The organism is Streptomyces sp. RLA131 (assembly GCF_056270125.1).
Map to the genome: position 1 here is coordinate 621,145 of NZ_JBWDOQ010000002.1, position 109,618 is coordinate 730,762.

A 109,618-nucleotide genomic window follows, 5' to 3' on the forward strand; every position below is an offset into this window, starting at 1 on the left:
CATATCCGAGAAGAGCGACACGTCAACCTTTTCTTGCGGCGTCCCGTCCTGCGGGAGCTCGTGGGAGACGATCCAGCCTTGACGTCGGCTTGCCCGTCGCCCACCGACCGGGTTCGCCGACAGCGCGGCCATCAGACCGACGGCCCCGCCCCGTGGACGACGACGGTGTCACCGGGCCGGACCCTGGCGAGCTCGGTGCGGTGCCAGCCGGTGGGGCAGGCCTCCGAGAGCATGCAGCCGGCCCTCGTCGTAGGTCAGCGCAGCCGCGGGAAGCACCGACTCACGCCCGCTGAGGATCACGGTCAGGGTGCCGTCGGCAGCCGCCTGCGGGGCGGGCTGCTCGCCGATGCGGCGCAGCGCGTGGGCGGCGACCGCGCCGGCCGAGCCGTGCAGGGCGAGGGGCGGCAGACCTGGCCGCTGAACGGCCGCGCGGATGCGCTCGGCGACGAGTTCGTAATGGGTGCAGCCGAGGACGACGGCCCTTACGTCGTGCGGGGTGCGCTGCGCGGCGTCGGCGACCGCGAGGGCGATGGCCGCCTCGTCGGCGCGCTCGACGGCGTCGGAGAGCCCGGGGCAGGACACCTCGCTGACGGTCACTCCGCCGGCGAACTCTGCGATGAGACCGCGCTGGTAGGGGCTGCCGGTGGTGGCGGGGGTCGCCCAGACGGCGACGGGTCCGCCGCCCGCGGCGGCCGGCTTGATGGCCGGGACCGTACCGATGACCGGCAACTCCGGTTCCAGCAGGGCTCGCAGGGCGGGCAGGGCGTGGACGGAGGCGGTGTTGCAGGCGACGATCAGCGCGTCGGGGCGGTGCGCGGCGGCGGCCTCGGCGACGGCGAGGGCGCGGCCCGTGACATCCTGCGGGGTACGCGGTCCCCAGGGCATTCCGTCGGGGTCCGAGGACAGGACGAGATCGGCGTCGGGGCGCAGACGGCGTACCGCGGCGGCTGCCGCCAGCAAGCCGATTCCGGCGTCCATGAGCGCGATCCTCACCCGGTCACCATGGCGCGCCGCCGGTGCGGCGGCGGCGCGTTCCTCGTGCCCGTGCCCATGCCCGTGCCCGTGCCCGTGCCCGTGCTGAGCTTCCCGCCCGTGGCGGTCGGTGATCTCGTGCCCCATGCCAGTCGCCTCCGGTGTGCCGGTGCCTCAATGCCACTGGCGCGAGTCTGTCCGGTGACCGTCGCCGACGGCATGGCCAATCCCGGGGAATTGGTACGGCCGGCCCGGTTCTGGTGTCGCGCAGCGACGGGTCGCGGATCCCGGCCGCCGCCGGTGAGGTGCTCTCCGCCTCCACCAGCGCCTCCTTCACCTCCATCGGCAAGAAGACCGGCGTCGGCGTCGGAACGCTGTACCTGCCGCTCGACTCCGGCGCCGCCGTCGACCGGAGACACCCGGCGCATCTCGGCGCGCGAACTTCCGGGCTCGCTCTGGACGTAGAACACGAGCACTCGCCGGCGCGACGAGCGGGCGGCACCCAGGAACCGAGGCGCGTCCCGCCGTCGGCCGGAGCCGCGTCACTGATGAGGTCCGGCTACGCCTGTCCGAACAATCCCCGGCCCACCGTGACACATCAGGCCCCCATCGCCTCCCCCGCCCCCGAACGACCCGCGAGCCGCGACCGCCGATCACCTGCCGTCCGACACCCCAACTCCGCTGACCTGGCAGTACTCTGCTCGGCACGGAACGATCAGGGGGTTACTGATGCACAGCGAGTTCACCGATCACCACGGCCAGCGCGAACTGGTACTGATCCGCCGTGTGTACGCCGCCGTCGTGCACTTCCGGCATGCCCGGCCGGAGGGCACGATCGCCGACTTCGAGCAGTTCGTCCTCGACGAGACGGCGGCGTTGCAGCAGGAACTCGACGAGGCCGAGCAGGCCAAGAACACCGCTGTGGAGCACAGGCCGCTGGTGGGCCCGCTGGCCGATCCGCTCCGGCAGGAGGAGTTCCGCCGTCAGCAGCGCGCCGGGGTGCCAGGGGAACGCAAGGTCCGGGACGACTGGTGGCAGGAGCGCCGGACCGTACTGCGTCAGATAGAGGAGCAGGGCGCGCGCGAGGCCCTGGAGTGGGACTGCCGTGACTGCGGTGCGCTCACCGGGACGACCTGCCGGACCGCCGGGGGCAAGAACCGCGACCCGCACTTCCTGCGGTCCGTCGACGCGCAGCAGCCCTACCTCAGGGCGTACGGGCTGCGCCGGGACGCCTGAGGACGCCGTCGGCCTGGTGATCAGCGGCCCCCGGTTCCCCCCTCGGCCCTGCACGGGTTTTGCGCGCGTTTTCGGGGCGTCGTCGTGATGCCGGAAGGAAATTGACCGGGGCGAGCACATAGGTACGTGGCGGATACACACACCCGCACAGCCTTGAAAAGCACATGGCGGAGTGCGGTGCCTGCACCCACGAGGTACGAGATCCGTCGGCGGCGACCGTGGGGCTGACCATGGCCGTGACGCGGGAGGCGCCGCCGGACATGTCCGGCCGGGTGGTCGCCACGGCTCGACGGCTGCTGCGACGGCAGCGACGGTGGCAGCGGCGGCACGGACAGCCGTATGCGCCGGCGGCCTCCCGATACGAGACGGGCGGCCGCACGGATTGGTCAATTCCCGCCCTTTTTCAGGACGGTACGGGAATTCACTCTTCCAGGGGACGAAGCAATCCATCTCCGGCCGCGGCTACGGAGTACTCACATGGACAGTGAAAGGCCGGACGGACCGATGGAATCCGGCTCCCTCGCTGTCCCCGTTCCCCGTGTCCGAATTACAGGAGATCACGCCATGAGCATCGACAGCACCCGCTGCTTCCGCCGCCTGGCCATGACCGTGACGGCCGCCGCCCTGCTGCCGCTCGCGCTGACGGCCTGCTCCGGCGACGACAGCAAGGACACCGCCTCGTCGTCCGCCAGGTCCTCGGCGGGTTCGCCGAGCGCCTCGCGGCCCATGGACAACGCGACCGCCGCCGGCACCGACGAGCCGTTCGGTGCGGGCTGTGCCTCGGTGCCCAAGTCGGGCGCGGGCAGCTTCGACGGTATGTCCCAGGACCCGGTGGCCACCGCGGCCTCCCACAACCCGGCCCTGTCCACGCTGGTCACCGCCGTGAAGAAGGCCGGCCTGGTGGACACCCTCAACAACGCCACGGGCATCACCGTGTTCGCGCCCGCCAACGACGCCTTCGCCAAGATCCCCAAGGCCACCCTCACCAAGGTCCTCAGCGACAAGGCCGCCCTCACCAAGCTCCTGACCTACCACGTCGTCGGCCGAGGCATCACGCCCGAGCAGCTGGAGAACGGCTCCTTCGCCACCCTGGAGAAGAGCGAGCTCACCACCACCGGCTCCGACCAGTCCTACACCGTCAACGACTCCGCCAAGGTCGTCTGCGGCAATGTGCGGACCTCCAACGCCACGGTCTACATCATCGACAGCGTGCTGATGCCCAAGTAACCCGGGCAGCACGGGCAGCACGGGCAGCACGGGCAGCACGGGCAACTCCGCCTACGGAGAAAGGTCTCCGGGATCCCCGGCTGCCGGCGGCCGGGCTCCCGGCGGCACCGTGGCCGGATGCGGCACGGCCACCTCCGGACAGGCTGACCACGACCGCTGGACCACCCCTTGTGTGTCACAGTGTGGAAGCGGCCCGGCGCCAACCACCCCCCCTCCGTTGGCGGCGGGCCGCCCCCCCCGGCTGTTCAGAGCGTTCGCGCGCCCTGGTGGAGGCCGGCCCGGGGCACTACGGTGCGGTGCGTGACGGGAAGCGGGCACACCGTGCGTGAGAGCACGACCGTGGTGGTCGTGGGGGCCGGACCGGCGGGGCTGACGGTCGCGAATCTGCTGCGCATCAGTGGAGTGGACTGCGTGGTGCTGGAGCGCCGTGGCCGGGAGCACGTCGAGGAGCGGCAGCGGGCCGGCATCGTGGAGCCCCGGGCGGTGGGCATGTTCCAGGAGTGGGGGCTGGCGGAGCAGGTGCTCGGAACCGCTCCGGCGGGGCATCTGCTGGAGATCCGGGTGGACGGGGAGCGGCGGCTGCTCGATCAGGACAGCGGGCTCGACGGGCCCCCGGCGCTGCTGTGCCCTCAGCAGATGCTGGTCAGGCGGCTGATCGCCACGTTCCTCGACGGCGCCGGCGATCTGCGGTTCGACGCCTCGGCGGTCTCCCTGCACCGGCTCGACAGCGCGCGGCCGCTGGTCCGCTACCGCGATGCCGGGGGCGCCACGCACGAGATCGAGTGCGCGGTCGTCGCGGGCTGCGACGGCGACCACGGGGTGAGCCGGAGGTCGATACCGGAAGGTGTCCTCACGTCGTACGCCTTCGACCACGGCATAGGCTGGCTGACCGTGCTCGCCGATGTCCCGGCGCCCGAGCACCCGTTGATGGCCGTCGGCCGGCGCGGTTTCGCGGCGCACTTCGCGCGCGGCCCACGGGCCAGCCGCTTCTACCTCCAGTGTCCGCCGGACGAGCTGACCACCGACTGGCCGGACGAGCGCCTGTGGCCGGAGCTGCGGGCCCGGCTGGACGATCCCGGCCTGGCCTCGGGGCCGGTCACCGACCGGGAGGTGTTCCCGCTGCGCGGCGTGGTCCACGAACCGATGAGCCACGGGCGGCTGTTCCTGGTCGGCGACGCGGCACACATCGTGCCGCCGACCGGCGCGAAGGGCATGAACATCGCGCTGTACGACGCCGAGGTGCTGGCCCGGGCGGTACGGGACCTGGTCCGCGACGGCGACGAAGCGGGACTGGCGGCGTACTCGCGGGTGTGCCTGCGACGCACCTGGAGCTACCAGGAGTTCTCGCACTGGATGACGCAGACCCTGCACGACGCGGGCGACGACTCGGTGACAGGGCCGTTCCGCCGCGCGCTGGCGCGGGCCCGGCTGGACCGGCTGTCGGACTCACGGGCCGCCGCCCAGGCCTTCGCGGAGCTGATGGCGGGCCTGGCCTGAGCAGTCCACGGGCATGCCCGGTCAGGGGCTCCTTTCGCAAAAGGCTTGCTTATTGCGGTAAAGCGCCTTTATCTTGCCAAGCATGATGCTGACCCAACGGGAACGCGAAATCATCGCGCTGCTGCGCCATGATCCGCTGGCCGGGCCCCAGGCGATCGCCGACGCCCTCGGGAGTACCCGCACCGCGGTCAACGTGCACCTGTCCAACCTGGGCAAGAAGGGCGCGATCCTGGGGCGCGGCTACATCCTGCGCCAGGAGAACACGGTCGTGGTCATCGGCGGCGCCAATGTCGACATCAAGGTGCGCAGCCTCGCGCCGGTCCAGGCCCGCACCAGCAACCCCGGCCGGTCGCACACCACTTCGGGCGGCGTCGGGCGCAATGTCGCGGAGAATCTGGCGCGGCTGGGCACCCCGACCCAGCTCATCGCGGCGGTCGGGCGCGACACCGCGGGCGAGCGGCTGCTGAGCGACACCCGGGCGGCGGGGGTGCGCGTCGACCATGTGCATCGCAGCGCACATCCGACCGGCACCTACACGGCGGTGCTCGACGCCGACGGGGACATGCTGGTGGCCGTCGCGGACATGGCGGCCACGGACGGCCTGTCGCCGCAGGACCTCCAGCACGCGCGGGAGCTCATCGCGAGCGCGAGCCTGTTGGTGCTCGACGGCAATCTCTCGGCGGCGGCCCTGGGTTACGCACTGGACATCGCGTACGCCGCCGACGTCCCGACCGTGATCGACCCGGTGAGCGCCCCCAAGGCCGCGCTCCTCGCTCCGCTGCTCGCCGCCGAGCGGCCGGTCTTCGCCGTCACCCCGAACGTGGAGGAGCTGTCGGCGATCATCGGCCGCCCGGTCGGCACCGGGCGGGCGGAGCTGATCGCGGCCGCCGCCGTACTGAACGAGTGGGGGGTGCGGCATGCCTGGGTGCGGCTCGGCGAGCGCGGCAGCCTGCTGAGCACCCTCGGCGAGGGCCACACATTCCTCACCGCGCCGCCCACCGAGGTACGCGATGTCACCGGAGCCGGCGACGCGATGCTCGGCGCCTTCGTCCACGCGCTGCTGACGGGCAGCGATCCGGTCGACGCGGCCCACTACGGCCACGCCGCCGCCGCGCTGACCGTCGCCAGCACGGCCACGGTACGCCCGGACCTGACCCCGCGTCTGATCGAGGACGCGTTGAACAACCCGACACGGAGCCAGACATGACGATTCCGCACCCCCGGCTGACCCTGACCGAGGAGGTCCGTGAGGCGCTGCACGACGGGCGTCCCGTCGTCGCTCTCGAATCGACCATCATCAGTCACGGCATGCCGTATCCGCAGAACGTGGAGATGGCCACCCAGGTCGAGGAGATCATCCGCGAGGGCGGGGCGGTCCCGGCGACCATCGCCGTGCTGCACGGCCGGCCCCGCATCGGTCTGACCCCGGCGGATCTGGAACTGCTCGCGACCAGCACGGAGGTGGTCAAGGCCAGTGTCCGCGACCTGGCCTACGTCATGGCACGCGGCGGGCACGGCGCGACCACCGTCGCCAGTACGATGCGGCTCGCGTCCCTGGCCGGGATCGATGTCTTCGTGACGGGCGGCATCGGCGGTGTCCACCGCGGGGCACCGACGACCTTCGACATCAGCGCCGACCTCACCGAACTCGCCGCCACCAGCGTCGCGGTCATCAGCGCCGGGGTGAAGAGCATCCTCGACATCGGACTCACCCTGGAGACGCTGGAGACCCTGGGGGTGCCCGTGCTCAGCTACGGCACCGACGAGTTCCCCGCCTTCTACTCACGAAGCAGCGGCTTCGCGTCCCCGATGCGGGTCGACTCGGCCCGCGAGATCGCCGCCGTCATGCACGCCCGCTGGGATCTGAACATCCCCGGCGGCATCAGCATCGCCAACCCCGTCCCCGCGGAGGACGAGGTTCCGGCCGACCGGATCGGCGGCATCATCGAACAGGCCCTCGCCGAAATGGACAAGGCCGGTATCGCGGGCAAGGAGGCCACCCCGTACCTGCTGGGCCGGATCGTCGAACTCACCGACGGCGAGAGCCTGCGCACCAACATCGCCCTGGTCAAGAACAACGCCCGGCTCGGCGCCCGGGTCGCGGCCGAATACGTGGCTCTCCGGTAGTCCGCGGCCGCCGGGGGCAAGGGGTCAGGGAGTGCGACGGGGGACCACGCGTTCACTCCCGCGGATCAGCCGCAGGGCACCGCGGCCCCGCTCCTCGTCGGGTCCCACGCACCGCGTGGAATCGATGAACAGCGCGTAGTTGACGCCTCCGTTGTGCGCGGAGCGAAAGCAGATTCCGTCGACCAGGAGGCTCGCGGAGTCACGGAAGTAGTCGGTCACATATTGTGTGGGCCGATAGTCCCGGTGCTCGCGGCCGTCGTAGAAGACGGCTCTTTTCAGATCGTCGGCGACGGCCCTGAGGAATACCATGGACCGGCGGCGCGACCTCTGTCCGGTGTCGAACACGCTCGGCGGCTCCGGAATATGGGCGAGATCGATCACCTTGAGTTTTCTGGTCACCTCGAAAGCCGCTACGGCGGCGAAAGGCCGTTCGTCGCGTGCGGAGATCTCCGCGACTGCGGTATCGATATCGGCGGATCCGTAGAACAGGGGAACGCCGGAACGGCTCATCCGGTTCTCGGCGGCGCGGCCGGGGGGCGCGGAGCCGATATCGGCGGCGGTGTAATGGGGAGGTGTCCGGTCGGCCCGCATCCGGCCGCGCCAGATCCTCTCGCCGGGCAGGCACTCGGTGATCAGTCCCGCTTCTTGGACCATTCCGGTGATCCGGCCCATGAAGGAGATCAGCTTGTCCCGGTCGGAGCCGGGCGATGTGTCGCCGTGAGGTAAATCCAGATCGCGTTCGGCCACTGTCCGGCAGAAATTCGTCCAGTTGTCCCGCATCGCGGTGGACGGCGGAACGAAGGAGTCCCGGTCGCTGTCCCAGGTGCGGCAGTCGATGAATTCCTCGACCTTGGCCAGCACGTCGGGGTCGAGAGCGGTACCGCAGGCCTCCGCGACGGCCTGGGCGGGGCCGGGAGAGACCTTGGGCCAGTCGCCGTGCGCCCATTCCGTGCCCGGGTTGCCGTCGCCGCCCGGATCGCCGTCGAAAACCGCCGACCACATGATCCCGGCGAGTCGCTCCAGCCGGACGACCGGGGTCGAGCCCCCCGAACTCCCCCGGCACGAGCCGCAATCACCCAAGGTGGCCGCATCGGAGAGCCGCTTCGCCAGATACATGTCGTGGACGTGCTTCAAGCAGACGGTCGCACTGCCCGCTGACGGCCCGCAAGGTGCGGCCGCGTCGCCGCCGCTGGCACTCCCCATGGGGACCAAGGTACAGCCACGACGGCACCGCCGTACCGGCGGCGCGGGCCGCTATCCCTCGTTCCGGCGCAGTAACCGGGCCTCGTTCTGCTCCTTTCTGGCGAGCAGACGCTCCTTGACCATCTCGAAGTTCCGCCTTCTCCGGGTGGCGAAATGAATACTCCACGAGCTGTCGTTCGACAACTCGCTCATCAGGGCGTCCCACACCAGATCGAAGCTCCTGGCCACCGTTATCCCGCCCCGGCCGGATCCGAAAAGGGGCAGACAGATGGAGCTCAGCGGCAGATCCAGTTCCCGGCGTTCACGGCGGGCCAGCATGAACACATTGTGCGTGGCCCGGGTGATCGCATGGGGATTGACCGTGTAGTCACTGGTTCCGTCGACCGGGCTGACGATGGCCGCATGGTAGATACGTGACACGTTGCGCTCCGCCAGCGCGCCGGACGGGGTCGGCGCCACGGTGCCGATCTGGACCGGAAGTCCATAGCGCGCGTTGGTCCGCAGCCACTCGATGAGGTTGTCCCCGGCGACGTCCTCGAGAATCTCGCCACCGGCACCCTTGATGGCTGCGGCCCGGCGAAGACTTCCCGATGTCGACGACTTGTAGAACTGCGACATCTGGAGGTATATGTTCTCCGAGGACACGATGACGTCGATGTCCGAGATCTGTTCGAGCGGCCCCCCGTGAATGAAGAACTGGGTGGTGGCCCATGGGCTCGTCGGCACGACCACCGGGCCGAACAACTGATGCTCGGCCAGGAACTCCTCTTTCTGCGCACCGCCCTGCGGATGCGTCGGCGTACTCGATATCGACTCCTCGGGAAAAGGCTCCAGCAGGGCCTTTTCCAGATTCCCCAGCAGGGCCCGCATCAGTCGCCCGTCCGGAGTTGGTTTGATGACGGAGAAATGATCCCCGGGTACCACGGCGGATTCGGGGAAGATACTCACCGCCGACGAGGGAGAAACGACATTGTCGCTCTCACCGGCGTAGGAGACGATGGGAATGGGGCAGCGGTCGCGCGACACGTACCGTGCGTGCACTATTCCGGCCATCACCCTGCGCTGCGCCTCCTGCACCGAGGACTGGAGCGGCCTGAGCTCCCGCTCCTGGCTGTTCCTCGTGACCCCCATGAGTCCCCGGCGCAGCAGCAGGAAGAGCTCCGACCCGTTGTTGGGGCAGGCGAACATGACCACGCGCCGGATCCTGGCGAGCTCCCAGCCACGCCCCTCCGCCAGCATCCGCGACAGGAACCGCTGGGCCACCAGTCCGCCCTGGCTGTGGGTGACGATCACCAGGCGCTCGTGCGGGATCGGCTGATCCGCCAGATAACTCTTGAGGCTCTCCGCGACGGTGTCGATGTTCGGCATTTTGCGCAACGGATGCCATGACACCCGGGGTGTCGCATAGTTGAAGAAAAGTAAATCGAAATCCTGTGCAATCCCGGGTGTCCCGGACAGCTGATCCCTGAGGTCGTCCCAGGTGGCGGACGAGGAGAACAAGCCGTGTACGAAGACGATCGCGGCCCTGCGCATCAATTCCCCCTGGTGATACGCCCCTCGTTCGGGCTTCGGTATCTGTTTCCAGGAATATAGCCACCCCCGTGTGACCCCAATCGTCGCCAGGGGCAGGCTGAGGGACACCTCGAACCCGGCCTCCCCGGGTTCCGGGTCCGTGCCGCCTGATACAACCGGGGCACCGGATCTACCGAACGGAGCCGCATGTCCATACTCGCCCGCCCGGCAGTGGCCGCCTTCGCCGCCAGGGCACTGCAACGGCTCGTCGCGCTGTCCCGCCGGGCAGGCAGGCCCGGCACCGCCGGCCCGGCTCCCGAGCGCTTCCCCGAGTTCCCGCGGCTCTCCCGCGAGTTGACGATCCCGGCCACGGTCGCCCCGGCCCGTGCCGTGGTCTATCTGCCCGCGAAGACGGACGGGCCGCCACCGGTCCACGTGAACTTCCACGGCGGCGGGTACGTCATGGAACTGACGGAGATGGACGACCCGTTCTGCCGTTACCTGGCCGCGGAGGCCGGTGTGGCCGTGGTCAACGTCGACTACGCGCTCGCTCCGCAGCACCCGTTTCCCGGCCCGCCCCACCAGGCGTTCGAGGTGGTCCGCTGGATCGCCGCGCACGGCGCGGAGCAGGGCTGGGACGGCGACCGGCTGACCGTGGGCGGACAGAGCGCCGGTGGCGGCATCGCCGCCGCGGTGGCACGTCAGGCCCTCGAACAGGACGGGCCGCCGATCGCGCTCCAGGTCCTGCACTATCCGCCGCTGGACCTCGCGACGAAGGCCCGGGACAAACGTGCCGCCATCCCCCGGCCCATGTTGCGCCCGTGGATGGCGGACATCTTCGACAGCGCCTACGTGCCCGACGCCGGGCAGCGTGCCGACCGGCTCGTATCACCCGCCCATCCCGCCGAGACAGCGGATCTCACGGGCATCGCCCCGGCCCTGGTGGTGACCGCCGAGTTCGATCTGCTGAAGGCCGAGGGGGAACGCTACGCGGAGCGCCTGCGCACGGCCGGCGCGCTCGTCGAGCACCACGACGTGGCGGGAGCCGACCACGGGTACGACGGCAAGGACGTGGAGAAGGCACGCCAGGTCTACGGGCTGATCGCCCGGCATGTGCGGCGGGCCACCGGGGGCGACACCGAGGGCGAGGCGGCCGACGCCCGCTGAGGCGGCGGGGCGTCGCCGCACGCCCCGCCGCCCCCGGGCCGCGCCGCCGGCCGGGTGGCCGGTCAGCCGTCGGTGCCGGCGGGTGCCGGCGTGATACCGGGCTTCCCGGCCTTCTCCAGCAGTTCGCGCCACACCTTCGGCGACACCGGCACGCCCGACCGGCCCCGACGGGCGGCCACCGCGTCGCTGCGCTCGCCGGGGTGGAACACGCCGTCGGCGCCGTCCGCCAGGGGCAGTTCCTTGAGCGTGCGCGGTGTGGTGTCCACCGCCTCGGTGAAGACGCCGGTGTCGCCGAAGGCCGACGCGTCGATCGCGATCTCCGGCTACCGGGGGCAAGCGCCGGGGAGGGGTCAGATCGTGTCGAGGCGGCGCGGCCGGGGCTTCTCCACCTGCGGCAGCGCGTCGATGACGCTGCGCAGGTGCTCCCTCATGGCCGCCTCGGCGGCCGCGGGGTCCGCCGTGCAGAGCGCGTCGATGATCTTCAGGTGCTGGGGCAGGGACACATTGGCCCGGCCCGGGTGCATGGCCAGCCGGAACTGGTGACGGACGTTCTGCCCGCGCAGCCGCTCCAGTACGGTCCGGGCGGTCTGCTGTCCGCTGACGGTGAGGATCACCGCGTGGAGCTGCTTGTTGAGGTCGGAGTAGCCGAGCACGTCCCCGGCGGCCACCGCGGCCTGCATCCGCTCGCCGATCTCCCGCAGGCCCCGGCGGTCGTCCTCGGTGGCGCGCTCGGCCGCCTTGGCCGCGCACAGGCCCTCCAGGGCCATGCGGATCTCGGTGATCTCGATGGCCTCGTCCAGGGACACCGCCCGTACCCGGGCGCCGCGGTTCTGGATCCGCTCGACCAGCCCCTCACTGGCCAGTTGCACCAGCGCGTTCCTGACGCCGGCCCGGCTGGCACCGAACTGTTCGCACAACTCGGCTTCCACGAGCCGCTGGTTGGGAGCGAAGTCGCCGCTGGTGATGGCGGAGCGCAACGCGTCGACGACCGGCTCCGGCTGACCGGGGTCCGTTGGCTTGGCCGTGCCTCCGTGTGCTGCCATCGCTGCTCCCACCCTCATTGATTGGCGACAATATTGTTCGGCTCATGGTAGCGATCCGGTCCCCCGCCGGATTCAGGAGTCCTGCGGGTCCACCGGCGGGGTGCCGTGCGTGTGGAAGGACCCGATGGTCTTCAGGCCCCAGGCCTGGCCCTTGGCGCGCTCGGCCTCGGTCCAGGTGACCGGCTCCCAGTCCGGGGCGAAGATCAGCCGGGCGGTGGGGTTGCACAGCTCGATGCGGTTGCCACCGGGCTCGTAGAGGTAGAGGAAGAAGGTCTGCTGGATGGCGTGCTTGTGCGGGCCGGTCTCGATGAAGACGTCGTGGTCGAGGGCGATGTCCGCGGCGCGAAGGATGTCCTCGCGGGTGTCGGTGGCGAACGCGATGTGGTGCAGTCGCCCCCTGGACCGGGTCCAGTCGTTGGTGTAGACGAGATCGTAGGACTTCTGCGCGAAGTGCGTCCACTGTCCGGAGATGACCCCGCTGTCGAGCTGGATCTGCTCGGTCACCCGGCCGCCCAGGGCGTCGCAGACGAAGCCGCCGTTGGCGGCCGCGTCCCGGGCCAGGTAGTTGACGTGGTCGAGGCGGCGCACTCCGACCCCGCGGGCCGGGTAGGCCTGGGCCTGGTTCTTCAGCGCGGGGCGCAGATGCTCGGGCGGCTGGTACCGCTCGGTCTCCCAGTAGATCTCGATCTCGTGGCCGTCCGGGTCGCGGAAGACATAGGTCGGGCCGATGCCGGTGTCGCCGTCCGTCCAGCCGATGCCGAGTCCGCGCTCCTCGATCGCGGCCACCCGCCGCTTCAACGCGTCCTCGCTGGAGGCGCGCAGCGCGGTCCGCCCGACGCCGGAGGTCCTGGCGGCGGTGAGCTTGAGGCTGTGGTGCTCGTAGTCGTCCCAGGTGCGCAGGTAGACCGAGTCGCCGTCGGTGCCGTTCTCGGTCAGCCCCAGCACCCGGACGAAGAACTCCAGGCTCTTCTCCGGCTCGGGGGTGAACAGTTCGACATGCCCGAGGTGCGCGATCTCGTGGCGGGGTGAGGGCTCAAGGTGGGGCATCGTTGGCTCCTGAGGACGTTCGGTGGGGTGCGGGTGCCGGACGGACCGGCGGCGGTCAGGGGGCCGGGCGGTCGGTCGGGCGGGCGGTCAGGCGGGCGGGCGGGCGGGGCGGGCGGTCAGGGGCGGGGGAAGACCGTGCCGTCGAACAGCTTGCGGGCGGTACGGATAACGGTCGACCGGCGTACCCGGGGCGTTCCGGACGCGTGGTCGAACTCGACGCCGACGGCGAGTTTTCCGGTGGGGTGCTCGATCTCCAGGGGGCCGCCGCCCGGCGGCGGGACGAGCAGGCCGTGGCCGGCCGCGCCGTCGAGCAGCAGCGCGGTCACCACGCTCACCCCGCCCAGCACCCCGATCGAGGGGTGCGGCACCAGCGGGATGAACGTCCTGGTGCAGATCGCGCCGCCGTCGCGGGGCGCGGCGACCAGGGTGGTCTTGGGTACGGACGTGTCGCTGACGTCGCCGAGGCCCATCAGCTTGCCCGCCTTGGTACGCAGCGACTGGATCCGGGCGGTGAGCGCGGTGTCGGCGGCCAGTTCCGCGACGGACTCGTAGCCGGTGAGGCCGAGGTCGGCCGCCGCCGCGACCACGACCGGCATGCCGTTGTCGACGCAGGTGACGGCGATGCCGTCGATCTCGTCACGCACCTGGCCGGTGGGCAGCAGGCTGCCGCACACCGATCCCTCGGTGTCGGTGAAGTCCAGCTCGACCGGCGCCGCCGTCCCCGGCACGCCGGAGACGGCCGTGGTGCCGGAGTAGTCCACCCGGCCGCCGGGGGTGGCGAAGCCGGACACCGCGACGGCGTCGGTGTTGACCAGCCGGACACGCACCGTGGTGCGCTGCGCCCCGGCCGTCACCAGGCCGCGTTCGACGGCGAACTGTCCGACTCCGGCGAGCAGGTTGCCGCAGGTCTGGCGGTCCGAGACGGTCGGCTGGTCGACGCCCAGCTGCAGGAACAGGTAGTCGACGTCCCGGCCGGGCCCGGCGGCGGGCCACACGACGGCGACCTTGCTGGTGACCGGGTGCGCGCCGCCGAGTCCGTCGATCTGGCGCGGGTCCGGGGTACCCATGAAGCGCAGCAGCAGGTCGTCGCGGGCGGCCGGGTCCTCGGGCAGGTCGGTGCCGAGGAAGTAGGCCCCCTTGGAGGTGCCGCCGCGCATCAGCATGCACCGCACGCCGGCGTCGTGGGGGGCCCGGGCCCGGCCGGTGCCGGTCACCGCCGGCCGTCCCGGCGGAGCGCGTACTCGTCGGCGGTGACGTACTCCACGCCCAGTTCGGCGAGCGTCTTGCGCAGGCCGTAGCGGTCGAGTCCGAGCTGGCCCTCGCGGAAGGCCTCACGGGCGGCGGCCTCCTTGTCCAGCCGGGCCCGGGAGGCACGGATGGCCTCGTCGACCGACTGCCGCGGTACGCACATGACCCCGTCGTCGTCGGCCAGCACCACGTCGCCCGGGTGGATGATCTGCCCGCCGATCGCGACCGGTACGTTCACCGCGCCGGCGGTGGCCTTGACGGTGCCCTGGGCGCTGACCGCCGCGGACCACACCGGGAAGCCCATGTCACGCAGGTCCGCGATATCGCGTACGCCGGTGTTGATGATCAGCCCGCGTACCCCGCGGTACTGCAGGGCGGTCGCGAACAGCTCGCCGAACAGGCCGTCACGCGAGGGCGAGGTGGTGGTCACCACCAGGATGTCGCCGGGCAGGCACTGTTCCACCGCCGCGTGGATCATCAGGTTGTCGCCGGGCCAGCAGACCGCCGTCACGGCGGTGCCGCCGATGCGGGCGCCGTCCTGGATCGGCCGGAGGTCCGGGCCGAGCAGGCCGGTGCGCTCCAGCGCCTCGTGCACGGTGGCCACTCCGAACCCCGCCAGCGTGTCAGCGTCGCCCAGATCGGCCCGGGGCGGGTCGGTGACGATCACCCGGTTCATGCGAGCACCCCGGTGACCTGCGGGTACACCCGGACGTAGGCCTCGCCCATGGTGTTGTGGGGCAGACCGAGGTTCGGGCCGGCGTTGCGCTTGACCTGCACGCCCCGGCGCTTGGCCAGGTCGGTGTAGTAGTCCCACATGTGCACCTGGGCGGGCAGGCACTCCATGGCCTTGCGCTTGCGGTCGAAGACCGAGGTGATGTCCAGCAGCACGTCGGGGCGGAAGTCGCACTGCTCCGGCTGGTGCGGCTCGAACTGGAAGACCGGGGGCGCGCCGAGCGGCTCGCCGGGGGCGTCGTAGCCGATGGCCTGCGCCAGGACCCGGGCCTGAAGTGCCATCCGCGCCGCGGCCGGGTGGTCGCCGTTGTACGGGTCGGCCAGGGTGTGGGTCAGTACCACGGTGGGCGACAGCTCGCGGTAGACGTGCACCAGCCGGTCGACGAGCTCGTGCGACTCCTGGAGCGGGTAGTCCCCGGCGTCGAGGAACCGTACGTCGGCGCCGAGAGCCTCGGCCGCGTTCTCGGCCTCCTCGCGGCGCATCGCCTTGATCTCCTCCAGCGAGCGGCCCTCGCGCCACGCGCGGGCGGACTCACCGCGTTCCCCGAAGCTCAGGCACACCACCGTCGCGCGGTCCCCGCGCTCGGCGGCCAGGGCGATGGCCCCACCGGCCCGCCACACGAAGTCTCCCGCGTGAGCGCTGATCACCAGCAGGCTGCCCGGGGTGTCCGTTGTCGACGTCGACATTCGCCTCTCCTTCTCGTCCAGCGTCTCTTGCGGCTGACGCTGCGCTCACTATCGTTAGCGCCGACCAAGATTGTCAACAATTTAGTCGCGAAAGCTGGCGCGGAAATCATCACAGGCACCGCGAGTACCCTCCACCCCGGACGCCCGACCGTCCCGGAAATTGTTAACAATCTTCGCCACATCTCTTGTGTACGGGATGTTCGCCGAAGTAGCGTCTGGGCACTTCAGGGCGCAACACTGCTCCCACCTTCTGGACGAGAGGGACAAGGATGTCCTCGGAAGATGTGCGCGGTTCGGACGCCGCAGTCAGCCGCCTGTCCAAGCGCGTGATCGCTCTTTGCTGGTTCGTCGTCCTGCTCGACGGACTCGACCTGTTCGTCTACGGGGCGACCCTGCCCCACCTCCTCGCCGACAAGAGCCTCGGCATGACCGCCGTCACCGCGGGTGACATCGGCAGTCTCACCACCTTCGGCATGCTGATCGGCGCCCTGAGTTCCGGGCTGATCACCGACCGCATGGGTCGCCGGAAGATCATCATGGCCGGAGTGGTGATCTTCTCGCTGGGCTCCGCCGGCTGTGCCATGGCGGACAGTGTCACCACCTTCGGCGCCGCCCGGATGCTGGCCGGCCTCGGGCTCGGCGGGCTCCTCCCCACCGCCATCGCGATGGTCATGGAGTACGCCCCGCCGTGGCGGAAGAACCTCAGCGTCACCATCCTGATGACCGCCCACCAGGCCGGCGGTGCCCTGGCCGGCACCCTCGTGGTCTCCCTCGTCGACTCCCTGGGCTGGCGTTCGGTGTACTGGCTCGGCGCCCTGCCGATCGTCGTCGCCGTGCCCCTGATCGCGGTGATGCTGCCCGAGTCGGTGACCTTCCTGCTGGCCAAGGGCCGCACCGACCAGGCGGAGGCGATCGCCCAGCGGTACGACGTACCGCTCGAAGCCTTCACGCCGAAGAAGAACCCCGAGGCCAAGGGCAGCCTGAGCGGCCTGTTCACCCCCTCGCTCCGCATCACCACCGTGCTGTTCTGGATCGCGTCCTTCGCCGGTCTGCTGCTCGTCTACGGAGTGAGCACCTGGCTGCCGACGATGATGCGCGCCAGCGGCTACGACCTCGGCTCCGCCGTCGGCTTCCTCCTCGTGATCAACATCGGCGGCATCGTCGGCATGCTGATCGCCGGACGCCTCGCCGACCGCTTCGGCTCCCGCCCCGTGGCGATCATCTGGTTCGCCCTGACCGCCGTCGGTGTCGGTCTGCTCACGGTCCACATGCCGCTCCCCCTGACGTACCTGGTCGTCTTCCTCACCGGTAGCTGGCTGTTCAGCGCCCAGACACTGATCTACTCCAGCGTCGGCGCCTACTACCACGCCGCCAGCCGGGCCACCGCACTCGGCTGGGTCTCCGGGATCGGCCGGTTCGGCGCCGTCTTCGGCCCCTGGCTGGGCGGCGTCCTCGTCGCCGGCGGCATGTCCCGGCTGGGCTTCGCCGTCTTCGCCGTCGCCGGACTGCTCGGTGCCGCGATGATCGCCCTCATCCGCCGCCGGCCCGAGGGAGACCGGGTGGAGGCCGTCCCGGCCGCCGGCCCGCTGGGCAACGTCGCCCTCCCTCAGCAGCCGTGACACCGCGCCGGACCCGGGCCACCGCCCGGGTCCGGCGCGCCGCGTTTCGGCCTGCCCGGCGATCCGCTCCCGTGCTCCCCGGCCGCCCGCGCACCGTGTTCGCCGAGTTGACGGAGAACCGAACCTCCGCCGGGCGTCAGCGGCGCCGGGCCCAGAACAGTGTGTGCCCGCTGTCGCCCTCGGGGACGAACTCCTCCTGTTCGACGGTGAGTCCGGCCCGGGTGATCCAGTCCCGGTTCGTGGCGGCGTCCGCGTGACTCCACCACATGGCGGTCCCGCCGCCCAGCCAGTCCTCGTCGACGCCGGTCCAGGCCTGATGGCCGGTGGTGCCCAGGAACCAGCCGCCGGGTCGCAGCCATCCGGCGATGTTCTCCAGCAGCGGCGGTTGTTCGGCGAGGGGAATGTGGATCAGCGCGTACAAGGAGACGACCGCGTCGAAGGAGGCCGGCGCGAAGTCCACGGCGGTGGCGTCCGCGTGGATGAACTCGGCCCCCGGCACGAGCTGACGGGCCCTGCCGATCTGGACCTCGCTGATGTCGACGCCGGTGACCCGGTGACCCGCGTCCGCCAGGTCTCGGGCGACGGGAACCCCGGTTCCGCACCCCAGGTCCAGCACCTGGCCTCCGGCCGGGAGGCGTCGGCGCAGCTCGCCGATCCACGGCTGGTACTTCGTCCCGGCGGAGAATGCCTCTTCATAGCGGAGGGAGAGCGCGTCGTACCCGCGCCGGACCGTGTCCTTGGGATCGTCCGTACTCACGTCACGACACGGTAGCCGCACCACGGGGAACGCCTCGATCGCCGGCCCGGCAGGGGCGGCCCGCGGAAGGTGTCCGTGCGTCAGTGGGACAGTCTGGCGACGAGCGTCTGGTCGGGGACGTAGACGCCCACGGCGTACCGCTGCAAGGCGGTGTGCAGCCCGGCCAGTTGAGGGACGGCGGCCTGGCCGGTGGGCAGGGCCAGAACGACCACGGCACTGTCCCCGCCGAATCCCGGGACGCGGAACTCCTCGGGGACGCTCGCGCCCGCGCCGCCCGGCAGGGTGGCCTTGATGGTCACCAGTTCGGTGTCGGCCTGGTAGGCGGCGTGCAGCGTGACGTAGAGCAGCCCGCTCCACGGCCGGTAGAGCGACACACCGCCGATGTTCAGGAGCAGCCCGTCGGTGTCGACCCGTACGGAGGCCGACGGGCTGGGGCGGGCTCTGATCCTGGCGTAGCCGATCAGCCAGGCGACGACGCCGCCGGCCACCAGGTAGGGGAAGAAGCTCAGGGGCAGGATGTGGAAGAAGGCGAGGGTGAGACCGGCGACCGCCAGGACGGCGACGACGAGGCAGGTGAGCCAGCCCTTGGGGCGGGCGCGCCCGGCGGGGCGGGCCGCCTGTGTCTCGACCCAGAAGGTGGCGGGGTCGCTCGGCGTGAGCGGTGCGAGCGGTGTGAGCGGTGCGAGCGGTGCGAGCGGTGTGAGCGGTGTGAACGGTGCGGACGGCGCGGGCGCCTGGTGGTGGTACGGCTGAGCGGGCGCGGCCTGTCCGCTGCCCCCGGCCCATGTCCCTGACGCGTCACCGGCCAGCATCTCCAGCAACTGCCTTGGTGCGGGCCGGTGTTCGGGCCGTTTGTCGAGGCAGGCGGCCAGCACCGGGCGGAGCCGCTCCGGTACGGCGGTCAGGTCGGGCGAGCCGTGGACGACCCGGTACAGCAGCGAGTGGACGGTGCCCTCGCCGAAGGGCCCGGCGCCCGTGACGGCGAAGACGAGTACCGCACCGAGCGAGAAGACGTCGCTCGATGTGCCGACCGGGCTGCCGAGGGCCTGTTCGGGGGACATGAAGCCCGCGGTGCCGATCACCGCGCCATTGCCGGTCAGTACGGTGCTGCCCTCCAGCACCTTGGAGATGCCGAAGTCGATCACGCGCGGGCCGTCGTCGGTGACCAGGACGTTCGAGGGCTTCATGTCCCGGTGCACAAGACCGGCCCGGTGGATGGAGTCCAGCGCCTCCGCGAGTCCGGCCCCCAGGTGACGTACCGCTTCCTCCGGCAGAGCGCCCTCGCGGGAGACGAGCACGCCGAGATCGGGGGCGGAGATGTACTGGCTGGCGACCCACGGCACGGCGGCATCGGGGTCCGCGTCGACCACCGGGGCCGTCCAGAAGCCGCCCACCTGCCGTGCGGCCTCGACCTCGCGCCGGAAACGGTCGCGAAAGCCCGGCTCGGCGGCGAGGTGCGGACGTACGACCTTGACCGCCACCCGCCGGCCACCGGGCGACTGACCGAGGAAGACCTCGCCCATGCCGCCCGCGCCGAGCCTGCCGTGCAGGGTGTACCCACCCACCTGGCGTGGGTCGTTCGCTTCCAACGCGTGCACAGCTGACACCGCCGATCCCGGTTCGCACGCCGACGCGCCGCACGATAGCGCAGGTGTACGACCGCCGTCAGGCGGGAAGGAGATCTTGATCGGCACGCACAGCCGCGATCACGCGATCACTGGGAACCTGAACATGCGGAATCCGCGGGTGGTACTGATCGGCGGAACATCGAACACCGGCAAGTCGACCGTCGCCCGCGCGGTGGCGGAAAGGCTCGGGTTCGAGTGCCTGTCGACCGACGGGCTGGCCCGGCACCCGGGGCGGCCGTGGAGAACCGCGGAGCGGGAGGTGCCGGAGCACGTCGCCGAGCACTACGCGTCGCTCACGACCGACGAGCTGATCTCCTCCGTGCTGGACCACTACGAGCAGCTGTGGCCCCGCATCGAGGAGCTGATCACGGCCCGTGCGACCGGGGGCGGGGCACAGAGGGGCCTGGTCCTGGAAGGGTCCGCGCTGTGGCCCGTTCGCGTCGCGCGGCTGGAAGTCCCGCACACGGCGGCCGTGTGGCTGACCGCCGACGAGCGGACGCTCCGCGCCCGGGTGCGCGCGGCCGGCCGCTACGAGGAGGCGACGCGGCGGGAACGGCACCTGATGGACCAGTTCCTGGCCCGCACCGAGCGGTACGCGGCACTCATGCTGGATGCCGTCGGCCACCTGGGCCTCGCCCTCGTCGAAGCGGGCGGCCACCGGACCGTCGCGGACCTGGTGGACTCGGTCCTCGCTGCCGCCCGCGCCCAGGAGACGGTGGGGCGGCCGGCCGCCGGACGGTGAGTGCGGCCTTCGGCGGGGCGGCAACCGAACACCTGGGCACCGCGTCCCCCTGTCTCCGGGAGTTCATTCAGATCCGGTGAGACGGAAGAGGCGGCGACATGTCGGATGACCACACGAGCGTCCTGGTCTGCGGGACGGTCTCCGTGCTGCTCCTGGGGGTCGCCCTGCGGGATGCCGTTCTGGTGCGGCGGTTACGGCGGCAGGGGATACGTACGCGGGGCCTCGTGGTCGACAACGTACGGACCGGCGACCGTGGTTCGGGGCCCGAGTGGGCGCCGGTGATCGCCTTCGTCGACCAGCGGGGCTACCGGGTGGAGTTCACGCCGCGGATGCGCGGAACCGGGATGGGGCTGGCCACCGGGCGGGAGGTACCGGTGGTGTACCTGGCGGACGACCCGCAGGCCGCGCGGGTGCTGATGGGCCGGCACATGAGCGGGCCGGTACTCTTCCTGTTCCTCGGCGGTGCGGCGTTCCTGAGTGTCGCGGTGTTCATCGCCCTGTCGCGGTGACCGCCCCGAGGCAGCCCTTCATCACCCTCCGCCGCCCCGTCGGAGCCTGTCGGCGGCGGTCATGACGGACAACGCACACCGGTTGCTCACATTCCTTCATCACTCTTCACCAAATTCGACCAGAAGATCTTCACGTTGGGTACCATGGCGCAGCTCGTGGTGATCATGTTCAACTCCCTTGAGGAGGAACGCAGTTGCGTGCCGATGACCCAGAAGACTTTTCCCCCACACGGATACGCCCCTACTTGCCGGACGGCACCAGGAGACCGGCGGGCGGGGAGAGACAGCCCCTGCCGGAAGGTCTGCTGGCACTGTTCGAGACGGCCGACCAACCTCACCCGGTAGCGGAGGAGTGGACCGACCTCACCCGGGAACAGGGGCCGCGTCACTCCACCGGGCTCCGGCCGGCCCGGTACCGCCTGCGGGCCTCCGGACTCGTCGCGGCCGGCACCCTCGCGCTCGTCGCGACGGTGATGGGCACCCGCGGACCGCAGCCGGACACCGTCGCGGGCGCGACCAGCAGCGCCGGAGTCGGGCCGCACCTCAGTCCCGGACTCGGCCAGGCGGCCCCGGCGTTGCCCTCGACGCCGGACCACGCCGCCTCGCTCCCCACCGCGCAGGACCGTATCGAGACCATCGCCTCGGTATCCGAGCTCACCCCGGCGACGGTTCCCGCGAAGCACACGACCACGCCTTCCAGGGCCGCCGCGTCCAAGCCCTCCAAGGCCGCCGCGTCCACTCCCCCGGCGTCCGCGCCGGTTGCCGCCGGCGGCCCGAAGCACGCGGCACCCAGGCATGCGGGGGCGAAGCGCTCCGGTCTGCGGCACGCCATGTCGTCGTCATCGACCGGCTCGCACCGGCTCGACCAGAGCGGCAGCCGGGGCAAGCACCGCGCCCAGCAGCACAACGGCGAGAACGGCCACCAGCACCGGGGCCGCCACCGCCAGCAGGCCTGAGGGCTGTCCCAGGCGCCCCCGGGTGGGGCGGGCCCCCGAGAATTCTCCGTCTGATCGTCAGGACGCTTCCATTGGCGGCCACTTGGTGAGCCCGTATCCCTGGAAGGCCCGTTCCGTCGTGCACGGCGCCTGCCAGGGCGCGACCCAGGTGTGCATGCTGTGGCTGTCGAGGGCACCGAACACGCAGGCATGACGCGTGCCGAGCGCGATCAGGCCGATCTCCTGCCGCACGGCGATCGACCGGGGAATGTCGGCGCTGATGTGCGCCATACGTACGAGTGCGGCCACATAGCGCCGGGTGGGATAGGCGTCGCCCCCGCCCGCCGACATCTGTTCGGTGATCCGGTCGGCGAGGGCGCGCTCGTCCCGCATCGTGCCCCTGACGGTGGCCGGGGGCGACGCGGTGGCAACGGCGACACGGTCGATGACCGGTTCGTCCGGCAGGCCGGGCGGGCAGACCACCGTGCTGTGCTCGATGGTGTAGACGTGACCCTGCCAGGAGTACCGGTAGCAGACGTGCACCAGCGTGGCCTCGCCGCGGGAGGCGCCGAACTTAGGCATCGCGGAACCGACGAACAGGACGTCGACCTCCAGGTCCCGGCGACCGTCCGTCACCCTCGACCGTACGTCCAGCACCGAGCCGCCCCAGCGGTCGGCCTCGTGGTCGAAGGTACCCTCGTTGCCCAGACCGAAGCCCCCGTTGGGCGAGTTGAAGACGATCGCCAGGGAGTCCTGCAGTAACTGTGCCGGTCCGACGGTCCCGGCCCGGGCCGCGCCCTCGTTGCCGGGGTCGTGCAGCGGACTGACCCAGTAGAGACCGAACAGCACCAGCACCGCCAGCGCGAGCCCGACGGCGCACCCGGACGAGCACCCGCTGCCACGACCGCCACCGGAACCCGCTTCACCCATGTGTCGTCCCTCCCCCGCCCCTCACGAGCTCCCGCATCATGACAGCCGGGGGCGGTACCTGGCCTGAGTACGGATACTCAGGCCACGGCGGGATTCACAGCAGCGCCCCCACCGGGGCGTCGAGGACCGCTCTCAGGTCGTACGGGGACAGTGTGCTCCAGAGCTGGTCGAGGTCGCGGAGGACGGCGGGGGTCAGCGGTTCCCCGTCGTGGCCCCGGCCGTCGAGGAACTCCCGGAGCCCGACCTCACCGCCTCTGGCCGTGGTGTACGGCGGTACGGCGTGGCGGGTGAGGACCAGCGGCCCGGGGCCGTCGGTTCCCGGCCGGGACACGAAGTGCGCGCGCGCGTGGTGGAAGTGGCGTTCCTGGAGGCCGCCGATATCGATGACCACCGGATCGTCGGGGACGGCGGTACCGCGTTCCAGCTCCAGCGGGACTCCGCCGCGGTCGTGCAGCAGTGCGTGCGCGGCCGCGTAGAGCAGGGTCTGCTGCTCGGTCCGGCTGCCGCCCTTGGTTTTCAGCCTTTCGAGGATGTGACCGCGTTGACCCGGGGTCAGTTCCGCCACCAGCTCGCTCAGCAGACCGATCGCGACGGCCGGTGAGCGGTCGCCGTAGACACCGAACCGGCCGACCGGGGCGAGGTGCCTCAGGAGACGGTCCAGACAGTCGGTGAGCAGGGCCTTCTCGTCGGCGACGGTGTCCTCGGGCATGTCGTTGATGCGGCCGCCGAGCGAGCCGGTCAGCACCACCTGGAGGTACGGGGCGCGATAGGCGGCAGCCGACACGCGGGCCACCATGTGCACGGCCGGGAGTACATAGCTCAGTGCCCGCAGCGGAACACGGGTGGTCGCGCCGAACACCACCCGCAGCACGACAGGCGAACGCACCGCGCGGGCCGCGGCCCGCAGCAGCGGCTCCACGCCCTGCTGGGGCAGTCCCTTGATGTAGCCGTGGCGCCGGGCCTGCGCTCCGATCACGGCGTCCAGCACGCGCGGCCGCAGCCGGTTGACCTCGCCGCTGTCGTACGCGGCATCATGGGGCCGGAAGGCGGCCAGGAAGCGGCGGACGTCGGCATCCGCGAAGTCCTGGGCCTCGTTGTCCCTGTCGAGCAGCGGAACTCCGCGCAGGATCGCGGTGAGCAGGTTTTCCTGCTTCTTTCCCAGGGCCGGGGCCAGACCGGCGTGGGATACATTAGGCATCTTACCTGACAATTCATCATAGTAGCCGCGAAGGGCCCGACTTGCTGTGCGCGGATTCTGCCACGGCCGTGACACGCCCAGTGTGGGAAACTGGAAAGCAGGTACGCAGGCCCAACCACCGGGGGAGAGTGGGTGACCCTGTACCGCTACGCCGTCAGCTATCTGCACGGCAGGGACGAAGCGTGGGTGTCGAGGTTCCTGGGCGAGCTCCAGAGCCGTCTCGACGCCGTGGACGGGACGGGATTCGCCCGGATCACCCCGCCGAACGGGCGGAAGGGCGGCCCGGACACCGAGTCGTACGGTGTCGGTACCGCGGATGTCGTACTCGCCCTGTGCAGCCCGGCCTACTTCAGCGAGGGCCCGGCCGATCACGACTGGGCCGTCCTGGTCTACCGCCGCAGTCTGGGACAGGCCCGCACCGGCACCGCCCCGCAGACCGTCCTGCCGCTGATCTGGGAGCCGATCGACCAGCGCCTGCCCGAACCGGTCGCCGTCGCGGACACCTTCACCGCCGGGCAGCCCCCGGAGTACCGCTCGCTCGGTCTGGCCCTCATGACCATGCAGGCTCCCCGTTACCGCCGTGCGCTGGACGCGGTCCTGTCGGGGATCGTGGCACACCTGGTCGCGGCGGTCGAGGGCGTCGCACCGGCCCCCCGCTACGAGAACCGGCCCGCGCACGAACTGCCGCGAGGTCTCGGCGCGGACGACCTGTCCTTCACCGAGCAGTTCCGCAAGGAGCTGGCCCCGTACGCCACGGCACCGTTGAGCCGCCTGCTCCGGGTCCCCGGCGACGGCGGTACGCAGGAGACCGTCCCCGGGGAACGCCTCCCGGAGCTGGGACGGCGCTTCCTGCTCGTCGGCCCGGCGGGATCGGGCCGCAGCACCGAACTGGCCGGGCTCGCCGCACGGATACTCGGCGAGAACGAACAGGCGCCGGGCCGGAGCGGCCTGGTTCCCTGGGGCTGCCGGGTCCCGTTCCTGCTGTCGGCCGCCTCGGGAGCCCTGCCGCCCCTGGACGGACTGGCGGCGGCCCTCGCCCCGGCCGTGAGCCGGCAGGAGCCGGCGGGCTGGGCGGCACGCCAACTGCGCGCCGGTCAGGCCTTCGTGGCCGTCGACGACCTCGACTCGGTGCCGGCGCGCAACCGTGCCGCCACCTGGGAGTCGGTACTGCGTCTGCTGCACGCCCATCCCCAGGCGCCGTGCGTCATCGTCACGAACGGCACCGAGGTGCCCTGGGAGCGGCTGGACGGCCTCTTCCGCATCGCCTTCCTCCAGCCCCTGGACCCGCCCGGCGTCCGCACGCTGCTGGGTTCCCTCGCGGGCTCCGGAGCCGGGGACCAGCGGGTGTCCGAGCTGCTGGTGCGGCACCTGGAGAGGGACCCGGTGCTCGGCGGGATCGCCGGCCGCCCGGCCGCCGCCGCCGCGATCTGGCGGACCGCACGCGGCCATGGCCACGGCGACGGCCACGATGACGGCGACGATGACGGCCCCGCCCCTGAGGGGCTGCCGCCCCGGCTCCAGCTGCTGCGCTCCGGGATCTCGGCGGTGTGGCGGCGGGATCCGGTGGACGGCGCTCCCCCGACGTCCGCGGTGCGCGACGGCACGGACCAGGTGCCCGACAGCGTGCTGCGCGCGGCCGCCGGCGGCCTGGCGGTCGCCACGCTGGGCCTCGACAGCTCCGCCGTGCCCCTGCGGACGGCACTGACCGCGCTGGGGAAGCAGCAGGTCGCCGGGGCCTCGGGGGCCACCTCGCCCGAACGTCTGCTGGCCGCGCTGGCCGATGTCGCGGGCATGCTCTTCGGCACCGGCCCGGGCAGCGTCGCCTTCCCCGATCCGGCGGTCAGGACCTTCCTCGCCGCCCATCACCTCGCCGTCGTACGGGATGTGGACGCCGAACACCTCGTCGCTCAGCAGCACTCTCCCGAACTCGTCGAACTGGTACGTCGGTTACGTACCGCCGAGGTCCGGAGCGGGCCGGGCCGTGACGGGCTGACGGTCCTCGACCGCCCGCTGCGAAGACTGGTCGCCGCCCGGCGTACGGCGGTCGAGCCGCCCCCGGCGCCTGCCGTCGTCCGGTCACGAGCCGAGCTGCGGGCACTCGTCGGCCGGGTCGAGGTGCCGGAACTGCGCTGCGAGGGACCCGTCGACGGACTGGAGGAGTTCCTGCACCGGCTGCCGGGCCTGCGTGCGCTGGTACTCGCGGACAACCCCCGGCTCACCTCGCTGCCCCGGCTGACCGGGTGCCGGTCACTGCGCTCACTGCGGGTGCTGCGCTGCCCAGCGCTGCGGGACCTCGCCGCGCTGGAGTCCTCCACCGTCATGTTCCTGACCGTCGCACCATGGCCGCCCCGGCTCGGCCACGAGAGCCTGTACCGCACACCCTGGCTGAGCCGTGTCGAGCTGGAGGCCTCCGGGGCCTCCGGGGAGCAGCCGCCCGGCCTGCCGGAGGTGTCCGCCGCCCTTCCGGAGATACGGGTGCGCGCGGGATGCCCCGACTGAGGGGGCGGGAGATCTTCAAGGGCGGCCGGGGTGTCGGCTACAGTCGTCCGGAGGGCGATTCGTAGTACATGGGAGCTGGGGGAAGCAGTGGGCTACGTCAAGCTTTTCGACCCCGAGTTACTTGAGGAGTCCGGCAGTCCCCCACCGGCGTGCCCCGTCCAGGGGCGCAGCGTGGCACGGCCCGACGACCAGGTCTATCTCTTCGACGACCGTACCGTCCTCGCCGTCAACATCGCGCTGGCCACCGGCCGTCCGCTGCTGGTGCTCGGCCCGCCCGGCTCGGGGAAGTCGACCCTCGCCCCGAACGTCGCCCGGCTGATGGGCCATCGCTACTACTGCGAGGTCGCCACCGCGCGCACCGAGCCGCACGACCTGCTGTGGCGGGAGGAGGCCTTCCGGCAGCTCAACGACGCCCAGCAGGGGATACTGGAGGCCTCCGGGTCGCGTGCCTACTTCCGTCCCGGTCCGCTGTGGAAGGCCCTCGATCCCGGGATGGACGACGAGGCCTCCCCGGAGCGGCGCGGCCGGCCCGCCGTCGTACTGATCGACGAGATCGACAAGGCGGATCCGGACGTCCCGGACGCCCTGCTGGATCCGCTGAACAACCTGCGCTTCGAGGGGCCCGACCGGCGGATCGTGTCGGCCTCCCCGGGGATCGGGGCACCGCTCGTGGTGATCACCAGCAATGAGGAGCGCGAGCTGTCGGCCGCCTTCAGGCGCCGCTGCATCCCGCTGACCCTGCAGGCCCCGACCCGTGCGCACCTGCTGAAAGTGGCCCGGTTGCACATGGGCCAGGACTACGACGCCGTGCTCACCGGGGAACTGGCCGAGGTGTTCGAGAACGGTTCGGTCTCCGCACGCCCGACGGCGAGCACCGCGGAGTTCCTGGACACCCTGAGGGCCTGCCGGCAGATGGGCCTGACGGCGGACTCGCCGGAGTGGCGGGCGGTCGCGGGGTTCGCGATGGTCAAGACCGCTGCCGACGTCCCACCGGCCGTATGAGCCGCAGTCAGGTCCATCTGGGGGACCTGCTGCGGGCGGCGCGCGTCCTGGAGGTGTCCAGCACGGACGGGCTGGCCGGGCTGGCCTCGGCCATGGGACTGGAGTTCGCCCCCGAGCGGCCCCGTGACGCGGCGTCCGCGGGCGGTCCCGGCGCGCCGCCGACCGGCTCCCGTCCGGCGCCCACGCCCCGGCAGGTGTCCGGCGGCCGTCCGGTGCCCGTGAACCGTCCGGCCGGCGATCGTCCCGCCGTGAACCGTCCGGTGCCGGACGGCCGCCCCCGCGCGGCGGAGCCCGTACGGGATCCGGTCGGCGCAGCGCCGCAGGCCGCTCCCGCGGCGGCCGCAGGGGCGGTTGCCGCCACCGGTGCCTCGCTGCTGACGGTGCGTCCGCCGCGTCCGCCGGCCGGAGCGACCGAGCCGGGCCGGCAGCCGGCGCCGGAGGACACCGGCGGGCCGCCCGGCCCCGGGGACGGCCGGAGCGGCGAGATCTTCGGCACGCCGTGGACGGCGCAACCCCCGCCTCCCGCCTCGCCGTGGAACCCGCGTACCGAGCGCGCCATCCTGCTCGCGGTGGCAAGTACGGACGTGGCGGGAAGGACGGTCGACCATCCCCGGCTGCTGGAGATGGTCATGCACGGGCTGGCCGGCGGTCTCACCCCGCACCCCCGTGTCCCCTACCGGCGGCGGCCGACCACCCGGGCCGGGGTGCATCTGCTGCTCGACCGCGGGGAGTCGATGCGGCCGTTCCGGCACGACCAGACGTGGATCGCGCAACTCGCCGCCCGCATCCTGCCCCCCGGCCAGCTCAGAATCCTGGACTTCCGCATCACGCAGGGCGCGAGCGGTGACGGCGGACGCGCCTGGGAGCCGCACCCGGTCCCGCCGCACGGACAGCCGGTCCTCCTCATGTCGGACCTCGGCCATCTCCAGCCGCCGCTGCCCGGCCGCCACGGCTCCTCTCCCCCGGACTGGGTGCCCTATCTGCGGCGGCTGCGGCACGCGGGCAACCCCGTCACCTGCCTGACCCCGTTCCCACCCCAGTCGTACCCGGCCGCGATCCGGCAGACGGTGACGCTGCTGCCGCTGGACCGCCGGACCTCGGTGCGGCTGGCCCAGGCGGAGACCCGCAGGGACCGGCGCAGAAGAGGGCGGGGCACATGACCGTCGCCCCTGAACGCGGCAGCGCCTTCCGGCTGATCGCCGAGCAGCGCCAGGGCCAGCCCGATGTGGTCCGGCTGGCCCAGTCGCTGTGCCTCGCCGCGCAGGCCGAGCCCTACTTCGTACGGGAGGCCCGGCTTCGTTTCGTACCGCTCAGCGGCATCGGCCTGGAGGCCAGGCTGTGGTTCTCGCCGCTGGTGGAGGCGGCGGACAGCCGCGCGCTGGTGCTGTACCCGGAGGTGAGCGCGGAACTGCGGCAGGAGCTGTCCTCCCACGACCGCGACTTCCTCGGCTCGGTACGGGACTTCACCCGCTCGGCGCACCGCTGCGCACCGCCTCTGGTACGGAGCTTCGAGGAACTGCTGTGGCGCGGGACCGTCGAACCGGAACCCTCCGAGGCCGATGTCGAGCAGGCGCTGGCCCCCCTCGTCCACGAGATACGGGGCCATGGGAACCGGGCGGCGGAGGCCAGCCGCTGGGTGCTGCGCTTCCTGCCCAGGCTGCCGCGGGGCGTGCGGGAGGCCGCCGCCGCCTGGCAGCTCCAGGTGATGGCCGCCGAGCGGCTGGGGATGGATCCGCCGCACAGCCTGGTCGCCCGGGCCGGCGAGGGTGACGTACGGGCGGCACGCGCGCTGGTCCACAGCGAGGTGGACATCGGTGTGCGGGCGGAGGCCGAGGGCATCGTGTTCACGCGTCCTCCGGAGCGGGACGCCCTGGTCTGCCAGGCGAGCGGCGCCGCCCGGGTCAGGCTGCGGCTGCGGGGCGCGCTGCCGGGCGCCGGCTGGCACGAACTGGACCTGCACGACGGGGAGCGTGCCGCGCTCGGTGCCGGCGTCGTAGCCGAGGCACTCGCCGACGGGACGGTCCTGACCGCTCAGGCCGAACTGGGCGGCACCGTGCGCTCCGCCCGGGCCGGTCACCGGGGGGCGGTGGCGGTGACCGCGGACGGGCGGACCGTGCTGCGTGTCGACGACGGCGATGCCGTGCTGTCGCTGGGACTCCCCGGGACGCCGCGGCTGCTGGCCGTGGCGGACGCGGGCCCGCCCGCCACGGCCGCGGTGACCGGGAGCGGCCTGCATGTGGTGACGACGGCTCTGGACGGGGCGGCGGACAGTGTCCTTCACCGGCTGCGGGCCGAGCCGGCGGCGCTGGGCTGGTCGCGGGCGGAGCAGACGGATGTGCTGTGCCTGGCGTCGGGGACCGAGGTGGTCCTGGCCCGGGACGGCGACCCCCGGCGGGTGGTGGGCGTGCTGTCGCACTCCGCCGAGGTGGTGCGCCTGTGGTGCTCGGCCCGGGCGGGGGTGGTGGCGGTGGCCGAGGCGGGCGGTGCGGTCACCGTGCACCGGCTGCCCTCCGGCGACGGGACCACGGTCCGGGTGCGCGCGGCCGGACCCGAGGTCACCGCGCTGGGCGGCGACCCGGCGTCCGGGGCGGTGGTGTGGGCCGGCGCTGACGGGACGGTCCACGGCCTGCCCGGCAGAAACATCCGGGAGGTCCACGACGACGCGGAGTCACCGGCCGTCGCGGACACCGCGCGGGCCCTGGGCCTCCTGCCGGCGCCCGCGACCTCGCTGACCGTGCTCGCCGGCGCCGGCCTCGTCGTGGCGGCGGACGGCGGCCCGCGTCTGACGCGGCTGCCGTGGCCGGCGGGCGGGGCGGCCACCACCGTCCCGGTGTCCTTCCGGGTACGGGAGGTGCACCCGGCGCCGGACGGACGGCTGCTGCTGACCGGCACCGGCGGGGAGCTGGAGATCCGCTCCGAGGACGACCGTACGCATCTGATCACCCCCGGCCCGCTGCCCGTCTCCCCGGACGGCTCCGGGCCCGGCTGGCTTCATGACACGGTCGGGATGTCGCTGCCGGGAGGGGATTCGGCGCTGCCGACGCGGATCCGCCGCTGGGGCGTCGGCCACGTCTGCCTGTCCGCGTCGCTGGAGCCGGGCTCCGGGCGGTTCGCCGCGTTGAGCGGGCAGGCCCGCGAACAGACCCTGCGGGTGATGGCGGATCTCCGGCCGCCGGATGCGACCGCCTCGGCCGCGGACGTACTGGAGCGGGCGTACGGATTGCTGGAACAGCGGGTCGACGGCCTCCGGCTCATCGGTGACGGCCACTGGCCCGCCGCTCTGGTGCGGCGGCTGCGCCATCTCGTGGACGCCTATCCGCAGGTGGCGCTGGTGGCGGCGGCCGGATCCGACGCCACGGGGGCGAGCGGCACGGACAGCGGCGGGGGCGCGGACAGCGGCCGGGGAGCGGACGGGGGCGGGGCGAGCGGCGCGGGCTGCCATCTGACCGTCGGGCCGCCGCCCGACGGTCCCGCGGCGGTGACGGGCCCGGGGCGGGTCTGGGCCCTGCCCGGCACCGTGCCGCACCTGCGGGCGTGCCTGCTGCTGGCCCTGCCCGGATGCCATGAGGTCCCGCACACCCTGCTGGCCTCGGCCGCGCCGGGTCCGCGGCGGCTGCGTACCCTGCTGGCCGCGCGGGCCGGACAGCTGGCCCTGCGCCACGGCGGGGTCGAGGTGGTGCCGGCCGGTGAGCCGCGGGTCACCGCCGTGCTGCGGCACCACGCCGGTCAGAGCGTGCTGTGCCTGACCAGTTCCGCCGGTGTCCCGGTCACCGCGCGTGTCCCCGTACCGCCCCCGGAACCGCAGGCCGAGCTGATCGAGATCGCCCGCGACGACCCGGACCCGCCGGCCCGCGCGGCCCCGGAGGTGATCCGGCCGGCCGGTGGTGTCTTTTCCGTCGCCCTCGGCCCCGGCGGCACGCGCTGGTTCCGGCTGCGCCCCGTACGACACCCGCACCCGCATACGACGCCGGTCGCGGCGAACCCCGCCGGTTCGCCCGCCCGTTGACGTCCCGAAAGAGCGCGAGGAGTGCCATGTCCCGTCCCCACGTCTTCCTCAGCCGCAGTGAGCCCCAGAAGTGCGGCTGCAGCTGCTGGCCCGCGCGGCGTGCCGTGGTGGACCTGCTGGTGGAGGAGGGCTGCGAACCGGTCGTCGTGGACCGGGACTCGCTGGTGCCCGGGCAGGACTGGATGGAGGCCATCTCCGACGGAATGGGGAGCGCGCACGGCATGCTCCTGATCGTCTCCGTCCACGCCATCCAGTCGCCGCACGTACAGAACGAACTCGCCATGGCGGAACTGCGCAACCGGCACGACGGTTTCCCGGTGATCCTGCTGATGCTGCCGGAAGTGGACCTCCAGGCACTGGAGAAGAGCCGGCTGGGGTCGCTCAACCCGACGCGGCGGCAGACCGTGGAGTGGCCGGGGGACGACGACATGGAGGCCGTACGACGCGGCATCGCACCGCAGTTGGAGCTGATGCGTGCGGGGCTGAACGGGTCCCGGGTCCACCACCGTCTCGTCCATCATCTGCGCGAGGTGGACGATCCCAGTCTGAGCCGGGCCGGTTCGACGCTCGGTGTCGCGCCGGAGATGCTGTCACCCCTGATGCGTCACCGGGTGGCCTCGGGGCTGCTGACCGAACGCAGGAGTGAACCCGAGGCGGATCCGCTGCGCGCCGCGCTCACCGAGCTGCTGCCGCTCCAGGCGCTCACGGCCTCACGTGAGCTGATCGAGCTCAGCGTGACCCATGCCCGGGTGCCGGCCGCGGACGCCTCCCGGATGCACGAGGTGCTCCAGGACGCGCCGCCCCGGTTCGCGGTGCTGCCCGCGCGGTCCACCGAGACCGCGCGGCGGTACGTCCACCGGGCCAGCGAACAGCCCCTGCCCTGGGATCACTTCGTGGTGCCCATCACCGCGGGGGACGGCGTCCTGAACAGCCTGGTGGCCGGCATCCAGGACCTCCTGGGGGATGTCGACGTCTACGACGAGGAGACACTGCGGGAACACGAACGGGACTTCGGGCCGGTGGTGGTGATCGTGCCGCATCCTCCCGACCCCGATCTGCTCCGGGGCCTCGGCGACGCCTTCCCGGTGGGCATCCTGCTGCTGTTCGTCGTCGACGGAGAACTCCTGGGCGCCGCCGGGGCCCACACCCGGCTGGACGGTCTGCCGGAGCCACGGGAGGAGGAGATGAACCGCACCGTACGAAGATTCGTCCGCAAGTACGCGACCTCCTGGAGCAATTGACCTGCCTCCTCCCGGGACCCCTTCCCGGCGGGTCAGATCGGAGGCATCTCCAGATCGAAGTCGATCCGCTGCCGGGCCGCCATCGCACGGCAGGTGGGATGCCGCACCCCGAACTCCCGCTCGGCGTCCAGCGCGGCCTTGCCGAGCAGTGCCAGTGCCTCCGGGTCCCCCATGAGATGGCGGTCCAGCGTGACGTTGTACTGCGCGCACAGCACCCGCGGATGGTGGTCGCGGTAGAGGGCGCGGTAGCCCTCGTAGGCCTTCTCGTCCTCGGCGAGTGCCTCCTCCCGGCGGCCGAGTTCGGACAGTACTCCGGCCCGGTTGGCCCGGCAGGCCACCGTCGCGGGATGGGTGTCGCCCAGGTCGTCCACCAGGTGCTGGAGTGTGTCGTCGGCGAGCGCCAGGGCCGCCTCGGTCTGGCCCTGACGCCGGTGAATGATCACCAGGTTGGTTGCCGCCGCCAGGCTGAAGGGGTGGTTCCTGCCCAGGGCCTCACGGTAGTGCTGGAGGTTCCGCTCCCCCAGGGCGAGTGCCTCGGTGCCCTTGACCGGGTCCGTCGCCGACAGTGCCAGCAGGTCGCAGGCGAGGTTGGCCGCACAGGACATGGTGGCCGGATGGGACTCGCCGTAGCTCCGCCGGTACAGGTCGAGCGTGGTACGGGTCAGGACCTCCGCCTCGGCGTAGTCGCCACGGCGGCGGCGGGTCACCGACAGCGAGGCATCGGTGCGCAGGACGTCCTCGGAACGCTCACCGAACAGGGCCACCAGCCGTTTGCGGACCTCGATGAGGAGATCGAGGGATCCCTGGTAGTCGCCCGTCTCCCTGAGATCCAGGGCCACACCGTTGGCACAGGCCCAGGTGAGCCGGCTCTGCGGCCCCATGGCCTGCCGGGACTTCTGGTAGGCGTCCGTCGCGACGTCGAGCGCCGCGGACGGCCGGCCCACCAGGTTGAGGGAGACGCCCAGGTTGTTGGCGGCGCGGATCGTGTCCTCGTGGTCGGGGCCGAAGTCGGGGCTGTCGACGTAGTGCCGGTACGTCTCCCGGTCCGACTCGTACGCCTCGACGTAGCGGCCCAGTCCGCGCAGGTCGGCGCCGTAGTTACGGGCCGTCACCAGCGTGTAGCCGTCGGCGGGTCCCAGCTGCTCGCGCTGGCGCCGCAGGGTGTCCTCGTCGAGCTGGTGCGCGTCCTCGAAGCGTCCCAGGGAGCGCAGCGGGTTGGCGACCTGTGCCGCCAGGCGCAGGGTCAGCTGGTGGTTCCTGCCCAGTGAGCCGGACCACTTGCTGAGCGCACGGCGCCCCAGGGCGGCGGCGGCCCGGTGGTCCCCGATCCGCCACATGTCGCGGACCTGCCGGACGACCCACTCGCACACCCGGGGATCGGTGCTGCCGATCGCCCCGGAGGGTTCGAGGTGGGGCAGCAGTTCGGCGAACCGCTGGCGGGCGGCCGCGCTGTCCTCCAGGAGGGAGGCCGACGGCAGCGCGCCGGCGAGCACCAGATGAGCCTGGTGCCTGGTCCGTTCCAGCCGCGTGGGATCCTCTTCGAGCCATTCGCGGACCGCTGCCTGCAGCAGCCGGTGCACCTGGATGGAGCGGCTCTGCTGGTCCACCCGGGCCAGCGCGTAGCGCCCCAGGTCGCGGATCAGATAGCCCATCACCATGGGGTCGAGGACGGCGCTGTCCCCGGATTCCTCGGCGAGGTGGTTGCGCATGCCGTCGCTGTAGAGCAGCGAGTGCGCGATCGGCTCGGGGGAGAGGAAGGAGCACAGTTCCAGCAGCCGGACCGCGGCGGGACGTTCCTCGCCGAGCCGGTCCACCGACAGCCTCCAGACCGCTGTGAGGGACTGCTGTGGGCCGTCGCCCTCACTTCCGCCACTGGTCAGGACCGCGCTGACGCGGTTGCGGACCTGGTCGAGGTAGGTGTCGACCGGCATGGCGGTCTGCCGCAGCCACGCGGCCGCGAGCTCCACGGCCATCGGGAGGTCACCGAGCTCCACGGCGATCCGGTCGGCGTCCTCACGCGACAGTCCGTCCACCCGGCGTCGCAGCAGTGCCACGCTCTCCGAGCGGGTGAAGGCGTCCACCTCCACCGCGACCTGCGCCGACACCTGGGGCGAACGCCGGGCCGTGACGATGACATGGCCCGGACCGGCGTTCGGAAGGTAGCGTTCCAGATCTACGAGTCCCTCGTCCTGGCTCCTGCTCTCGACGTTGTCGAAGACCAGCAGCCAGCGGCCCACATCGCCGTTGCGGAGCATCGCCAGTGTGGTCTGCACCCGCTCGTCGACGGTGTCACCCGGCAGGCCCAGCTCCGAGCCCAGGTCGGCCAGGAGCTGCGGAATCCGGTCGGGCTGCTCGGCGGGGATCCAGTACACCAGGTCGTACTGCGCGCCGTAGCGGTGCACGTACTCCTGGGCGATCTGGGTCTTGCCGATGCCGCCGAGACCGTAGAGGAAGACCCGGCCCACCGGGGTGTCCACCCGCAGCGACTCGGTGTTCAGGTCGGACCGCAGACGGTCGAGTTGCGCGTCGCGGCCGGTGAACGCGTTGTTGCGCGGCGGCACGTTGAAGACACCGGGGACAAGGCCGGGGTAGGCGGGCCCGTCGGTGGTGACCGAAGCCGGTACCTCCAGGTCGAGCAGCAGGAACAGCTGCGCCAGCGCCTGGGTGGCCGACACGTCGTCGAGCGAGAATCCCGGCAGCCCGCGCAGCGCGACCTCGGGTGAGTGCTCGCGGGTACGGAGCCCGATGATCCTCGGCTTGTCCGGGGCGGCCACCAGGGCACGTACCTCCTCCGCGACGGGTGTGGTCGCGAAGTCCGGGGACAGCAGGGCGATGACCACGTCGGCGTTGTCCGCCGGGAGGGAGGGGAACTCGGTGGACGGGCTGCTGCCGCGCAGGGAGACGGCGATGCCGGCCGTCTGGAGCTGTGTGGCGATCCACTCCGCCCACGCTCCGTCGCGCAGCGCGAAGTCGAGCCGCACCCGGGGGACGGCACTCCCGCCGGGGGTACGGACCCGCTGGAAACGGGCCAGCAGCTGTTTGCGCACCGGCTCGTTGATGGGCCGGACCGCCGTGATCTCGCCGTCGGTGATGGCCGAGGTGAGGCGTTCGTAGGCGGCGAGCAGGGTGGTCTGGCTGCGTGGCGGGTCGGCGACGGTGGCCAGGACCTCCTCGTAGGCGAAGAAGGGCTTGTAGGGGATCTCCACCGTGCCCCAGTAGCCGTCAGGGTCGGAGGCCCGGGGAGTGTCCTTGAGGAACTCGTGGAAGCGCTGACGGGCGTGGTCCCGGCTGATCGCGAGCTTCTCCTGCTCGGCGTCCTCGACCCGCATCGGCACCGGGAGGATCTTGACGTGGGGGGCCGCGCGCTTCACGTCGCGGGCGACGTCGGCACCGCCGTCCACCGACTGGGTGTTGAGGGTGAAGCAGTTGACGAGGACGTCCGGGAGCAGCAGCGTGGTGATACCGGAGGTGTCACTGAATCCGGTACGGCTGTCGATCAGGGCGTAGTCGTAGTTGCTGCGCATGTCCTCCCGGAGGGCCTGCAGGAACGCCGCGCCGTCCCGTCGTTCGTAGAAGCCGCGCCAGTCGTAGGTGTTGATGGTCTCGGAGTACTCGGGGGTCCGTCGCCCCGACGAGACGAAGTCGATGTAGCCGCCGTCGGCGAAACTCCACGACAGGGTCGACGCGAAGCGCTCCACCCGGGCGTGCTCCCGGTACCCCTCGCCCGGTGGTCGGGGCATGAGGAGGTCGAAGCCGCGGACCAGGTCGATCACTCCGGGAGTGGAGTCGAGCTCCGGGTCCCCGAGGAACGGCGCGAAATAGCGGTGCAGTCCCGGTGCTTCCAGGTCCCAGTCCATGGCGAGCACGCGTTTGCCGTTACTGGCCAGGATCCAGGCCACGTTGGCCATGGCCATGGTGCGGCCGGTACCGCCCTTGAAGGAGTAGAACGTGACAACCGTGCCGGACTCCTGGGTGCCGGCGTCACCCGAGTCGAACTTCATGAGGAGCGCCTTCCAAGCAAGGGAAACGTGGCGAGGCCGCTGGCCGGCGTCGCCGGTGACCGCTCGGCCTCGGTGGACTTCATGGCGTCGTTCTGCAGGCGGACGAGTGCCTTGCGCAGCGCCGAGGTGAATTTCTCTATGTCCGGCAGGCTCCAGCGCTGGTACTCGGTGACGCCCCCGCGCAGCAGCGGCAGTACCTGGTCGAGAGCCTGGTCGAGATCGGCCGCCTGCTCGACGGATTCGGTGTCGTCCCCGCTGCGGGGCTCCAGCACGGTGGTCGATTCGGGCGATCGTCCGTCGACGGCGGCCAGCAGCCGCTGCTTCTCCCGGAGCCTGGTCGTCCAGGCGTCGACCAGCAGCACCACGAGCTGTTCGGGGTCCTGTTCACGGCTGACCTGTTCGATCGTCTTGTCGTCCAGGGCCAGCACGGTCGGGGTGAGGTCCAGCGTGGTGGCGGTGTCCTTCACCAGGGAGACCAGTGCCTCGCTCTCGCCCGGGGCATAGGGCGACCATTCCAGGGGGGTCTCACCGTAGTACTGGCGGGAGCGCCGTTCGACGGGCAGTTCGCTCTCGGCCGCGGACGCCATGACGAAGCTGACCGCCCGGCTGCCCGGCGGGACCGCGGGCCGGGCGGCGGTACGGATTCCCGCGGCGTCGAACCCGTGGACCTCGGGAAGCTGCTCGCGGGCGGCGGTGATGCGGTCGGCCAGGGCGTTCAGCACCCCTTCGTAATCCCGCTGGTAACGGGCCTTCAGCCGCAGCAGATGCAGGACGCCGTCCCGCTGGTAGGACTGCGACGGCACGGCCAGCGGCGGGTAGGGGAAGGCGGTGCCGAGCGGATGGGCGGGGTCGGGCTCCCACATCACGGGGACGACGGCGTCGGCCCGCCGGCCGGTCCTGGACCAGTGCACATCGAGCCGCTGCTGGAAGTAGGTCCATTCCGCGACGCAGTAGGACTGGCTGAAATAGCGCGGTGAGTGCAACGCGACCAGGACGGTGGAGGCGCTGAGCAGGTCCAGGGGCGCGTCGAGCGAATGGGGCCCGCCGCGCACCCCCACCGATTCGGGAGGGCGGCCGGTACGGTCCCCGACCGTGGTGCACAGATCACGGAAGAACGCCGCGACCCACTCCTCGTCGACCCTGCGGACGTGGCTCAGGTAGAAATGGCTCACGGCGACTCCATGTGCGCTGCCCGGTCCCAGGACGTGCCCGGCCGCGGTGAGAGCCGGGCGCAGGACGAGGGGATACCGCCAGGCCCGTTGCTGCCGGTCACGCCGCGCCGACCGGTTGTTCGAATATGACGGAAATAGTGGGATTCATCCCTCGGTGCACAATAGTGGGTATTCTTCACACTCTCGCCGTGCCACCACGCTGCCCTGTCCACCCGTTCCCCCTCTCCTCGTCTCAATGGATGGCTTCCCTTCGCACTTGGCCGCAGCCGCCTCACCTCTCGCCGCGCCCGCAGGGTCGGGTGGCGGGGGCCTGCCCGGCGGGCGGACAGGAGGCGCGACGTCGCGCGACGTCACTCGATGGTGGGATTCGTCGCCCGGGCCGCCGACCGGGTGAACGGCGGACGGACCGCGGACGGGGAAGCCGCATCTCGCGGCCTCGTCCGCCATCGCTTCGACGAAGCGCGCGCCCAGTGAGGTCGGGGCCGGGTGGTTCCGCAGCGTCAGCAGAGCGGCGGTCACCTGGCGGCCGTAGTGGTGCAGTCGTGCCTCGGCGTCGTCGGCGCGGGCACCGTCGAGCGTCTGCCGCCTGCGCAGCCAGAACTCCAGCAGCGCCAGGTGGGCATAGGTCCCGGTGAGGACGGCGCCGACGGGACGTGGGTCCGGGCGCCAGCCGACCCGGTGGCGGGTCCGGTCGTGTGGATCGGTGAGATCGGCCAAATCGGTGAGAGCTCCCAAGGCTATGTGGGCGGTTTCGTGGACCACGGTCTCGGCCAGCCGCACCGGATCCCGCTCAGGGGTCGTGGCGACCACCCCGAAGGCCTCCCGCGCGGAGGAGCTGCGGCTCCGGCCGTGCGGCTCCGGGCGCAGCGGCACCAGCGCCGTCCACAGTCCGGCGGCGGCCGCCGCGCGTTCGGGATTGAGGCGGGTGAGCAGGCACCAGGCCGCCGTGACCGAGGCCTGCCAGGCGGCCAGTTGTCCGGCCGTCTGCCGGGGCTGCACGGCGTGGTGATACGCCTCCCGGTAGGGATCGGTGTCCTCGATCGCCACCGACAGCCGGGGCCCGCCCCCGCGCGGCGCGACGGTCACGCCGCGCGGCGCGAACCGCAGTGCGCCCTCGCCGGTCCGTTCGTCCCCCGGCCCGAGTGCGAGCGTCCGTCCCGGAAGCTCCAGGACCCAGCCGTCCAGCCGGACCTCGCGGACTCCCTCCGGCAGCAGGACCCCGCCGAGTGTGGGCAGCCAGAGCAGACCGCCGGGGACCGGAAGCGTCAGGCGCGGATGCAGCCCGCCGCATAACGCGGCGGCGGCCCCGAGGGATCCGAGCCGGGCGAGGTCCGCGACGAGACCGGACGTGGAGCCCTTGGTGTTGAGCGCCCGCAGGCACCGGCCCAGCCAGACGCCGACGTGGGGATGGAGCAGTACCCGGTCGAAGGCCCGTACGTCCGACGTCCGCGCCCGGGTGCACAACTCCCAGCCGGCAGCGGCCCCGGAGACGGCCCACAGCTCGGGTGTCCTGCGCCGGGCGGTGTCGGTGACCGCCTTCAGCATCAGCAGGCGTCTGCTGAGCTGGCCGTCCCGTAACACCTTGAGCGCGGACTCGGCGGGCCGGCAGCCCGCCAGCGCCTCGAAGTCCTCCGCGGTCATGCGCAGCGGCGCAGGCGCGTTCACGACACCCTCCCCAGCAGCGCATGGGCATCCGCCACGACGCGGTCCCGGATCCGGGTGGTGAGCAGCAGCAGATCGGCGCAGTAGACGCTGGGGTTGGCGAAGCCGGTGCGGGGGTGGAAGCGGTGCGCGCGAAGCCCTCCGCCGCACAGCCGCACCACGGGGCAGCTCCGGCAGGCTTCGGCGAGTGCGTCACGGCCGCCGCCCCGGGCCGCCATGACGCCCGGGTGGCGCGCCACGGTGTCGAAGTCGTGGTCGGCGATGTTCAGCCCCGTGGCGGCGGCACCGTGGTAGGCGGCCTTGAGGGAGTCCGGTAACTCGATCGACCCGTCGCTCTCCACCACGACGAAGTTCGAAGCGGCCAGTCCCACGCTCTCGGAACGGACCTCACCGCCGAGTGCCAGATCCATGACGTTCTCGAACAGCCGGATACGGGTCTCCCGGCGGGGCGCGGAGTACCAGCGCTCGAACACCGCCAGGAGCCAGTTCGCGTACGGCGTCCGGTCCGGATCGTGGCCGGGCGGTGGATGTTCCCAAGTCCCGTGCGGGAGAAGGAAGTCGATCGCCGGCGGGGCATGGGAGATCAGTGCGTCGTACACCTGGACGGGATCGTTGGCGATGTCCACCGTGCACAGCAGTCCGCTGTACAGCGCACGGTTCTCCGGTCGCCTCAACAGGTCCATCCCCCTCTGGACGGCGATGTAGCTACTCCGTCCGTTCCGGGAACGCCGATGGCGGTCGTTGGCCCTGCGGTCACCGTCGAGGCTGACCCCCACCGACACCTGGTGCCGGTGGAACAGTTCCAACCAGAGAGGATTCAGGAGTGTTCCATTACTCTGCACGGAGATATCACATTCAGCGGCCCCTTGCAGCCCCTGTCTCAGCGCTGAGACAAGGTGTTCGACGCGTGGCATGCCCGCGAGCAGCGGTTCTCCGCCGTGCAGCACCACCCGAACCGCCTTCAGGGCATGGCTGCGCGCGTGCTCGGCTATCCTGGCGGCCAGCCGGTCCGCCGTACCGGCCGAGATCACCGTCGGCTTGTTCCTCCAGGTGCTGTCCTGGAGTTCGTACACATAGCAGTGGTCACAGGCCAGGTTGCAGGGTTGGGCGACCTTGACCACCCACTCGGTGAAGGGCTCCATCTCCCGCACGTGCCACCTCCCGCTCTGCGGTGCCCGGCGGACGCGGTCTGCGGCCTCCCATCAGATCGCCGACGAAAAGGCGGCCACGCCCGGGAGCCGGCCGTCCACGGCGTCCCGGAGGACCCGCAGCATGGATGCGCGGACCGCACTGTCAGGCAGGTCATCGAGATCCGCGGTCGCCGCACCACGCAGGTTCACCACATCGAACTCCACGTCAGTTGCCGACGTCTCCACAGGCGCCCCCGTATTCACTCGCACCGCCGGGCCCGTTGTCGTCCCGGACCCGTACGGATGTGGACGTGTGCCGTTGCCACAACACGACTCGCGGAGTGCCGGGTTGCGGGCAGGGTGATGCGGTTCTTGTCTCAGGGAAGCACACTGGTCACGCCTCGGCCAGAACGCACGGCACAATCGGACCCTCGGTGGCTCAATACCGCCGGACCGGCCCAAAGACGTCGATGCGTCACCCCGTGCTGGCACTCCGTCACACTCCACGTCACGATGATTCCCCCTTCTTTCATCGTGAGGTGCACCGTGTGGGCCACCACTCCCGGACCGAGCACGACGATAGGCAACGACGACCTGCCCCTGCTCTTCCGCGCCAACGACCAATGGGCACTGAACCGGCAGAGCGAGTCCTTCCGCGCCACGCGAACCCAGTTGACGCTGCTTCTGCTCGCCACGGTCTTCGCCACCCTGGCCGGGCATTTCAGTACGCACTTCCCCGAAGCCATGGCGGCGGTGCTGTACGGGCTCACCGTCGCCATGACCGCCCGTACCTCGCGGCGCCGGGCTCGGGCCCACTGGCAGGCGCACCGGGACGCCGCGGAGACCGTCAAGTCGCTCGCCTGGCAGTACATGGTGCACGGCGGGCCGTTCCATTCCCGGCTGGCCGATCCGGACGCGATGTTCGCCGAACGGCTGGACGAGCGGCTGCGCGAGCTGCGCCGGGTCGGCTGGCAGAGCCCGGAATCCGATGCCCCGGCCATGATGGCCGGTCACATCACGTCGGTCATGCGGGCGGTGCGGGCCAAGCCGTTCGAGGCGCGACGCGACATCTATCTGCGTGACCGGATGCTGGAACAGCTCGTCTGGTACAGGAACCGGTCGGGGCAGGCGCACCGGTCGGCGATCGGCTGGTCGGCGGTCACGACCGTGCTGACCCTGCTGGCCCTGGTCGCGGCCGGTCTGAGAGTCCTCGACATCGCCGCCGACTGGGACCTGACCGGGCTGCTGGCGGCGGCTGCCGCGACCGGCGTGGCCTGGCTGGAGATGCGGCGGCACCGGCCGCTCTCGTACGCGCACGCGCTGGTGGAACAGGACCTGGAGACGCTGCGCATCGCCATGGGCAAGACGGTGAGCGAGCAGCAGTGGTCCGAGGCCGTGACGGACGCCGAGCGCCTGATGTCCCCTCAGTACACCGACTGGCTCGCGCGGTTCGGGTCCTGACCGGACCCGGGGGCGTACCGGGGGCGTACCGGGGGCGCGCGGGGCGCCGTGGCGGCGCCCGGGTCAGACGCGCCGCACGCCGGGGCTCCACAGGACGCTGACGGGCACCCCCGAGCGCAGCGCGTACTCCACGATGTCCCCGGTGCCGCCCCGGCCGCGCGCGGTGTGCCCGTCCCACACGGCGACCAGCCGGTCGGCGTGGTCGACGATCCAGCAGCCCGCCGCGTAGTACGCGTCCTCATGGGTCGGCTCGACCGGCAGGTCCACGCGGGTCGTACAGGACTTCAGCAGGTGCCGGAACGCGGCCCGGGCCTCCTGGCCGCCGAGGCTGTCCTCGTAGTCCATGCCGGGGATCACCGCCGTGACGGGCAGGCCGAGTTCGAGGGCGGTGGCCGCGAAGAGCTGATCGGCGCCCGCCGCGAGGCAGCTCAGCGCCTCGACGGATCCGGCCCCGGCCTGACCGGCCCGACCGGCGAGTCCGGCGAGTTCGGCGCGGATCCCGGTACGCACGGACTGCATCGCGGCCGCGGGGATGTCACGGTGCCCGGTGACGCCGATTCGGGTCATACGGTCCATCTCCTGCGGTCGCGTACCGATCCGTCGTGCTTCGGCCCACGCTAGCGAAGGTTGGCTCGACTGCGGTCGGCCCCGGCGTGGAGATGCTATTCGAACCGGGTTCAACAGCCCTGAACAGCGCCGGCCGGCGGCGCACCGAAGCCCCGGCGGTCCGGGGCGACATGTGCGGTCGACCCTGGTCTTCCGGGGCTTCGATGTGCGGTGGGAGAGGCTCACGCCCGTCCTCCGCCACGTCCTGGCTCGCGGTCTCGGCCGCTCACCGGGACGGCTGTGCCGTGGTGCCTAGTAGTACATGAACGTCGGGTACAGACCGTTCGCGTCGCCCATGGTGATGAGGCCGCCGGCACCGACGTGGTGGCTGTTCGCGGCGGCGGTCACGGCGTAGACCGAGTCGTAGTTGCCCATCCAGTGCCACGACCTGGCCAGTACGGCCTTCTTGACGGCACACGTCTTGAGCTGGGCCGCGTTCTTGGCCGTCAGCACTTGGCCGGCGACCGCGGTCCCGCAGACGGACTTCGCGGGCACGGGAGCCTTCGGCGCTGTGACGCCTGCGGCCGACGCCGGGGCACCGGCCAGGCCGATCAGCATCGCGGTGGGAGCGGCCGCCAGGGCGAGAGTACGAAGGCAGTTCATGGTTCACCTCCATGAGAGGGGCGGGCACTCGAAGAATCGAACGCCCGCGGCCACACTAGGTCGGCCCTCTCCGGGTCCGCTATCCGGTGCACCCGTTCGGGTGACGGCCGGCCTCGCCCCACCGGCCCCCGCCACCGGCGCCCGCGCAGGCCGGGGCTCAGTCGTGCGGGACGACGGCGACGGGGGCGGTCGCGTGGTGCAGCACCGCGTGTGCCACGGGGCCGATGTGCGGGCCGAGGGGGATGTCGCGGGCCCGGCGGCCGACGACCACCAGGCTCGCCTCGGCGGCCGCGTCCACGAGGTGGTCGGCGGCCCGGCCGGCCACGGCCCGCGCGGTCACCGGCACCGCGGGGAACTTCTCCCGCCAGGGGCGCAGTGCCGCGCCCAGGGCGGCGGTCTCCTTCTCGGCCAGCGCGGCGTTGAGTCCCGGGTCGATGGCGGCGCCGTAGCCGTAGTAGGCGGGCAGGTCCCAGCTGTGGACGACACGCAGTGTGGCCCGGCGACGGGCGGCGGCCTCGAAGGCGAACCCGATGACCGCGTCGCCGGGCCGCCGGGTGTCCAGGCCGAGTACGACATCGCGGTACGGGGACGTGGTCGAGGGCAGGCCGGCGGCGTCCGGCAGGTGCTCTTCCTCCGCCGTCTCCCCGGCCCGTACCAGCACCACCGGACAGGTGGCACCGGCGACGACCGCCATGGCGACGGAGCCGACCAAGAACCCCGCGATCCCGCTCAGCCCGCGCGAGCCCAGCACCAGCAGCTCGGCTTCCGCGGCGGCGGCCAGCAGCGCCGGGACCGGCGGCTCGGCGATCTGGTCGGTGGTGACCGGCAGCCCGGGGTAGGCGGCCAGCAGTGCCGCCTCCGCCTCGCGCGGCACGCGCTCGGCCCAGTAGCGCTGCGGATCGGTCCCGGCCAACGGGGCGTGGGTGTACGGCTGCCACTCCCAGGCGTGCACCAGTCGCAGCGGCAGATCGCGGCGCAGCGCCTCACGGGCGGCCCAGCCTCCTGCGGCCAGGCTTTCGAGCGAGCCGTCCAGACCTGCGGTGATGGTGCGCGGCATGATGGCCGACCTCCTCGGTGGGTTGTGCTTCCAGCGTCCCGGCCCGCGGAGCCGCCGGGCAGGGGCCGCTGGTCCCTGCCCGGGGCCGACCGGCCCATACGGTGGCCGGCCGCCGAGCGGACGCCCCGGCCGCCGGGCCCCGCCTCAGTCGGACCAGTGCCAGTCGGTGACCTCGGGCAGGTCGGTGCCGTGTTCGCGGATCCAGGTGTGGTGGCGCAGCCGGGTGTCCTCCATGAGCTGCCGTACGGGGGCGGCCCGTACGGCGAGGCCCGGGACGCGGTCGATGACGTCCATGACGAGGCGGTAGCGGTCGAGGTCGTTGCGGACGAGCATGTCGAAGGGTGTGGTGGTGGTGCCGATCTCCTTGTAGCCGCGTACGTGCAGGTGGGCGTGGTTGTTGCGGCGGTAGGCGAGGCGGTGGATCAGCCACGGGTAGCCGTGGTACGCGAAGATGACCGGCTTGTCGCGGGTGAACAGCGCGTCGTACTGCGGGTCGGGCATGCCGTGCGGGTGCTCCTCCTGCGGGAGCAGGCGGGCGAGATCGACGACGTTGACGACCCGGACGGCCAGTTGCGGTAGGTGGCGGCGGAGCAGTTGGGCCGCGGCCAGCACCTCCTGGGTGGGTACGTCGCCGGCGGCGGCCAGGACGACGTCGGGTTCGCGGGTGCCGTCCTCGGTGCCGGCCCAGTGCCAGATCCCGGCGCCGCGGGCGCAGTGGGCGCGGGCCTCGTCCAGGCTGAGCCAGTCGAAGCAGGGCTGTTTGCCGGCGACGACGACGTTGACGTAGTCGCGGCTGCGCAGGACGTGATCGGCCACCGCGAGCAGTGTGTTGGCGTCCGGCGGGAAGTAGACGCGTACGACTTCCGGCGCCTTGTTCATGACGTGGTCGACGAAACCGGGGTCCTGGTGGGAGAAGCCGTTGTGGTCCTGACGCCAGACGTGTGACGTCAACAGGTAGTTGAGGGAGGCGATGGGGCGGCGCCAGGGCAGCCGGCGGGTGGTGCGCAGCCATTTGATGTGCTGGTTGACCATGGAGTCGACGATGTGGACGAAGGCCTCGTAGCAGGAGAACAGCCCGTGGCGGCCGGTGAGGAGATAGCCCTCCAGCCAGCCCTGGCAGGTGTGTTCGGACAGGATCTCCATCACCCGGCCGTGCCGGTCCAGGTGTTCGTCGGTGTCCAGGACCTCGGCCTGCCAGGCCTTGCCGCTGGCCTCGTACACCGCCTGGAGCCGGTTGGAGGCGGTCTCGTCGGGGCCGACCAGGCGGAAGTCCCGGCGCCCGGACGTGGCCTCCATCACCGATTCCAGCAGGTCGCCGAGGAGCCGGGTCGGCTCGTGCAGGGTCGTGCCGGGCTTGTCGACCGGGACCGCGAACCGCTCCAGCGGCGGAATGGGCAGCTCGCGCAGCAGCAGCCCGCCGTTGGCGTGCGGGGTGGCGCCGAGCCGCCGCTCGCCGTCGGGAACGCAGGCCAGTACCTGAGGGGTGGGGCGGCCCTCGGCGTCGAAGAGTTCCTCGGGCCGGTACGAGCGGAGCCAGGTCTCCAGTTGCCTCAGGTGCTCGGGGTTGTCGCGGACGGCCGACAGCGGGACCTGGTGGGCCCGCCAGGTGCCTTCGACCGGCAGTCCGTCCACCGTGGCGGGACCGGTCCAGCCCTTGGGCGTCCGCAGCACGATCACGGGCCAGCGGGGGCGCTCGGTGACGCCCTCCTCGCGGGCCGAGTGCTGGATGAGGGCGATGCGGTCCAGGGCGGTGTCCAGGGCCGCGGCCATGGCCCGGTGGACGGTCATCGGGTCGTCGCCGGTGACATGGATCGGCTCGTGGCCGTAGCCGCGCATGAGGTCGTCGAGTTCGGCCCCGGGCAGGCGGGCCAGTACGGCCGGATTGGCGATCTTGTATCCGTTGAGGTGCAGGACCGGCAGGACGGCCCCGTCATGGACCGGGTCCAGGAACTTGTTGGAGTGCCAGGAGGCGGCCAGCGGTCCGGTCTCTGCCTCGCCGTCCCCGATCACGCAGGCGACCAGCAGATCCGGGTTGTCCAGGGCGGCCCCGTAGGCGTGGGACAGCGAGTAGCCCAGTTCACCGCCCTCGTGGATCGAGCCGGGGGTCTCCGGCGCCACATGGCTGGGCACCCCGCCGGGGAAGGAGAACTGCCGGAACAGCCGGGCCATCCCGGCCGCGTCCCGGCTGACGTCCGGGTACGTCTGCGAGTACGTGCCCTCCAGCCAGGAGTTGGCCAGCACGGCCGGCCCGCCGTGTCCGGGGCCCCAGATGCAGACGGCGTCCTGACCACGGGACCTGATCACCCGGTTGAGGTGGGTGTGGACCAGGTTCAGCCCCGGCGAGGTCCCCCAGTGGCCGAGCAGCCGGGGTTTGACGTGCTCCGGGAGCAGCGGTTCATGGAGCAGGGGGTTGCCCATGAGGTAGATCTGGCCGACGGCGAGGTAGTTGGCCGCGCGCCAGTGGGCGTCCAGGGCCCGCAGCTCGGCGTCGTCGAGGACGCTCGGGGCGGGGGTGGCGACGTCGCGCATGGCTTCCTCCGAAGCATCGTGGAACGTCAGATGTGCGGCCTCCAGCATCGGACCGCCCGGCGGGCACCGCTAGGGCCACCCGGGCCAGTAGCGTGGGGCCGTACGGGAGAGAGACGAGACGAGGCACATGGTCGGCAAGAAGGTGTACGAGCGGGAGCTGCTGCGGCTCCAGTCGGAACTGGTCAAGCTGCAGGAGTGGGTGCGCGCCGAGGGCGCCCGCCTGGTGGTCGTGTTCGAGGGGCGCGACGCGGCGGGCAAGGGCAGCACCATCAAGCGGGTCACCGAGCACCTCAACCCGCGCGTGGCGCGGATCGCCGCGCTGCCCGCGCCGACCGAACGCGAGCGCACCCAGTGGTACTTCCAACGCTACGCCGAGCAGCTCCCGGCCGGCGGGGAGATCGTGCTGTTCGACCGCAGCTGGTACAACCGGGCGGGCGTCGAGCACGTCATGGGTTTCTGCTCCAAGGAGGAGTACGGGCGCTTCCTGCACCAGTGCCCGATCTTCGAACGGCTGCTGGTCGAGGACGGCGTCCTGCTGCGCAAGTACTGGTTCTCGGTGAGCGACGCCGTACAGGAGCAGCGGTTCCTGGCCCGGCTGGAGGACCCGACCCGGCGCTGGAAGCTCTCCCCGATGGACCTGGAGTCCGTCACCCGCTGGGAGGCCTACTCGCGTGCCAAGGACGAGATGTTCGTGCACACCGACATCCCCGAGGCACCCTGGTACGTCGTCGAGAGCGACGACAAGCGCGCCGCCCGCCTCAACATGATCGCCCATCTGCTCTCCACGGTCCCGTACGAGGAGATCCCGCCTCCCGCGCTGGAACTGCCGCCCCGCCCGCCGTCCACCGGCTACGAGCGCCCGCCGCGCGACTTCCAGACGTACGTACCCGATCACGCGGCGCGGCTGGTGTAGCGCGTGGCGGTGCGGCGGAACGCCGGCAAGGCTGACGAGGTGTCCGCGCTGTCGCGCCTGCTGCCCGGCGTCGCGGTGCTCACCCACTACCGGCGGGCCTGGCTGCGGGGTGACCTGCTGGCCGGCGCGACGGTGGCGGCGTATCTGGTGCCGCAGGTCATGGCCTACGCGGGGCTGGCCGGGCTGCCGCCGGTGGCCGGGCTGTGGGCGATCCTGCCGCCGCTGGCGCTGTACGCGGTGCTGGGCTCGTCCCGGCAGCTGTCGGTGGGGCCGGAGTCGACGACGGCGCTGATGACGGCCACCGTGGTGGGTCCGCTGGCGGGCGGTGACCCGGACCGCTACGCCGTACTGGCCGCCGCCCTCGCGGTGGCGGTGGGACTGCTGAGCCTGGTGGCGTGGGCGGCCCGGCTGGGCTTCATCGCCGATCTGCTGTCGCGGCCGGTACTGGTCGGGTACCTGGCCGGGGTGGCGCTGATCATGATCGTGGACCAGCTGCCCCGGCTGACCGGGGTGCCGGTGGGCGGGTCGGAGTTCTTCCCGCAACTGGTCTCCTTCGCCCGCCACCTTCCGCGGGCGGACACCACGACGGTGGTCTTCGCCGCGTCCGCCCTGGCGTTCCTCTTCGGGGTGCGGCGGTTCCTCCCCGCCGTACCGGGCCCTCTGCTCCTGGTCGTGTTCGGTTCCTGCGCCGTGGCCGTCTTGGGGCTGGACGACCGCGGCCTCGCGGTGGTCGGGCACGTCCCGGCGGGGCTGCCCTCGCCCGCCCTGCCGGCCCTCGGCGACCTGCCCGCTCTGCTGCTGCCCGCCCTCGGGGTGCTCCTGGTCGGCTACACCGACGTCATACTCACGGCTCGGGCGTTCACCGCGGCCGACGCGCCCGCGCTGGACGCCAACCAGGAGTTGCTCGCCCTGGGCGCGTCCAACCTCGGCGCCGGGCTGCTGCGCGGCTTCCCGGTGTCCAGCAGCGCCAGCCGTACCGCGCTCGGCGACTCGGCGGGCAGCCGCACACAGGTGTACTCGCTGGTCGCCTTCGTCGCGGTGCTGGCCGTACTGCTGTTCGCCAGCCCGCTGCTGGGGCACATCCCGGCCGCCGTCCTGGGCGCGATCGTCGTGTACGCCGCCGTCCGGCTGATCGACCTGGCCGGCTTCCGGCGGCTCGCCGGCTTCCGCCGCCGGGAACTGCTGCTGGCGCTCGGCTGCGTCGTCGGCGTACTCGCGCTGGACATCCTGTACGGGGTGCTGGTGGCCGTCGGCCTGTCGGTCACGGAGATGCTGGCCCGGGTGGCCCGCCCGCACGACGCGATCGAGGGCATCGTCCCGGGCATGGCGGGCATGCACGACGTGGACGACTACCCGCGGGCACGGACGATCCCGGGGCTGGTGGTCTACCGCTACGACTCGCCGCTGTTCTTCGCCAACGCCGAGGACTTCCGGCGCCGGGCGCTGGCCGCCGTCGACGCGCACCCGGGGCCGGTGGCCTGGTTCGTCCTGAACACCGAGGCCAATGTCGAGGTCGACATCACCGCACTGGACGCGGTGGACTCCCTGCGACGCGAACTCGTCCGGCGCGGCGTCGTCTTCGCACTGGCCCGGGTCAAGCAGGAGCTGCGCGACGACCTGGACGCGTACGGCCTGACCGAAGCGATCGGTCCCGCACACATCTTCCCCACCCTGCCCACCGCCGTGGCGGCCTACCACCGGTGGCGCAGCCCGTAGGCACCCGGCTTCGCGGCCGGCCCGGGGAGCCGGGTGGGCCAGGCGAAGGGACCGGTCGGCCCCTGCGACGGCGGCCGGCACCGGCGCAGCCTGGTGACGGGGACCACCGGGTGCCGCCCAGGACGGAGACCAGCCATGACCATGACGCCGACAACCGGTCTGCTCGACGCGCTGCCCCCGCAAGGCCGCGAACGCCTGCTGATGCTCTCCGCCGACGTCTCCTTCCCGGCCGGTGGCCGCATCTTCGAGGAGGGCCGCAAGGCCGACCGGTTCTGGATCATCCGCACCGGCTCGGTCACCCTCGACCTGCATGTCCCCGGTCGGCGCGCGGCCGTCGTCGAGACCCTCGGTCCCGGTGATCTGCTCGGCTGGTCATGGCTCTTCCCCCCGTACGCCTGGCACCTGGGCGCAGAGGCGCAGAGTCCGGTGCGGGCGGCGCAGTTCGACGCCACCGTGGTACGGGCGCTGTGCGAGGCCGACCCGGTGCTCGGGCGAGCGGTCTCACGCCGCGTCGCCGAGATCGTCGCCCACCGCCTGCAGGGAGCCCGCACCCGGCTGCTCGACCTCTACGGTCCCTCCGGGAGTGGCAGCGGCAGCGCACGCTGAGCGGCCGGTCGGCCCGTCCGGCGATCGATGGCACGTGCGGCCGGAGGCCGCGCGACCCGTGTCCCGTGTCCCGCGGCCTACGTGCGGTGCCGGCCCCACTGCGGGCCGATCCGGGCCCACTCGCGTTCCCACTCCTCGGCCCGGCGGCGGTCCAGCCGCCACCGCACCAGCCTGACGCCGCCCAGCAGCAGGACGCAGACTCCGCCGGCGGCCGTCCCGCCGGCCAGCGCGCCCTCGACCGCGGCGGCGTCCGCCGCCGCGGGCTCGGCGGTGAGGCCGCCCCGGCCGTCGAGCCAGACCGTGACCGTACTGCCCTTGGGCAGGCCCGCCCGCACCGTCGCCGTACCCGTGTGGACGGAGCCGTCCGGCGCCGTCCACCGCACCGTCGCGCGCTCGGAGCCGTCGGCGTCGTAGGCGAAGACGGCCGGGGCGGCGCCGGTCAGCACCGCGGAGGCGGTGTGCCGGTCGTGGCGCTGCTGGAGCAGCGCGTCCTGGACGCTCCAGGCGGTGCAGACACCCGCGGCCGGTGCTCCGGCGGCCATCAGGGCGACCGCGGCCAGCAGCGTCCGCGCCTCCGTCGTGTCCGAGGGGCGCTTGAGCGGATTGCGCCGCCAGCGCCACAGCCACCTGACCCTGGTCCTCATCGTCGTGCCCGCTTCCCGGCCGACCGCCACGCGTTCGCGTGCGTAGACGACCGTGGCACCGCCGGGGCATCCTGTGCGAGGGCCGGACGGCCCTGCCACCGGGGCCGTCCGGGGCCGCTCTCCGGCCGGGATGGAGCCGTTCGGCCCTATGGTGACGGGGCCGGATGAGCCATGATCCACGTCAGGGCCGGCAGGCCACGGTGGCGGCGGACGACGCCGCGAGGACAAGGGGACCGACATGGCGGGCGCACGCGAGTTCTCCGCGCGGGAACCCATCCGGGTGTTCCTCCTCGACGACCACGAGGTCGTCCGGCGCGGCGTGCACGACCTGCTCGACGCCGAGCCGGACATCGAGGTCGTCGGCGAGGCGGGCACCATCGACCACGCGCTGGCCCGGGGCCCGGCGCTGCGCCCCGATGTCGCGGTCCTGGACGTACGGCTCCCGGACGGGAACGGCATCACGGTCTGCCGGGAGCTGCGCGACCGGATGCCCGGCCTGGCCTGTCTGATGCTGACGTCCTTCGACGACGACGATGCCCTGCTGGACGCGATCATGGCCGGTGCCTCCGGCTATGTCCTCAAGCAGATCAAGGGCTCCGACCTGGTCTCCGCCGTCCGGACCGTGGCCTCCGGCCAGTCCATGCTGGACCCGGCCACCACCGCCCGGCTGATGAGCAGTCTGCGCGGTGACGACACCCCGCCGGTCGAGCCCGAGGACGCCCGGCTGGCAGCCCTGTCGCCCCGCGAACGCCAGATCCTCGCCCTGATCGGCGAGGGAATGACCAACCGTCAGATCGGCAAGGAGCTCTACCTCTCCGAGAAGACGGTCAAGAACCACATCTCGCGCCTGCTGGCCAAGCTCGGTGTAGAACGCCGCATCCAGGCCGCGGTTCTGGCGACCCAGCACCAGCCGCCGGCCCACTGACTGCGGCCTGCTCCCTCGGAACAGCCGCCGTCAGTGGGCCGGCGGCTGTCCTGCCGCGTCGACAACGGGCACCCGCCACACCAGCCGGGTGCCGCCGCCGGCCGGAGCGGAGACGGTCAGCTCGCCGCCGAGCTGCCGCGCGCGTTCGGACAGGTTGCGCAGACCGCTGCGGCGGCCGCCCTCGGGGACGCCCACCCCGTTGTCCGTGACGGTCACCGTCAGCTCACCGGAGCCGGCCACGAGGGACACGTCGCAGACCCGCGCCCGCGCATGGCGCGCGACATTGGCGAGGGCCTCCCCCAGGACCGCGACGACATGCTCGCGGATGTGCGCGGGCACATCGGTGTCGATCAGCCCCTCCATGCGCAGCGACGGGGTGAACCCCAGTACCGCAGCGGCCTCCTCGACCGCCTTGACGGTACGCACCCGCAGCCCCGGGGCCCCGGGGCCGGCGGCGGCCTCGTGGGTGCGCAGGCCGAAGATCGTCGACCTGATGATCTTGATGGTCTCGTCCAGGTCGTCCACGGCCCGCAGCAGCCGCTCCGACCCCTCGGGCCGCGACACGAACCGCAGGGTGCTCTGCAGGGTCATACCCGTCGCGAACAGCCGCTGGATGGCCAGGTCGTGCAGATCGCGGGCGATGCGGTCGCGGTCCTCGTACAGGGCGATCTGCTCGGCGTCCCGGCGGCGGTCGGCCAGTTCCATCGCCAGCGCCGCCTGCCCCGCGAATCCCAGCAGGGGCATAATCTCGGCCTGTGTGAACACCGGCGCCCCGGCGGCACGGCCCAGCAGCAGCACGCCGCGTACCCCGTGGCCGGTCACCATCGGGACCGCCACCGCGGGGCCCAGGCCCTCCCAGCGGGGCGGCCCGGTCGTGATCCGCGGATCGGACCCGACATCGACGCTGGTGATCGGCTCGGAGGCGGCCGCGACCGCTCCGACGAACGACCCGTCGCGCGGCAGCACCAGGCCCCGGTGCGCCTCCGCATCGATGCCCTGGGCCAGGGCGACCTGAAGATCGTCGCTGCCCGCGACCGGCACGGCGAGGACTCCCAGGTCCGCGGAGAGGATCCGCCGGGCGTGGTCGACGATGAGTTCCAGCACCGGCGTCTCGTCCACCCCGGACAGCAGGGCGTTGGTGACCTCGGCGTTCGCCTCCAGCCAGCGCCGCCGGTCCCGGGCCTCCTCGTACAGCCGGGCGTTCTCGATGGCCACTCCGGCCGCCACGGCCAGCGTCGACAGAACCGTCTCGTCCTCGCCGTCGAACTTCTTGCCGCCGCGCTTCTCCGTCAGATAGATGTTGCCGAACGCCCGGCCCCGCACCCGGATGGGCACCCCGAGGAACGAGTGCATCGGCGGATGGTTCGCCGGGAAGCCGTACGAGGCCGGGTGCTCCGAGATCTCCTCCAGCCGCAGCGGCTCGGGATGCCGGATCAGCTCGCCCAGGATGCCGTGACCGGACGGCAGCGGCCCGATCGCGGCGATCCGCTCCTGGTCCATCCCCACGGGCAGGAACTGCGACAGCCGCTCGTCCTGCTCCTCACTGATCACCCCGAGCGCCCCGTACTCGGCGTCCACCAGCACCACCGCGGCCTCCACGATCCGGCGCAGCACATGCGGCAGGTCCAGCTCCCGGCCGACCGACAGCACCGCCTCCAGCAGGCCGCGCACCCGGTCCCGCGTGCCGCGCACCGCGTCGATGCGGGCCTGGAGTTCGTCCAGTAGCTCGTCCAGCCGCAATCGGGGCGGATCACTGCTCATGGCGCTGTCCTCGCCCACCGGATCCTCCGTACAAGTCCTGGGCCAACGCCCGCAGCCCCTCGTCCACCGTATCCGCTGGCCGTCCGGTCCGGACACCTGTTCCTGCCGGGCGGCCCCCGTGCGGGGCCCGACCGGCCCATGCACCGGGCCGGACGGGCGGTCAGGCTGGGAGGTGCGAGGAGAGGGGAACAGTCATGAGGCACTCGCCTTCCAGGGCCCCGGGCGGTCCGCCTGGCAGGACGTGGGCGTGGACGTGGTGATCGAAGCGGTCGGCGAACCGGAGGGCTTCGAGATGTGCGCGCATGGTGCGGCCCGGCCGTACGAGGTCTTCGCCCGGTCCGCCGACACCGGCGCGCTCAAGGTCGCGTTCGGCGGCGGGCACCACGACGCGGTGGCACTCAGGACCGACGAAGGGAAGTGACCGGCTATGTCCGAGCGGATACCCGAACCGGTGAAGGCGACCGGCGACATCGGCCGCCGCATGGCTCTGCGGCGTGAAGAGCTCGGCCTCAGCCCCGAGGAGGTGGCCGAGCGGGCCGGCACCGCGCCGGGCTACCTGCGCTACGTGGAGGAGCAGCCCACCGCCGACCCCGGCCCGGGCTTTCTGCGCCAGATCGCCGAGGTGCTGGAGACCACGGTGTCCCAACTGCGCGGCGGCGACGCGGACCTGCCACCGGGCACCGGCCGGGCCGCCGGACACCCCGATCTGACGGAACTGGATCCCGGGGAATGCCGGGCCCTCATCGGCACGCACGGGGTCGGGCGGGTCGCGGTGACCACCGGGGAGGGGCCGGCCATCATCCCGGTCAACTACACGGTCGCGGACGGCACCATCGCCTTCCGTACCGCCCCGGAGGCGGCACCCGCGCTCGCCGCCGGAACCGATACCGCTTTCGAGATCGACCACATCGACGAGGCGCTCAGCCAGGGCTGGAGTGTGCTGGCGGTCGGGCCCGCGACGTACGTCACCGACGCCGCCGCCGTCCGGCGGCTCACCGACCGGGCACCCACCGGGCCCTGGGCGGGCGGCGACCGCGAACTGTGGGTGCGCATCGACCCCGTCCGGATCAGCGGGCGCCGGATCCGGGCGCGCTGACCCGGAGCGTCACGCCGGCGCGGTCAGGGCGCGGCAGGCGGTGACGTCCGGCCCGCGCGGCGCAGGAAGGACTCGGCCAACTGGTCGGTGAAGTCCTGGCCGATCGGCTCGCCGGTCACCAGAACGCGGTAGTACACCGGTCCCACGAGCTGGTCGGTCTCGGCCGCCACGTCGAGGTCGGCGGGCAGTTCGCCCCGGAGGACGGCGCGTTCCAGCGGGAGGCGGTCGCGGCGGCGCTGTCCGTCGAGGTATTTGGCCCTGAAGTCCTCGGCGAACACGGGGTCCTGGTGGGCCTGGGCCATCAGGGCCCGGAAGACGGCGCCGGGGTCGGACCGGCCGAGGAATCCGGCCAGCCAGGCCAGGTGGGCACGGAGGTCACGGGCGACGTCGCCGTGGTCGGGCGGGGCGGGTTCCTCGGTGACGTCCTGCAGGAAGGCGTCCATGAGGACGGCGGTCTTGGTGTTCCACCAGCGGTAGATCGTCTGCTTGGCGACTCCGGCCCGGGTGGCGATGCCCTCCATCGTGACCCCGGCGAAGCCCTTCTCGGCGAGCAGGTCGTCGGCGGCCTCCAGCACTGCCTGGCGCGCCTGTTCACTGCGTCCGTGCCGGTTACCGTGGTGGCGGCGGCCCGGCGCGCCCGCGGTGTTCTCCTCGGCGGTTCCTGCTGCCGTTCCTGCTGCCGTTCCTGCTGCGGCCTCTGCTGCGGACCCTGCTGCGGCTCCCATGTCGCCTCCCTGCGGCCCAGGATAGACAGCCCCTCTAGGCAAGACGGTACGTTGCGTCTACTCTAACGCTCATGACAGTCACCCACACACTCGCCGACCCCCGCGTCGAAGCCGCCCTCAGCCGGATGTTCGGCAACGCCGCCCACGACGACGCCACCGCGGCCCGCGTCGGGGCCGAACGGCCCGGCGCCTTCGAGACGCGGACGCCACAGGAGCGAGCCGACGCCACGGCGGAGATCTACATGCCGGTCTCCGCCGTGGGCGGCCAGTTGCTCTACAACCTGGTCCGAGCGGTCCGTCCGGCCACCGTGGTCGAGTTCGGCACGTCCTTCGGCATCTCCACGCTGTACCTGGCGGCAGCCGTCCGCGACAACGGCACCGGACGCGTGATCACCACGGAGCTCAGCAAGGAGAAGGTGGCCGCGGCCCGCCGCACCTTCGCCGAGACCGGCCTGGACGACGTGATCACCGTGCTGGAGGGAGACGCCCGCGAAACCCTCCGCGACCTCGGCGCCGGCGCGGACCTCGTCCTGCTCGACGGCTGGAAGGACCTGTGCCTGCCCATACTGCACCTGCTCGAACCCCGGTTGAAGCCCGGCACCCTCGTCATCGCCGACGACGTCGACCTGAGCAGTCTGCGGCCGTACCTGGACTACGTACGCGACCCGGCGAACGGCTACCAGAGCGTCACCTTCCCCGTCGAGGACGGGATGGAGATCAGCTGCCGCCTCTGAGCAACACGGGCCGCTCCGGAACGGGTTCGGAGCACCGCAGCGCCACCGGCCGCCGCCTCAGCCGCCGGTCGACAGGCGGTAGGCATCACGGAGGAACGGCGGCACGGTCCGGCGCCCGGGCCGGCCCATGCTGTAGCCCTGGGCCGTGGCCCAGGCGTGAATCGCCTCGAAGTCCGGGTCGCCGAAGCACATCTGCGGAGTCCCGCGGACCGCGTACGCCGGCAGCCGGCCATCGCGGAGGCAGTCCGAGGAGAGGGACAGACCGAACCGTTCCCCGACGGCGCCCAGGGTGCGCCGGTAGGCGGTGGTGTACCGCTCACCCTCCACGGCGCGGCACCTGGAGCCGTCGGGCCGAAGCACCCGCGCCGCGACGAGGTCGGGCAGCAGCAGGTCCGGCTCGCTGCCCCAGCGGTGCGTCTCCTCGGTCAGCCCGAACCCGCAGACGAGCACGCAGTCACGGGCGTAGCGGACGGTCGCCGGCGGGTGTTCCCGCACGGGCACGTAGTGGACGGCCTCGACGCCGTCCCGGGAGATCTCCGTCAGGAGGTCGCCGCCGGTCGAGTCCCCGTACTCCAGGGCGAAGGCCCAGCCCGCACCCTCGCCGACCCGGACGACACCGTCACCGTCCGCGCCCGGCCGGTACTCCTCGATCCCGAGATCCCACACCTCGGCGTCGGTGATCGGCTCGGTCGCCGCGTCCGGGTCGGCTCCCATCCGCAGCGCCAGTTCCCCGGCGGATATCCCGCGCGCGAACACCACACTGGACATCCAGTGCTCCAGATCGGCCAGCCACTGAATTCCGTCACCCATGACGACACCCGCCCCCGCTCGGTCAGTGATCACGATTATCGGCCACCCGCACTGCGGACAGTCAACGCGGGTTGTCGCCGAACCCCGGACAGGAGCAGCGGGCGTTCACCGGCAGGAAGTCACCCCGCCGAGGTCAGACCTCAAGCACGGCCTCGATGCGCTTGAGGCTGTGCCGGGCCAGCGCGAGGTTGCCGCGCGAGCGGTCCAGGGCGAGGTAGAGGAACAGCGAGCCCCTGGTGCCGGCGAGGGGGCGAATGAGGTGGTACTGCTTGCCGAGGGTGATCAGGATGTCCTCGACGGTGTCGTCCATGTCCAGGGTGGCGAGCGTGCGCACCTTGGCCCGGACCACCTCGGTGTTGCCGGCCGCGGCCACTTCCAGGTCGAGGCCGTGGCCACCGCCCTGGGTGCCGAGTGACATACCGCTCTCGTAGTCGACGAGTGCCACGCCCACGGCACCGTCCACGGTCATGGCTTCCTTGAGTGCGGTTTCGATGTCCATGTGCTCTTCCTTACCGTGTTTCGCCAGAAGCCTGAAGCCAGAAAAGTCAACTACGGTCACTCTTGCGCTGGTTCGCAATTAAACTACTGTGTCGCAGGTAAGGAAGTGAAGAGGTCGCAGAGAAGTGACGTAAGGGGCTCTTGTGCCGGCGCTCGAATCATCCCTCTCACGGCTCTTCGAGTCACCGGGCGTAATCGGCGCGGCACTTGTGGACGGCGTGACGGGACTGACCTACGCGGTCGCGGGTGACGCCGGCGAGGTGGGTGACGGGGCCGAGTGCTCGGACTTCGCCTCCCTGGTCGCCGACCGGCTCGGCGCGGCCGGCGCGGAGGGCGAACTGGAGAGCGTGATCGTCACCAGCGGACGCCGCCATCACGTACTGCACGCCGTCCAACGACAAGGGGATCCGCTGCTGTTGGCCACCGCCCTGGACCGGGAGCAGACCAATCTCGCCCTGGCCATCCGCCAGGTGGGCGACTTCGCACGGGCCATCCTCGGATGAGCGGCACCGACACCACGCGAACAGCGCCCCGCAACGTCCCCGCCCTGCTGCTCCAGCTCCGCGAGTCCGCGTACACCGGTACGGTCACCGTCTCCGGCACACCCGGCGGCTCCATCCACCTGCGCGACGGCCTGGTGTGCGCGGTCGTGACCCCCGGCGCCCCGACCACCGAGTCGGCGCTCCTGAAGTCCGGCCGGGTCGACGACAACGGATGGACCGCGGCCCGCGCCGCCGTCCGGGAGGACGACGGACTCGGCGCCGAACTGGTCGAACGCGGCCTGGTCGGCGCGGTCGAGCTCGAAGTGACCTGCACGGCCGCCGTGTTCGACGGTGCGTTCGCCATGGCGCTCAGCCCGCCCGGCGGCTGGGAGATCAGCGGCCCGGTACCGGCCGTCGTCGTACGGCCCGGCATCGAGCCCCGGCGGCTGGCCGAGGAGACCAACCGCCGGATGGCCGAGCTGACCCGGCTGTGGGGCCCTCCCGGCCAACTCGCCCGTACCCGGATCCGACGGCCCGCCATCGCGGCCGGCCCGCCCCCACGGCACCTGCACAGCCGCCACCGGGACGTCCTGCTCACCGTCAACGGCCGCCGTACGCCCCGCGACATCGCCTTCGCGCTGGGCCGCGGGCTGTACGGAGTCATGCTCGACCTGATCCGGCTGGACGCCCTGCGGCTGCTCCAGTGGGAAGCGCTGACGGCGGCCGGCCGAACCGGCACGGCCCCGCGCGCCCCCGAACCACGCCGGGCCGGACCCCCACCGGGCACGGCGCCGCTCCCCCGGCGCAACCCCGGAGGGCACATCCCGGACAGGAGGGGCACCCTGTGACCACCCGTCGGCGCCGCGAGGCCAAACGCCGCCGCCTCACCATCGCCCGCTCCACCCGGGCCACCCGCTCCGGGCCCGTCCCCCCGGCCCGGGCGGCCGACGTGCTCCCGCCCCTGGCGCGGCGGATCCGCACCGCCGAGGCGAGCGCGGATCCGCGGCCGGCGGAGGACCTGGCCGCCGCCCAGCCCGCCACACTGACGCTGCACCGGGTCCGCGCGGCGCTCGACACCCTCTCCTGAACCACCCCGGACCAGCACAGAACCACCGGCAAGGAGCCTCGTTCATGCCCGAAACCTCATCACCCGATCCCCTCACCGACGTCCTGGTGTCCCTGCGCGACCGGGTGATGGGCGTGTCGGAGAGCGTCATCTCCACGGCGGACGGCCTGCTGGTGGCCGCGGACGCGGACAGCATCCACCCCGAGTCGGTCGCCGCGCTGGCCGCCGCCGCCCTGGGCCTGGGCAAGCGCATGGCCCAGCAGGCCGGCGTCGGCGCCCTCCGCGAGGTCGTCACCCGCTGCGGCGCCGGCCATGTGGTCGTCCTCGCCATCGGCGACCGGTCCCTGCTCACCGTCCTGGGCGACGAGGGCCTGGACATCGCGGCCCTGCAACGCGAATCGCCCGCCACCATCGAGCAACTGGCCAAGCTGCTGGACTAGTCCATGAGTGGACTGGAAGGTACTGACCTCGGCCTGCCCGGCTGGGACTTCGTGCCCGCGCATGAGCAGGTCCTCGGCTCTACTGCCGCCGAACCGGCGGCCTACGTGTAGGGCCGGATGGCCACCCTGACATCCATGTCGAAGGCGTTCGCGCCCGCAGGGGACGGCAGGCCCAGCGCCCGGTCGAGCGCGCGGCTCAGGGGACCGCAGCCGCTGGTGCCCGGGGCCGCGAACTCCGCGTCCTGGGCACCGAAGCCGACGACCAGGGGGTCCTGGGATATCACCCGGGTGGGATCGGTGTCCCTGAGCACCAGGTGAACCGCCCCCTCGTCGCTGCCGACCGAGCAGCCCGACGACGGCAGGGCCGGCAGCCCGTGCGCCCGGCCTATGGCGAACTTGATGTCGAACTCGCCGCGCCGGGCGTCGTCGGACAGGAAGTCCGAGTAGCCGCCGTACTGCGGAGTCAGGGTCAACGGGATGCCTCCCACCCGGATCGGCGCGGCGGTCATCCTCCCGAAGACCTGGCGGAACACTCCGCCCACACGGCCTTCCGCGAAGGTGATCTTCACAGGATCGGTGAGCGGTTCGTCGACGGCGCCCATGCGCAGACGCCCTCTGGCGTGCATGACCTCGCAACGCCAGGTCCCGGGGTCCGCACCCGCGGGCAGCTCACCGACGGTCGGGCAGGCCGAGAAGTCGAACTCCGGTGGATCCGCAGCCCGTTCAGCTCCATGCGCGGGTGCGGCGCCCAGCGCGAATCCGGCAAGCAGCACCCCCGCGACGGCACTTGTGAAGCGGCGGACTGTGCGATTCAAGGTCACTCGGTTCAGCGTCATACATCACAGCATTGCAGAGATTTCTCTGCAGAGGAACCTCTGCAGAGAAATTGCTGTGATCCGGATAGACTGCGGCCATGACGGAAGAGCGGAGAGCGGAAGCCGCAGTGCGGCGCACGGTGGACAGCCCCGAGGTGCTCAAGGCCCTCTCACACCCCCTGCGCCTGCGTATCCTGCGCCACCTCGGCGCGGCGGGCCCGGCCACCTCCACCACGCTGGCCGCCGCCCTCGGCGAGAACACCGGGACGCTCAGCTACCACCTGCGCATGCTGGAGCGCAGTGGCCTCATCGAGGACATCCCCGAGCGCTCCACCGGGCGTGAGCGCTGGTGGCGCGGGGTACGGGGCCTCGACATCCGCAGACCGCCGCAGGGTGAGCTGACGGAGGCCGAGCGCGCCGTATCGGCCGAACTGGACCGGATGAAGATGGAGGAAGATGTCGAACTCGCCCGGCAGTTCACCGCCGGACAGGCGGAGTCCGAAGGCTGGATGCGGGGTTCACGCAGCCTCAGCCACCTGACGAAGGGTGAGCTGGACGCGTTCCACGACGACTATCTGGCCCTGCTCGCGCGCTATGCCCGCGGCCCCGAGGACGCCTCCGACGACGCACGACCCGTACTCCTCCGCTGGTTCGGCCTGCCCGCTGACTGACCGGCAACCGGCCGACGAACCGCCTGATCGACCGAGCGACCGTACGGGTGAGCTGAGGGAACTTCGTGATGCTCTTGGCCCAGTATCCCGCGTGGTGGGCCGGCGCCAGGGATTCCACCCATCCGTCCGTGCTGGCGTGCGGCGCAATCCAGCGGCCGGTGTGGATCCCGAACTCGCCTTCCGGGCCGATCATGAACCCGTAGGCCATGGACACCCGCTCGTCTCCGGCCGGAATCAACCATCCGTCGGCAGCCGAGCCCTCGGGAACATCAGCGTTGAGAATGCGCGGCCCGCCCTCGTACGCGGGGCCCGGCGGCAGGACGATGCCACCCCAGCGATCCTGGAAGGCCACGGCGCGGTCGATCTCCGCAGCGGGTATCCCGTGTCTGAGCCATACGTCCCGGTGGGGCCGGAGGTCCGGGCGAGGGACGCACAGCCCGTGCACCTCGACGAAGTACCGGGCTGTGCGGCTCAGGCCTTCAGGTGCCACAGAGGTCAGCGACACATGTGTGTCCGCCATCACGGTCGCCCGTCGCCGGCGAGGTGGAACACGGCCGATGCGATCTCCCGCACCCGGCCCCGGGTGATCCCTGTGCGCTGTTCGACTGCGAGGGGATGGCCGGTGGGTTCGAGCTCGACGAAGGGGCGCTGCCCGACCGGCCGAGCGTGGACGTTGGTCTTGAGGTTGAGGGTCGCGGGCGAGTAGACGGGCAGGTCGGTGGTGAGCCAGCCGAAGTACGGCTGCTCGGATTCCCGGCCCGGCGTGTCCCACAGGTCCGCCGCGCGGGAGAAGCTCTCGCGACTGAGAGAGACCCAAACGCCCCAGGAGAACACCTCGTCGCTGCCGATGACCGGTATCTCTATCAGGCCTTTGACGAAGTAATGCCGCGCATGGATCACGCACTGGTCCGACGAGAGCAGGCAGTCGTCGGCGTCGGCGAAGGACGGATCCCACAACGCCGGGGCCTCGGCCGTGTAGTGCATGGGCGGCCCGGAGTGGAGCGCGCCGCAGCGCGAGCAGGTGAAGCCTGGATCGCTGGTCATGACGTGGAGCCTGGTGACCGGCTTCGGCACGCCCCGGCCGGCCACCCAGAACCAGCCCTGGGCCCGCTACCGATCCGGCGGACCACGTTACAAGCGCCTTGAAGGCGCGGGGGCCGCTGCCCAGCTCACCGTTCGGCAGGCAGGTGGCGGGAGGCCGTCCGCCAGGCTTCCGCGACAGCGGTGCGGGCACGCAGCGTGGCGTCGGCCACGTCCCCGGTGAGGCGGAGGGGTTCGCCGAGGTGGACGTGCAGGGCCGGGCGGCGCAGCGGTGCGGTGACGACTCCGGCGATCTGCTTCAGCGGGCCGCCGGAGGTGATCCGGCGGGCCCCGGCGTGTCCGAGGGGGACGACAGGGGCACCGGTGGCGATGGCGAGGCGGGCCAGGCCGGTGCGGAAGGTGCCGGGTTCGCGCTCGCCGGAGTCCGGACGGCGCGGGAGGCCGCCTTCGGCGTAGATCACCACGACCCGTCCCCGCTGAAGGGCCTGGGCCGCGCGGTCCAGGGCCTCGGCCGCGTGGCGGCTGCCCCGCTGGACCGGGATGTGGCCCTCGCGTCTCAGGAAGCCGCCCAGGACGGGAATCCGCCACAGACCTGCGGCGGCCAGGACGACCGGTCGCTCGGCGCCCAGACGGCGGAGGGCGGCCAGGACCACTCCCGGATCGACCAGGGCGGTGTGGTTCGGGGCGATGATGCTGCCCGGTTCGACGGGGTGCGACGCGGTGGTCGTCACGGTCAGCCGGCCGAGGACCGGGACGACGGTGCGGGCGACGGTGGTGAGCACGTTCAGCCTCTCCCTGCTTTCCGGGGGGTGCCGCCCGGCACCGCCCATGATCGCTATGGTCGCCCGTTCGCGTCCGGGAGCGCATGAGTAGCCGTACTCACCTGGCGCCGCTGGTCAGACAGGGGCCCGGTCATGATGGTCGTGAGCGGCGCGCCGGCGTCCCCCCGGCGGGATCAGCGCGGCCCCGAGGGCGAGCAGGGCCAGGGCGAACAGCCAGCCGCCGAGGACGTCGGTCGGCCAGTGCACCCCGAGCAGGACACGGCTCGCCCCGACGGCGAGGGCCCAGCAGATCAGCAGCCCGGCGGCGACCCGGGCCGTGACGGAGCGGAACGTACGCAGGACCGCCCAGGCCAGGAGTCCGGCCGCGAGGGCGGAGGTGGTGGCGTGCCCGGAGGGGAAGGCGTGGCCGGACGCGTGGGTGGCCCAGTCCGCCGCCGGCGGGCGGGGCCGCGCGATGGCGTACATGACGGCGTAGCGGACGGCCTGGCCCAGCGCGAGGAAGCCCACGGCGCCGGCGGCCACCAGTGGCGGCCGGCGCGTGCCGTGCCCGGCGATGATGCCCGCGGCCAGGGCGCAGAGGTAGGGGACGGCTCCGGTGCCGGTGGCGGTGACGGCTCTCGCCAGGGTCGCCGCGCGGTGCGGGCGGTGGTCCTGCGCCCAGGCGTGCGCGGTCCGGTCGAGGGCGAAGGGCGCGCCGTGCCGGTGGGCCACGGCCGCGGCCAGGAGCGTGAAGAGCACGGCGGACGCGCAGAGCACGGTCACCGCGGGTCGGTTCACCGCGGCACGCGTCATCGCTGGCCGGTTCACCGCGGGGCCACCAGCGGGCGCAGGCGGGTGTCGCGGAGCCGGTCCACCAGCGGGGCGCCGTGTCGGGCCGCGAGCATGAGCGGCCAGGCGACGGCCGCGCCCACCACCAGGCCGGTGGCGGCGTCGTGCGGGTAGTGCGCGCCGACCCACACCCGGCTGCAGGCCATCACGATCGCCGCGGGGACCGCGAGGGCCGCGAGCCTGCGGTCGGTGAGCAGGACGGCGACGGCGGCAGCGGCGCCGATGGCGGCATGGTTGCTGGGGAAGGACCAGTCCCCCGGCGCCGGGCAGGCCTCCAGGGTGACCGTGTGCAGCGTCCGGCACGGCCGCACCTCCCTGACCAGGGACTTGAAGGCGTTGTCGGCGAGGAGGGCCACGACCACCACGAGGGGTGCGGCCAGCGCCGTGGCGGTGCGCGGCGGAGCGGCGGCCCGGGCGCGCCACCAGGCGGCGAGGAGCAGCACGGCGAACAGCACGAGGCCGTAGGTGGAGAAGAGGGTGACGGCGGAGTCGAGCCAGGCCGGTGATCGCTGGGCCAGGCCGGTGACGGACCGGTACAGGCCGCCGTCGACGGAGCTGCCGCCGTACGCGAGAGGCATCAGCGGGAGTCCGCCGCGGACTCACGCGCACGGCGGGAGCGGGAGCGCAGGATCTCCAGGGCGAGCGGCGTCAGGGAGACGGCCACGACCAGGGCGATGACGGGCAGGAGGTAGCGGTCGACGTTGGGGACGGACGAGCCCAGCGCGTAGCCGCCCAGCACCAGGCCGACGGTCCAGACGGTGCCGCCGGCCGTCTGCCAGAGCGTGAAGCGGCGGGCGGGGACGTCGAGCGCGCCGGCCAGCGGGTTGAGGACGGTGCGCACGACGGGGACGAAGCGGGCCAGCACGATCGCCTTGGCGTGGCCGTAGCGGTCGAGGAGTTCCTCCGCGCGGGCGGCTCCCTCACGGAGTTTGCGGGCCCGGCTGCGGGCCAGCAGGGCCCGTCCTCCGCGCCGGCCGATCCAGTAGCCGGTCTGTGCTCCCAGCAGTGCGCCGGCGACCGAGGCGAGCAGGACCTCGGGCAGCGAGAGGTGGACCGGTCCGTGGGCGCCGGGGACGCAGAGCAGGCCGGCGGTGAAGAGCAGGGAGTCGCCGGGGAGGAAGAAGCCGATCAGCAGGCCGGTCTCGGCGAAGAGTACGACCGCGATGCCCAGGGCTCCGAACGCGGACAGCAGGGAGCCCGCGTCCAGGATGTTCACGGCCTGCGGCATCGCGTCGAACACGGATACGGCCATGGGGGGCGGCTCCCGGTTAGTGTGGGCAGGGCTGTCCTGCGTGACGGCTCGACCGGCTGCCCAGCACTGACTACAGTGCGGTAGACGGTCTACATCACTGTAGACGAAAGGTGGGGAAGGAGCGTTCCCATGAGCGACACGAGCCCCGAGCGACGGCCGGCCGGCGAGCTGGAGGCGAGCGTCCTGGCGGCCCTGTGGACCGCCGGCGAACCGCTGACCCCCGGGCAGGTGCAGGAAGCGATCGGAGCCCCGCTCGCCCGGACGACGGTCGCCACGATCCTGTCCCGCCTGCACGACAAGGGCACGGTCACCCGCGTCCGCGCGGGACGCGGCTACGCCTACACCCCCACCGAGGACGCCCCCGGCCTGACCGCCCGCCGTATGCACTCCGAACTCCAGAAGGACGAGGACCGCGGCACCGTCCTCGCCCGCTTCGTCTCCCAGCTCAACAACGAGGACGAGCGGCTGCTGCGCGCCCTGCTGGAGGGTGGTACCTGATGACCCACCTGGTGTGGCCGGCGCTCCTCGTCCCCTTCCTCGCACCCTTTCTCGCGGTACCGGCCGCGCGGCGCGTCGCCGTCGCGCTCGACCCCCGCCGGGCCGTGGCGCTGCTCACCGCGACGGCGGCGGCCCTGGCGGTCAGCTGCGCGGCGGCGCTGGTGCTGCTCGTCGTTCCCGGGGCCACGTACCTGCCGGTGGTGGCCGTACTCGGCGAGATGATCAGGCCGTTGACGGTGGGACCGCCGACTGTCGCCGTCACGGTCGCCGTGGCCGCCGCCGGGCTGCTGGCCTGGCGGTCCTGCGCCGCCCTGGCGGTCCTGCGCCGCCGGCGTGCCGATCTGCGCCGGGCCGGAGTGCTGGTGGACGGCGGCGACGCGGAGCTGGCGGTACTGCGGGACGACCATCCCGACGCGTACGCGCTGCCGGGCCGTCCCGGCAGGATCGTGGTGACCACCGGGATGCTGCACGCCCTGGACGCGGAGGAACGCGAGGCGCTGTTCGCCCATGAGCGCGCCCACCTGCGTGGCCGCCACCACCTCTTCCTCGGCGTCGCGGAACTGGCCGCCCTGGTCCACCCCGCCCTGACCGCGCTGCGGGAACCGCTCGGCTACGCGCTGGAGCGCGCCGCCGACGAGGCCGCGGCCGAGGCCGTCGGTGACCGCCGCCTAGTCGGCCGGGCGATCGGCCGGGCCGCCCTGGCCGCACACGCCGCCCCCGCGAGCCGACGCCCCCGCGCCGCACTGGCCGCGGCCGCCGGCCCGGTCCCCCGCCGGGTGGCCGCCCTGCTGGGCGCCGGACCGTGCACCTCGCCACGTACGACCCGGACCGGCCGGTTCGTCGCCGTCGCCCTCCTGGCCTGCGTCGCGCTCTCCGGCGCGTCCGCGATCGGTGCGGCGGACTCCCTGCACACCGGCATCGAGATCGCCCAGGGGGAGAACCCGCACGACTGACCGACCATGACCGCTGCTGTGACCGCGACCGGGGCTGTGACCGCTGACCGCGACCGGGGTGCGGTCAGCCGGTGACCTTCTCCCAGACCGAGACGTGCCGGTGGCTCTCGCTCGTGAAGGGTTCCCGCGTCCATCCGGCCCACCGCTCGCGCAGCCGCAGGCCGGCGAGCTGGGCCATCAGGTCGAGTTCGGCGGGCCACACATACCGGAAGGGGATCGACCGGTAGTCACCGCGGCCGTCGACGACTTCGACATAGTTCGAACTCATCGTCTGGGTGGCGACGTCGTAGAGGTCGAACGCCCACCGCGTCGGGCTCACCTGGAACGGCACGGCGTTCTGCCCGGCCGGAAGCCTGCGCAGTTCGGGGACCATGACCTCGATGACGAAGCAGCCCCCGGGTCCGAGGTGGGCCGCGGCGTTGCGGAAGCAGGCCACCTGGGCGGCCTGCGTGGTCAGATTCATGATCGTGTTGAACACCAGGTACGCGACGGAGAACGCCCCCTCCACCTCCGTGGTGGCGAAGTCGCCGATCGTCACGCCGATGGCGTCGCCGCCGGGCTTGGCACGCAGCCGGGAGACCATCGCCCGCGACAGATCGATACCGTGGACCGGAACCCCGCGAGCTGCCAGCGGCAGTGCGACGCGCCCTGTCCCGATGCCGAACTCAAGAGCCCGTCCGGCTCCGGCGAGTTCCGCGAGCAGTCCGACGGCCGAATCCACAACATGCTTTGCGAACATGTCCGCTGACGACTCGTCATAGGTTGCCGCGACATTCTCACCGAAGTATCCGTCCCCGTCACCCATCGGCCGAAGGTACCGCGCGGGAGGCCGGAGGTGCGCGCCAATTACGCGCGGGCTCCGCGGCGGTCAGTCCTCGCCGCGCACGATGTTCCACTCGGGTCCGGCTACCTCTTGTCTCTCCGCGGCGCCTGTCTTCACCCGCGCGGAGCGGCAGGTGCGCACTCCCTGGTCACTGTTCCGGGTGGCGCTGTCGGCTGGGCTGTCGGTCCGTGTGTCCACGGCCGTCATCTCCTCTGGTCAGTCGGTTTCCGGTATGCGAAGCGATGCAGGACGTGTACCCACCGGCGGCGGCGCCAGACAACCTTCCTTCTCCCCCGCCCCGCTCAGCACTGGTCGTCGACGAGTTCGCCGAACTCGTCCTGGCTCATCGCCCGGTCGTCGGCCCACACCTGACCGGGGCTCAGGGAGTCGAGATCGTCCGCGGTGAAATACACATCGCCGTCGTACGGGGACCAGTCGCCGCGGGGCCCGGTGAAGGTCAGGGCGTACGTCCGGCCGGGCAGCAACTCCTGCCGGCCTTCCGTCTCCGCGTGCCAGGAGGCCGGTGGTGAGAACAAGCGGAACGTCGTCGGGCCGATGCGCGCCGGCGTCCACATCACCCAGCCGCTGTCCTCGGCGCTGGAGGGAGCCGCGGCCGATTCGTCGGCACCGGCGTCGTCCTCGTCCCCGTGCTCGTCCTCGTCCTCGTCCTCGTCCCAACTCAGCAGGGCCATGCCCGTGGCGTGGTCTCCGTCGCACAGCCGCACCATCGCGACCGGCTTCCCGTCCCTGCCCATCGACACCGCCACGAGCGGCAGCCGCGCCGGACTGCACCCGCTCAGCAGTCCGAGCGCCGCCACCGCGCCCACCGCGCCGACCCCACCCCGCCGCACGTCGCACACCCCTCCCCGTCAATGCCCAGCCTACGGCTCAACGGGCCTGCTCCAGAAGGGACTTACGTGGGCGGCCCCGGCGGTCTCCCGCATCGTGATCAGCAGGTCCCGAGGAAGTCCGAAAGCATGGCGTGAAGGGTGTCCGGCTGTTCCAGGTGCAGGTCGTGGCCGGTCCGGGGAATGCTGACCGCCACCGTGGCGGGGCGCTGCCGGAGCATCCGGTCGGCGTCCTGCGGGGGGATGATGCCTGCCTGGGCCAGGACCACCAGAGTGGGGCACGTGACGCGCTGCCACTCGTGCCAGTAGGAGCTTCCGGCGCTGTCGGTCAGCGAGCGGACCATCACATCCCGGTCGAAGCGCGGCCACCAGCCGTCCCCGCGCTCTTCCAGTCCGTCCGCCCATCCCTCACCGACCGGCCCGCCGCCGAGGAACCGGACGGCGGCTGCGCGCGACGCGAACGGTGTCGGCCACGAGTCGAGCCAGTCGCCGATCGTGGCCGGGACGTCCGGGTCGGGACCGCTCGGCCCGGCTTCGATCAGGACGAGCGCACGGATCTGCCCGGGGTGGGCGGCGGCCGTGAGCATGGCCGTGTGACCGCCGAGGGACTGGCCGACCAGGACAGGGCGCCGCAGTGCCAGCTGTTCGAGGACGGCGACGACGTCGGCGACGTAGGCGGCGCGGGAGACATCCTCCGGCTGACGCTCGCTGGCGCCGTGCCCACGCTGGTCGACGGCGACGACGCGATACCGGGGACTCAGCCTCCTTGCCTGCTCGTCCCATTCGCCCGCGTGCCCGGCCAGCCCGTGCAACAGCACGACGGGCTGCCCCGAGCCGCCCCAGTCCCTGCAGACGAGGCGTACGCCTTGCCGCGTCACGACGCGTTCGGACCATGCCACGGGAGACCTCCGGGAGAGTTGGCGGAGCTTGATCATCCCTCACGAGGCCGCTGCGGGGCGCGGGCTTTCGCTGGCCGGGCTCGTTCACGTCGGCGGATCGCAGGCATGCCGGGGGTCGGGTTCCGTCGTAGTCAACAAGCCGGACCTGTCTGCCGCTTGAGCGTCCGCCGCCCGGTCGGGGCCGACGGTCGGACTCCAGGCTCTCGGGCTCCAGGCTCTCGGGCTCCAGGCTCCCTGGCGACCCCCGCGCCAACGCCTGATCCCCCTCAGCCAGCACCTGACGCACGCCGGCGGTCGCGGGCGCGCTCGCGGCGGCGGGCGGAATGTCGCGCGACGCATGGAACGTACCCGGCGCACCGGGCGCCTCGCGCGGACGCGCGCTGGCAGCGGCGGGCGGAGTGCGGGACAGTCGTACGAGTGCCGGGAGCTCGTGGGCCCGGGTCGGGCCCAGGTCTTCACCAGTCGAGGAGTTGCGATGTCTGTCACCGCGAGCACGGGCACGGGCGGTCGTTCCAAGATGCTGGTGCTCGCAGCGATGATCTTCGCGGTCGCGATGACGTTCATCGATCAGACCATCGTCTCCATCGCGGTACCGCAGATCCAGGACGAACTCGGCCTGAGCAGCACCGGCGTCCAGTGGGCGGTCAACGCCTATCTGATGGCGCTGGCCGCGCTCTTCGCCTTCGGCGGGCGGCTGGCGGACACGGCCGGGCACCGGAAGATGGTGCTGCTGGGCGTGATCGTGTTCGCCGGGGCGTCGGCGATGTGCGGGCTGACCCCGAAGGGCGGTCTGGCCGAGGCGTGGATCGTGACGTTCCGGGCCGTCCAGGGAGCGGGCGGGGCGATCATGTTCCCGGCCGCACTCGCCATCGTCGTACAGACATTCGCCCTCCGCGAGCGCGGCAAGGCCCTGGCGCTCTTCTTCGGCATCGCCGGAGGGCTCACCGCGATCGGCCCGATCCTGGGCGGCTACCTGACCGAGTGGACCTGGCGCGCCATCTTCTGGGTGAACATCCCCGTCGCGCTGATCGCCCTGGTGCTGATCGCGCTGGCCAGGCCGGTGACCGAGCACCGGCCGGCGCCTATGGACTACCGCGGGCTGGTCCTGATCGCCGGCGGCGTGTCCCTGAGTGTGCTGGGCTTCCAGCAGGCGCCGATCTGGGGCTGGAGCAATCCCGCCGTGGGGTTGTGCATCGTGGCCGGTGTGCTGCTCCTGGTCGTGTTCTGCCTGGTCGAGCGCCGTACCGAGTCGCCGCTGATCCAGGTCCGTATCTTCCGGATCCGGGCGTTCGCGGTGGAGAACCTGGTGCTGGGCATCGCCATGCTGGTGTTCGTCCCGATCTTCTTCTTCGCCAGTGAGTACGCGCAGATCGCCCTGGGCCAGTCGGCCCAGCAGGCCGGTCTGTACCTGCTCTACTTCTTCCTCGGCTTCGTCGTCGCCGCCCAGATCGGCGGCCGGATGCTCGACCGCGGCGGCGCCAAACGCCCCGTGGTACTGGGCTGCGCCCTGTCCGCCGTCGGGTTCTTCCTGTGGGCCGGGAAGATCACCCGGCTCGATTTCGGTGCCCAGCAGTGGTACGTCGTCCTGGCCGGAGCCGGGATGGGCATGATGCTGGGCCCGGCCAGCACCGACGCGATCAACCGCGCCTCACGGCTGTCGTACGGCGAGGCGACCGGCATCACCCAGACCGTCCGCAACTACGCCGCCAGTCTCGGACTGGCGATTTTGGGGACCACCCTGGTGTCCGAGATGCGGTCCCGGATCACCACCTCGCTGATCGCGCAGGGCGTCCCTGCCGGGCAGGCGGCGGCGGACGCGGAACGCTTCTCGCAGTCCCAGGGCGGCAGCACCGGCACGATCCCGGCGTTCGTCCGGCTCGACTTCGCGTACGCCACCCGCACCGTCGTCTACGCCATGGCCGCGATCATGGCCGTGGCGGCGATCGTCGCGCTGCTCGGACTGCGACGCGGCCTCCAGGCCGAACACCCCGATCCCAACGAGCCCAACGAGCCCACCGCGGCCACCGCGGCCGACGAGCCCACCGCGGCCGTCGGTGGAGACGGTCTATGACGAGGACCGCGCTTCCCAGGCCGGGGTTGTGCGCAGGTTGGGTACGGCCCAGCTGAGTGCCGCAACGGCTGCGAGGATTCCGGCGACCGCGAACGGATGCGCGATGAGCGTGTCGGTGATGTGGTTGAGCGGGTTGTTCGCGATCAGGGTGGTTCGTTCGGCGAGCCATGCCGCGGCCAGCACGACGCCCATCGCGGCGACGGCGAGGCGTACCGCGCGGTAGATCCGGGTTCGGCTGAGGACCAGCAGGGACGGCATGAGCAGGGCCACGACCATGAGCTGGGTCAGTTCGATGCCGATGTTGAACCCCAGGAGGGTGGCGACCAGGGATCCTCGGCCGAGGTCGAGGTCGCCGAGCAGTGCGGCGAAGGCGAGGCCGTGCATGAGCCCGAACCCGGCGGCGATCCACGCCTCGCCGCCGGGAACGAGGGGTCTGATGGCGTGGACGCCGGAGACCAGGATGGACAGGGCGATCAGGCTTTCCACCACGCGCGTGGGAGCGCTGACGTAGCCGAGGGCACCGAGGGCGAGGGTGATGGAGTGCCCGACGGCGAAGGCCGTGACGACGTGCACGACGCGCCGGCAGTTGCGGCGCAGGTCGTCGGCACGGACCCATCGACCGCGACGGGCGAGGAGCGGTGCGGGTAGCAGGAGCATGACGAGGAACAGCAGGTGGTCGGCGCCTTCGGAGATGTGGCGGATGCCCAGGCGTACGGCGGCGGCGAAACCGTGCTCGGTGGTGGCGCCCGCGGCTGGTACGGCGATGGTGTGCTGTTGCCAGTCGAGCACGCCCAGGGTGGTGTAGCTGCCGGAGCCGTTGGGGCGGAGCGAGACGAGGATCTGGTGCGACAGCAGGTGATGCACGATCGCGTCGTAGGTGAGTCGGAAGTCGCCCACCGTGCCGTCCGGCGGCCGCAGGTCCAGGTCGAAGACGAGGTGGTCGACGCCGTCGATCTTCTCGACGCGGCCGCCGCTGACGGTGGTGGTCCACCGGGTGCCGTCGTGGTCGGCCGCGGAGGTGTGGCTGCGCACGTAGCGGCGCAGCTCTTCGAGCTTGGCCGGTTTGACGACGGTTGCCGCGGTGAGGGGCTGGTCGATGGCGATGGCGAGCCGGTCGATGGGGAGTTCCACCTTGCCGGTCACCTGGTCCGCCGCGGCGTCGAGCAGGATCGCCGTGGTGCTCAGCGGGTGGGCGTCAGCGCTCGTCGGCGCGATGACCGTCACCGTGGCCAACGCGATCGCGAGACACGCGAGCAGCGTCCCGGCGCGGGCCGCCCACCTGCCGAGCGGGCCGCGCCGGGAGTGCTGCCGTGTGCTGTGCGGCAGTCGGGGCATTGTGATGAAGTGCATGGTCAGCTCGGCTTGCTGCTGCCGTAGTCGTTGGTCTTGTCCCGGTAGACCGAGTGGTAGTGGATGTTGGGTGTGCTCTGGCTACGGGTGTTGATGAACTCGATCCACACGCTGGGGCCGTCGATGCGGATGTAGCTGTTCTCGTCGGTCGGGCCGGTGTTGTTGGACCAGCCGATGCGGGTCTTGCTCAACTCGGACTCGTACTTGGCCATCAGCTTGTCGGCGGCCGTCTTGTCGAGGTCGCCGACGTAGGTCCGGATCGCCGCGGTTACCAGCTTCTTCTGGGCGGCGGTCAGCTGTGAGAGCAGCAGGCCCTCGGAGGTGGGGAAGGTCCCCGAGTCCTTGCCGGGACCCATGACCAGGTCGTCGAACGTCCCGGAGGTGATCTCCGCGGCCTTCTTCTGCTTGGCGGTCAGCCCCGCCAGCATGGCGAACATGGCCGTCGACTCGTCCTTGACCGGCTCGACCGTGGTGCCGCCGGACTTGAACGACGTCGGCTCCGAGCCGACGAACTGCGGGGTCTGGCTGACCTGGTCGCCGTTGTAGGTGAGGTTGCGGGCCAGGTGATGCCCACCGAACTGGACCATGAACGGCTGCGTCGTCGACGGCTTCCCGTACACGGCGAAGTAGTAGTCCTTCAAGGCGCCGAATCCGTCCGCGCCCTGGCCCCCGAGGCGGTTCAGCTCGTCGTCGGCCTTCTGGATGTTGACGTCCTCCTCGGCGCCGCTGGGACTCAGCGCCTTCTCGAGCACCGCGGCGGCGGCCTTCCGCTGGGCGGCGGTGAGGTCGGACAGCTCGATGCCCTCGCGGGGCACGGTGGTCGCGGGGAAGTTCGACCAGGTCTGCCGCGCCTTGTTGTCCGAGAAGTCGTACTCGACCTTGTCGCGCTTGGTGTCGTCCAGGGTGGCCAGGAACGCGTTCACCGCCTTGACGACTTCCGCGGTGTTGGCCCCGCCCGCACTGGCCCCGTTGGAGTTGAGGTCAACCTCCGTGACCTGCTGCATACCTCCCCCCGGGCCCTGGCCGCCGCTCTGCTGCGCCGAAGCGCTCGCCGACGACGACGTGGAGGTGCCCGAACCGCAACCACTGACGACGAGAACCGCCGACAGCACGGCACTGGATGTTATGGCACGGCTTTTGCGCATGACTGTTGGAACTCCTCTGATCGTGGCGGGAGTGGCGCTCCTGCTCCGGAGTGGTCTATCGCAACGGCCTATGTGCGCTCAGATAAAGACGGCGTAGGGAAGCGGCGCTGCCTCGCAACCGCCCTGTGCCGCGACCCCATCTGTTTCCATGTCTGCGGGGTGTGTCCGGTCGGCGTCCGGAACCCGGTCATCGAGTGCGCGGGGATCCGCCAACGGATGACTGGCGCCGGACACTCGCTGGTGGCTTCGCTCGGATCCTTGGCCTTTAAGCCCCTTATGGCGTGGTCGGCCCCGTTGGGGTGCCGGCGATCCGGGTGATGAGGAAGTCGAGCCGTTCCTCCTGTCGGCCCGGGGGGGATGCGGCCGCTGTCGGACAGAACGGCCATGCCGTGCAACGCGCTCCAGATGACTTCGGCGAATAGTTCGCGTCGCTCGTTGTCCGGGGGGAAGCAGCTGACGAACTCGTCGAAACAAGCCCGCAGCGGGGGCGGTGTCTCGGCGCTCGCGAACTTCAAGTCGGTGGGCAGGATGAAGGTCGGCGCACGCATAATCTTCATCGGCGCGCGCGCCTTTGGGGCGCCGCAGGCCGCAGCCGGCTTCGGCATTCCCGGCACGCCGACCGAGGACCGCAACTTCCAGGCCTGACTGTCCGTCAAGGCCGTGCGCGACATGGCCTCGGGGGTCTTCATCATCATCCTGACGGCTGGAGCGACACCCCACCTGCTGGGCTGGTTCACGCCGGCCGCCACCGGCATACCCGTCGGCGACGCGCTCATCGTGTTGCGCAGCAACGGGCCCAAGACGGCCGTTTACAACATCCACGGGGCCACCGCCGTGGTGATGCCGGTGATCAGCGTGCTCCTGTGCTCGTCGCGTAACCGCTTGTCACCCCGCATTGGCCGGATGTCGCGCTGGTCTCCGGTGCGGCGCGGGCGTCGCACCGGCGGACATGGGCGGTGATGGCCGCGTTCTGCTCCTCGTGGGCGCGGTGGTCGGTGCCGTTGAGGACGAAGCAGCGCGGGGCAGCGCGGGGCAGCGAACTCCGATGCGAGCCGGGCCACTAGTAGGGCTTGGTCAGGTTGGTTGTGGTGGTGCGTGTCCTGTGGGTCGGGTGTGGCGTTGAGTGTGTGTGACTCCGGACGAGATTGCTGTGGTGCGTGGTGAGTTGGAGGCGTTCGCGGCGGGGGTGTTCGAGCCGTTTGCGCGCAAGGATCAGCGTCGGTGGGGGCAGGTCTATCTGCGGGGGCTGCTGACCGATGGGCAGCGTAAGTCGGTCGAGCCGATGGCCGCCCGGCTCGGGGAGGACGGCAATCGTCAGGCACTGGCCAACTTCATCACCACCAGCCCCTGGGACCCGGCGCACATCCGGGCCCGGCTGGCCTGGCGGATGGAGGAGGCGATCGGTCCGGAGGCCCTGGTCTTCGACGACACCGGGTTCTTGAAGGATGGGACGGCCTCGGCATGCGTGTCGCGGCAGTACACCGGCACCGCGGGCAAGGTCACCAACTGCCAGGTCGGCGTCTCGCTCCACCTCGCCTCCGACCACGCTTCGGCGGCGGTCAACTGGCGGCTGTTCCTGCCCCAGACCTGGGACCCTGCCTCACCGAAGGCCGATGCGGACAAGGTCGCCCGACGTGCCGCCTGCGGCATCCCGGACGATATCGGGCATGTGGAGAAGTGGCAGCTGGCCCTGGACATGCTCGACGAGATCCGCTCCTGGGGGATCGAGGTGCCGCTGGCCATCGCGGACGCCGGATACGGCGACGCCGCCGCGTTCCGGCACGGACTGCAGGCCCGCGGCCTGAACTACGTCGTGGGAATCTCCAGCACGCTGTCGGCTCAGCCCGCCGGCGCGGTGCCGGTGGCCGAGCCGTATGCGGGGACCGGACGCCCGCCGGTGGCGAAGTATCCCGACAAGCCGCAGTCGGTGAAGGAGCTGGTCACCGCGGCGGGCCGGAAGGCGGCCCGGCCGGTGCAGTGGCGGGAGGGCTCCCGGCCCGGCACCGGCCGCTCGGGCCGCAGGCGGATGTACTCGCGCTTCGTGGCCCTGCGCATCCGGCCCGCCGGACGCGAGGTCCGCCAGAACGTCGACGGCCCGGAACTGCCCGTGTGCTGGCTGCTGGCCGAATGGCCTGCCGGCGAGAGCGAGCCGGTGCAGTTCTGGCTGTCCGACCTGCCCTCCGGCATGCCGTTGACCACGCTGGTCCGGCTCGCCAAACTCCGCTGGCGCATCGAGCACGACTACCGGGAGATGAAGCAGGCCCTGGGACTCGCCCACTTCGAGGGCCGAACCTGGAACGGCTGGCACCACCACGTCACCCTCGTCTCCGTCGCGCACGCCTTCTGCACCCTGCAACGACTGGCCCGGGCCCCAAAAGACACGGCGCCGGCCTGAGCCTCTACCAAGTCGTCCGCGAGCTACAGACACTCCTCGCCCTCTGGACCGGCGCCTGCCCGACCTGTCACCGCGACATACCAACGTCCATATCAACCTGACCAGGCACTACTAGTGCCGCCCCGGGTTGATCCTACGGGGGGTCGCTGGGCGGACAAAGGCGTGTATTGCAACCGCCGAGGGTCACTTGCTGTCCAGCCGCCCCAGCGCGTGGGCGTCGGCGAGGACGGACCGGGCCATCTGCCAGTCGGTGTGGTCGATGCCGGTGATGTGGCGTAGGTAGGCGAGGGTGACCTGCTGCACGAGGGCGACGCGGCTGGGGTCCTCGTCGGTGGTCTCTGCTGCCTGGTAGCCGGAGATGCCGCCGAGGAAGTGCTCGCCGCCGTAGACGGTGAGCAGGCTCTTGTTGCCGCGGCTGAGGGTGTAGGGGTCGCTTGTCCAGGCGGGTCCTCGGGTGGTGAGCGGGAGGTCGTCCTTGTCGCCGGCGACCACCAGTCCGGGGGCAGTGATGTGGGAGAAGTCCTGGTCGCGGAGCCAGGGAAGGTTCTCGTGGGCGAAGGGGGTCAGTTCGTCGCCGCCCTCGCCGGCCGTGGCCAGCTGGATGCTGGCCACGACCCGGGAGTCGGACAGGTCGTCGGCGGTGCCGGTCCGGGGGTCGGTGACGCGCAGACCTACCAGAATGCCCGCGGTCTGGCCTCCGAAGGAGTGGCCCGCTGCGACGATGCGGCTGTGGTCGACCCGGCCGGACAGGCCGGGCACGGATGCCTCCAGCGGCTTGAGCTCATCCAGGATGCGCTTCATGTCCTGCACGCGGTAGCGCCACAGGTGGGGCCTGCGGGAGTCGTCCGCGGCGATGGCGACCCGCTTGGAGTCGAGATGCGTGGCTTGGATCACCACGAAGCCATGAGAGGCCCAGTGGTCGACCAGCGGTGCGTAGCCGTCCAGGTCGGAGCCGAATCCGTGTGCGAAGAGCACGATCGGCAGGCGTGTGCCAGTGAGCGGTGCGGAAACGCGTACGTGCAGGTCCTGGCCGCGCTGAGGTGCGGGCAGCACGATTGGCTTGACCGTTACGGTCGGGGTGGGAGCGGGGCCGGTGAGACCGGTCGTCTGGTGGGTGGTCATGCGCGTGCTTCTTTCCGGTGTGGTGCGGGTGGCGGGTCAGGTGGTCTTGACGTTGAGGACGCGTTCGGCGTTGAGGTGACCGAGCTTCGCCCTGCCCTGCTCGTCGAGGGGGCGGTGTCTACGAAGGCGCGGGCGCCGCCGGGGCCGGCGAATGAGTCGCGGGAGTCGACGCCTCCCAGGCCGGGGGCACCGGAGTTGCTCTCAGCGGTGGGGCAGCGTACGGGGAGTCGACTCCGAACATGACGCGGTCAGGCCCCAGTACGTCCAAGGCTGCCGTCGGCATGCGGTGGCTGTAGAGGCCGCCGGCGGTGACGGAGAGGTTGCCGGTGATGTAGTCCAGGACGCGGCGCTGCAGGTGCGTCGCGGCGGTGCTGAGCAGGTCGACGCGGTCGGCGAACGGCACGAGCATCTCGCCCCAGTGCCCCAGGCACGATCTGCAGGTCGGGGTGGCGGTCGAAGGTACCGGCCAGGATGAGACGGAGCGTGGCCAGGCCGGCTTCCGAGTGCCGGCCCCAGCCGGAAGCTGTCGTGGTCCAGGAACCTCTCGCCGTGCGCGGGAAGAGCATCGCGCCGACATGTCCCATCCCGGTGACGACGCGTTCCAGTTCGGTAGCAGCTGCCTGCGGGTCAGACGTGGGTAGCGTGGCGAAGGCTGCGAAGCGGTCGGGGTGGCGCCGCACGGCGTCCGCGAGCAGGTCATTGGCTTCCCGTGCGAGCGGGACCGCCACCTGCGCGGGCAAGGGCTGGGTCCCGGGGGTGGTGATGGACAGGACCTCCATGTCCACACCACTGGCATCCATCCGCGCCAGACGCTCCTCACCGACGTCGAGCAGTCGCCGGCTGACCTCGCCCCGGCTGCTCATCTTGTTGACGGTCTGGTCGCCGCCCCACTTCAGCAGGGCCTTACGCAGTCCGGGTGTCCAGGCGGGTTCTTCGACGCCGATCACTCGCCGGGCCTGGACGATGTCCTCACTCATGGCAAGCTCCATTTCGCACACACGGCCCGGGACCTGTTGGGCGAAAACCCCGGGGTCATGTCAGCTACGCTAAAACTTGACGTCGACGTCAAAGGCAAGTCGTCATGGCGTAGATCACATGGAGCTCGGAATGCGCATTGGGGAACTCGCCCGCCGCACAGGCGTCAGCACCCGGGCCCTGCGGTACTACGAGGAGCAGAACCTGCTCACCGCCGAGCGCAGCAACACCGGCCAGCGTCACTACCCGGAAACTGCGGTCGGCCGGATCCTCCTGGTCCGGGAACTGTTCACCGCCGGTCTGTCGAGCAAGATCATCGCCGAGCTCACGCCCTGCGTCATCGACGGCAAGGCCACACCCGAACTCCTGGACCGCCTGGCTGTGGAGCGCGGTCACATCGACCAGCACATCGCCGATCTCACGCACACCCGAGACCGGCTCGACTCGGTCATCGCCAGCGCCTCCGCATCCATGGACACCGGGACCCCCTGCCGGCCCGGCCCGGCATCGACCGCTCCGGCGCAGGTCAGCGGCGCTACCCTCCGTGGTGATCAAGAAGCTCGGGAAGGTGGATGACGTCGTCCAGTCCCTTCGCGGTGCTCTGGAACACTGATCAGCTCGCACTGTTACGAGAACTGGCGAGCTCGCGAACGGCGCCGCTGCGGCGGGTGCAGCGAGCGCATGTCGCCCTGGCCTGCGCACAGGGCACCGCGAACGCCGTCATCGCCCGCACGCTCCGGCTGCACCTGGACACCGTGCCCCGCTGGCGTAAGCGGTTCACCGCCGAAGGACTCGCAGCTCTGGAGGACCGTCCCCGGCCGGGCACCCGCGCCGCTACGGTCCCGAAGTGCGTCTGGCCATTGTGGCCACGGTGACCTCGGCACGCCCCGCCGTCGACAGCCAGTGGACCCATCGCGCCATCGCTGGTCACCTGGCCAGCACCGGCATCTCGGCCTCCCAGGTCGGACCCTGCGTGGACGAGAAGACCGCGATGCAGGCCCGCTCACGCAGGCATCCAACCCGCCGCGCGCACCCCGGCCGGCTCGAACGCCGCGAGTTCGAGTACCGCCGCCACGGCACCGCCTCCATCGTCGCCGCACTGGACGTCCACACCGGGCAGGTCCTGGTCGAGGACATCGCGCGCAACGACTCGGTCACCCTCATCGCCTTCCTGCGATTGCTGGAGCACGCCGTCCCAGCGGAGTCGACGATCCACCTGATCCTGGACAACGGCTCCTCGCACACCTCAAAGGCGACCCGGTCCTGGCTGGGCTGAACCAGGTGGAGACATTCTTCTCGATCCTGGCCCGCCGACTCCTACGCCGAGGCGAGTTCGACTCCCGCCAGGACCTCGTCGAGCAGATCCGCGAATTCACCCTCGCCTACGACGACCAGGCGCGACCATTCCGCTGGTCCTACGACAGCACCCCGCTCAAGGCAGCCCGACCCCCGCAGGATCAGCGCGGCGAAGCACTAGCATCCCGGGTCATGGCGATGTTCGTGCACTTGACCTCGGCGGCGAACGCGCCGCGCATCCGGCGGTCCGGGATCCGCGCGGCCCGTTACGGGCAGGAAGGCGCGCGCGGGGTCTACTGCTTCCCGGTGCTGGCCTCGTACACCCTCACCCACCAGTGGCTGCGCGAGCTGGCCCGTTTCGGCAGCCGGGGAGGGCTGGTGGCTGTCCAGGTGCGGCTGGACGACGCCCAGCAGGTGCTGGTCGGGCGCTATACGGACCGGACGCGGGACGCCCGGGCGACCGTTTCCGCGGCCGAGGCGGTGCGGCGGATCGCGGCTCTGGAGGACCCGCGCGGGTGGGAGGTGCTGGTGCCCCGAACGGTCCGGCCGCGCGAGGTGCACCGGGTTCGCGCCGCGCCGCAGGTGGCGGGCTGGCGGTATCTGCCCGACGCGCACGGCGTGCGTCCCTGCACCTGCACGGGGTGCCGGGTGCGCGGCGGCTACGGGGCGCGGCGCCTGCGCGAGCGGTTGCCGCATCCGCTGGACGGCCCGCCGCCGCCCACCAGGGTGCTGCTGGCCAGGATCGCGGCGGCGGGTGATCCGGGAGACCCGGCCGTGCTGCTGGAGACGCTGCACTGGTTCGGAATGCGCCGGCGGGGCCCGCTCGCCCCCTTGCAACGGCTCGCCGTCCATCCCGACCCCCGGGTACGGGAGGAGCTGGTCCGGGCGGTCGCCCACTGGTCCACCCCCGGGGTCGCCGAGCTGGTGAACGGCCTCGCCGGCGACCCGCACCCGGATGTCCGGGAGGCGGTGGAGGCAGTAGTGGAGGAAGCCCGGAACATCGAGGTCGTCAGCTGACCGCCGACACCTGGGAGGCGTCCGCCAGTTGGCCGCGCAGGCGGGCCGCGGATACATCGACGTCCTCTCGTCTCCTCACTCAACGACGGCCACCGCTCCACCCCGGTCCGCATCCGGGGTCGCCCGCGAGGCCGTCCCGACCTCCTGGTGCGGCGGGCGACGGCGGGTAGTCGTCGACGGTCATGGAGTTGTAGAGGCGTCCGCTCTCGGTGGTGAGGCGGACGAGGGCGCGGCCGGGGCCCGCGGGCAGGGCGGAGATCAGGCGCGCGCCCTGGGCCAGTCCCCACACGCCGAGGCGGGACGTGGGGATCAGGGTCTTCGCCGCGCTCAGCGCGACCGCGCGGCTGCCGCGCACGTGCTCCGCCATCACGCGCTCGTAGGCGGGGAAGGCGCGCTCGTGGTCGCCGCCCGCCCGTGCCAGCTCTCCGGCGAGGACGTACGCGCCGACGACGGCCAGGCTGGTGCCGCCGCCGACGGCCGGACCGGGGCAGTAGCCCGCGTCACCGACGAGCGTCACCCTCCCCTGCGACCAGGTGTCCATGCGGAGCTGGGTGATCGAGTCGAAGTAGAACGCCGGGGTGCGGTCGAGCTCGTCCAGCCAGCGGTCCACGTGGGCGTGCATGCCGGCGAACGCGCCGCGCAGCAGCTCCTTCTGCCGGGGCACGTCGCGGTGGTGGTAGTCGAGCTCGCGCTCGCTCCGGAACAGGAACAACGCCCGCGCCTCGCCGAGGTGCCGCGCGCCGTACATGCCGGCAGTGCGGCCGACGTGGATGAGGAGCTCGCGGTCGAGGTCGGAGACGTTCGGCAGGGTCAGCACCCCGAGGTGGGCCCCGATGAAGGCGTTGCAGCGGGACTCGTCGTCGAAGACGAGGCGGCGCACGTTGGAGTGCAGTCCGTCCGCGCCGACGACGAGGTCGAAGCGGCGCGGCGCGGCGTTTTCGAACCGCACCTCGCCGTCGGGCGCGATCGCGGTGATCGAGTCGCCGAATACGTACTCGACGTCGTCGTGTGCGGCGTCGTAGTAGATCTCGCTCAGGTCGTCGCGCATGATCTCGACGTGCCGGTCGGAGGTGGCACTGAAGATCTTGGAGAGGTCCGCCCGGACGGGACGCCGTGAGCCCTCCCGGTAGACGGTCATCCGGTTCGTGCCGGTGGCCCGCTCCTCGATACGCGGGAGCACGCCCATCTTCTCCGAGATGTTCGTCGCGGGCCGAAACAGGTCGACCGCGTGGCCGCCGGTCTTGCGCAGAGCCGGTGCGCGTTCGACGACGGTGACGGAAAAGCCGTGCCTGGTGAGCCAGTAGGCCAGCACCGGACCGGCGACGCTGGCGCCGGAGACGAGAATCCGCATGGCACCCCCCCCTTTCATTCAGTCCACCCGTACGGCGTGGATCGCGGTGAAGGCCAGCAGGGGGACAGCGGTCCGCGGCGGATCCTCAAGCAGGGGCGAGTGCCCGAGACCGGGCAGCAACTCGACCTTCGCGCCCGGAACGGCGCGGTAATCACAGGCGGATGAGGATCGCCATCTGCGGTCGTCCTCGCCGAAGATCACCAGTAGCGGCTTGCCCAGGACGGTCAGCCGATCCGGCAGCGCCCGCTGCTCCAGGTAGGAGCGGGTGGCCCGCATCGTCGTGGTGAACGTGTGGTGGGTCATACCGCGCACATCGTCCAGGAGCTCTTCCGGGATCCGGTAGCCCGCGCGGCTGAAACCCGTGCTCGCGAACCGCCGGAGCTGCTCGTCGGTCGGCGGCCACCGCGAGGGGCCGGTCGCGGCGGAATCCGGTGCGATCAAGGCGTCCAGGCTGGGTCCTGTGTTGACGAGCGCGAGCGCGGTCACCAGGTCGGGCCGCTGTTCGGCGAGGGCGGTGGCGACCACGCCACCGCTGGAATGACCGACGACCACGGCGTGCCCGACGCCGAGCCGGTCCAGCGCCATGCCGGCCCGACGTGCCTGGTCCGGGAGCGCGTAGCTGCGGTCGGCCGGTTTGGCCGACCGGCCGTGCCCGAGCAGGTCGATCCGGATGACGCGGTGAGATCCGGTCAGCAGCGGAACCATCGGGTCCCACGAGCGGGTCGAGGACGCGGACCCGTGGATGAGCAGGAGTGCGGGGGCGTCGCGGGGGCCGTCCTGGCACACGTGGATGTCGCCGTCGTCCAGCGACAGGGTTGAGCTCTCGGTGGGCTCGGCGCCGCCGTTCACATACGAACCACCGTCAGAAACAGTCATGGGCCCACTGTCTCCGCCGGGCGTGCCGGTGGATTGGACGAATGTTCCCCTCAGCCGGCTCACGTAGCATGGAATGATGCGGAGCTTCGTGCACGGTGCGGCTGTGTGGGGCGTCGAGTGCCCGCAACGGCCCAGCCGGGTGGCCGGTGTCACCATGGCCGGGTTCCGTGTCCGTGACCTGGAAGCGCTCCGGATAGTCCCGCACCCGGCCGTGACGCTGCTCCTGGAGTTCGGTGCCGGTTCGCCCGTCATTGACTGTGCCGCCGGGCGGCAGCAGCGGGGAAGCATCGTCGCCGGGCCCGGGCTCGGGTCCGCGGGCGCGGTCCGGGCCCGGGGAGAGAACGTCGAGTGCGTGCAGGTACGCCTGTCCCCGGTGATCGCATGCGCGGTTCTGGGCGCCTCCCCCGCCGACGTCGACGGGGCCGTCGTGTCGCTGGGCGACCTGTGGGGCCGGGAGGCGTCACGGATCCGCGAACAACTCGGCGATGTCTCGTCGTGGCAGGATCGCTTCGCGTTGACGGACGCGCTGCTCGCCCGCCGGCATCAGGCGGGGCCGCCGGTGGACCCGGAGGTGGCCTGGGCCTGGCACCGGATCGCCGTCAGCCGTGGCCTGATCCGGGTCGACGGACTCGCGGCCGAGGTCGGGTGGAGCCGTAAGCGGCTGTGGTCCCGGTTCCGGTCGCAGCTCGGTCTGCCGCCCAAGCGCGCCGTGAAGCTGGTCCGCTTCGACCATGCCGCCCACCGCCTGGTCGCGGGTGAAGGCGCGGCCCAAGTCGCGGCCGACACCGGCTACGCCGACCAGTCCCACCTGCATCGAGACGTCATGGCGTTCACCGGGGCAACCCCCGCGACCGTGGCCGGCGAGCCGTTTCTCGCCGTTGACGACATCGCATGGCCCGGCCGCGGAACAACCGCCATGCCTCACGTCTCCAGGAAGCTCCGGCTCGGTCGCCCGCCGGAGGTGAGACGGCTACCGCTGTGAACGTCGCCGGCCGCCGGGCTCCTGCAACTGTGCGTCGTGAAGCTCACCTTCACCGGCGGCACCTGGTAGAGCCGTGAGATCACCCGCGTTTGCGGCCCGGTGACACGGAGCGGTGATCACAGGAGCCGCGTTGCCCGGCCCGGCGGTGGTGACCGGGACGGCGGCGATTGTGGCGGCAACTGACGCATCGGCTGGGCGCGGGCCCAGGCGCGGTGAGCCGGCACCTGGGCAGTCCTGCACCGCGCATGCTGGTCACCCGGGCCAGGGACGGACGCCTCGTCCTTTACGTGCGCAGTCCCCTCGGCGATCCTGCCGCACGCGCGACCGGTGCCGGCCGTGCCGGCCGTGCCGGCCGCCGCGGGACTTCCGGGGGTTCAGACGACTACGCCGCCCACCCCGGAACGTCCCGCCGGGACACCGACGACGAGGACGGTCACCCGCTCGCGGACCGACTCGCCGAAGACGACGGCCAGCGCGTCGGTGGTGGCCGCGATCAGCCGGGCCGGGGCGTTGTCGATCTCCGGCAGGCGCAGCGCCGGTTCACGCATGTACAGCGTGACGACGGGTGCGTTCTCACCGGTGGGCACGCCGCCCACGCCCAGGCGGCCCTGCGGTATTCCGAACAGCTCCACGACCGCTCTCGCTCTCGCCCGCTCGCCGTACACGGCGACCACGGCGTCCGTCAGCGCGCCGATGAGCGCCGCCTCGGCGTCCGCGTCGAGTTCGTCCTCGCGGATCTGTACGTTGAAGTGCGGCATGGCGGATCTCCGTTCAGCCGGGGTTACATCACAGCGGATTCACTTTGAGAACAAAGCACCTTTGCTAATAAAGGTATCTGGAGGGCGGGCCGATGTCCACGGAAGACAGCCGGGAGGAATCCGACCCGACGGGCGTCGACGACGCCATCAGGGCGTTGCTGCTGCTCATGCCGCGCATGGTCGGGCGCGCGAAGCGCATCCCGGTGCCCGGCGAGCTCCGGTCACTCGACCTGGCACCACGGCATCTGTCGCTGCTGTCCTGCCTGCTGTTCGACGGACCGATGACCGTGAACGACCTGGCCGCCCGCCTGGAGGTCGCCCCGACGACCGTGAGCCTCATGGTCGGCGAGCTGAGCCGGAAGGGCATCCTGGAGCGCCACGAGGACGCGTCGGACCGGCGCCGTCGCATCGTCAGCATCACCGACAGCAAGCAGCCGTCCATCGCCGACTGGCTGGCACCCGGCGCCGCCGCCTGGCGTCACGCCCTGGGGCCGCTGACCCCCGGCCAACGGCGGATGTTCGTCAGCACCTTGCGGGCCTACGAGGAGAGGATGGCCGGCGGCGAGGACGGCTGATCGCTTCGCGGCGACCCGCTACGAGCCGCTCGGCTCCGGTGAGGAGCCGTAGGCGCCGCGCTCCTCGACGGTGCCGCCGAGTTCGGCCGCGAGACCCTCCATGTACTTTTTGGACTTCGCCGAGAGGGCCCAGCGGTTTCCGACGAGATAGATCCCTCCGTACATCTCCGCGTAGTCCAGCCAGGCGCGTTGGCCGGCGGCCGTGTCGAAGTCCAGGAGCACATGCTCGGCCTCGGAGGTCGTGCACGTCGCCTGACGGTAGTCGGCGGCCTTCGAGGTGATCTTGGGCGTACAGCCGAGGGCAGCCGCCAGCTGCTTCACCGTGAGGGGGCGGGCGGCCTTGCCGCTCGGGCCGGCGGGGGCCGTTGTGCGTTCGGCGGCCGCCGCCGCGTCCGGGTCGGCGCCTCCGCCGCAGCCGGCGATCAGCAGCGCCGAGGCGGCGGTGACGACCGGGGCCACGAACACACGGTTCAGCCGGGTTCGCGAGAAACCACCGCGGGCGGGGGCCACAGGGGACGGATCAGCCATCGGGCAGCCTCTCATGGCGGGTGCACGGGTCAGGTCTGCGGATATACGCGCCCGACGCGACCGCTGTTCATCATCACGGCCCCTGGCTCCAGCGCCGCACGGCGGCGCCGTGGTTGAGCTGTCAACCACGGGTACGGTGGGCCCATGCCCCCGGAACCGAAATGGCTCGACCCGCGCGAGGACCGCGCGTGGCGGACCTTCATGCACGCGCACCATCAGCTCGGCCTCCGTCTGCAACGGCACCTCCTCCAGGACTCCGGCCTCACCGAGGCCGACTACGAGATCCTCGCCGTGCTGTCGGAACACCCCGCCGGCGAGATGCCCGCGCAGGAGCTGTGCGGGCTGCTGTTCTGGGAGAAGAGCCGGCTCTCCCACCAGACCCGGCGCATGGAGCAGCGGGGGCTGATCACCCGCGACCCCAACCCCGCCGACGCCCGGAGCACCGTGGTCCGGCTGCTGCCCGCCGGACGCCGGGCCATCGGGAACGCCGCGCCCCCGCACGTGGACAACGTCCGCCGGCATTTCATCGACCTCCTCAGCCCCGCCGAACTCGACACCCTCACCGCCGTCCACGAGCGGCTCCTGCGTCACCTCGCGGACGAACCCGCTCCCGACGACGTGGCGCTCCCGGACTGAGACCGGCTCAGGTCCGCAGACCGGGCAGTACGTACCGCTTACCAAGCGGTACGTACTGCCCGGCGCCGCGGTGTTCCGGTTGACACCGCGCGCCGGGTATTCCAGGTGGTTCCTTCAGACCTTCTTCGAGACCGGCGCCCGGGGGCTCGTCAGGGACCGGCGTGGTCGCGGAGCCATTCCATCGCGGCCTCGGCGCCGGAGTGGAGGACCGAGATGTGTCCGTCGTCCGGGCTGAGGCGCAGTTCCGCCGAGGGGCAGCGGCTCGCCAGCCACCGGCTGTGCGAGCTGGGGACCACCCGGTCCTGGCCGCCGTGCAGGAGGAGGACCGGCGCGCCGACCCGCCCGGGGTCGAATCCCCAGGGGGCGACATAGGCCAGGTCGTCGTCGATCAGCGCACCGGGGCCGGCCGCGAGGGCGGGGCCGACGACGTCGTCGAACCAGGACCAGGCACCGGACAGGGCGGCATGATCGGCCGGGGTGAACATCTCCGGGTCGTACTCGGCGCTCGCCTCGTGGGCCTCCTTCGCCACGCGCCCCGCGGCCGCGGCCCGCAGCGACGCCGCACCGGAGGGCGTCATGCCGGCGAACCAGTCGAGCCCCTCGGCGCCGAACGGCGCGGGCCCTGCCACACCCACCACGCCGAGGACGCGTCGGGGCAGCAGCGCACCGCAGGCCAGGGCATGGGGTGCGCCCCCGGAATGGCCCATGACCGCGAACCGGTCGAGGCCGAGGGCGTCGGCGACGGCGGTGACGTCGGCGGCGGCCGACGCCACGTCCCGGCCCCGGTGCGGGGTGGACCCGCCGTATCCCGGCCGGTCGTACGACACCCACCGGATGCCGAGCCGCTCGGCGGCGGGGAGGAGCGGCTCGGGAGGCGCGCCGGTGTTGGGCGTGCCGTGGTGCCAGAGGACGGCGAGCCGGGCGGCCCGGGGGCCGCCCGCGCCGGTGTCGTAGATGTGCAGCCCGCGGCCGTCGCCCAGTTTCAGATCCGTCTCGATCACCCGGTTGCCCTCCCCGCTGCGGTTGGCACGAACCTAGCGGGTCGGGCCCGCGGCGGCGACGGGGCCCTGGGTGGCCTTGAGGTGCTGCATGTCCGACAGTTTCCGCACGAAGAGGATGGCGAGTACGGCCGCGCCGACGTTCAGCAGGTCGGCGCCGATCATCACCGTCGCGGCCTGCTGAACGGCGTCGGCCCCCTCTGCGGACCTGTCCAGGCCGGCGGCGACCCGGTCGAGCACGGCCGATCCGACCCACGCCGCCCACCAGGCGTTCGGCAGCGCGTACGAGACCGCACGCCAGGAACCGTCGGCCGGGGACTGGGTGCTGGCGGCCCAGATCTCGCCCGCTATGCGGCGCGGCAGCCAGAGGTTGCCGATCGGCACGAACCACGCGCCGATGGCCCAGCCCCGGCCCAGGCCGCACGCGGCCTGCGAGAAGACCTCCGCGTTCACCCGCGTCCGGTAGAACCAGATGATGAACACCACGGCCGTGGCCAGCAGCCCCAGGATCTGGAGGAGCCCCGCCGCCGCGTAGACTGCGTCACCCCGGTCCAGCTCCCCCTGGGTCACCGCGTCCCGGCCCGCCAGCACGTACTGGTACAGGCCCGCGAGGACCGAGAAGAGGTCCGTCGCGATGACCGCCGAGAGCAGTACGGTGACAGCCGTCGCGAGACCGTGCGGCGAACGGAGCACGGGGCCCGCGGGCAGCGGAACGGCAGGGCTGTACGACACGATCAGGAACCCCCCACGGGTACACGAACGCCCGCCGACGGGCGGGCACCGCAGGAACATACGCCGGCCGGACAGCCCCCGTCCACCGATATCGGCGCAGCTCAAACCCCCTGGCACGGCAGGGCTGTGACACAGCGGCACCCTGCCGCAACTCCGGCGCGGGGGCGACCGGCGCATCCGCTGCGTGGCCGGAAGGGGGCGCCCCACGCGAGCGCCGAACACCACAGCCCCTACGGCATCATCGGGTCCTCCTGGCGGCACACCGCCGGTGTCTTCGCCCTCACCGTCACCGTCCCGCCGGGCACCACCGCCGCCGTCGAACTGCCCGACGGTTCCCGCCTCCGGGCCGGCCCGGGCCGCCACGGCTACGAGGTGCTGCTGCCCACCGCTCGCGGCACCGTGTGGTAGCCGCGCGCACTTTCGCGGTCCGCCGTGACGGTCCGCCGCCGTGCGGCTACCCTCGTCGCGGGTGACAGGGCTTCCCGGGGTTTTCCGTTGCGAGCACGACGATCCTGCGCTGGCCGCCATGCTGGACGAGGCGCACCGCGAACACCGCGAGCGCTACCCCGAGTTGAACGGCTCGCTGCGCGGCACACTCGACCCGGTCATCCACTTCCTCCTGGCCCGCCGGGGCGGGCCGGCCCCGGTCCGCGTGGCGGTGGGCTGCTGCGCGGTCCAGCCGCTGGTCACGCCGGAAGTGAAGCCGGAGGCGTACGAGTTGAAGCGCATGTACGTCACGCCCGCGGCCCGGAACACGGGCATCGGACGCGCGCTGCTGCAGGGCGCGGAAGCGCTGTCGGTGCGGCTCGGCGCGCGGTGGCTCTACCTGGAGACGGGCGTCCGGCACCTGGACGCGATCCGGCTGTACGAGCGGGCGGGGTACCTCAGGGTGGCGCCGTACGCCCCCTATCTCGACGACCCGTTGGCACTCTGCTACGCCAAGTCCCTTGCCCCGCAAGGGGTGTGACCCGCACACTCGGCCTTCCAGCGGTCTGCGGACGATCGGGGCGAAGCGGGCCACACGGACGTACGGGGGCGCGATGCGACGGCCGTTCCGGCGCAGCCGGAGACATCCGATCCACCAGCAGTCGTGGCGCTGGTGGGTGACCAACCAGCCCGCGTGGCGGCTGCTGGCGCTGTTGTTCGGGACGATCGCCGGGATGTCCGGCCTGCTCGCCGCGGTGCATCTGCTGTCGGTGCCGCGGCGGACCGGCTGGGCCGACGGATTCGGCGGCTACTTCCCGCTGCTGGCCTCGATGTTCCGGGCGCTGCTCGGCAGCGAGGACTACCCGGACCCGGACGCCAGCGGGCTCGCCCCCTGGCTGGCCACCGGCACCGCCGCGGTGTCGCTGGTGCTTCCGGCGCTGGTGATCGCGGTGGTGTTCGTCCGGATGTACTCGATCCGCGGGTTCGTGTGGCGTGAGACGCCCAGCATCTGCCTGCCCTGGGAGGTCGACGAGGACGAGTACCGCCGGGCGAAGGAGGGCACGCACCACGCGACGATCGCCGTGCGCTTCTACAAGCAGCTGCGTCATCTGTCCATCTCCGACCTGCACTGCGAGGCGTATCTGCGCTACCTGGAGCCGTCCCGGGTGGACGGCAGCCGGTGGATCCGCACCCATCCGCTGGAGGTGCTCGGCCCGCACGGGGCGCGGACCATGTCACGGCTGTGGCCGGTGTCCCGCGAGGGCACCACCTTCACGCTGTGGATCCCGGTCGACGCCGACCTGGACGACGACGGCTCGATCCGCACCGTGCAGGGTGTCGACATCGGCGACAGCAGCGTCCACGACCTGCTGGTGCGGGTCTCCGGCAAGGTCGGCGGGCTGGGCGTGGAGGTCTACGACGAGCACTGGTACCGGTTGTCCCGGGAGCATGTGCAGATCGGGCGGTTCGCCCGGGTCAATGTGGACCTGCGGCAGCAGAGCGAGGACTGGAGCGGCTGGGAGCGTTTCGACGAGCCGGCCCGCCAGGCACTGTTCGTGTACGGACGGCTGGTCGACCCGCAGGCGCTGCGTGACCTCTACGGCCGCATTCCGCGGCAGGGCACCGATTACGTACGGGCCAGGATGCGGGGTTTCCGGCGGACCTGGAGCGTGGCCACGGACAACGCCGACGCCTCCCGGCGGATCGCGTACCGGGATGTCACCACCCGGGGCATCGACCCGGTCCAGGTGCTGTTCCTGGGCCTGGAGGGCGCGCCCGGATCGGTCACGGAGGGGCTGCTGCTGCGGGTCACCAGTGACACCGTCGCCAAGCTGGACAGCCCGGACGGGAACTTCGTGGTGGAGGACGTCACCGGGCTGGTGGAGTACGACACGCCGTTCGACGACGGGCCGCCGGACACCGTCCACACCTACCTCGGCCGTCCCGCGTCGGTGGAGGCGGCGCGCAGGGGCGTCCAGGCGGGCAGCGCGGTGATCGCCCAGGACTTCCTGGAGGACGTACGGCGCGGCATGGCCTCGTACGACCTCGGTCTGCGGGTGGCCTTCGAGGCCGAGGCCCTGCCCGGGGTCCCCGTGGTCCGGCTGGCCCGCACCCTGCGTGACCCCTCGCAGTCGATCGTCACGTCCCGGATCCCGGAACAGGGCTGAGGAGGCGGCGTTCCCGCAGGTCAGCATGGGGTCAGCACGGAGGCGCCGTGCCGGCGGCCGGGGCGCGGGCCGGCATGGAGTGCGTCACACCTGGGCCGGCGGCCTTCCCCCCAAAGGCCACATTTTGATACACACGTTTGAATCACCCCCGATGCCCCGGGAGCGGGAGACATGCCCCACGACACTTCCCCGGACCGCCTCCACGCGTTCGACGTCGACCTCACCGACCACGAGACCCGCCGCAGGGCCGAGGTCCTCGCCGCCCTCGGCGACGACTGGGACCCGGTCGCCGTGCTGCGCGACGAGGACGAGGCCAACCGGCTGCTCTACTCCGGCCTGGACGAGGAGCAGCAGGAGATCCACCGGATGCTCGTGGCCGCCGGGGTGCTGCCGCCGCTTCCGCCGACCGGAGGGGATCAGGGTGCTGCTTCCCATTGACCCCACCGCCGACCCGGGCCGCCGGGCCTGGGTACCGTGCCCGAGCTGCGAGGACCACCGGACTTGCGCCGCGTGCACCGCGGGGCGCAACTGCCCCGACCACTGGCGCTACATGCTGTCGAACACGGGCAGCCTGGTGCACCTGCAGTGCCCCGGCTGCACCCACATGTGGTCCTGGGAGACGGGTTTCGGCTCGCGGCACCGCCCCTCCCGCTGACAAAGGCTGTCGTTTCCCACATCAATTCGGCCGACAACCGATCCGGCTCGCCAAGAGATGCTACGGTCCCATGGCTCGACCGATCACACACCGTCAGGAACTCTGAACGGGGCTCACTCCTGAACGCGTGAGCCCGTGCGGCGGCAGCTCCTCGCGCACCGAAGCGCCGTCACAGCGTTCGCCACAGGTTTCCCTCAGGCGTGGTCGGAATCCTCGAACCCGCCAATGGGACCGGCGCCGCCGGCTCCGCCGGGAGGTTGTTGGTCGCGTGACGAACACAAGGCGAGCCAGGGCAGCTCTCCCGGACCGTCCCCGCGGCAACTTCACGCCGCCCACGCGTCACGAGGAACGCCCGGAAGTCCCCGGGGCCGCCGAGGCCCCGGCGGGGCCGGGCAGTCGCCTCGCCCTGCGCAACTGGCGGGTGGGCACGCGCCTGAACGCCATCCTCCTCATCCCGGTGCTCGTCGCCCTGGTGTTCGGCGGATTCCGGGTGCAGAGCTCCTTACGGACCTGGCAGAACGCCGACGACGCGGTTCGGGTCTCGCAGCTCGTACAGGCCGCGAACAAGTACGCCAGCGACGCGATCAACGAGCGGGACGTGTCGGTCGTCCCGCTGCTCGACGGCGACACGGACAACTCCACCGTGGTGCGCGCCCGCGCGACCACGGACCAGGACAAGAAGGTCTTCGACGCGGCGGTGGCCCGGATGCCCCGCACCCCCAGCCTGCTCAAGCGCGTCGCGGTGGTCCGGCAGGGCGAGAAGAAGCTTCCCGCGCTGCGCGCCGCCTCCTTCACCGCCGAGCTGCCCGGCGTGCGCACCGAGGAGAGCTACCACCTGGTGCAGCACCCGCTGATGGAGATCTCCAACGAGCTGGGGTTCGGCAGCAGCAACCAGGCCAGCTTCGGCCGCACCCTGTACGCGATGTCGCTGACGCAGGCGGCCGAGTCACTGGTCCGTTCCATCGGCACGCACATCCTGGTCGAGGACCGCGCCAAGCTCTCCCCCGGTGAACTGCGCGGCCAGCTCACCACGTTCGCCTCCTACGCCTACCTGACGCGGGTGGCCCTGGAGGAGTTCAAGGGCGGCGCCACCAGCCAGGACATGGCCCGGCTGAACAACGCCCTCGCCACGGCCGCCGCCAAGGGCAAGAAGCAGGTGACCGCCGCCGCCGTGCAGGCGGCCGCCGCAGGGCAGGACTTCGTCGCACCGCCGGACATGACCGGGATGATCAAGGAGATCGCCTCCGGCAAGTCCGCGGCGGCGCTGGCCGCCGACGGCATCACCCCGACCTCGTTCTTCGCCACCGCCACACTCGGCTTCGACGCCTACCGCAGCGTCCAGGTCTATCTCACCGACGGCTCCCTCAGCAGCGCGCGCAGCCTCGCCGACAGTGCCCGGATGGACGCGATCGTCAACTCGGCGGTGGTGCTGGTGGCGCTGATCATCGCGTTCATCGTGGCCGCGATGATGGCCCGCTCGATGAGCAACAGCATGCGCCGCCTGCGCAACGGCGCCTTCGAGGTCGCCGAGCAGCGTCTGCCCGCCCTGGTCGACCAGCTCTCGCGCACCGAGCCCGGCCGGGTCGACACCCGCATCCAGGCCATCCCGATCAACTCCACGGACGAGATCGGCGAGGTCGCCCGCGCCTTCGACCAGGTCCACCGCGAAGCCGTCCGCCTCGCCGCCGAACAGGCCCTGCTCCGCGGCAACGTCAACGCGATCTTCACCAACCTCTCCCGCCGCAACCAGGGCCTCATCCAGCGCCAGCTCACCCTCATCACCGAGCTGGAGAACAACGAGGCCGACCCCGACCAGCTCGAACACCTCTTCAAGATGGACCACCTCGCCACCCGCATGCGCCGCAACGGCGAGAACCTCCTGGTCCTGGCCGGCGAGGAACCCGGCCGCCGCTGGAACCAGCCCGTCCCCCTCGTCGACGTCCTGCGCGCCGCCGCCTCCGAGGTCGAGGCCTACGAACGCATCGAACTCGTCGGCATCCCCGAGACCGAGATCCACGGCACCGCCGTCACCGACCTCGTCCACCTCCTGGCCGAGCTCCTGGAGAACGCCACCACCTTCTCCTCCCCCCAGACCAAGGTCCGCGTCACCGCCACCCGGCTCCCCGACGGCCGCGTCATGGTCGAGATCCACGACAAGGGCATCGGCCTGACCGCCGAGGACTTCGCCGACATCAACCACAAACTCGCCGACCCGCCCACCGTCGACGCCTCCATCTCCAAGCGCATGGGCCTGTTCGTGGTCGGCCGCCTCGCCGACCGCCACGGCATCCGCGTCCAGCTCCGCCCCTCCGGCGAGCAGGCCGGAACCACCTCCCTGGTCATGCTCCCCGAACCCATCACCCACGGAGGCGGCGGCGAGGAGGTCTCCCCCGAGGACGACTTCACCGTCTCCCGCATCGTCCCCCAGCACGAGACCGACCAGTTCGCCGCCTACGCGCCCACCGCCGCCGAACTCGGCTTCGACGACTCCCGCTACGACGCCCTCCAGATCCCCGACGACGCCCGCTCCCTCGACCCCGTCGGCCGCTCCCTCACGCGCGAGGAACGCCGCGCACAACTCGAAGCCGGCCCGGACGCCTTCCAGGCCCAGGCCTACGACGACAATGCCCATGACGGCCACCGGTACACCGAGCCACAGCAGCCGGCGTACGACGAGCCGTCGCCCTTCGAACCGAACGGCTACACGGGCGGCCTCCCACCGCGCGAGTACCAGCAGAACCCGTACTTCCAGGGCGAGTTCACCGGGGCGGCCCCGGACGCCTACGCACCGCCCGTCCACCAGCCGGTCGAGTGGACTCCCCCGGCCGCCCCGGACCCGGTACAGACCCCGGCCCTGGACCCGGGTCCGGGGCCGGGCCCGGACCCGGACCCCGGGTACACCGCCAGTCCCTGGCTCCAGCACTCCGCCGAGGCCGCCCCGCTGCCCGACGGCACCGCCTGGCAGTCGGAGAACGACGAGATCTGGCTGCGAGCCGGCCAGGCACGTGAACCGAGGGCGGGCGGCGTCACCCCCTCCGGCCTGCCCCGACGCGTACCCAGGTCCAACCTGGTGCCGGGAGCCGCCCGCGACGCGGCCCGGACGGGCCAGAACATCTCCCGCACGCCCGACGACATCCGCCTGCGGCTCAGCAACCTCCGCCGCGGCACCCGGCAGGGACGCGACGCCGGAACCGACCCCGACCGGCCGGAGGACACCGGCACCGCCTACTGACCTCACCGCCTGCCGGCGCTGTGCACCGTGCCGCGCTACGAGCCGGCCATCGCCCAGCGGATCGCCCTGGTCAGGCCATGACCCGCCAGCCGGACGCCGGTCTGCTCGACGACGGGCAGCCAGGGCAGCCACAGCGGCTTTCGGGCCCACCACGGCAGCAGGGACACCGCGTTGGCGGCGAGCACCGCGTACAGCGGGCGGGCCGCCCAGGGCAGCGGCGGGTCGAGCAGCATGAACCGTGCGGCGGCCCGTGCCTGCGGGGTGGCCCGCAGTTCCGGGCGGTAGGCGGCGAGCGTCCGGGCCAACCCGGCCCGGTCCCGGGGCGGGTCGAGGACACCGAGGGCTTCGGCCACCCGGGCGGTGTCCGCGACATAGCCGTCGTACCCGGCGGCGTCCAGCGGCCGGGCACCGAAGCGCTGGTGCGCGCGCAGAAAACTGTCGACCTCGGCGGCGTGCACCCAGCCCAGCAGGTGCGGGTCGGCGGCGTGGTACGGCCGGCCCTCAGGGGTGGTGCCGCGCACCCGCTCGTGCACCGCGCGCACCCGCTCGACCGCCGCCCGGGCGTCATCGGCGGTACCGAAGGTCGTCACGGCGAGAAAGGCGCTGGTGCGCTGAAGGCGCCCCCAGGGATCACCCCGGTACCCCGAATGGGCCGCGACGGCCGCCATGGCCAGCGGGTGCAGGGACTGGAGCAGCAGCGCTCTCAGGCCGCCGACGAACATCGAGGCGTCGCCGTGCACCACCCGGATCGGCCGGTCGGGACCGAACCAGCGGGGTCCCGGGGTGTCATGGATCCGGGCCCGGGCAGCGGGGCCGTCGGGCCCGGCCACCCGGGCGAACAGCTCCGTGCCCAGGCGCCGCCGCACTGCGGCGAGACCAGGCATATCCGGCAAATCCACCACTCCGCCACTGTACGACGCGGGGGCACGGCATCGCGGCGAGCTGGATGTCGTCCGCCGGTCCTCGGGCACGCGGGCCGGCGGACGGCTGCAGCGCCGTCGGCCGGCGGTGTCTCGCCCCCGGCCTGCTCGACCTGCTCGCCGACCCCGGGTGACCGGGCCGTCACAGGGTGACGCTTCGCCGGACCACCGGGTAGCCGTCCTCGTCGGACCAGCCCGGCACGAGGCGCCGGCAGGAGGTGCGGGTGAGCATATGGGTGCGTGATCCGGCGGAACCGCACTGCGCGCCGATGGCCCGCCCCTCGGGCAGCCGCCACGCGGGGGTGCGGCCCTGTCCGTCGTCCGTCCGGAGGAAGACACAGCCGGGGTCGCCCACCGCCTTCGTCACCAGCGCGTCCACGTCCCGGCCGTCGCCCGCGCGGCGGGTGGTGAGGGTCGCGTAGCCGTAGCGTGCCCGGTCCGCGCCGCGCAGTTCCAGGTGGGTGGTGCGGGTACGGGCGCCGGCGGCCTCGGGCGCCCGTGCGCCGGCCGTCCCGGCGGGGGCCACCGCCAGCAGCAGACCTGACAGGACGGACACGGCAACACGGCGCAACCGCACGACAGCCTCCGGATCGGGCACGGCGCCGCCGGCCGGCGCCGTGGCCATCCAAGCGCCGGAGCCGCCCGGCGGCAGGCCGGACGCACGGCACGCCGTGCCGGTTCAGCCAACTGGCCGGGTCCGCTCCGGGAGCGGTACGACCGCCCGGGTGACTTGGCCGTACGGGTCGGCGGCGGACGGCGGTTCGGGGCCTCGCCGCGCGCGGGACGGGCGGACAATGCCGGGCGTCCACCGCCGTGACGGCCGGGTCACGCGGACCGTCCCCCTGCCGGAACCCCCGACACTGGAGCCGCTCGTCATGCCTGAGGTCACGTCACCGTACGCACCGGGAACGCCGTGCTGGATCGATCTGTCGGTCCCCGACCAGCGGGCCGCGCTCGACTTCTACCGGGACCTGTTCGGATGGCAGGGCGAGCCCGGCCCGCCCGAGACCGGCGGCTACGCGGTCTGCACCCTCAGGGGGAAGCCGGTCGCGGGCATCATGACGGCGATGTCCCCGGACGAGGGGCCGACCCCGCCGACCGTGTGGACGACCTATCTCGCCGCCGACCACGCCGATGCCACCGTGGCGGCGATCCCGGCGCACGGCGGCACGGTGATGATGCCCGCCATGGATGTGCTCACCCTGGGCCGGATGACGCTGGCGGCCGACCCGTCGGGGGCGGTGTTCGGGCTCTGGCAGGCCCGGGACTTCATCGGCGCGCAGCTCGTCAACGAGCCCGGTGCGCTGATCTGGAACGAGCTCAACTCCGGTGATCTCACGGCGGCCTCGGCGTTCTACTCCGCGATCCTCGGCATCACCACCGAGGCCATGCCGGACACCCCGGGCTACCTCGCCCTCAAGGTCGGCGGCCGGGTCGTCGGCGGCGCCCAGGGCCTGGAGCAGCTGCCGCCCGGCACGCCCTCGCACTGGCTGGTCTACTTCAGCGTCGACGACACCGATTCCACCGTCGACGCGGTCGTCCGGGCCGGCGGCAACCTGCTCGCCCCGCCGTTCGACATGTCGGCGGGCCGGATCGCCGTCGTCCAGGACCCGCAGGGCGCGGTCTTCGCCGTCATCAACGCCGTCGCCCCGGGCGGCGCCGGGGATTCCTGACCGCGCCCCGCGACGGCCGCGTCAGTCCTCCCCCGACCCCCGGGACAGGGCGTCGGCTGCGGCCGCCAGCGCGGCCACGCGGTCGGCGGGGACCAGGCCGACGCGGGTGCGCCGGTCGAGCAGGTCACCGGTGTCGAGGGCTCCCTCGTGGCGTACCGCCCAGAGCAACTCGGCGCCGGTGACGGGGTGTCCGGGGACCACCGGGGCCCGCAGCGCCGGGTCCCGGTCGCCGAGGGCGTGGACGGCGGGGGCCTCGGTGCCGTAGCGGCGGACGAGCCGGTGCGGCGCGGCGAGGGCCGCCAGGACCCGGGGCGGGGCCGCGCCGATCAGCGGGAGGGAGGCGGTACGGCACGGCACGGCGGGCAGCGCGCGGGCCGCGACCGCGGCGTCCACCGCGTCCTGGGCCATCCGCCGGTACGTGGTGAGCTTGCCTCCGACGACGGTGACGACACCTTCGGCCGAGGTCAGTACCGCGTGCCTGCGGGAGATGTCGGCGGTGCGCCCGGCCGCCCCGGTGGAGGTGTCGAGCAGGGGCCGCAGTCCGGCGAAGGTGCCGATGACGTCCTCACGGCCGACGGGCAGGTCGAGGGCGGAGGCCAGGATGTCCAGGAGGAAGCCGATGTCGCTCTCGGGCGCCTGGGGTACGTCGGGGATGTCGCCATTGACCGGTTCGTCGGTGAGTCCGACGTAGACCCGGCCGTCGCCCTGCGGGAGGACGATGACGAACCGGTTGGTCTCGCCCGGCACCGCCAGGTGGAGGCCGGCGGTCAGGGCGCCGAGCGGTCCGAGCGGGTCGGCGCGCAGCACGAGATGGGTGCCGCGCGAGGGGCCCAGGCGTACGCCGTCGACCAGGCCGCCGGCCCACACACCCGCCGCGTTGATCACCGCGCGGGCCCGGATCTCGCTCTCCTCGCCGGTGAGTTCGTCGCGGACGCGGGCGCCGGTCGCGGTGAGGGCCAGCACCCGGACCCGGGTGAGGACGCGGGCGCCGTGGGCGGCGGCGGTCCGGGCGAGGGCGGTCACCAGGCGGGCGTCGTCGGTGAGCCGGCCGTCCCAGGACAGCAGTCCCCCGCGCAGGCCCGCCGGGCGCAGGCCGGGGGCCAGGTGCCGGGTCTCCACGGCGCTCAGCCGCCGCGGGGCGGGCAGGACGGCGCGGGCGGTACGGGCCGACAGGCGCAGGGCGTCACCGGCGAGGAATCCGGCCCAGGCCAGTGCCGCGTGGCCGCGCGGGACCAGCGGGGTGAGGGGCAGGACGAAGGGCTGGGCCTGGACGAGGTGAGGGGCGGTGCGCTGCATGAGAACACCGCGTTCGGCGGCGCTCTCGCGGGCGACGTCGAATTGGGCGGAGGCGAGGTAGCGCAGGCCGCCGTGGATGAGTTTCGAGCTCCACCGGGAGGTGCCGAAGGCCAGGTCGTGGGCGTCGACGGCGGCGACCGACAGGCCGCGCGCCGCTGCGTCCAGGGCGACTCCGGCGCCGGTGGCGCCGAGTCCGACGACCAGGACGTCCACGGTCTCGCCGCCGGCGACCCGGGTCAGTTCGCGGGTGCGGCGGGCGGCCGACAGCGAGGACCCGGCCCGCGGAGCGCCGGAAGGAGACGTACTGCCCTTGGGGCTCATGGGGCTCATGGGGCTCATGGCGTCAGAGTCCTCTCCAGGAGGGTCCGCAGTTCCTGGAGGAAGGCCACGGAGGTCAGTTCCGGGTCGTGCTCGTCGGTCATGGTGCGCAGCGAGAGGGTGAAGGACTGGACGACCAGCAGCAGCGAGCGGGCCTGGAGCACGAGGGGGGCGACGCGGACGGAGCCGTCGGCGTGGCCCTCCTCCAGGGCGCGGGTGATCAGTTCGAGGAGGGCGTCCTGGCTGGCACCGCGCCGGTCCAGTACGTAGGGGAGCAGCAGTTCGGGGTCGACGTCGACGATCTTCTGGAACAGGGGGTGTGCCCGGAAGGCGCCGACCCCGGCGACGATCCCGTCGACGACGCGTCCGCGGGCCGGGGTGCCGGGGCGGGGTTCGGGCATGGCGGTGGTGGCGACCTGGACCCATTCGCGGGTCATCAGGTCACCGACGAGGGTCCGGACGTCCGGCCACCGCCGGTAGAGCGTCATGCGGGACACTCCGGCCCGGCGGGCCACGTCGGTCAGGGTCGTACGGCGGACACCGACGGCCAGTACGCAGTCGCGGGTCGCGTCGAGCACAGGATCACGGTCCGTGCCATTGTGACGAATGGGCGTCATCTGTCACAGTGTAATACCAGCGGCGGCCGCACGGTACGACGCCGCAGGAAACCCAGCGAACAACCGGTGAGGACATCCCCCGTGGACAAGGACATGTTGTGGAGCGGCTGGGGAGACCCGGCCATGGCGGCCCCGCTGCCCGAAGCCGTGACCGGCCTGCTGCGTGATCTGCTCGGCGTCACGCCGGGCGCCCCGGGCCCCGCCGGGCCGGAGGACATCGCCGTCCCCGAGTCCGCGCTGACCGCCGCGGCCCGCGACGACCTCGCCGCCTGCCTGGCCGCACCGGACTCCGTACGCACCGACGCCGGGACCAGGATCCGTCACACCCGCGGCAAGTCCACCCCCGACCTGCTGCGCATCCGCTCCGGCGAGGTCGGCGACCTCCCCGCCGCCGTGGTGCTGCCCGCCGGCCACGACGAGGTCCTCGCCGTGCTGGGCGTCTGCGAGGCGCACGGCCTGGCGGTCGTCCCGTTCGGCGGCGGCACCTCCGTCGTGGGCGGCCTGGCCCCGCAGGGCGGCCGCCCCTTCGTCACGCTGGACCTGCGCCGGATGAACCGCCTGCTGTCCCTGGACCCCGTCTCCCGCACCGCGACCCTGCAGCCCGGCCTGCGCGCCCCGCAGGCCGAGGCCCTGCTCGCCGCCGAGGGCTTCACCCTGGGCCACTTCCCGCAGTCCTACGAGTGGGCCACCATCGGTGGATTCGCCGCCGCCCGCTCCAGCGGCCAGGCGTCCGCCGGGTACGGACGCTTCGACGAGATGGTGCTGGCCCTGACCCTCGCCACCCCGCGCGGCACCCTGGAGACCGGCCGCGCGCCACGCTCGGCGGCCGGCCCGGACCTGCGCCAGCTCCTCCTCGGCTCGGAGGGCGCGTTCGGCGTGATCACGGCGGTCACCGTACGGATCCGGCCGGTCCCGCGGGCCCGCCGGTACGAGGGCTGGCGGTTCGCCTCCTTCGCCGACGGCACCGCCGCGCTGCGCAGGCTCGCCCAGGACGGCCCGCGCCCGACGGTGCTGCGGCTGTCCGACGAGACCGAGACCCTGATCGGCCTCGCCCAGCCCGACGCCATCGGCGCCGCCGCCGGGGACCCCGGCACCGCCCCGCCCGCCGGCTGCGTCGCGATCACCGGCTACGAGGGCACCGAGGAGGACACCGCCCACCGCCGTGAGGGCGCCGCCGCCGTGCTGCGCGCCTGCGGCGGCGAGTACCTCGGCCCGGAGCCCGGCGACCGCTGGGCGCACGGCCGCTACTCCGCCCCCTATCTGCGCGACGCCCTGCTCGACGCGGGCGCCTTCGCCGAAACCCTGGAGACCGCCGCCTTCTGGTCCGGGATCCCCGCACTGTACGAGTCCGTACGCACCGCGCTGACCGACACCCTGACCGCGGCCGGCACACCGCCCCTGGTCATGTGTCACGTCTCCCATGTCTACGAGAACGGCGCCTCGCTGTACTTCACCGTGGTCTCGGCCCAGGGAGCGGACCCGGTCGCCCACTGGGCACCGGCCAAGCGCGCCGCGAGCGAGGCGATCATCGCCGCGGGCGGCACCATCAGCCACCACCACGGCGTCGGCACCGACCACCGCGACGGGTACCTCCGCGAGGCCGGCCCGCTGGGCATCGCGGCCCTGCGCGCCGTGAAGGACACCCTGGACCCGGCCGGGCTGCTCAACCCCGGCATCCTGATCCCCACCCGCTGAAGGAGGCCGACGCATGCGACAGTTCACCGCCGTCGTCAATCCCACCGCCGGGGGCGCCGGCGGATCGGCGGCCCTGCTGCCGCTGGCCCGGCTGCTCCGGGAGGCGGGCGCCGAGCTGGAGACGCGGTACAGCCACAGCCTGGAGCACGCCCGCGAGCTGGCCCGGCAGGCCGGGGAGCGCGGGCACGTCGTGCTGGCCGTCGGCGGTGACGGCATCGTCGGCGCGATCGGCGGCGCCCTCAGCGGCACCGGCACCCTCCTGGGACTCGTCCCCGCGGGCCGCGGCAACGACTTCGCCCACGCCCTGGGTCTGCCGGACGGCCCCCGGGCCCTGGCCGACGTCCTGCTGCACCACGACCCGCACCGGGTCGACACCATCGAGGTCGAGTCCGCCGTCCACCGGCGCACCGCGGTCCTGGGCAGCGTCTACGCGGGCGTCGACGCCGTGGCCAACCGTCACGCCAACAACTCCCGGCTGCTGGGCGGCGCCGCCTCCTACTACGCGGGGGCCCTGCGGGCCGTCGCCGGATGGCGGCCGGCCGCCTACCGCGTCACGGTCGACGCGGTCACCTACGAACGGCGCTGCTACACGGTCGTGGCCGCCAACTCCGGCTACTACGGCTCCGGCCGGCTCATCGCCCCCGGCGCCCGGGTGGACGACGGACTGCTCGACGTCGTCATGATCCACGAGGCTCCGCGCAGGCTTTTCTTCGCCCTGATGAACGATCTGGCGACCGGCGCGCACGTCGACCGGCCCGAGGTGGAGATCGTGCGCGGCCGGGAGATCCGTATCGAGGCCGACCGTGACATCCCCTACGGCGCCGACGGCGAGGTCGACGCCGGGCTCCCCGTCACGGCACGGGTGCTGCCGGGGGCACTCACCGTGCTGCGCTGACCGGCGCCGGGGCGCGGTCCAGGTCGGCGAGGGCCGGATGAACTCGGGGCCTGTCCCGGCGCCGGAACGCCGAGGACAGGCCCCAGAGGGAGCTACTGCAGGACGGTTCAGAGGATGTTCAGGAGACCGAACCGGTTGAAGTTCCCGAAGCCGCCGAAGCCGAAGCCACGGTCGAAGCTGCGGTTCCAGCGGTCGTGACCACCCCAGTTGTCGTGGCCACGGTCGTGACCACCCCAGTTGTCGTGGCCACGGTCGTGACCACCCCAGTTGTCGCGGCCACGGTCGTGACCACCCCAGTTGTCGCGGCCACGGTCGTGACCACCCCAGTTGTCGCGGCCGCCACCCCAGTTGTCGCGGCCACGGTGACCGCCCCAGTTGTCGCGGCCGCCACCCCAGTTGCCGCCACCCCAGTTGCCGCCACCCCAGTTGTCGCGGTCGCCGCCCCAGTTGTCGTGACCGCAGTCGTCACGGTCGTGGCCGTGGGCGACAACAGCCGGAGCGGCCGTCGCGGCCTGAGCGGTGCCGGCGAGCGGGAGCACCACGGCGGCCGCGAAGACTACGGCAGCCGCGGAACGGCCGATGAACTTACGCATGCAACTTCTCCCAGTTCGAAAGAACGCTTACGAGAACCAGACCTTCCGCGTCGGCGACGATCCGTCACGGCTGCTCCCCCGAACAGCCCCGCACCTTCCCCCCGACAGCCCACGGGCACGCCGATGGTGACGCCGGAGACGCGGAGCCGGGCCCGGATGTGCTAGGGCTGCCGCCCCGGGCAGGTGACGGACCGTCCGGAGGAGGCGGCCGGAGCGAGGTGGGAGGGGAATCCGGTGGCCACTCGCCGGCCGTACGGGGGACAATCGTCCGATGCGCATCCGAGCGGCCCGCGGCGCGGAGCTTCCCCTCCTGCAGGACATCGAGCGGGCCGCCGGCCGGGCCTTCCACGGCATCGGCATGCCGGAGATCGCCGACGACGACCCGCTCCCGGTCGAGGAACTCGCCCGCTACCTGCGGGCCGGCCGGGCATGGGTGGCGGCCGACGGAACGGATCGTCCGGTGGCCTACCTCATCGCCGACCGTGTCGACGGCGACCTCCACATCGAGCAGGTCTCGGTCCATCCCGGCAGCGCCAGGCGGGGCGTCGGCCGGACGCTGCTGGACCATCTCGCGGTCCGGGCCGCGGCCGACGCGATCCCGGCGCTGACGCTGACCACGTTCACCGAGGTGCCCTGGAACGCGCCCTACTACCTGCGCTGCGGCTTCCACCGGTTGGAACCGGGCGCGCTCACCCCCGGACTGCGGGCGATCCGGCGGCGCGAAGCCGAGCACGGCCTCGACCGGTGGCCCCGGGTGTGCATGCGCCGGGCCGTGTGACTCCGGCGGGCGGCCGCCGTACGTTCCCTCGGCGCGCGGCCGGTGCCGACGCTCTCCGTGCGGGGCCGGTCGTCCGGGGGTCACGCGGCGCGGCGACCAGCCCGGTCAGCATCACGGCCTTGAGGGCTTCGAGCGGTCCGCCCTCCCCCAGGGCCCGGCCGACCGCGACCACAACGGAGTCGTAGCCGAGCGCGCACCCGGGGACACCGATCGGGATCCCGGACCTTCCGCACCGTAACGCCGCCCCGTCCAGGGCCGGTTGGAGCACGGCGACCAGCACTGGGGCGGCTGTCCGGATTCCTTTTCGCGCTCGCAGCGCAGACTGATGTGGCGCACCATGCCACGCCGAAGCCCCGGATACGGCAGGGCCTTTCCGCAGGCGACACGGCCAACCGGGGCGCCCGGCCGCTGCCTTGACCGGGCAGCTGTGACAGGCGCCGTCGATCTCAGTCGGCGGGCGTCCGTCTCAGGCGGGTACGACGGGCGCCACGGTCGCGCCCTCGATGCGATGGCGCTTGAGCGCTTCGGCCACGAAGCCGCCTGCCTTCATCTCCTCGACGTACGCGGCCAGCAGCGCCCGCGCCTCGGCACCGCGGCCGGCCGGTACGCCCATGGCCTGCCGGATCACCATGAAGCGGCCGGGCAGCACCCGCACACCCGGGGCACGCCGCGCCTCGTCTTCGAGTACCTGGCGGATACCGGCCGCCACCTCGACGTCGCCCGCGCGCAGGGCGGCCAGCGCGGGCCCGGCACCCTGGAGCCGGACGATCGCGGCCCGGCGGATCTCACGGGTGAGGAACAGGTCGTAGGCGCTGCCCGAACCGACCGAGATGCGGTGCTCCTCGCTGTCGACCTGTGCGTTGCCGGTCAGCGCGGACTCTTCGCGGACGAGGTAGCTGCCTTCGATGAGCACGTACGGCTCGGTGAACAGCAGCCCCTCGCCGCGCGCCGGGTCGACCGCGAAGAAGCCGATGTCGGCCTGCTCGTCCCGCACCGCCTCCACCGATGCCGCGGCCTTGTCGAACACCACGAGTTCGACCGCCACACCGAGCCGCCGCGCGAACTCGCGCGCGAGATCGACCGAGACACCCACCGGCTCGCCGCCGGCCGGGTCCCTGTTCGCGAGAATCGGGTTGCCCAGGTTGATCGAGGCCCGCAACGTACCGCCGGGCGCGAACGACGTGACAAGGGCCGGGCCGGCCGGTCGCGGCTGATCTCGCTTCTCTGTCATGCGCACGATTTTAATGACGCCGCGTCAACGGTCCCGGGCGGTTCACCCGAACAGATGCGGTCGCCTCGCTGCCCCGGGGGCGCCGGGGCCGGATGGAGGTGCCCGTCCCACCCCACCCCCCCTGCGGCGTCAAGCCCCGGAGAGCCCCGGAGACCGTCATGGCCTGTGTGCGTCCTCGTCCGAGTCCGTTCGTCACCGCCGCGACCGACGATCGTGATGGTGCACGGCGCCTTCACCGACGCCTCCGGCTTCAGCACCGTCGTCGGCGGCCTGCAACGGGACGGCTACCGCGTGATCGCGCCCGCCAACCCGCTGCGCGGCCTGTCCAGGGACTCGGCATACCTCAAGGCACTGCTCAGGACGATCCGCGGGCCCGTCGTCCTGGTCGGCCACTCCTACGGCGGCGCGGTCATCACCAACGCGGCCACCGGCAACACCCACGTCAGGGCACTCGTCTACCTGGCCGGGTACGCCCCCGACAAGGGCGGGAGCGTCGCCTCCATCGGGGCGAGATTCCCCGGCTCGCATCTGACGCCGGCCGCCTTCACGCAGGTGCCGCTGACCAGGGCCGGCGGCGGCGGCGTGTACGTCAAGCCGGGCAAGTACCGGGACGTCTTCCTCAGCAACCGGCTCTCCGCCGCCCGGGCGGCGGTCCTGGCCGCCACGCAGCGTCCGGCTGCCGCCGCCGACTTCGGCGAGGTGTCCGGGACGCCGGCCTGGAAGAAGATCCCCTCCTGGTATCTCGTCGCGCGCCAGGACCACGCGATCCCGCCGGCCGCCGAGCGCTCCATGGCCCGGCGCGCCAAAGCCCACACGGTCCAGGTCAACGCACCGCACGCGGTCTTTCTGACCGACCCCCGCGCGGTCACCCGGATCATCCTGGATGCCGCGAAAAGCTGAAACATCGATGCGATCATGAGCGTATGCACACGCACCCTCCGCGACCGCCGTGCTCCCAGCACCTCCCCGGCCTCCGGCAGCCCCTTGTCCGGACCCGGGCCCGGGCAGGGGTTCGGGCAGGGAACGCCTCATGACCGACGCAGCGCCCGTCCCGCAGGCGGTGCTGAGCCCGCTCACCGGGTCTGCCGTCTTCCTGGTCGTGACCGTTGACCCCGGCGGTGAGCCCGTCGTACGGGAGTTGCTGCCCGATCTCGCCGGGCTGGTCCGCTCGGTGGGCTTCCGGGGCCCGGAAGGGGCGCTGACCTGTGTCACCGGCATCGGCTCCGCGGCCTGGGACCGGCTGTTCAGCGGACCGCGACCGGCCGGGCTCCACCCCTTCCGGGAGGTCGCCGGTGCCCGGCACACCGCGGTCGCGACTCCGGGAGACCTGCTCTTCCACATCAGGGCCGGCCGGATGGACCTGTGCTTCGAGCTGGCCACGCACCTCATGGACCGGCTGCGCGGGGCGGTGACGGTCCACGACGAGGTGCACGGCTTCAAGTACTTCGACCAACGCGATCTGCTCGGCTTCGTCGACGGCACCGAGAACCCGGCGGGGCCCGCCGCGAACCTCGCCGTCGCCATCGGCGCCGAAGACCCGGGCCAGGACCCGGAGTTCACCGGCGGCAGCTATGTCATCGTGCAGAAGTACCTGCACGACCTGGCGGCGTGGAACGCGCTGCCGGTCGAGGCGCAGGAACGCGCGGTCGGCCGCCGCAAGCTCTCCGACATCGAACTCCCCGACGATCTCAAGCCGGCCGACTCGCATGTCGCGCTCACCACCATCACCGACCCCGACGGCACCGAACGGCAGATCCTGCGCGACAACATGCCCTTCGGCGCCCCCGGGAGCGGTGAGTTCGGCACCTACTTCATCGGCTACTCCAGCACCCCGGACGTCATCGAGCAGATGCTGGAGAACATGTTCATCGGCGATCCCCCGGGCAGTCACGACCGGCTGCTGGACTTCTCCACCGCGGTCACCGGAAGCCTGTTCCACGTCCCCACCGCCGACTTCCTCGACGATCCGCCGCCCCCGCCGGAGGCTGCCGCGGCCCCGGAAGACCAGCCCGCAGCCGTTCCCGCCGCGTCGTCCGACGGCTCACTCGGCATCGGCGACCTCAAAAGGAGCACCTCCCGATGAACAATCTCCACCGCGAACTCGCCCCCGTCTCCCAGGCCGCCTGGGCCGATCTGGAGGCCGAGGTCCGCCGCACCTTCACCCGTCATCTCGCCGGCCGCCGGCTGGTCGACGTACCCGAGCCGGCCGGGGCCGCGCTCGCCGCGATATCCACCGGGCACACCGCGCCGATCGACGCGCCGACCGGGGGCGTCAGCGCCCGCCTGCGCCGCTCCCAGCCGCTGGTCGAGCTGCGGGTGCCCTTCACCCTGGACCGGCAGGCCGTCGACGACGTCGAGCGCGGCGCCAAGGACCCGGACTGGCAGCCCGCCAAGGACGCCGCCCGCCTGATCGCCTTCGCCGAGGACCGTACGATCTTCGAGGGCTACCCCGCCGCCGGTATCGACGGCATCCGGGCCGCCTCCTCCAACACCGCGCTGACCCTCCCCGACCGGGCGCTGGACTACCCCGACAGCGTCAGCCAGGCCATCACCGCCCTGCGGCTGGCCGGTGTCGACGGCCCGTTCTCGCTGGCGCTGAGCGCGGACGCGTACACCGCCGTCAACGAGACCTCGGACCACGGCTACCCGATCCACGAGCACCTGGCCCGCCTCCTCGACGGCGAGATCGTGTGGGCGCCCGCCATCAGCGGCGCCTTCCTCCTCACCACCCGCGGCGGCGACCACGAACTGCACATCGGCCAGGACCTGTCCATCGGCTACCTGTCCCACGACGCGACCGGCGTCGAGCTGTACCTGCAGGAGTCCCTCACCTTCCTCACCCACACGAGCGAGGCATCCGTGGCGCTGAGCTGACGGCGCTGCGGTCAGTCCCAGAGGTCGTAGGTCGGCTGGTGGGGCCAGTCGGGCTGGTCGGCCGGGTAGCCGAGGGTCAGCTCGGTGTAGCGCCGGAGGTGGGGGTTGCCGGGCCAGGGGCTGCTGCCGGACAGCGCGACCGTCACCGGGTACGTGTGGAAGGTGCCGTCGACGCAGGTCGGGTCGCAGTCGTTGACCTCCTCGTACCCCGTGCCCACCGCGCTGTTCCGCCCCCAACTGGACCAGGTCAGACCGCCGATCCGGTCGTTGCCGTCCCCGCAGGCGAGCAGGACGTCGCCCGGCATCACCAGGGGCCGCTGAAAGCAGCTGACCAGCACCGTGGCATAGGGCGAGGCCGACGGGACTGACGGGGCCGGCCGCACGGACGGTGTGGCGGTCGCCCGGGCGGGCGCCGCGGCCACGGCGGTCGCGGCGGCGAGGGACGCGACGGACAGAACGAGAGAGCGCAGAAGTCGCATCGGGAGCTGCTTTCCTGGCAGTGCTGTGGGGCCAGGTGACCCCGACGGGGGCCGGGGGCGGTCCTCGGCAGGAGCGCGTCCGGCCAGGTGTCAGGGGAGCTCGGGCCGCCCCTGACGCGGTGCGGGCATGATGCTTCCCTCACGCTCCTACAGGACCCTGCGGCCCGCAACCCGGAGCGGCGCCGGAGGCCCTGGGCAGATCAGTTCGACTCCGCCGGGGAAAGCGGGGGGATAGCCGATCGCACGGCGGGGTATGTACGGCGCGGGCACCCGGCAGAGGGTGTCCGGGGCCGCGGCGGTGCGGCGGCCCGTCGTCGCGGATCAAGGGGCAGTACGCATGGCCAGTGGCACGGTGAAGTGGTTCAACTCGGAAAAGGGCTACGGTTTCATCGCCCAGGACGGCGGCGGTCCCGACGTCTTCGCCCACTACTCCAACATAGCCGGTAACGGCTACCGGGAGCTCACCGAGGGTGAACCCGTCACCTTCGATGTCGCCCAGGGGCAGAAGGGTCCGCAGGCGGAGAACATCATCCGCGCCCGCTGACACCCCGCGGGGGCCTGCCGGCCGTCGCGCGGACACTCCGGGGCCCCGACTGGATCTGTCGGGGCCCCGGAGTCCGCCGTGACCGGGGCCACGCGTCAACTCGCACGCCTGAGGGCCGCGCTCGCGGTCGGCCGGGCTCCGTCCCGCGCCGCGGCTCGGACACCCGTGACCAGGGAGGACGACCTGGCGGACAGGTGTCCTCGGGGGACCGCGCGGGCCACCTTCGCGGGCCTCGCGCCGGCTTCCCGCCGGCGCCGCGCCTGGTGCGCTCAGCTGTGCTCGGGCGGGTTGATCCGCGACGCGTCGATCGCGGACCCGCCGGTGCCCCACTTCTTGAGGATCCGCCCGTAGGTGCCGTCCTTGATCAGCTTGTTGACGGCGGCCTGGAACGCGGCGGTGAGCGGGGAGTCCTTCGCGAAGGCGAACCCGACGTCGAGGCGGTGGTACTCGCCCAGGAAGGTGGTTCCGGCGGCCGGCTGCGAGGCCTGGTAACGCAGGCCGTTGATGGTGGACATCACCACGTCGATCCGGCCCTGCTGGAGGGCGGTCAGTACGGCTCCGCTCTCCGAGAAGACCTTGACCTCGTAGGGCTTCTTGCCGGCCTTGGCGCACACCCCCTTCTGGGCGGTCAGGGTCGCCTCGAAGGTGGTGCCGGCGCCGGTGCCGATGGCCAGTCCGCACAACTGGGTGAGGTCGGTGACCCGGCTGCCGAGCGAGGTGTTGCCCTTCTTGACGCCGAAGCCCTGGCCGTCGTCGATGTAGGTGACGAAGTCGACCGTCCTGAGGCGCTCGGTGGTGACGCCGAAGTTGCCGATGCCGAAGTCGTACTTGCCGCTGCCGAGGGCGGGGAGGATCGTCTCGAACGACGCGTCCTGACGCTGGAGCGTGATGCCGAGGACCTTGGCCACGGCGTCCGTGATGTCGATGTCCTGGCCGACGGGCTTCCTGCCCGAGCCGTCCGGGTAGTACGCCGAGGGCGGGGAGCCGACGGCCTCACCGACCCGCAGGGTGCCCGCCTTGCGGACGGCCTCGGGCAGCAGGGCGGCGACGGAGTCCACCTTGCGCACCGCGGCCACCGGGTCGCCGGTCGGCGCGGGAGATGCGCCGGCCGCCGCGGCGGCCTGGTCGGCGCCGCCGCCGGAACCGCAGGCGGTCAGTGCCAGCAGGGGCAGCAGCAGGGCGCCGGTCATAAGCCGGGTGCGGAGTCGGGCGCGGGGGCGGAGTCGGGTGCCGGGGAGCTTCACGGAGTCGCGGCCTTTCGGAGGCGGGGATCGGTGAGGTGCTGGGCGGGCAGCTGTTTTTCGAAGGGCAGCGGGCCGATGGTCTCGGGGTCGGCCGCAGTGTCGAACAGCGGTGTGTAGCCGGTGACCAGGTAGAGACCGCGCGCCTCGGGCTGGCGCGGACCGGTGGTGAGGTGGATCCGCCGGTATCCGCGGGCGGCCGCCTCGTACTCCAGTTCGGTGACGACCCGGCGGGCCAGACCGCGCCGGCGGTGGGCGGAGTGCGTCCAGATCCTCTTCAGCTCGGCGGTGTCCGCGTCGTACCGGCGGAACGCTCCGCCGGCGACCGGCTCGCCGTGCTCCAGCAGCAGGAGCAGCACACCGCC

110 protein-coding genes (1 of these 110 cut by a window edge) are annotated in these 109,618 nt (G+C 72.1%); 55 read left to right on the forward strand and 55 right to left on the reverse strand.

The genetic code is table 11. The features are described from left to right. Positions 1 to 168 precede the first annotated feature (168 nt). Positions 169 to 993 (reverse strand): glutamate racemase, encoded by an 825-nt coding sequence (locus RWE79_RS03595; RefSeq protein WP_475945574.1) that lies wholly within the window; start codon positions 991 to 993, stop codon positions 169 to 171. A 708-nt stretch (positions 994 to 1,701) separates the two neighbouring features. Between RWE79_RS03595 and RWE79_RS03600 the strand changes: the two genes are divergently transcribed. From RWE79_RS03600 to RWE79_RS03620, 5 genes are all read left to right on the forward strand, one after another. After that, positions 1,702 to 2,208, forward strand: a complete 507-nt coding sequence (locus RWE79_RS03600; protein ID WP_475938532.1) for a zinc finger domain-containing protein — start codon at positions 1,702 to 1,704, stop codon at positions 2,206 to 2,208. Between the two features lie 564 nt (positions 2,209 to 2,772). Then, the gene (locus RWE79_RS03605; protein ID WP_475938533.1) at positions 2,773 to 3,435 is read left to right on the forward strand and encodes a fasciclin domain-containing protein; all 663 of its coding nucleotides are present in this window, start codon (positions 2,773 to 2,775) and stop codon (positions 3,433 to 3,435) included. Between the two features lie 300 nt (positions 3,436 to 3,735). Then, positions 3,736 to 4,932 (forward strand): 4-hydroxybenzoate 3-monooxygenase, encoded by a 1,197-nt coding sequence (locus RWE79_RS03610; RefSeq protein ID WP_475938534.1) that lies wholly within the window; start codon positions 3,736 to 3,738, stop codon positions 4,930 to 4,932. An 82-nt stretch (positions 4,933 to 5,014) separates the two neighbouring features. Then, positions 5,015 to 6,139 carry a carbohydrate kinase family protein gene (locus RWE79_RS03615; RefSeq protein ID WP_475938535.1) on the forward strand — a complete coding sequence of 375 codons (1,125 nt, stop codon included), beginning with the start codon at positions 5,015 to 5,017 and terminating at the stop codon, positions 6,137 to 6,139. Further along, on the forward strand, positions 6,136 to 7,059 hold the full coding sequence (locus tag RWE79_RS03620; protein ID WP_475938536.1) for a pseudouridine-5'-phosphate glycosidase: 924 nt from the start codon (positions 6,136 to 6,138) through the stop codon (positions 7,057 to 7,059). The genes RWE79_RS03615 and RWE79_RS03620 overlap by 4 nt, the downstream gene beginning before the upstream one ends. Before the next feature lie 24 nt (positions 7,060 to 7,083). On the opposite strand, the gene RWE79_RS03625 is transcribed toward RWE79_RS03620, so the two are convergent. Both RWE79_RS03625 and RWE79_RS03630 read right to left on the reverse strand, forming a co-directional pair. Next, entirely contained in the window at positions 7,084 to 7,920 is an 837-nt protein-coding gene (locus tag RWE79_RS03625; protein WP_475938537.1) for an RES family NAD+ phosphorylase, read from the reverse strand. Positions 7,921 to 8,313: 393 nt separating this feature from the next. Continuing rightward, a complete protein-coding gene (locus RWE79_RS03630) occupies positions 8,314 to 9,795 on the reverse strand; it encodes an alpha/beta fold hydrolase (protein ID WP_475938538.1) in 1,482 nt (493 codons plus the stop codon). 186 nt (positions 9,796 to 9,981) lie between these two features. On the opposite strand from RWE79_RS03630, the gene RWE79_RS03635 reads away from it, so the two are divergent. Continuing rightward, complete coding sequence (locus tag RWE79_RS03635; protein ID WP_475938539.1) at positions 9,982 to 10,941, forward strand: alpha/beta hydrolase; 960 nt, start codon at positions 9,982 to 9,984, stop codon at positions 10,939 to 10,941. 62 nt (positions 10,942 to 11,003) lie between these two features. On the opposite strand, the gene RWE79_RS03640 is transcribed toward RWE79_RS03635, so the two are convergent. The 6 genes from RWE79_RS03640 to RWE79_RS03665 form a co-directional block, all read right to left on the reverse strand. After that, the gene (locus RWE79_RS03640; protein WP_475945576.1) at positions 11,004 to 11,258 is read right to left on the reverse strand and encodes an Ldh family oxidoreductase; all 255 of its coding nucleotides are present in this window, start codon (positions 11,256 to 11,258) and stop codon (positions 11,004 to 11,006) included. A 33-nt stretch (positions 11,259 to 11,291) separates the two neighbouring features. Continuing rightward, positions 11,292 to 11,984 (reverse strand): GntR family transcriptional regulator, encoded by a 693-nt coding sequence (locus RWE79_RS03645; protein WP_475938540.1) that lies wholly within the window; start codon positions 11,982 to 11,984, stop codon positions 11,292 to 11,294. 72 nt (positions 11,985 to 12,056) lie between these two features. Continuing rightward, positions 12,057 to 13,031, reverse strand: a complete 975-nt coding sequence (locus tag RWE79_RS03650; protein WP_475938541.1) for a VOC family protein — start codon at positions 13,029 to 13,031, stop codon at positions 12,057 to 12,059. 116 nt (positions 13,032 to 13,147) lie between these two features. Then, a complete protein-coding gene (locus tag RWE79_RS03655) occupies positions 13,148 to 14,194 on the reverse strand; it encodes a 4-oxalomesaconate tautomerase (protein ID WP_475945578.1) in 1,047 nt (348 codons plus the stop codon). Positions 14,195 to 14,241: 47 nt separating this feature from the next. Beyond that, positions 14,242 to 14,955, reverse strand: a complete 714-nt coding sequence (locus RWE79_RS03660) for a 4-carboxy-4-hydroxy-2-oxoadipate aldolase/oxaloacetate decarboxylase (protein WP_475938542.1) — start codon at positions 14,953 to 14,955, stop codon at positions 14,242 to 14,244. Further along, positions 14,952 to 15,698 carry a PIG-L deacetylase family protein gene (locus RWE79_RS03665; protein WP_475938543.1) on the reverse strand — a complete coding sequence of 249 codons (747 nt, stop codon included), beginning with the start codon at positions 15,696 to 15,698 and terminating at the stop codon, positions 14,952 to 14,954. The genes RWE79_RS03660 and RWE79_RS03665 overlap by 4 nt, the downstream gene beginning before the upstream one ends. 269 nt (positions 15,699 to 15,967) lie before the next feature. Here RWE79_RS03665 and RWE79_RS03670 point away from each other — a divergent pair, with 269 nt between their 5' ends. Further along, entirely contained in the window at positions 15,968 to 17,317 is a 1,350-nt protein-coding gene (locus tag RWE79_RS03670) for an MFS transporter (protein WP_475938544.1), read from the forward strand. A 136-nt stretch (positions 17,318 to 17,453) separates the two neighbouring features. On the opposite strand, the gene RWE79_RS03675 is transcribed toward RWE79_RS03670, so the two are convergent. Together RWE79_RS03675 and RWE79_RS03680 are read right to left on the reverse strand one after the other, a co-directional pair. Then, entirely contained in the window at positions 17,454 to 18,074 is a 621-nt protein-coding gene (locus RWE79_RS03675) for a class I SAM-dependent methyltransferase (RefSeq protein ID WP_475938545.1), read from the reverse strand. Positions 18,075 to 18,154: 80 nt separating this feature from the next. Beyond that, positions 18,155 to 19,639: a serine/threonine-protein kinase gene (locus RWE79_RS03680; protein ID WP_475938546.1), complete on the reverse strand. Its 1,485-nt coding sequence runs from the start codon at positions 19,637 to 19,639 to the stop codon at positions 18,155 to 18,157. Positions 19,640 to 19,805: 166 nt separating this feature from the next. Here RWE79_RS03680 and RWE79_RS03685 point away from each other — a divergent pair, with 166 nt between their 5' ends. The 3 genes from RWE79_RS03685 to RWE79_RS03695 all read left to right on the forward strand — a co-directional run bounded on the left by RWE79_RS03685 (position 19,806) and on the right by RWE79_RS03695 (position 21,909). Beyond that, a complete protein-coding gene (locus RWE79_RS03685) occupies positions 19,806 to 20,444 on the forward strand; it encodes an AAA family ATPase (RefSeq protein WP_475938547.1) in 639 nt (212 codons plus the stop codon). A 98-nt stretch (positions 20,445 to 20,542) separates the two neighbouring features. After that, positions 20,543 to 20,953: a DUF3592 domain-containing protein gene (locus RWE79_RS03690; protein ID WP_475938548.1), complete on the forward strand. Its 411-nt coding sequence runs from the start codon at positions 20,543 to 20,545 to the stop codon at positions 20,951 to 20,953. Between the two features lie 245 nt (positions 20,954 to 21,198). Next, positions 21,199 to 21,909, forward strand: a complete 711-nt coding sequence (locus RWE79_RS03695; RefSeq protein ID WP_475938549.1) for a hypothetical protein — start codon at positions 21,199 to 21,201, stop codon at positions 21,907 to 21,909. A 57-nt stretch (positions 21,910 to 21,966) separates the two neighbouring features. Here RWE79_RS03695 and RWE79_RS03700 read toward each other — a convergent pair whose 3' ends face one another. Together RWE79_RS03700 and RWE79_RS03705 are read right to left on the reverse strand one after the other, a co-directional pair. Further along, the gene (locus RWE79_RS03700; RefSeq protein ID WP_475938550.1) at positions 21,967 to 22,818 is read right to left on the reverse strand and encodes a hypothetical protein; all 852 of its coding nucleotides are present in this window, start codon (positions 22,816 to 22,818) and stop codon (positions 21,967 to 21,969) included. Positions 22,819 to 22,912: 94 nt separating this feature from the next. Further along, positions 22,913 to 24,016: a hypothetical protein gene (locus RWE79_RS03705; protein ID WP_475938551.1), complete on the reverse strand. Its 1,104-nt coding sequence runs from the start codon at positions 24,014 to 24,016 to the stop codon at positions 22,913 to 22,915. A gap of 132 nt (positions 24,017 to 24,148) precedes the next feature. Between RWE79_RS03705 and RWE79_RS03710 the strand changes: the two genes are divergently transcribed. The 5 genes from RWE79_RS03710 (at position 24,149) to RWE79_RS03730 (ending at position 32,764) form a co-directional block, all read left to right on the forward strand. Continuing rightward, entirely contained in the window at positions 24,149 to 26,515 is a 2,367-nt protein-coding gene (locus RWE79_RS03710; RefSeq protein ID WP_475938552.1) for a large ATP-binding protein, read from the forward strand. A gap of 171 nt (positions 26,516 to 26,686) precedes the next feature. Then, the gene (locus RWE79_RS03715) at positions 26,687 to 27,517 is read left to right on the forward strand and encodes an AAA family ATPase (protein WP_475938553.1); all 831 of its coding nucleotides are present in this window, start codon (positions 26,687 to 26,689) and stop codon (positions 27,515 to 27,517) included. Then, positions 27,514 to 28,677, forward strand: coding sequence for a hypothetical protein (locus RWE79_RS03720; RefSeq protein WP_475938554.1), 1,164 nt, complete (start codon positions 27,514 to 27,516; stop codon positions 28,675 to 28,677). Before RWE79_RS03715 ends, RWE79_RS03720 begins: the two co-directional genes overlap by 4 nt. After that, positions 28,674 to 31,523, forward strand: coding sequence for a hypothetical protein (locus RWE79_RS03725; protein WP_475938555.1), 2,850 nt, complete (start codon positions 28,674 to 28,676; stop codon positions 31,521 to 31,523). The genes RWE79_RS03720 and RWE79_RS03725 overlap by 4 nt, the downstream gene beginning before the upstream one ends. Positions 31,524 to 31,549: 26 nt before the next feature. Then, a complete protein-coding gene (locus RWE79_RS03730; protein ID WP_475938556.1) occupies positions 31,550 to 32,764 on the forward strand; it encodes a toll/interleukin-1 receptor domain-containing protein in 1,215 nt (404 codons plus the stop codon). Between the two features lie 32 nt (positions 32,765 to 32,796). Here the strand turns inward: RWE79_RS03730 and fxsT are convergent, their stop codons facing one another. The 5 genes from fxsT to fxsA form a co-directional block, all read right to left on the reverse strand. After that, positions 32,797 to 36,765 (reverse strand): FxSxx-COOH system tetratricopeptide repeat protein, encoded by a 3,969-nt coding sequence (gene fxsT, locus RWE79_RS03735; RefSeq protein WP_475938557.1) that lies wholly within the window; start codon positions 36,763 to 36,765, stop codon positions 32,797 to 32,799. Beyond that, a complete protein-coding gene (gene fsxC / locus RWE79_RS03740) occupies positions 36,762 to 37,937 on the reverse strand; it encodes an FxsC protein (RefSeq protein WP_475938558.1) in 1,176 nt (391 codons plus the stop codon). Before fsxC ends, fxsT begins: the two co-directional genes overlap by 4 nt. Before the next feature lie 144 nt (positions 37,938 to 38,081). Then, positions 38,082 to 39,602: an HEXXH motif domain-containing protein gene (locus RWE79_RS03745; RefSeq protein WP_475938559.1), complete on the reverse strand. Its 1,521-nt coding sequence runs from the start codon at positions 39,600 to 39,602 to the stop codon at positions 38,082 to 38,084. Beyond that, a complete protein-coding gene (locus RWE79_RS03750; RefSeq protein WP_475945580.1) occupies positions 39,599 to 40,741 on the reverse strand; it encodes an FxsB family cyclophane-forming radical SAM/SPASM peptide maturase in 1,143 nt (380 codons plus the stop codon). Before RWE79_RS03750 ends, RWE79_RS03745 begins: the two co-directional genes overlap by 4 nt. Before the next feature lie 60 nt (positions 40,742 to 40,801). Next, positions 40,802 to 40,954: an FxSxx-COOH cyclophane-containing RiPP peptide gene (gene fxsA / locus RWE79_RS03755; RefSeq protein WP_475938560.1), complete on the reverse strand. Its 153-nt coding sequence runs from the start codon at positions 40,952 to 40,954 to the stop codon at positions 40,802 to 40,804. A gap of 309 nt (positions 40,955 to 41,263) precedes the next feature. Between fxsA and RWE79_RS03760 the strand changes: the two genes are divergently transcribed. Then, a complete protein-coding gene (locus tag RWE79_RS03760; protein WP_475938561.1) occupies positions 41,264 to 42,190 on the forward strand; it encodes a DUF4231 domain-containing protein in 927 nt (308 codons plus the stop codon). 63 nt (positions 42,191 to 42,253) lie between these two features. On the opposite strand, the gene RWE79_RS03765 is transcribed toward RWE79_RS03760, so the two are convergent. The 4 genes from RWE79_RS03765 to RWE79_RS03780 form a co-directional block, all read right to left on the reverse strand. Then, positions 42,254 to 42,757, reverse strand: a complete 504-nt coding sequence (locus RWE79_RS03765) for a hypothetical protein (RefSeq protein WP_475938562.1) — start codon at positions 42,755 to 42,757, stop codon at positions 42,254 to 42,256. Positions 42,758 to 43,048: 291 nt separating this feature from the next. Further along, complete coding sequence (locus tag RWE79_RS03770) at positions 43,049 to 43,399, reverse strand: hypothetical protein (RefSeq protein WP_475938563.1); 351 nt, start codon at positions 43,397 to 43,399, stop codon at positions 43,049 to 43,051. Positions 43,400 to 43,556: 157 nt separating this feature from the next. After that, positions 43,557 to 44,456, reverse strand: a complete 900-nt coding sequence (locus tag RWE79_RS03775; protein ID WP_475938564.1) for a universal stress protein — start codon at positions 44,454 to 44,456, stop codon at positions 43,557 to 43,559. Positions 44,457 to 44,600: 144 nt separating this feature from the next. After that, positions 44,601 to 46,985: a phosphoketolase family protein gene (locus tag RWE79_RS03780; protein ID WP_475938565.1), complete on the reverse strand. Its 2,385-nt coding sequence runs from the start codon at positions 46,983 to 46,985 to the stop codon at positions 44,601 to 44,603. 127 nt (positions 46,986 to 47,112) lie between these two features. Here RWE79_RS03780 and ppk2 point away from each other — a divergent pair, with 127 nt between their 5' ends. The 3 genes from ppk2 (at position 47,113) to RWE79_RS03795 (ending at position 50,220) form a co-directional block, all read left to right on the forward strand. After that, on the forward strand, positions 47,113 to 47,898 hold the full coding sequence (gene ppk2 / locus RWE79_RS03785) for a polyphosphate kinase 2 (RefSeq protein ID WP_475938566.1): 786 nt from the start codon (positions 47,113 to 47,115) through the stop codon (positions 47,896 to 47,898). A 3-nt stretch (positions 47,899 to 47,901) separates the two neighbouring features. Beyond that, complete coding sequence (locus RWE79_RS03790) at positions 47,902 to 49,614, forward strand: SulP family inorganic anion transporter (protein ID WP_475938567.1); 1,713 nt, start codon at positions 47,902 to 47,904, stop codon at positions 49,612 to 49,614. Between the two features lie 141 nt (positions 49,615 to 49,755). Continuing rightward, the gene (locus tag RWE79_RS03795; RefSeq protein ID WP_475945582.1) at positions 49,756 to 50,220 is read left to right on the forward strand and encodes a cyclic nucleotide-binding domain-containing protein; all 465 of its coding nucleotides are present in this window, start codon (positions 49,756 to 49,758) and stop codon (positions 50,218 to 50,220) included. Positions 50,221 to 50,297: 77 nt separating this feature from the next. Here the strand turns inward: RWE79_RS03795 and RWE79_RS03800 are convergent, their stop codons facing one another. Further along, entirely contained in the window at positions 50,298 to 50,864 is a 567-nt protein-coding gene (locus tag RWE79_RS03800; protein WP_475938568.1) for an Rv1733c family protein, read from the reverse strand. Between the two features lie 238 nt (positions 50,865 to 51,102). On the opposite strand from RWE79_RS03800, the gene RWE79_RS03805 reads away from it, so the two are divergent. Continuing rightward, positions 51,103 to 51,789 carry a response regulator gene (locus tag RWE79_RS03805; protein ID WP_475938569.1) on the forward strand — a complete coding sequence of 229 codons (687 nt, stop codon included), beginning with the start codon at positions 51,103 to 51,105 and terminating at the stop codon, positions 51,787 to 51,789. A 30-nt stretch (positions 51,790 to 51,819) separates the two neighbouring features. On the opposite strand, the gene RWE79_RS03810 is transcribed toward RWE79_RS03805, so the two are convergent. Next, the gene (locus RWE79_RS03810; RefSeq protein ID WP_475938570.1) at positions 51,820 to 53,550 is read right to left on the reverse strand and encodes a GAF domain-containing sensor histidine kinase; all 1,731 of its coding nucleotides are present in this window, start codon (positions 53,548 to 53,550) and stop codon (positions 51,820 to 51,822) included. Positions 53,551 to 53,722: 172 nt separating this feature from the next. Between RWE79_RS03810 and RWE79_RS03815 the strand changes: the two genes are divergently transcribed. Both RWE79_RS03815 and RWE79_RS03820 read left to right on the forward strand, forming a co-directional pair. Further along, on the forward strand, positions 53,723 to 53,971 hold the full coding sequence (locus tag RWE79_RS03815; protein ID WP_475938571.1) for a hypothetical protein: 249 nt from the start codon (positions 53,723 to 53,725) through the stop codon (positions 53,969 to 53,971). A gap of 6 nt (positions 53,972 to 53,977) precedes the next feature. After that, complete coding sequence (locus tag RWE79_RS03820; RefSeq protein WP_475938572.1) at positions 53,978 to 54,646, forward strand: pyridoxamine 5'-phosphate oxidase family protein; 669 nt, start codon at positions 53,978 to 53,980, stop codon at positions 54,644 to 54,646. Between the two features lie 23 nt (positions 54,647 to 54,669). On the opposite strand, the gene RWE79_RS03825 is transcribed toward RWE79_RS03820, so the two are convergent. After that, complete coding sequence (locus tag RWE79_RS03825; RefSeq protein ID WP_475938573.1) at positions 54,670 to 55,371, reverse strand: TetR/AcrR family transcriptional regulator; 702 nt, start codon at positions 55,369 to 55,371, stop codon at positions 54,670 to 54,672. 71 nt (positions 55,372 to 55,442) lie between these two features. Here RWE79_RS03825 and RWE79_RS03830 point away from each other — a divergent pair, with 71 nt between their 5' ends. Next, entirely contained in the window at positions 55,443 to 56,105 is a 663-nt protein-coding gene (locus tag RWE79_RS03830) for an O-methyltransferase (protein WP_475938574.1), read from the forward strand. 57 nt (positions 56,106 to 56,162) lie between these two features. Here the strand turns inward: RWE79_RS03830 and RWE79_RS03835 are convergent, their stop codons facing one another. After that, positions 56,163 to 56,915 (reverse strand): DUF6461 domain-containing protein, encoded by a 753-nt coding sequence (locus tag RWE79_RS03835; protein ID WP_475938575.1) that lies wholly within the window; start codon positions 56,913 to 56,915, stop codon positions 56,163 to 56,165. A 133-nt stretch (positions 56,916 to 57,048) separates the two neighbouring features. Beyond that, positions 57,049 to 57,414 carry a hypothetical protein gene (locus RWE79_RS03840; protein WP_475938576.1) on the reverse strand — a complete coding sequence of 122 codons (366 nt, stop codon included), beginning with the start codon at positions 57,412 to 57,414 and terminating at the stop codon, positions 57,049 to 57,051. A gap of 217 nt (positions 57,415 to 57,631) precedes the next feature. Here RWE79_RS03840 and RWE79_RS03845 point away from each other — a divergent pair, with 217 nt between their 5' ends. From RWE79_RS03845 to RWE79_RS03860, 4 genes are read left to right on the forward strand one after another with little or no spacing between them, the layout of a single operon-like run. Next, positions 57,632 to 57,916 carry a hypothetical protein gene (locus RWE79_RS03845; RefSeq protein ID WP_475938577.1) on the forward strand — a complete coding sequence of 95 codons (285 nt, stop codon included), beginning with the start codon at positions 57,632 to 57,634 and terminating at the stop codon, positions 57,914 to 57,916. After that, positions 57,913 to 58,743, forward strand: coding sequence for a hypothetical protein (locus RWE79_RS03850; RefSeq protein ID WP_475938578.1), 831 nt, complete (start codon positions 57,913 to 57,915; stop codon positions 58,741 to 58,743). Before RWE79_RS03845 ends, RWE79_RS03850 begins: the two co-directional genes overlap by 4 nt. Further along, entirely contained in the window at positions 58,740 to 58,982 is a 243-nt protein-coding gene (locus RWE79_RS03855; RefSeq protein ID WP_475938579.1) for a hypothetical protein, read from the forward strand. The genes RWE79_RS03850 and RWE79_RS03855 overlap by 4 nt, the downstream gene beginning before the upstream one ends. A 44-nt stretch (positions 58,983 to 59,026) precedes the next feature. Beyond that, positions 59,027 to 59,401, forward strand: a complete 375-nt coding sequence (locus tag RWE79_RS03860; protein WP_475938580.1) for a roadblock/LC7 domain-containing protein — start codon at positions 59,027 to 59,029, stop codon at positions 59,399 to 59,401. A gap of 101 nt (positions 59,402 to 59,502) precedes the next feature. Here RWE79_RS03860 and RWE79_RS03865 read toward each other — a convergent pair whose 3' ends face one another. After that, positions 59,503 to 60,237, reverse strand: coding sequence for a hypothetical protein (locus RWE79_RS03865; protein ID WP_475938581.1), 735 nt, complete (start codon positions 60,235 to 60,237; stop codon positions 59,503 to 59,505). Between the two features lie 77 nt (positions 60,238 to 60,314). On the opposite strand from RWE79_RS03865, the gene RWE79_RS03870 reads away from it, so the two are divergent. Further along, the gene (locus RWE79_RS03870; RefSeq protein ID WP_475938582.1) at positions 60,315 to 60,887 is read left to right on the forward strand and encodes an ArsR/SmtB family transcription factor; all 573 of its coding nucleotides are present in this window, start codon (positions 60,315 to 60,317) and stop codon (positions 60,885 to 60,887) included. Between the two features lie 519 nt (positions 60,888 to 61,406). Here RWE79_RS03870 and RWE79_RS03875 read toward each other — a convergent pair. From RWE79_RS03875 to RWE79_RS03895, 5 genes are all read right to left on the reverse strand, one after another. Further along, positions 61,407 to 61,871 (reverse strand): DUF2199 domain-containing protein, encoded by a 465-nt coding sequence (locus RWE79_RS03875; RefSeq protein ID WP_475945584.1) that lies wholly within the window; start codon positions 61,869 to 61,871, stop codon positions 61,407 to 61,409. Between the two features lie 185 nt (positions 61,872 to 62,056). Continuing rightward, positions 62,057 to 62,710: a lysophospholipid acyltransferase family protein gene (locus RWE79_RS03880; protein WP_475938583.1), complete on the reverse strand. Its 654-nt coding sequence runs from the start codon at positions 62,708 to 62,710 to the stop codon at positions 62,057 to 62,059. 114 nt (positions 62,711 to 62,824) lie between these two features. Continuing rightward, on the reverse strand, positions 62,825 to 63,487 hold the full coding sequence (locus RWE79_RS03885; protein WP_475938584.1) for a phosphatase PAP2 family protein: 663 nt from the start codon (positions 63,485 to 63,487) through the stop codon (positions 62,825 to 62,827). A gap of 26 nt (positions 63,488 to 63,513) precedes the next feature. Continuing rightward, a complete protein-coding gene (locus RWE79_RS03890; RefSeq protein ID WP_475938585.1) occupies positions 63,514 to 64,116 on the reverse strand; it encodes a phosphatase PAP2 family protein in 603 nt (200 codons plus the stop codon). Beyond that, on the reverse strand, positions 64,116 to 64,790 hold the full coding sequence (locus RWE79_RS03895; RefSeq protein ID WP_475938586.1) for a DedA family protein: 675 nt from the start codon (positions 64,788 to 64,790) through the stop codon (positions 64,116 to 64,118). Before RWE79_RS03895 ends, RWE79_RS03890 begins: the two co-directional genes overlap by 1 nt. 129 nt (positions 64,791 to 64,919) lie before the next feature. Here RWE79_RS03895 and RWE79_RS03900 point away from each other — a divergent pair, with 129 nt between their 5' ends. Together RWE79_RS03900 and RWE79_RS03905 are read left to right on the forward strand one after the other, a co-directional pair. After that, positions 64,920 to 65,288, forward strand: a complete 369-nt coding sequence (locus RWE79_RS03900) for a BlaI/MecI/CopY family transcriptional regulator (RefSeq protein WP_475938587.1) — start codon at positions 64,920 to 64,922, stop codon at positions 65,286 to 65,288. Continuing rightward, positions 65,288 to 66,241: a M48 family metalloprotease gene (locus tag RWE79_RS03905; RefSeq protein ID WP_475938588.1), complete on the forward strand. Its 954-nt coding sequence runs from the start codon at positions 65,288 to 65,290 to the stop codon at positions 66,239 to 66,241. The genes RWE79_RS03900 and RWE79_RS03905 overlap by 1 nt, the downstream gene beginning before the upstream one ends. A gap of 64 nt (positions 66,242 to 66,305) precedes the next feature. Here the strand turns inward: RWE79_RS03905 and RWE79_RS03910 are convergent, their stop codons facing one another. From RWE79_RS03910 to RWE79_RS03920, 3 genes are all read right to left on the reverse strand, one after another. Continuing rightward, positions 66,306 to 67,046 carry a class I SAM-dependent DNA methyltransferase gene (locus RWE79_RS03910; RefSeq protein WP_475938589.1) on the reverse strand — a complete coding sequence of 247 codons (741 nt, stop codon included), beginning with the start codon at positions 67,044 to 67,046 and terminating at the stop codon, positions 66,306 to 66,308. A 320-nt stretch (positions 67,047 to 67,366) separates the two neighbouring features. Beyond that, entirely contained in the window at positions 67,367 to 67,915 is a 549-nt protein-coding gene (locus RWE79_RS03915) for a hypothetical protein (protein WP_475938590.1), read from the reverse strand. Between the two features lie 98 nt (positions 67,916 to 68,013). Beyond that, positions 68,014 to 68,811 (reverse strand): alpha/beta fold hydrolase, encoded by a 798-nt coding sequence (locus RWE79_RS03920; RefSeq protein ID WP_475938591.1) that lies wholly within the window; start codon positions 68,809 to 68,811, stop codon positions 68,014 to 68,016. Positions 68,812 to 69,286: 475 nt separating this feature from the next. Between RWE79_RS03920 and RWE79_RS03925 the strand changes: the two genes are divergently transcribed. Next, positions 69,287 to 70,882, forward strand: coding sequence for an MFS transporter (locus RWE79_RS03925; RefSeq protein ID WP_475938592.1), 1,596 nt, complete (start codon positions 69,287 to 69,289; stop codon positions 70,880 to 70,882). On the opposite strand, the gene RWE79_RS03930 is transcribed toward RWE79_RS03925, so the two are convergent. Next, positions 70,877 to 72,232 (reverse strand): HupE/UreJ family protein, encoded by a 1,356-nt coding sequence (locus RWE79_RS03930; RefSeq protein ID WP_475938593.1) that lies wholly within the window; start codon positions 72,230 to 72,232, stop codon positions 70,877 to 70,879. The genes RWE79_RS03925 and RWE79_RS03930 overlap by 6 nt on opposite strands. A gap of 2 nt (positions 72,233 to 72,234) precedes the next feature. Next, a complete protein-coding gene (locus RWE79_RS03935) occupies positions 72,235 to 73,236 on the reverse strand; it encodes a DUF3500 domain-containing protein (protein WP_475938594.1) in 1,002 nt (333 codons plus the stop codon). Positions 73,237 to 73,761: 525 nt separating this feature from the next. On the opposite strand from RWE79_RS03935, the gene RWE79_RS03940 reads away from it, so the two are divergent. From RWE79_RS03940 to RWE79_RS03950, 3 genes are all read left to right on the forward strand, one after another. Continuing rightward, a complete protein-coding gene (locus RWE79_RS03940) occupies positions 73,762 to 74,022 on the forward strand; it encodes a hypothetical protein (protein ID WP_475938595.1) in 261 nt (86 codons plus the stop codon). Between the two features lie 15 nt (positions 74,023 to 74,037). Next, positions 74,038 to 74,337, forward strand: coding sequence for a DUF4267 domain-containing protein (locus tag RWE79_RS03945; protein WP_475938596.1), 300 nt, complete (start codon positions 74,038 to 74,040; stop codon positions 74,335 to 74,337). A 169-nt stretch (positions 74,338 to 74,506) separates the two neighbouring features. Then, on the forward strand, positions 74,507 to 75,772 hold the full coding sequence (locus RWE79_RS03950) for an IS701 family transposase (protein ID WP_475938066.1): 1,266 nt from the start codon (positions 74,507 to 74,509) through the stop codon (positions 75,770 to 75,772). 183 nt (positions 75,773 to 75,955) lie between these two features. On the opposite strand, the gene RWE79_RS03955 is transcribed toward RWE79_RS03950, so the two are convergent. Together RWE79_RS03955 and RWE79_RS03960 are read right to left on the reverse strand one after the other, a co-directional pair. After that, on the reverse strand, positions 75,956 to 76,894 hold the full coding sequence (locus tag RWE79_RS03955) for an alpha/beta hydrolase family protein (protein WP_475938597.1): 939 nt from the start codon (positions 76,892 to 76,894) through the stop codon (positions 75,956 to 75,958). Between the two features lie 248 nt (positions 76,895 to 77,142). After that, positions 77,143 to 77,883: an amidohydrolase family protein gene (locus RWE79_RS03960; protein ID WP_475938598.1), complete on the reverse strand. Its 741-nt coding sequence runs from the start codon at positions 77,881 to 77,883 to the stop codon at positions 77,143 to 77,145. Between the two features lie 118 nt (positions 77,884 to 78,001). Between RWE79_RS03960 and RWE79_RS03965 the strand changes: the two genes are divergently transcribed. The 4 genes from RWE79_RS03965 to RWE79_RS03980 all read left to right on the forward strand — a co-directional run bounded on the left by RWE79_RS03965 (position 78,002) and on the right by RWE79_RS03980 (position 80,182). Beyond that, a complete protein-coding gene (locus RWE79_RS03965) occupies positions 78,002 to 78,445 on the forward strand; it encodes a MerR family transcriptional regulator (protein ID WP_475938599.1) in 444 nt (147 codons plus the stop codon). Then, positions 78,442 to 78,744, forward strand: a complete 303-nt coding sequence (locus RWE79_RS03970) for a helix-turn-helix domain-containing protein (protein ID WP_475938600.1) — start codon at positions 78,442 to 78,444, stop codon at positions 78,742 to 78,744. Before RWE79_RS03965 ends, RWE79_RS03970 begins: the two co-directional genes overlap by 4 nt. After that, complete coding sequence (locus tag RWE79_RS03975) at positions 78,717 to 79,145, forward strand: transposase (protein ID WP_475938601.1); 429 nt, start codon at positions 78,717 to 78,719, stop codon at positions 79,143 to 79,145. Before RWE79_RS03970 ends, RWE79_RS03975 begins: the two co-directional genes overlap by 28 nt. Before the next feature lie 212 nt (positions 79,146 to 79,357). Beyond that, the gene (locus tag RWE79_RS03980; protein ID WP_475945586.1) at positions 79,358 to 80,182 is read left to right on the forward strand and encodes a HEAT repeat domain-containing protein; all 825 of its coding nucleotides are present in this window, start codon (positions 79,358 to 79,360) and stop codon (positions 80,180 to 80,182) included. 79 nt (positions 80,183 to 80,261) lie between these two features. On the opposite strand, the gene RWE79_RS03985 is transcribed toward RWE79_RS03980, so the two are convergent. Both RWE79_RS03985 and RWE79_RS03990 read right to left on the reverse strand, forming a co-directional pair. Next, complete coding sequence (locus tag RWE79_RS03985; protein ID WP_475938602.1) at positions 80,262 to 81,533, reverse strand: FAD-dependent monooxygenase; 1,272 nt, start codon at positions 81,531 to 81,533, stop codon at positions 80,262 to 80,264. Between the two features lie 18 nt (positions 81,534 to 81,551). After that, positions 81,552 to 82,409: an alpha/beta fold hydrolase gene (locus tag RWE79_RS03990; RefSeq protein ID WP_475938603.1), complete on the reverse strand. Its 858-nt coding sequence runs from the start codon at positions 82,407 to 82,409 to the stop codon at positions 81,552 to 81,554. A 76-nt stretch (positions 82,410 to 82,485) separates the two neighbouring features. Between RWE79_RS03990 and RWE79_RS03995 the strand changes: the two genes are divergently transcribed. Then, positions 82,486 to 83,391, forward strand: coding sequence for a helix-turn-helix domain-containing protein (locus RWE79_RS03995; protein ID WP_475938604.1), 906 nt, complete (start codon positions 82,486 to 82,488; stop codon positions 83,389 to 83,391). 374 nt (positions 83,392 to 83,765) lie between these two features. On the opposite strand, the gene RWE79_RS04000 is transcribed toward RWE79_RS03995, so the two are convergent. Beyond that, positions 83,766 to 84,149 (reverse strand): tautomerase family protein, encoded by a 384-nt coding sequence (locus tag RWE79_RS04000; protein ID WP_475938605.1) that lies wholly within the window; start codon positions 84,147 to 84,149, stop codon positions 83,766 to 83,768. A 92-nt stretch (positions 84,150 to 84,241) separates the two neighbouring features. Between RWE79_RS04000 and RWE79_RS04005 the strand changes: the two genes are divergently transcribed. Beyond that, on the forward strand, positions 84,242 to 84,724 hold the full coding sequence (locus RWE79_RS04005; RefSeq protein ID WP_475938606.1) for a MarR family winged helix-turn-helix transcriptional regulator: 483 nt from the start codon (positions 84,242 to 84,244) through the stop codon (positions 84,722 to 84,724). Between the two features lie 18 nt (positions 84,725 to 84,742). Here the strand turns inward: RWE79_RS04005 and RWE79_RS04010 are convergent, their stop codons facing one another. Then, complete coding sequence (locus RWE79_RS04010; protein ID WP_475938607.1) at positions 84,743 to 85,183, reverse strand: hypothetical protein; 441 nt, start codon at positions 85,181 to 85,183, stop codon at positions 84,743 to 84,745. Positions 85,184 to 85,396: 213 nt separating this feature from the next. Between RWE79_RS04010 and RWE79_RS04015 the strand changes: the two genes are divergently transcribed. Beyond that, complete coding sequence (locus tag RWE79_RS04015) at positions 85,397 to 85,888, forward strand: MarR family winged helix-turn-helix transcriptional regulator (RefSeq protein ID WP_475938608.1); 492 nt, start codon at positions 85,397 to 85,399, stop codon at positions 85,886 to 85,888. 149 nt (positions 85,889 to 86,037) lie between these two features. Here the strand turns inward: RWE79_RS04015 and RWE79_RS04020 are convergent, their stop codons facing one another. Both RWE79_RS04020 and RWE79_RS04025 read right to left on the reverse strand, forming a co-directional pair. Then, entirely contained in the window at positions 86,038 to 86,889 is an 852-nt protein-coding gene (locus RWE79_RS04020) for an alpha/beta fold hydrolase (protein ID WP_475938609.1), read from the reverse strand. Between the two features lie 33 nt (positions 86,890 to 86,922). After that, positions 86,923 to 87,618 (reverse strand): DUF4328 domain-containing protein, encoded by a 696-nt coding sequence (locus RWE79_RS04025; RefSeq protein WP_475938610.1) that lies wholly within the window; start codon positions 87,616 to 87,618, stop codon positions 86,923 to 86,925. A 126-nt stretch (positions 87,619 to 87,744) separates the two neighbouring features. Between RWE79_RS04025 and RWE79_RS04030 the strand changes: the two genes are divergently transcribed. The 6 genes from RWE79_RS04030 (at position 87,745) to RWE79_RS04055 (ending at position 94,099) form a co-directional block, all read left to right on the forward strand. After that, positions 87,745 to 88,026 carry an alpha-L-rhamnosidase C-terminal domain-containing protein gene (locus RWE79_RS04030; RefSeq protein ID WP_475938611.1) on the forward strand — a complete coding sequence of 94 codons (282 nt, stop codon included), beginning with the start codon at positions 87,745 to 87,747 and terminating at the stop codon, positions 88,024 to 88,026. A gap of 61 nt (positions 88,027 to 88,087) precedes the next feature. Further along, positions 88,088 to 88,585 carry a GNAT family N-acetyltransferase gene (locus RWE79_RS04035; protein WP_475938612.1) on the forward strand — a complete coding sequence of 166 codons (498 nt, stop codon included), beginning with the start codon at positions 88,088 to 88,090 and terminating at the stop codon, positions 88,583 to 88,585. Between the two features lie 136 nt (positions 88,586 to 88,721). After that, complete coding sequence (locus RWE79_RS04040) at positions 88,722 to 90,212, forward strand: hypothetical protein (protein WP_475938613.1); 1,491 nt, start codon at positions 88,722 to 88,724, stop codon at positions 90,210 to 90,212. A gap of 171 nt (positions 90,213 to 90,383) precedes the next feature. Further along, a complete protein-coding gene (locus RWE79_RS04045) occupies positions 90,384 to 90,650 on the forward strand; it encodes a DUF6400 family protein (RefSeq protein WP_475938614.1) in 267 nt (88 codons plus the stop codon). Then, entirely contained in the window at positions 90,637 to 90,867 is a 231-nt protein-coding gene (locus tag RWE79_RS04050; protein ID WP_475945588.1) for a hypothetical protein, read from the forward strand. The genes RWE79_RS04045 and RWE79_RS04050 overlap by 14 nt, the downstream gene beginning before the upstream one ends. A gap of 268 nt (positions 90,868 to 91,135) precedes the next feature. Beyond that, complete coding sequence (locus RWE79_RS04055; protein WP_475938615.1) at positions 91,136 to 94,099, forward strand: nitrate- and nitrite sensing domain-containing protein; 2,964 nt, start codon at positions 91,136 to 91,138, stop codon at positions 94,097 to 94,099. Positions 94,100 to 94,134: 35 nt separating this feature from the next. Here RWE79_RS04055 and RWE79_RS04060 read toward each other — a convergent pair whose 3' ends face one another. Both RWE79_RS04060 and RWE79_RS04065 read right to left on the reverse strand, forming a co-directional pair. Continuing rightward, positions 94,135 to 94,983 carry an oxygenase MpaB family protein gene (locus RWE79_RS04060; RefSeq protein WP_475938616.1) on the reverse strand — a complete coding sequence of 283 codons (849 nt, stop codon included), beginning with the start codon at positions 94,981 to 94,983 and terminating at the stop codon, positions 94,135 to 94,137. A gap of 178 nt (positions 94,984 to 95,161) precedes the next feature. Beyond that, complete coding sequence (locus RWE79_RS04065; RefSeq protein ID WP_475938617.1) at positions 95,162 to 95,644, reverse strand: hypothetical protein; 483 nt, start codon at positions 95,642 to 95,644, stop codon at positions 95,162 to 95,164. A 250-nt stretch (positions 95,645 to 95,894) separates the two neighbouring features. Here RWE79_RS04065 and RWE79_RS04070 point away from each other — a divergent pair, with 250 nt between their 5' ends. Continuing rightward, entirely contained in the window at positions 95,895 to 96,692 is a 798-nt protein-coding gene (locus tag RWE79_RS04070; RefSeq protein ID WP_475938618.1) for a VOC family protein, read from the forward strand. A gap of 21 nt (positions 96,693 to 96,713) precedes the next feature. Here RWE79_RS04070 and RWE79_RS04075 read toward each other — a convergent pair whose 3' ends face one another. Both RWE79_RS04075 and RWE79_RS04080 read right to left on the reverse strand, forming a co-directional pair. After that, positions 96,714 to 98,327, reverse strand: coding sequence for a glycerol-3-phosphate dehydrogenase/oxidase (locus RWE79_RS04075; RefSeq protein WP_475938619.1), 1,614 nt, complete (start codon positions 98,325 to 98,327; stop codon positions 96,714 to 96,716). Then, positions 98,324 to 98,923, reverse strand: a complete 600-nt coding sequence (locus tag RWE79_RS04080) for a TetR/AcrR family transcriptional regulator (RefSeq protein WP_475938620.1) — start codon at positions 98,921 to 98,923, stop codon at positions 98,324 to 98,326. The genes RWE79_RS04075 and RWE79_RS04080 overlap by 4 nt, the downstream gene beginning before the upstream one ends. 93 nt (positions 98,924 to 99,016) lie before the next feature. Here RWE79_RS04080 and RWE79_RS04085 point away from each other — a divergent pair, with 93 nt between their 5' ends. Beyond that, positions 99,017 to 100,618 (forward strand): FAD-binding oxidoreductase, encoded by a 1,602-nt coding sequence (locus RWE79_RS04085; protein WP_475945590.1) that lies wholly within the window; start codon positions 99,017 to 99,019, stop codon positions 100,616 to 100,618. Between the two features lie 13 nt (positions 100,619 to 100,631). Continuing rightward, positions 100,632 to 101,513 (forward strand): diacylglycerol kinase family protein, encoded by an 882-nt coding sequence (locus RWE79_RS04090; protein WP_475938621.1) that lies wholly within the window; start codon positions 100,632 to 100,634, stop codon positions 101,511 to 101,513. A gap of 107 nt (positions 101,514 to 101,620) precedes the next feature. Here the strand turns inward: RWE79_RS04090 and RWE79_RS04095 are convergent, their stop codons facing one another. After that, positions 101,621 to 102,106, reverse strand: a complete 486-nt coding sequence (locus RWE79_RS04095; RefSeq protein WP_475938622.1) for a hypothetical protein — start codon at positions 102,104 to 102,106, stop codon at positions 101,621 to 101,623. A gap of 271 nt (positions 102,107 to 102,377) precedes the next feature. Here RWE79_RS04095 and RWE79_RS04100 point away from each other — a divergent pair, with 271 nt between their 5' ends. Next, on the forward strand, positions 102,378 to 102,884 hold the full coding sequence (locus RWE79_RS04100) for a GNAT family N-acetyltransferase (protein ID WP_475938623.1): 507 nt from the start codon (positions 102,378 to 102,380) through the stop codon (positions 102,882 to 102,884). Between the two features lie 466 nt (positions 102,885 to 103,350). On the opposite strand, the gene RWE79_RS04105 is transcribed toward RWE79_RS04100, so the two are convergent. Beyond that, on the reverse strand, positions 103,351 to 104,115 hold the full coding sequence (locus tag RWE79_RS04105; RefSeq protein WP_475938624.1) for a transporter substrate-binding domain-containing protein: 765 nt from the start codon (positions 104,113 to 104,115) through the stop codon (positions 103,351 to 103,353). Positions 104,116 to 104,331: 216 nt separating this feature from the next. Between RWE79_RS04105 and RWE79_RS04110 the strand changes: the two genes are divergently transcribed. The 3 genes from RWE79_RS04110 to RWE79_RS04120 all read left to right on the forward strand — a co-directional run bounded on the left by RWE79_RS04110 (position 104,332) and on the right by RWE79_RS04120 (position 106,989). Then, positions 104,332 to 105,015 (forward strand): alpha/beta fold hydrolase, encoded by a 684-nt coding sequence (locus RWE79_RS04110; RefSeq protein WP_475938625.1) that lies wholly within the window; start codon positions 104,332 to 104,334, stop codon positions 105,013 to 105,015. A gap of 130 nt (positions 105,016 to 105,145) precedes the next feature. Beyond that, complete coding sequence (locus tag RWE79_RS04115; RefSeq protein WP_475938626.1) at positions 105,146 to 106,198, forward strand: Dyp-type peroxidase; 1,053 nt, start codon at positions 105,146 to 105,148, stop codon at positions 106,196 to 106,198. Then, entirely contained in the window at positions 106,195 to 106,989 is a 795-nt protein-coding gene (locus RWE79_RS04120) for a family 1 encapsulin nanocompartment shell protein (RefSeq protein ID WP_475938627.1), read from the forward strand. Before RWE79_RS04115 ends, RWE79_RS04120 begins: the two co-directional genes overlap by 4 nt. A gap of 11 nt (positions 106,990 to 107,000) precedes the next feature. Here RWE79_RS04120 and RWE79_RS04125 read toward each other — a convergent pair whose 3' ends face one another. Continuing rightward, complete coding sequence (locus RWE79_RS04125) at positions 107,001 to 107,468, reverse strand: hypothetical protein (protein WP_475938628.1); 468 nt, start codon at positions 107,466 to 107,468, stop codon at positions 107,001 to 107,003. Between the two features lie 337 nt (positions 107,469 to 107,805). On the opposite strand from RWE79_RS04125, the gene RWE79_RS04130 reads away from it, so the two are divergent. After that, on the forward strand, positions 107,806 to 108,012 hold the full coding sequence (locus RWE79_RS04130) for a cold-shock protein (protein ID WP_475938629.1): 207 nt from the start codon (positions 107,806 to 107,808) through the stop codon (positions 108,010 to 108,012). Positions 108,013 to 108,281: 269 nt separating this feature from the next. Here RWE79_RS04130 and RWE79_RS04135 read toward each other — a convergent pair whose 3' ends face one another. Together RWE79_RS04135 and RWE79_RS04140 are read right to left on the reverse strand one after the other, a co-directional pair. Continuing rightward, positions 108,282 to 109,202 carry an ABC transporter substrate-binding protein gene (locus RWE79_RS04135; protein ID WP_475938630.1) on the reverse strand — a complete coding sequence of 307 codons (921 nt, stop codon included), beginning with the start codon at positions 109,200 to 109,202 and terminating at the stop codon, positions 108,282 to 108,284. Positions 109,203 to 109,252: 50 nt separating this feature from the next. Continuing rightward, a protein-coding gene (locus RWE79_RS04140) for a GNAT family N-acetyltransferase (protein WP_475938631.1) crosses the window boundary here: on the reverse strand, positions 109,253 to 109,618 show its 3' portion. 183 nt of this gene lie beyond the right edge of the window; only the last 366 of its 549 coding nucleotides appear in the window; the start codon falls outside the window, past its right edge; the stop codon is at positions 109,253 to 109,255.

What these genes read in the sequence shown, in the direction of transcription:
- RWE79_RS03600 (WP_475938532.1), top strand. Translation starts at nt 1,702, where the DNA reads ATGCACAGCGAGTTCACCGATCACCACGGCCAGCGCGAACTGGTACTG.
- RWE79_RS03605 (WP_475938533.1), top strand. Translation starts at nt 2,773, where the DNA reads ATGAGCATCGACAGCACCCGCTGCTTCCGCCGCCTGGCCATGACCGTG.
- RWE79_RS03615 (WP_475938535.1), top strand. Translation starts at nt 5,015, where the DNA reads ATGATGCTGACCCAACGGGAACGCGAAATCATCGCGCTGCTGCGCCAT.
- RWE79_RS03620 (WP_475938536.1), top strand. Translation starts at nt 6,136, where the DNA reads ATGACGATTCCGCACCCCCGGCTGACCCTGACCGAGGAGGTCCGTGAG.
- RWE79_RS03630 (WP_475938538.1), bottom strand. Translation starts at nt 9,795, where the DNA reads ATGCGCAGGGCCGCGATCGTCTTCGTACACGGCTTGTTCTCCTCGTCC.
- RWE79_RS03635 (WP_475938539.1), top strand. Translation starts at nt 9,982, where the DNA reads ATGTCCATACTCGCCCGCCCGGCAGTGGCCGCCTTCGCCGCCAGGGCA.
- RWE79_RS03645 (WP_475938540.1), bottom strand. Translation starts at nt 11,984, where the DNA reads ATGGCAGCACACGGAGGCACGGCCAAGCCAACGGACCCCGGTCAGCCG.
- RWE79_RS03650 (WP_475938541.1), bottom strand. Translation starts at nt 13,031, where the DNA reads ATGCCCCACCTTGAGCCCTCACCCCGCCACGAGATCGCGCACCTCGGG.
- RWE79_RS03655 (WP_475945578.1), bottom strand. Translation starts at nt 14,194, where the DNA reads ATGCTGATGCGCGGCGGCACCTCCAAGGGGGCCTACTTCCTCGGCACC.
- RWE79_RS03660 (WP_475938542.1), bottom strand. Translation starts at nt 14,955, where the DNA reads ATGAACCGGGTGATCGTCACCGACCCGCCCCGGGCCGATCTGGGCGAC.
- RWE79_RS03665 (WP_475938543.1), bottom strand. Translation starts at nt 15,698, where the DNA reads ATGTCGACGTCGACAACGGACACCCCGGGCAGCCTGCTGGTGATCAGC.
- RWE79_RS03670 (WP_475938544.1), top strand. Translation starts at nt 15,968, where the DNA reads ATGTCCTCGGAAGATGTGCGCGGTTCGGACGCCGCAGTCAGCCGCCTG.
- RWE79_RS03685 (WP_475938547.1), top strand. Translation starts at nt 19,806, where the DNA reads ATGCGGAATCCGCGGGTGGTACTGATCGGCGGAACATCGAACACCGGC.
- RWE79_RS03690 (WP_475938548.1), top strand. Translation starts at nt 20,543, where the DNA reads ATGTCGGATGACCACACGAGCGTCCTGGTCTGCGGGACGGTCTCCGTG.
- RWE79_RS03700 (WP_475938550.1), bottom strand. Translation starts at nt 22,818, where the DNA reads ATGGGTGAAGCGGGTTCCGGTGGCGGTCGTGGCAGCGGGTGCTCGTCC.
- RWE79_RS03705 (WP_475938551.1), bottom strand. Translation starts at nt 24,016, where the DNA reads ATGCCTAATGTATCCCACGCCGGTCTGGCCCCGGCCCTGGGAAAGAAG.
- RWE79_RS03720 (WP_475938554.1), top strand. Translation starts at nt 27,514, where the DNA reads ATGAGCCGCAGTCAGGTCCATCTGGGGGACCTGCTGCGGGCGGCGCGC.
- RWE79_RS03725 (WP_475938555.1), top strand. Translation starts at nt 28,674, where the DNA reads ATGACCGTCGCCCCTGAACGCGGCAGCGCCTTCCGGCTGATCGCCGAG.
- RWE79_RS03730 (WP_475938556.1), top strand. Translation starts at nt 31,550, where the DNA reads ATGTCCCGTCCCCACGTCTTCCTCAGCCGCAGTGAGCCCCAGAAGTGC.
- fxsT (WP_475938557.1), bottom strand. Translation starts at nt 36,765, where the DNA reads ATGAAGTTCGACTCGGGTGACGCCGGCACCCAGGAGTCCGGCACGGTT.
- RWE79_RS03750 (WP_475945580.1), bottom strand. Translation starts at nt 40,741, where the DNA reads ATGGAGCCCTTCACCGAGTGGGTGGTCAAGGTCGCCCAACCCTGCAAC.
- RWE79_RS03765 (WP_475938562.1), bottom strand. Translation starts at nt 42,757, where the DNA reads ATGACCCGAATCGGCGTCACCGGGCACCGTGACATCCCCGCGGCCGCG.
- RWE79_RS03770 (WP_475938563.1), bottom strand. Translation starts at nt 43,399, where the DNA reads ATGAACTGCCTTCGTACTCTCGCCCTGGCGGCCGCTCCCACCGCGATG.
- RWE79_RS03775 (WP_475938564.1), bottom strand. Translation starts at nt 44,456, where the DNA reads ATGCCGCGCACCATCACCGCAGGTCTGGACGGCTCGCTCGAAAGCCTG.
- RWE79_RS03780 (WP_475938565.1), bottom strand. Translation starts at nt 46,985, where the DNA reads ATGCGCGACGTCGCCACCCCCGCCCCGAGCGTCCTCGACGACGCCGAG.
- ppk2 (WP_475938566.1), top strand. Translation starts at nt 47,113, where the DNA reads ATGGTCGGCAAGAAGGTGTACGAGCGGGAGCTGCTGCGGCTCCAGTCG.
- RWE79_RS03795 (WP_475945582.1), top strand. Translation starts at nt 49,756, where the DNA reads ATGACGCCGACAACCGGTCTGCTCGACGCGCTGCCCCCGCAAGGCCGC.
- RWE79_RS03800 (WP_475938568.1), bottom strand. Translation starts at nt 50,864, where the DNA reads ATGAGGACCAGGGTCAGGTGGCTGTGGCGCTGGCGGCGCAATCCGCTC.
- RWE79_RS03805 (WP_475938569.1), top strand. Translation starts at nt 51,103, where the DNA reads ATGGCGGGCGCACGCGAGTTCTCCGCGCGGGAACCCATCCGGGTGTTC.
- RWE79_RS03810 (WP_475938570.1), bottom strand. Translation starts at nt 53,550, where the DNA reads ATGAGCAGTGATCCGCCCCGATTGCGGCTGGACGAGCTACTGGACGAA.
- RWE79_RS03820 (WP_475938572.1), top strand. Translation starts at nt 53,978, where the DNA reads ATGTCCGAGCGGATACCCGAACCGGTGAAGGCGACCGGCGACATCGGC.
- RWE79_RS03825 (WP_475938573.1), bottom strand. Translation starts at nt 55,371, where the DNA reads ATGGGAGCCGCAGCAGGGTCCGCAGCAGAGGCCGCAGCAGGAACGGCA.
- RWE79_RS03830 (WP_475938574.1), top strand. Translation starts at nt 55,443, where the DNA reads ATGACAGTCACCCACACACTCGCCGACCCCCGCGTCGAAGCCGCCCTC.
- RWE79_RS03835 (WP_475938575.1), bottom strand. Translation starts at nt 56,915, where the DNA reads ATGGGTGACGGAATTCAGTGGCTGGCCGATCTGGAGCACTGGATGTCC.
- RWE79_RS03840 (WP_475938576.1), bottom strand. Translation starts at nt 57,414, where the DNA reads ATGGACATCGAAACCGCACTCAAGGAAGCCATGACCGTGGACGGTGCC.
- RWE79_RS03850 (WP_475938578.1), top strand. Translation starts at nt 57,913, where the DNA reads ATGAGCGGCACCGACACCACGCGAACAGCGCCCCGCAACGTCCCCGCC.
- RWE79_RS03860 (WP_475938580.1), top strand. Translation starts at nt 59,027, where the DNA reads ATGCCCGAAACCTCATCACCCGATCCCCTCACCGACGTCCTGGTGTCC.
- RWE79_RS03865 (WP_475938581.1), bottom strand. Translation starts at nt 60,237, where the DNA reads ATGACGCTGAACCGAGTGACCTTGAATCGCACAGTCCGCCGCTTCACA.
- RWE79_RS03870 (WP_475938582.1), top strand. Translation starts at nt 60,315, where the DNA reads ATGACGGAAGAGCGGAGAGCGGAAGCCGCAGTGCGGCGCACGGTGGAC.
- RWE79_RS03875 (WP_475945584.1), bottom strand. Translation starts at nt 61,871, where the DNA reads ATGCACTACACGGCCGAGGCCCCGGCGTTGTGGGATCCGTCCTTCGCC.
- RWE79_RS03890 (WP_475938585.1), bottom strand. Translation starts at nt 64,116, where the DNA reads ATGCCTCTCGCGTACGGCGGCAGCTCCGTCGACGGCGGCCTGTACCGG.
- RWE79_RS03895 (WP_475938586.1), bottom strand. Translation starts at nt 64,790, where the DNA reads ATGGCCGTATCCGTGTTCGACGCGATGCCGCAGGCCGTGAACATCCTG.
- RWE79_RS03900 (WP_475938587.1), top strand. Translation starts at nt 64,920, where the DNA reads ATGAGCGACACGAGCCCCGAGCGACGGCCGGCCGGCGAGCTGGAGGCG.
- RWE79_RS03905 (WP_475938588.1), top strand. Translation starts at nt 65,288, where the DNA reads ATGACCCACCTGGTGTGGCCGGCGCTCCTCGTCCCCTTCCTCGCACCC.
- RWE79_RS03910 (WP_475938589.1), bottom strand. Translation starts at nt 67,046, where the DNA reads ATGGGTGACGGGGACGGATACTTCGGTGAGAATGTCGCGGCAACCTAT.
- RWE79_RS03925 (WP_475938592.1), top strand. Translation starts at nt 69,287, where the DNA reads ATGTCTGTCACCGCGAGCACGGGCACGGGCGGTCGTTCCAAGATGCTG.
- RWE79_RS03930 (WP_475938593.1), bottom strand. Translation starts at nt 72,232, where the DNA reads ATGCACTTCATCACAATGCCCCGACTGCCGCACAGCACACGGCAGCAC.
- RWE79_RS03935 (WP_475938594.1), bottom strand. Translation starts at nt 73,236, where the DNA reads ATGCAGCAGGTCACGGAGGTTGACCTCAACTCCAACGGGGCCAGTGCG.
- RWE79_RS03940 (WP_475938595.1), top strand. Translation starts at nt 73,762, where the DNA reads ATGCCGTGCAACGCGCTCCAGATGACTTCGGCGAATAGTTCGCGTCGC.
- RWE79_RS03955 (WP_475938597.1), bottom strand. Translation starts at nt 76,894, where the DNA reads ATGACCACCCACCAGACGACCGGTCTCACCGGCCCCGCTCCCACCCCG.
- RWE79_RS03960 (WP_475938598.1), bottom strand. Translation starts at nt 77,883, where the DNA reads ATGGAGCTTGCCATGAGTGAGGACATCGTCCAGGCCCGGCGAGTGATC.
- RWE79_RS03965 (WP_475938599.1), top strand. Translation starts at nt 78,002, where the DNA reads ATGCGCATTGGGGAACTCGCCCGCCGCACAGGCGTCAGCACCCGGGCC.
- RWE79_RS03970 (WP_475938600.1), top strand. Translation starts at nt 78,442, where the DNA reads ATGACGTCGTCCAGTCCCTTCGCGGTGCTCTGGAACACTGATCAGCTC.
- RWE79_RS03980 (WP_475945586.1), top strand. Translation starts at nt 79,358, where the DNA reads ATGGCGATGTTCGTGCACTTGACCTCGGCGGCGAACGCGCCGCGCATC.
- RWE79_RS03985 (WP_475938602.1), bottom strand. Translation starts at nt 81,533, where the DNA reads ATGCGGATTCTCGTCTCCGGCGCCAGCGTCGCCGGTCCGGTGCTGGCC.
- RWE79_RS03990 (WP_475938603.1), bottom strand. Translation starts at nt 82,409, where the DNA reads ATGACTGTTTCTGACGGTGGTTCGTATGTGAACGGCGGCGCCGAGCCC.
- RWE79_RS03995 (WP_475938604.1), top strand. Translation starts at nt 82,486, where the DNA reads ATGCGGAGCTTCGTGCACGGTGCGGCTGTGTGGGGCGTCGAGTGCCCG.
- RWE79_RS04000 (WP_475938605.1), bottom strand. Translation starts at nt 84,149, where the DNA reads ATGCCGCACTTCAACGTACAGATCCGCGAGGACGAACTCGACGCGGAC.
- RWE79_RS04005 (WP_475938606.1), top strand. Translation starts at nt 84,242, where the DNA reads ATGTCCACGGAAGACAGCCGGGAGGAATCCGACCCGACGGGCGTCGAC.
- RWE79_RS04015 (WP_475938608.1), top strand. Translation starts at nt 85,397, where the DNA reads ATGCCCCCGGAACCGAAATGGCTCGACCCGCGCGAGGACCGCGCGTGG.
- RWE79_RS04045 (WP_475938614.1), top strand. Translation starts at nt 90,384, where the DNA reads ATGCCCCACGACACTTCCCCGGACCGCCTCCACGCGTTCGACGTCGAC.
- RWE79_RS04060 (WP_475938616.1), bottom strand. Translation starts at nt 94,983, where the DNA reads ATGCCTGGTCTCGCCGCAGTGCGGCGGCGCCTGGGCACGGAGCTGTTC.
- RWE79_RS04065 (WP_475938617.1), bottom strand. Translation starts at nt 95,644, where the DNA reads ATGGCCACGGCGCCGGCCGGCGGCGCCGTGCCCGATCCGGAGGCTGTC.
- RWE79_RS04070 (WP_475938618.1), top strand. Translation starts at nt 95,895, where the DNA reads ATGCCTGAGGTCACGTCACCGTACGCACCGGGAACGCCGTGCTGGATC.
- RWE79_RS04075 (WP_475938619.1), bottom strand. Translation starts at nt 98,327, where the DNA reads ATGAGCCCCATGAGCCCCATGAGCCCCAAGGGCAGTACGTCTCCTTCC.
- RWE79_RS04080 (WP_475938620.1), bottom strand. Translation starts at nt 98,923, where the DNA reads ATGACGCCCATTCGTCACAATGGCACGGACCGTGATCCTGTGCTCGAC.
- RWE79_RS04085 (WP_475945590.1), top strand. Translation starts at nt 99,017, where the DNA reads ATGTTGTGGAGCGGCTGGGGAGACCCGGCCATGGCGGCCCCGCTGCCC.
- RWE79_RS04090 (WP_475938621.1), top strand. Translation starts at nt 100,632, where the DNA reads ATGCGACAGTTCACCGCCGTCGTCAATCCCACCGCCGGGGGCGCCGGC.
- RWE79_RS04095 (WP_475938622.1), bottom strand. Translation starts at nt 102,106, where the DNA reads ATGCGTAAGTTCATCGGCCGTTCCGCGGCTGCCGTAGTCTTCGCGGCC.
- RWE79_RS04100 (WP_475938623.1), top strand. Translation starts at nt 102,378, where the DNA reads ATGCGCATCCGAGCGGCCCGCGGCGCGGAGCTTCCCCTCCTGCAGGAC.
- RWE79_RS04105 (WP_475938624.1), bottom strand. Translation starts at nt 104,115, where the DNA reads ATGACAGAGAAGCGAGATCAGCCGCGACCGGCCGGCCCGGCCCTTGTC.
- RWE79_RS04110 (WP_475938625.1), top strand. Translation starts at nt 104,332, where the DNA reads ATGGTGCACGGCGCCTTCACCGACGCCTCCGGCTTCAGCACCGTCGTC.
- RWE79_RS04115 (WP_475938626.1), top strand. Translation starts at nt 105,146, where the DNA reads ATGACCGACGCAGCGCCCGTCCCGCAGGCGGTGCTGAGCCCGCTCACC.
- RWE79_RS04120 (WP_475938627.1), top strand. Translation starts at nt 106,195, where the DNA reads ATGAACAATCTCCACCGCGAACTCGCCCCCGTCTCCCAGGCCGCCTGG.
- RWE79_RS04125 (WP_475938628.1), bottom strand. Translation starts at nt 107,468, where the DNA reads ATGCGACTTCTGCGCTCTCTCGTTCTGTCCGTCGCGTCCCTCGCCGCC.
- RWE79_RS04130 (WP_475938629.1), top strand. Translation starts at nt 107,806, where the DNA reads ATGGCCAGTGGCACGGTGAAGTGGTTCAACTCGGAAAAGGGCTACGGT.
- RWE79_RS04135 (WP_475938630.1), bottom strand. Translation starts at nt 109,202, where the DNA reads ATGACCGGCGCCCTGCTGCTGCCCCTGCTGGCACTGACCGCCTGCGGT.